General features: G+C 68.7%; 113 protein-coding genes, 3 tRNA genes, 1 other RNA gene and 4 pseudogenes (1 of these 121 cut by a window edge). 63 read left to right on the top strand and 58 right to left on the bottom strand.

Annotation, left to right across the window (positions count from 1 at the left end; translation table 11 throughout):
• The 3 genes and pseudogenes from AB4Z09_RS10055 to AB4Z09_RS10045 form a co-directional block, all read right to left on the bottom strand.
• Positions 1 to 1,001, bottom strand: a pseudogene (locus tag AB4Z09_RS10055) (IS110 family transposase) (it extends 45 nt beyond the left edge of the window).
• A 634-nt stretch (positions 1,002 to 1,635) separates the two neighbouring features.
• Positions 1,636 to 1,839, bottom strand: a complete 204-nt coding sequence (locus tag AB4Z09_RS10050; protein ID WP_174911364.1) for a hypothetical protein — start codon at positions 1,837 to 1,839, stop codon at positions 1,636 to 1,638.
• 48 nt (positions 1,840 to 1,887) lie between these two features.
• A complete protein-coding gene (locus AB4Z09_RS10045) occupies positions 1,888 to 2,604 on the bottom strand; it encodes a hypothetical protein (RefSeq protein WP_442239647.1) in 717 nt (238 codons plus the stop codon).
• A gap of 9 nt (positions 2,605 to 2,613) precedes the next feature.
• On the opposite strand from AB4Z09_RS10045, the gene AB4Z09_RS10040 reads away from it, so the two are divergent.
• From AB4Z09_RS10040 to AB4Z09_RS10030, 3 genes are read left to right on the top strand one after another with little or no spacing between them, the layout of a single operon-like run.
• Complete coding sequence (locus AB4Z09_RS10040) at positions 2,614 to 2,865, top strand: tyrosine-type recombinase/integrase (RefSeq protein WP_442239646.1); 252 nt, start codon at positions 2,614 to 2,616, stop codon at positions 2,863 to 2,865.
• Between the two features lie 28 nt (positions 2,866 to 2,893).
• The gene (gene lepA / locus AB4Z09_RS10035) at positions 2,894 to 4,756 is read left to right on the top strand and encodes a translation elongation factor 4 (RefSeq protein ID WP_114719071.1); all 1,863 of its coding nucleotides are present in this window, start codon (positions 2,894 to 2,896) and stop codon (positions 4,754 to 4,756) included.
• An 11-nt stretch (positions 4,757 to 4,767) separates the two neighbouring features.
• A complete protein-coding gene (locus tag AB4Z09_RS10030) occupies positions 4,768 to 5,700 on the top strand; it encodes an NAD(P)H-dependent flavin oxidoreductase (protein WP_442239645.1) in 933 nt (310 codons plus the stop codon).
• Positions 5,701 to 5,710: 10 nt separating this feature from the next.
• Here AB4Z09_RS10030 and AB4Z09_RS10025 read toward each other — a convergent pair whose 3' ends face one another.
• Together AB4Z09_RS10025 and AB4Z09_RS10020 are read right to left on the bottom strand one after the other, a co-directional pair.
• The gene (locus AB4Z09_RS10025) at positions 5,711 to 6,085 is read right to left on the bottom strand and encodes a VOC family protein (protein ID WP_174911361.1); all 375 of its coding nucleotides are present in this window, start codon (positions 6,083 to 6,085) and stop codon (positions 5,711 to 5,713) included.
• A 49-nt stretch (positions 6,086 to 6,134) separates the two neighbouring features.
• Positions 6,135 to 8,105, bottom strand: coding sequence for a glycoside hydrolase family 15 protein (locus tag AB4Z09_RS10020; RefSeq protein WP_174911359.1), 1,971 nt, complete (start codon positions 8,103 to 8,105; stop codon positions 6,135 to 6,137).
• A gap of 128 nt (positions 8,106 to 8,233) precedes the next feature.
• Between AB4Z09_RS10020 and AB4Z09_RS10015 the strand changes: the two genes are divergently transcribed.
• From AB4Z09_RS10015 to AB4Z09_RS09980, 8 genes are all read left to right on the top strand, one after another.
• Complete coding sequence (locus AB4Z09_RS10015; protein WP_368077022.1) at positions 8,234 to 8,323, top strand: Ms4533A family Cys-rich leader peptide; 90 nt, start codon at positions 8,234 to 8,236, stop codon at positions 8,321 to 8,323.
• A 249-nt stretch (positions 8,324 to 8,572) separates the two neighbouring features.
• On the top strand, positions 8,573 to 9,604 hold the full coding sequence (locus AB4Z09_RS10010; protein WP_114719074.1) for a sulfate ABC transporter substrate-binding protein: 1,032 nt from the start codon (positions 8,573 to 8,575) through the stop codon (positions 9,602 to 9,604).
• A gap of 92 nt (positions 9,605 to 9,696) precedes the next feature.
• The gene (locus AB4Z09_RS10005; RefSeq protein WP_174911356.1) at positions 9,697 to 9,921 is read left to right on the top strand and encodes a hypothetical protein; all 225 of its coding nucleotides are present in this window, start codon (positions 9,697 to 9,699) and stop codon (positions 9,919 to 9,921) included.
• 83 nt (positions 9,922 to 10,004) lie between these two features.
• Entirely contained in the window at positions 10,005 to 10,151 is a 147-nt protein-coding gene (locus tag AB4Z09_RS10000) for an Ms4533A family Cys-rich leader peptide (protein WP_368077021.1), read from the top strand.
• A gap of 198 nt (positions 10,152 to 10,349) precedes the next feature.
• Positions 10,350 to 11,381 carry a sulfate ABC transporter substrate-binding protein gene (locus AB4Z09_RS09995; protein WP_442239644.1) on the top strand — a complete coding sequence of 344 codons (1,032 nt, stop codon included), beginning with the start codon at positions 10,350 to 10,352 and terminating at the stop codon, positions 11,379 to 11,381.
• Positions 11,381 to 12,265, top strand: coding sequence for a sulfate ABC transporter permease subunit CysT (cysT, locus tag AB4Z09_RS09990; RefSeq protein WP_174911350.1), 885 nt, complete (start codon positions 11,381 to 11,383; stop codon positions 12,263 to 12,265). Before AB4Z09_RS09995 ends, cysT begins: the two co-directional genes overlap by 1 nt.
• On the top strand, positions 12,262 to 13,068 hold the full coding sequence (gene cysW / locus AB4Z09_RS09985; protein ID WP_174911347.1) for a sulfate ABC transporter permease subunit CysW: 807 nt from the start codon (positions 12,262 to 12,264) through the stop codon (positions 13,066 to 13,068). Before cysT ends, cysW begins: the two co-directional genes overlap by 4 nt.
• Positions 13,065 to 14,012, top strand: a complete 948-nt coding sequence (locus AB4Z09_RS09980; RefSeq protein ID WP_174911344.1) for a sulfate/molybdate ABC transporter ATP-binding protein — start codon at positions 13,065 to 13,067, stop codon at positions 14,010 to 14,012. The genes cysW and AB4Z09_RS09980 overlap by 4 nt, the downstream gene beginning before the upstream one ends.
• A 61-nt stretch (positions 14,013 to 14,073) precedes the next feature.
• Here AB4Z09_RS09980 and AB4Z09_RS09975 read toward each other — a convergent pair whose 3' ends face one another.
• Both AB4Z09_RS09975 and AB4Z09_RS09970 read right to left on the bottom strand, forming a co-directional pair.
• A complete protein-coding gene (locus tag AB4Z09_RS09975) occupies positions 14,074 to 15,009 on the bottom strand; it encodes a serine hydrolase domain-containing protein (RefSeq protein ID WP_174911341.1) in 936 nt (311 codons plus the stop codon).
• A gap of 66 nt (positions 15,010 to 15,075) precedes the next feature.
• Positions 15,076 to 15,591 (bottom strand): flavin reductase family protein, encoded by a 516-nt coding sequence (locus tag AB4Z09_RS09970; protein ID WP_174911339.1) that lies wholly within the window; start codon positions 15,589 to 15,591, stop codon positions 15,076 to 15,078.
• Between the two features lie 122 nt (positions 15,592 to 15,713).
• On the opposite strand from AB4Z09_RS09970, the gene AB4Z09_RS09965 reads away from it, so the two are divergent.
• Complete coding sequence (locus AB4Z09_RS09965) at positions 15,714 to 15,965, top strand: hypothetical protein (protein ID WP_254622571.1); 252 nt, start codon at positions 15,714 to 15,716, stop codon at positions 15,963 to 15,965.
• A 395-nt stretch (positions 15,966 to 16,360) separates the two neighbouring features.
• Here the strand turns inward: AB4Z09_RS09965 and AB4Z09_RS09960 are convergent, their stop codons facing one another.
• The 6 genes from AB4Z09_RS09960 to AB4Z09_RS09935 form a co-directional block, all read right to left on the bottom strand.
• Positions 16,361 to 17,113 carry a sirohydrochlorin chelatase gene (locus AB4Z09_RS09960; RefSeq protein ID WP_174914818.1) on the bottom strand — a complete coding sequence of 251 codons (753 nt, stop codon included), beginning with the start codon at positions 17,111 to 17,113 and terminating at the stop codon, positions 16,361 to 16,363.
• A gap of 28 nt (positions 17,114 to 17,141) precedes the next feature.
• The gene (locus AB4Z09_RS09955; protein ID WP_442239643.1) at positions 17,142 to 18,470 is read right to left on the bottom strand and encodes a sulfate adenylyltransferase subunit 1; all 1,329 of its coding nucleotides are present in this window, start codon (positions 18,468 to 18,470) and stop codon (positions 17,142 to 17,144) included.
• Positions 18,471 to 18,472: 2 nt separating this feature from the next.
• Complete coding sequence (gene cysD / locus AB4Z09_RS09950) at positions 18,473 to 19,414, bottom strand: sulfate adenylyltransferase subunit CysD (RefSeq protein ID WP_174911333.1); 942 nt, start codon at positions 19,412 to 19,414, stop codon at positions 18,473 to 18,475.
• Complete coding sequence (locus tag AB4Z09_RS09945) at positions 19,411 to 20,154, bottom strand: phosphoadenylyl-sulfate reductase (RefSeq protein WP_174911330.1); 744 nt, start codon at positions 20,152 to 20,154, stop codon at positions 19,411 to 19,413. Before AB4Z09_RS09945 ends, cysD begins: the two co-directional genes overlap by 4 nt.
• Positions 20,151 to 21,860 (bottom strand): nitrite/sulfite reductase, encoded by a 1,710-nt coding sequence (locus tag AB4Z09_RS09940; protein ID WP_174911327.1) that lies wholly within the window; start codon positions 21,858 to 21,860, stop codon positions 20,151 to 20,153. The genes AB4Z09_RS09945 and AB4Z09_RS09940 overlap by 4 nt, the downstream gene beginning before the upstream one ends.
• Before the next feature lie 169 nt (positions 21,861 to 22,029).
• Positions 22,030 to 22,119, bottom strand: coding sequence for an Ms4527A family Cys-rich leader peptide (locus tag AB4Z09_RS09935; protein WP_368076962.1), 90 nt, complete (start codon positions 22,117 to 22,119; stop codon positions 22,030 to 22,032).
• Positions 22,120 to 22,248: 129 nt separating this feature from the next.
• Here AB4Z09_RS09935 and hemW point away from each other — a divergent pair, with 129 nt between their 5' ends.
• Positions 22,249 to 23,457 carry a radical SAM family heme chaperone HemW gene (gene hemW, locus AB4Z09_RS09930; protein ID WP_254622570.1) on the top strand — a complete coding sequence of 403 codons (1,209 nt, stop codon included), beginning with the start codon at positions 22,249 to 22,251 and terminating at the stop codon, positions 23,455 to 23,457.
• A gap of 18 nt (positions 23,458 to 23,475) precedes the next feature.
• Here the strand turns inward: hemW and AB4Z09_RS09925 are convergent, their stop codons facing one another.
• Entirely contained in the window at positions 23,476 to 23,787 is a 312-nt protein-coding gene (locus tag AB4Z09_RS09925; RefSeq protein WP_031938276.1) for a type II toxin-antitoxin system VapB family antitoxin, read from the bottom strand.
• Between the two features lie 241 nt (positions 23,788 to 24,028).
• Between AB4Z09_RS09925 and hrcA the strand changes: the two genes are divergently transcribed.
• The 4 genes from hrcA (at position 24,029) to AB4Z09_RS09905 (ending at position 27,882) form a co-directional block, all read left to right on the top strand.
• The gene (gene hrcA / locus AB4Z09_RS09920; RefSeq protein ID WP_114719393.1) at positions 24,029 to 25,072 is read left to right on the top strand and encodes a heat-inducible transcriptional repressor HrcA; all 1,044 of its coding nucleotides are present in this window, start codon (positions 24,029 to 24,031) and stop codon (positions 25,070 to 25,072) included.
• 96 nt (positions 25,073 to 25,168) lie between these two features.
• Positions 25,169 to 26,320, top strand: coding sequence for a molecular chaperone DnaJ (dnaJ, locus tag AB4Z09_RS09915; protein ID WP_114719089.1), 1,152 nt, complete (start codon positions 25,169 to 25,171; stop codon positions 26,318 to 26,320).
• Between the two features lie 18 nt (positions 26,321 to 26,338).
• Entirely contained in the window at positions 26,339 to 27,100 is a 762-nt protein-coding gene (locus tag AB4Z09_RS09910; RefSeq protein ID WP_174911321.1) for a 16S rRNA (uracil(1498)-N(3))-methyltransferase, read from the top strand.
• A 2-nt stretch (positions 27,101 to 27,102) separates the two neighbouring features.
• Entirely contained in the window at positions 27,103 to 27,882 is a 780-nt protein-coding gene (locus AB4Z09_RS09905; RefSeq protein ID WP_174911318.1) for an alpha/beta hydrolase family protein, read from the top strand.
• A gap of 35 nt (positions 27,883 to 27,917) precedes the next feature.
• Here the strand turns inward: AB4Z09_RS09905 and AB4Z09_RS09900 are convergent, their stop codons facing one another.
• The 4 genes from AB4Z09_RS09900 to AB4Z09_RS09885 all read right to left on the bottom strand — a co-directional run bounded on the left by AB4Z09_RS09900 (position 27,918) and on the right by AB4Z09_RS09885 (position 32,225).
• On the bottom strand, positions 27,918 to 29,528 hold the full coding sequence (locus AB4Z09_RS09900; protein WP_174911315.1) for a hypothetical protein: 1,611 nt from the start codon (positions 29,526 to 29,528) through the stop codon (positions 27,918 to 27,920).
• The gene (locus AB4Z09_RS09895) at positions 29,525 to 29,785 is read right to left on the bottom strand and encodes a hypothetical protein (protein ID WP_114719093.1); all 261 of its coding nucleotides are present in this window, start codon (positions 29,783 to 29,785) and stop codon (positions 29,525 to 29,527) included. Before AB4Z09_RS09895 ends, AB4Z09_RS09900 begins: the two co-directional genes overlap by 4 nt.
• Positions 29,782 to 30,432 carry a DMP19 family protein gene (locus AB4Z09_RS09890; protein ID WP_174911312.1) on the bottom strand — a complete coding sequence of 217 codons (651 nt, stop codon included), beginning with the start codon at positions 30,430 to 30,432 and terminating at the stop codon, positions 29,782 to 29,784. The genes AB4Z09_RS09895 and AB4Z09_RS09890 overlap by 4 nt, the downstream gene beginning before the upstream one ends.
• Before the next feature lie 173 nt (positions 30,433 to 30,605).
• Positions 30,606 to 32,225, bottom strand: a complete 1,620-nt coding sequence (locus AB4Z09_RS09885; RefSeq protein ID WP_174911309.1) for an MFS transporter — start codon at positions 32,223 to 32,225, stop codon at positions 30,606 to 30,608.
• Positions 32,226 to 32,411: 186 nt separating this feature from the next.
• On the opposite strand from AB4Z09_RS09885, the gene AB4Z09_RS09880 reads away from it, so the two are divergent.
• The 6 genes from AB4Z09_RS09880 to AB4Z09_RS09855 all read left to right on the top strand — a co-directional run bounded on the left by AB4Z09_RS09880 (position 32,412) and on the right by AB4Z09_RS09855 (position 37,684).
• On the top strand, positions 32,412 to 33,086 hold the full coding sequence (locus AB4Z09_RS09880; protein WP_114719395.1) for a TetR/AcrR family transcriptional regulator: 675 nt from the start codon (positions 32,412 to 32,414) through the stop codon (positions 33,084 to 33,086).
• Between the two features lie 96 nt (positions 33,087 to 33,182).
• Complete coding sequence (locus tag AB4Z09_RS09875) at positions 33,183 to 34,274, top strand: PhoH family protein (protein WP_174911303.1); 1,092 nt, start codon at positions 33,183 to 33,185, stop codon at positions 34,272 to 34,274.
• Between the two features lie 59 nt (positions 34,275 to 34,333).
• Complete coding sequence (ybeY, locus tag AB4Z09_RS09870) at positions 34,334 to 34,876, top strand: rRNA maturation RNase YbeY (RefSeq protein ID WP_114719097.1); 543 nt, start codon at positions 34,334 to 34,336, stop codon at positions 34,874 to 34,876.
• Between the two features lie 24 nt (positions 34,877 to 34,900).
• Positions 34,901 to 36,226 (top strand): hemolysin family protein, encoded by a 1,326-nt coding sequence (locus tag AB4Z09_RS09865; protein ID WP_174911300.1) that lies wholly within the window; start codon positions 34,901 to 34,903, stop codon positions 36,224 to 36,226.
• 2 nt (positions 36,227 to 36,228) lie between these two features.
• Complete coding sequence (era, locus tag AB4Z09_RS09860; protein WP_442239642.1) at positions 36,229 to 37,167, top strand: GTPase Era; 939 nt, start codon at positions 36,229 to 36,231, stop codon at positions 37,165 to 37,167.
• 7 nt (positions 37,168 to 37,174) lie between these two features.
• Entirely contained in the window at positions 37,175 to 37,684 is a 510-nt protein-coding gene (locus tag AB4Z09_RS09855; protein ID WP_442239641.1) for a nitroreductase/quinone reductase family protein, read from the top strand.
• Positions 37,685 to 37,694: 10 nt separating this feature from the next.
• Here the strand turns inward: AB4Z09_RS09855 and AB4Z09_RS09850 are convergent, their stop codons facing one another.
• Positions 37,695 to 38,264, bottom strand: a complete 570-nt coding sequence (locus tag AB4Z09_RS09850; RefSeq protein WP_174911294.1) for a TetR/AcrR family transcriptional regulator — start codon at positions 38,262 to 38,264, stop codon at positions 37,695 to 37,697.
• A 3-nt stretch (positions 38,265 to 38,267) separates the two neighbouring features.
• Entirely contained in the window at positions 38,268 to 39,698 is a 1,431-nt protein-coding gene (locus tag AB4Z09_RS09845) for an amidase (RefSeq protein ID WP_114719102.1), read from the bottom strand.
• Between the two features lie 131 nt (positions 39,699 to 39,829).
• Here AB4Z09_RS09845 and recO point away from each other — a divergent pair, with 131 nt between their 5' ends.
• The 3 genes from recO to AB4Z09_RS09830 are packed head-to-tail and all read left to right on the top strand — an operon-like array spanning position 39,830 to position 41,818.
• The gene (recO, locus tag AB4Z09_RS09840; RefSeq protein ID WP_114719397.1) at positions 39,830 to 40,645 is read left to right on the top strand and encodes a DNA repair protein RecO; all 816 of its coding nucleotides are present in this window, start codon (positions 39,830 to 39,832) and stop codon (positions 40,643 to 40,645) included.
• Positions 40,602 to 41,414 carry an isoprenyl transferase gene (locus tag AB4Z09_RS09835; protein WP_114719103.1) on the top strand — a complete coding sequence of 271 codons (813 nt, stop codon included), beginning with the start codon at positions 40,602 to 40,604 and terminating at the stop codon, positions 41,412 to 41,414. The genes recO and AB4Z09_RS09835 overlap by 44 nt, the downstream gene beginning before the upstream one ends.
• 8 nt (positions 41,415 to 41,422) lie before the next feature.
• A complete protein-coding gene (locus tag AB4Z09_RS09830; RefSeq protein ID WP_114719104.1) occupies positions 41,423 to 41,818 on the top strand; it encodes a hypothetical protein in 396 nt (131 codons plus the stop codon).
• A gap of 72 nt (positions 41,819 to 41,890) precedes the next feature.
• Here AB4Z09_RS09830 and AB4Z09_RS09825 read toward each other — a convergent pair whose 3' ends face one another.
• Both AB4Z09_RS09825 and AB4Z09_RS09820 read right to left on the bottom strand, forming a co-directional pair.
• A complete protein-coding gene (locus AB4Z09_RS09825) occupies positions 41,891 to 42,328 on the bottom strand; it encodes a Fur family transcriptional regulator (RefSeq protein ID WP_114719105.1) in 438 nt (145 codons plus the stop codon).
• Positions 42,325 to 42,693 carry an ArsR/SmtB family transcription factor gene (locus AB4Z09_RS09820; RefSeq protein ID WP_397484324.1) on the bottom strand — a complete coding sequence of 123 codons (369 nt, stop codon included), beginning with the start codon at positions 42,691 to 42,693 and terminating at the stop codon, positions 42,325 to 42,327. Before AB4Z09_RS09820 ends, AB4Z09_RS09825 begins: the two co-directional genes overlap by 4 nt.
• A gap of 187 nt (positions 42,694 to 42,880) precedes the next feature.
• Between AB4Z09_RS09820 and AB4Z09_RS09815 the strand changes: the two genes are divergently transcribed.
• On the top strand, positions 42,881 to 44,272 hold the full coding sequence (locus tag AB4Z09_RS09815; RefSeq protein WP_114719401.1) for a glycine--tRNA ligase: 1,392 nt from the start codon (positions 42,881 to 42,883) through the stop codon (positions 44,270 to 44,272).
• Between the two features lie 70 nt (positions 44,273 to 44,342).
• On the opposite strand, the gene AB4Z09_RS09810 is transcribed toward AB4Z09_RS09815, so the two are convergent.
• Positions 44,343 to 46,400: a TPM domain-containing protein gene (locus AB4Z09_RS09810; protein WP_174911288.1), complete on the bottom strand. Its 2,058-nt coding sequence runs from the start codon at positions 46,398 to 46,400 to the stop codon at positions 44,343 to 44,345.
• Between the two features lie 68 nt (positions 46,401 to 46,468).
• Between AB4Z09_RS09810 and AB4Z09_RS09805 the strand changes: the two genes are divergently transcribed.
• From AB4Z09_RS09805 to dnaG, 3 genes are read left to right on the top strand one after another with little or no spacing between them, the layout of a single operon-like run.
• Complete coding sequence (locus tag AB4Z09_RS09805) at positions 46,469 to 47,164, top strand: YdcF family protein (RefSeq protein WP_442239640.1); 696 nt, start codon at positions 46,469 to 46,471, stop codon at positions 47,162 to 47,164.
• Positions 47,161 to 48,450, top strand: a complete 1,290-nt coding sequence (locus AB4Z09_RS09800) for a deoxyguanosinetriphosphate triphosphohydrolase (protein ID WP_174911286.1) — start codon at positions 47,161 to 47,163, stop codon at positions 48,448 to 48,450. The genes AB4Z09_RS09805 and AB4Z09_RS09800 overlap by 4 nt, the downstream gene beginning before the upstream one ends.
• Positions 48,451 to 48,484: 34 nt before the next feature.
• Positions 48,485 to 50,410 (top strand): DNA primase, encoded by a 1,926-nt coding sequence (gene dnaG, locus AB4Z09_RS09795; protein ID WP_174911283.1) that lies wholly within the window; start codon positions 48,485 to 48,487, stop codon positions 50,408 to 50,410.
• 34 nt (positions 50,411 to 50,444) lie between these two features.
• Here the strand turns inward: dnaG and AB4Z09_RS09790 are convergent, their stop codons facing one another.
• Positions 50,445 to 50,693, bottom strand: coding sequence for a hypothetical protein (locus AB4Z09_RS09790; RefSeq protein ID WP_174911281.1), 249 nt, complete (start codon positions 50,691 to 50,693; stop codon positions 50,445 to 50,447).
• A 135-nt stretch (positions 50,694 to 50,828) separates the two neighbouring features.
• Between AB4Z09_RS09790 and AB4Z09_RS09785 the strand changes: the two genes are divergently transcribed.
• Positions 50,829 to 50,901: transfer RNA gene (locus AB4Z09_RS09785), tRNA-Asn, on the top strand.
• Positions 50,902 to 50,957: 56 nt separating this feature from the next.
• Here the strand turns inward: AB4Z09_RS09785 and AB4Z09_RS09780 are convergent.
• Both AB4Z09_RS09780 and AB4Z09_RS09775 read right to left on the bottom strand, forming a co-directional pair.
• On the bottom strand, positions 50,958 to 51,125 hold the full coding sequence (locus tag AB4Z09_RS09780; RefSeq protein ID WP_174911278.1) for a hypothetical protein: 168 nt from the start codon (positions 51,123 to 51,125) through the stop codon (positions 50,958 to 50,960).
• A 75-nt stretch (positions 51,126 to 51,200) separates the two neighbouring features.
• Positions 51,201 to 51,887 (bottom strand): 3'-5' exonuclease, encoded by a 687-nt coding sequence (locus tag AB4Z09_RS09775; protein ID WP_114719112.1) that lies wholly within the window; start codon positions 51,885 to 51,887, stop codon positions 51,201 to 51,203.
• A 171-nt stretch (positions 51,888 to 52,058) separates the two neighbouring features.
• On the opposite strand from AB4Z09_RS09775, the gene AB4Z09_RS09770 reads away from it, so the two are divergent.
• Together AB4Z09_RS09770 and AB4Z09_RS09765 are read left to right on the top strand one after the other, a co-directional pair.
• A tRNA-Ile gene (locus AB4Z09_RS09770) sits at positions 52,059 to 52,132 on the top strand.
• A 1,187-nt stretch (positions 52,133 to 53,319) separates the two neighbouring features.
• A complete protein-coding gene (locus AB4Z09_RS09765) occupies positions 53,320 to 53,691 on the top strand; it encodes a hypothetical protein (RefSeq protein WP_174911200.1) in 372 nt (123 codons plus the stop codon).
• A 48-nt stretch (positions 53,692 to 53,739) separates the two neighbouring features.
• On the opposite strand, the gene AB4Z09_RS09760 is transcribed toward AB4Z09_RS09765, so the two are convergent.
• The gene (locus AB4Z09_RS09760; RefSeq protein ID WP_174911197.1) at positions 53,740 to 54,834 is read right to left on the bottom strand and encodes a ParB/Srx family N-terminal domain-containing protein; all 1,095 of its coding nucleotides are present in this window, start codon (positions 54,832 to 54,834) and stop codon (positions 53,740 to 53,742) included.
• Between the two features lie 157 nt (positions 54,835 to 54,991).
• Positions 54,992 to 55,825, bottom strand: a complete 834-nt coding sequence (locus AB4Z09_RS09755) for a hypothetical protein (RefSeq protein WP_174911194.1) — start codon at positions 55,823 to 55,825, stop codon at positions 54,992 to 54,994.
• A 254-nt stretch (positions 55,826 to 56,079) separates the two neighbouring features.
• On the opposite strand from AB4Z09_RS09755, the gene AB4Z09_RS09750 reads away from it, so the two are divergent.
• From AB4Z09_RS09750 to AB4Z09_RS09740, 3 genes are all read left to right on the top strand, one after another.
• The gene (locus AB4Z09_RS09750) at positions 56,080 to 57,207 is read left to right on the top strand and encodes an NDMA-dependent alcohol dehydrogenase (protein ID WP_442239639.1); all 1,128 of its coding nucleotides are present in this window, start codon (positions 56,080 to 56,082) and stop codon (positions 57,205 to 57,207) included.
• Between the two features lie 34 nt (positions 57,208 to 57,241).
• Positions 57,242 to 58,060: a serine hydrolase domain-containing protein gene (locus AB4Z09_RS09745; RefSeq protein ID WP_442239638.1), complete on the top strand. Its 819-nt coding sequence runs from the start codon at positions 57,242 to 57,244 to the stop codon at positions 58,058 to 58,060.
• Positions 58,061 to 58,214: 154 nt separating this feature from the next.
• Positions 58,215 to 58,727, top strand: a complete 513-nt coding sequence (locus tag AB4Z09_RS09740; protein WP_114719190.1) for a DUF3145 domain-containing protein — start codon at positions 58,215 to 58,217, stop codon at positions 58,725 to 58,727.
• Between the two features lie 178 nt (positions 58,728 to 58,905).
• Here AB4Z09_RS09740 and AB4Z09_RS09735 read toward each other — a convergent pair whose 3' ends face one another.
• The 6 genes from AB4Z09_RS09735 to aceE form a co-directional block, all read right to left on the bottom strand.
• Positions 58,906 to 60,339: an acyl-CoA carboxylase subunit beta gene (locus AB4Z09_RS09735; protein WP_174911186.1), complete on the bottom strand. Its 1,434-nt coding sequence runs from the start codon at positions 60,337 to 60,339 to the stop codon at positions 58,906 to 58,908.
• A gap of 101 nt (positions 60,340 to 60,440) precedes the next feature.
• Positions 60,441 to 61,688 carry a KasA/KasB family beta-ketoacyl-ACP synthase gene (locus AB4Z09_RS09730; protein WP_114719191.1) on the bottom strand — a complete coding sequence of 416 codons (1,248 nt, stop codon included), beginning with the start codon at positions 61,686 to 61,688 and terminating at the stop codon, positions 60,441 to 60,443.
• Positions 61,689 to 61,695: 7 nt separating this feature from the next.
• On the bottom strand, positions 61,696 to 62,007 hold the full coding sequence (gene acpM, locus AB4Z09_RS09725) for a meromycolate extension acyl carrier protein AcpM (protein ID WP_114719192.1): 312 nt from the start codon (positions 62,005 to 62,007) through the stop codon (positions 61,696 to 61,698).
• A gap of 93 nt (positions 62,008 to 62,100) precedes the next feature.
• Complete coding sequence (locus AB4Z09_RS09720) at positions 62,101 to 63,018, bottom strand: ACP S-malonyltransferase (RefSeq protein WP_174911183.1); 918 nt, start codon at positions 63,016 to 63,018, stop codon at positions 62,101 to 62,103.
• 128 nt (positions 63,019 to 63,146) lie between these two features.
• Positions 63,147 to 64,508: a PucR family transcriptional regulator gene (locus tag AB4Z09_RS09715; RefSeq protein WP_174911180.1), complete on the bottom strand. Its 1,362-nt coding sequence runs from the start codon at positions 64,506 to 64,508 to the stop codon at positions 63,147 to 63,149.
• 98 nt (positions 64,509 to 64,606) lie between these two features.
• Positions 64,607 to 67,510: a pyruvate dehydrogenase (acetyl-transferring), homodimeric type gene (aceE, locus tag AB4Z09_RS09710; RefSeq protein WP_114719407.1), complete on the bottom strand. Its 2,904-nt coding sequence runs from the start codon at positions 67,508 to 67,510 to the stop codon at positions 64,607 to 64,609.
• A gap of 375 nt (positions 67,511 to 67,885) precedes the next feature.
• On the opposite strand from aceE, the gene AB4Z09_RS09705 reads away from it, so the two are divergent.
• The 3 genes from AB4Z09_RS09705 (at position 67,886) to AB4Z09_RS09695 (ending at position 68,963) form a co-directional block, all read left to right on the top strand.
• Entirely contained in the window at positions 67,886 to 68,308 is a 423-nt protein-coding gene (locus tag AB4Z09_RS09705) for a DUF3052 domain-containing protein (RefSeq protein ID WP_114719195.1), read from the top strand.
• Positions 68,309 to 68,393: 85 nt separating this feature from the next.
• Entirely contained in the window at positions 68,394 to 68,858 is a 465-nt protein-coding gene (locus tag AB4Z09_RS09700; RefSeq protein ID WP_174911177.1) for a peroxiredoxin, read from the top strand.
• A 33-nt stretch (positions 68,859 to 68,891) separates the two neighbouring features.
• A tRNA-Val gene (locus AB4Z09_RS09695) sits at positions 68,892 to 68,963 on the top strand.
• Positions 68,964 to 69,220: 257 nt separating this feature from the next.
• On the opposite strand, the gene AB4Z09_RS09690 is transcribed toward AB4Z09_RS09695, so the two are convergent.
• Positions 69,221 to 69,532 carry a hypothetical protein gene (locus AB4Z09_RS09690; protein WP_114719197.1) on the bottom strand — a complete coding sequence of 104 codons (312 nt, stop codon included), beginning with the start codon at positions 69,530 to 69,532 and terminating at the stop codon, positions 69,221 to 69,223.
• Between the two features lie 345 nt (positions 69,533 to 69,877).
• Between AB4Z09_RS09690 and AB4Z09_RS09685 the strand changes: the two genes are divergently transcribed.
• On the top strand, positions 69,878 to 70,435 hold the full coding sequence (locus tag AB4Z09_RS09685) for a protein-tyrosine phosphatase family protein (RefSeq protein WP_442239637.1): 558 nt from the start codon (positions 69,878 to 69,880) through the stop codon (positions 70,433 to 70,435).
• Here the strand turns inward: AB4Z09_RS09685 and AB4Z09_RS09680 are convergent.
• From AB4Z09_RS09680 to AB4Z09_RS09665, 4 genes are all read right to left on the bottom strand, one after another.
• Positions 70,412 to 71,158: a VIT1/CCC1 transporter family protein gene (locus tag AB4Z09_RS09680; RefSeq protein ID WP_442239636.1), complete on the bottom strand. Its 747-nt coding sequence runs from the start codon at positions 71,156 to 71,158 to the stop codon at positions 70,412 to 70,414. The two genes, AB4Z09_RS09685 and AB4Z09_RS09680, sit on opposite strands and share 24 nt — an antisense overlap.
• A 67-nt stretch (positions 71,159 to 71,225) precedes the next feature.
• Entirely contained in the window at positions 71,226 to 71,744 is a 519-nt protein-coding gene (locus AB4Z09_RS09675) for a DUF2231 domain-containing protein (protein ID WP_174911171.1), read from the bottom strand.
• An 80-nt stretch (positions 71,745 to 71,824) separates the two neighbouring features.
• Positions 71,825 to 73,057, bottom strand: a complete 1,233-nt coding sequence (locus AB4Z09_RS09670; RefSeq protein WP_174911168.1) for a sensor histidine kinase — start codon at positions 73,055 to 73,057, stop codon at positions 71,825 to 71,827.
• Entirely contained in the window at positions 73,054 to 73,725 is a 672-nt protein-coding gene (locus AB4Z09_RS09665) for a response regulator transcription factor (protein ID WP_442239635.1), read from the bottom strand. Before AB4Z09_RS09665 ends, AB4Z09_RS09670 begins: the two co-directional genes overlap by 4 nt.
• Positions 73,726 to 73,865: 140 nt before the next feature.
• Between AB4Z09_RS09665 and AB4Z09_RS09660 the strand changes: the two genes are divergently transcribed.
• Positions 73,866 to 74,858, top strand: a complete 993-nt coding sequence (locus AB4Z09_RS09660) for a cobalamin biosynthesis protein (RefSeq protein ID WP_254622565.1) — start codon at positions 73,866 to 73,868, stop codon at positions 74,856 to 74,858.
• Between the two features lie 72 nt (positions 74,859 to 74,930).
• Positions 74,931 to 75,215 carry a putative quinol monooxygenase gene (locus tag AB4Z09_RS09655; RefSeq protein ID WP_174911163.1) on the top strand — a complete coding sequence of 95 codons (285 nt, stop codon included), beginning with the start codon at positions 74,931 to 74,933 and terminating at the stop codon, positions 75,213 to 75,215.
• A 178-nt stretch (positions 75,216 to 75,393) separates the two neighbouring features.
• Here AB4Z09_RS09655 and AB4Z09_RS09650 read toward each other — a convergent pair whose 3' ends face one another.
• The 3 genes from AB4Z09_RS09650 to AB4Z09_RS09640 are packed head-to-tail and all read right to left on the bottom strand — an operon-like array spanning position 75,394 to position 77,549.
• Positions 75,394 to 76,353, bottom strand: coding sequence for an SURF1 family cytochrome oxidase biogenesis protein (locus AB4Z09_RS09650; RefSeq protein WP_174911160.1), 960 nt, complete (start codon positions 76,351 to 76,353; stop codon positions 75,394 to 75,396).
• A gap of 28 nt (positions 76,354 to 76,381) precedes the next feature.
• Complete coding sequence (locus AB4Z09_RS09645) at positions 76,382 to 76,837, bottom strand: low molecular weight protein-tyrosine-phosphatase (RefSeq protein ID WP_114719206.1); 456 nt, start codon at positions 76,835 to 76,837, stop codon at positions 76,382 to 76,384.
• Positions 76,838 to 76,844: 7 nt separating this feature from the next.
• Positions 76,845 to 77,549: an HAD hydrolase-like protein gene (locus AB4Z09_RS09640; RefSeq protein WP_174911157.1), complete on the bottom strand. Its 705-nt coding sequence runs from the start codon at positions 77,547 to 77,549 to the stop codon at positions 76,845 to 76,847.
• A gap of 74 nt (positions 77,550 to 77,623) precedes the next feature.
• On the opposite strand from AB4Z09_RS09640, the gene cobC reads away from it, so the two are divergent.
• The 4 genes from cobC to AB4Z09_RS09620 all read left to right on the top strand — a co-directional run bounded on the left by cobC (position 77,624) and on the right by AB4Z09_RS09620 (position 81,830).
• Positions 77,624 to 78,682 carry an Rv2231c family pyridoxal phosphate-dependent protein CobC gene (gene cobC / locus AB4Z09_RS09635; protein ID WP_174911154.1) on the top strand — a complete coding sequence of 353 codons (1,059 nt, stop codon included), beginning with the start codon at positions 77,624 to 77,626 and terminating at the stop codon, positions 78,680 to 78,682.
• The gene (locus AB4Z09_RS09630; protein ID WP_174911151.1) at positions 78,682 to 79,827 is read left to right on the top strand and encodes a Nif3-like dinuclear metal center hexameric protein; all 1,146 of its coding nucleotides are present in this window, start codon (positions 78,682 to 78,684) and stop codon (positions 79,825 to 79,827) included. The genes cobC and AB4Z09_RS09630 overlap by 1 nt, the downstream gene beginning before the upstream one ends.
• 156 nt (positions 79,828 to 79,983) lie before the next feature.
• Entirely contained in the window at positions 79,984 to 80,721 is a 738-nt protein-coding gene (locus AB4Z09_RS09625) for a zinc ribbon domain-containing protein (RefSeq protein WP_114719210.1), read from the top strand.
• Positions 80,718 to 81,830, top strand: coding sequence for a bifunctional RNase H/acid phosphatase (locus AB4Z09_RS09620; RefSeq protein WP_174911148.1), 1,113 nt, complete (start codon positions 80,718 to 80,720; stop codon positions 81,828 to 81,830). The genes AB4Z09_RS09625 and AB4Z09_RS09620 overlap by 4 nt, the downstream gene beginning before the upstream one ends.
• Here the strand turns inward: AB4Z09_RS09620 and AB4Z09_RS09615 are convergent.
• Entirely contained in the window at positions 81,808 to 82,263 is a 456-nt protein-coding gene (locus AB4Z09_RS09615) for a DUF4383 domain-containing protein (protein ID WP_114719212.1), read from the bottom strand. The genes AB4Z09_RS09620 and AB4Z09_RS09615 overlap by 23 nt on opposite strands.
• Positions 82,264 to 82,323: 60 nt before the next feature.
• Between AB4Z09_RS09615 and AB4Z09_RS09610 the strand changes: the two genes are divergently transcribed.
• Positions 82,324 to 82,467, top strand: coding sequence for a hypothetical protein (locus AB4Z09_RS09610; protein WP_174911145.1), 144 nt, complete (start codon positions 82,324 to 82,326; stop codon positions 82,465 to 82,467).
• 116 nt (positions 82,468 to 82,583) lie between these two features.
• Positions 82,584 to 83,969 carry a dicarboxylate/amino acid:cation symporter gene (locus tag AB4Z09_RS09605; protein ID WP_174911143.1) on the top strand — a complete coding sequence of 462 codons (1,386 nt, stop codon included), beginning with the start codon at positions 82,584 to 82,586 and terminating at the stop codon, positions 83,967 to 83,969.
• Positions 83,970 to 84,106: 137 nt separating this feature from the next.
• Here the strand turns inward: AB4Z09_RS09605 and AB4Z09_RS09600 are convergent, their stop codons facing one another.
• A complete protein-coding gene (locus AB4Z09_RS09600) occupies positions 84,107 to 84,634 on the bottom strand; it encodes a DUF1697 domain-containing protein (RefSeq protein WP_114719213.1) in 528 nt (175 codons plus the stop codon).
• A 77-nt stretch (positions 84,635 to 84,711) separates the two neighbouring features.
• Here AB4Z09_RS09600 and rnpB point away from each other — a divergent pair.
• The 3 genes from rnpB to AB4Z09_RS09585 all read left to right on the top strand — a co-directional run bounded on the left by rnpB (position 84,712) and on the right by AB4Z09_RS09585 (position 87,103).
• Positions 84,712 to 85,152, top strand: an RNA gene (rnpB, locus tag AB4Z09_RS09595) — RNase P RNA component class A.
• A gap of 341 nt (positions 85,153 to 85,493) precedes the next feature.
• Positions 85,494 to 85,679, top strand: coding sequence for a hypothetical protein (locus tag AB4Z09_RS09590; protein ID WP_114719214.1), 186 nt, complete (start codon positions 85,494 to 85,496; stop codon positions 85,677 to 85,679).
• A gap of 23 nt (positions 85,680 to 85,702) precedes the next feature.
• A complete protein-coding gene (locus AB4Z09_RS09585) occupies positions 85,703 to 87,103 on the top strand; it encodes an RNB domain-containing ribonuclease (protein WP_114719215.1) in 1,401 nt (466 codons plus the stop codon).
• A 1-nt stretch (position 87,104) separates the two neighbouring features.
• Here AB4Z09_RS09585 and AB4Z09_RS09580 read toward each other — a convergent pair whose 3' ends face one another.
• The 4 genes from AB4Z09_RS09580 to panB form a co-directional block, all read right to left on the bottom strand.
• Positions 87,105 to 88,004, bottom strand: a complete 900-nt coding sequence (locus AB4Z09_RS09580; protein WP_174911141.1) for a CHAD domain-containing protein — start codon at positions 88,002 to 88,004, stop codon at positions 87,105 to 87,107.
• A gap of 47 nt (positions 88,005 to 88,051) precedes the next feature.
• Complete coding sequence (gene pip / locus AB4Z09_RS09575; RefSeq protein ID WP_174914812.1) at positions 88,052 to 89,017, bottom strand: prolyl aminopeptidase; 966 nt, start codon at positions 89,015 to 89,017, stop codon at positions 88,052 to 88,054.
• Positions 89,014 to 89,484 carry a hypothetical protein gene (locus AB4Z09_RS09570; RefSeq protein WP_114719218.1) on the bottom strand — a complete coding sequence of 157 codons (471 nt, stop codon included), beginning with the start codon at positions 89,482 to 89,484 and terminating at the stop codon, positions 89,014 to 89,016. The genes pip and AB4Z09_RS09570 overlap by 4 nt, the downstream gene beginning before the upstream one ends.
• 127 nt (positions 89,485 to 89,611) lie before the next feature.
• Positions 89,612 to 90,460: a 3-methyl-2-oxobutanoate hydroxymethyltransferase gene (panB, locus tag AB4Z09_RS09565; RefSeq protein WP_442239634.1), complete on the bottom strand. Its 849-nt coding sequence runs from the start codon at positions 90,458 to 90,460 to the stop codon at positions 89,612 to 89,614.
• A gap of 217 nt (positions 90,461 to 90,677) precedes the next feature.
• Here panB and AB4Z09_RS09560 point away from each other — a divergent pair, with 217 nt between their 5' ends.
• From AB4Z09_RS09560 to AB4Z09_RS09545, 4 genes are all read left to right on the top strand, one after another.
• A complete protein-coding gene (locus tag AB4Z09_RS09560) occupies positions 90,678 to 92,255 on the top strand; it encodes an alpha/beta hydrolase (RefSeq protein WP_174911138.1) in 1,578 nt (525 codons plus the stop codon).
• Positions 92,256 to 92,322: 67 nt separating this feature from the next.
• On the top strand, positions 92,323 to 93,663 hold the full coding sequence (locus AB4Z09_RS09555; protein WP_114719221.1) for a glutamine synthetase family protein: 1,341 nt from the start codon (positions 92,323 to 92,325) through the stop codon (positions 93,661 to 93,663).
• 102 nt (positions 93,664 to 93,765) lie between these two features.
• Entirely contained in the window at positions 93,766 to 96,780 is a 3,015-nt protein-coding gene (locus tag AB4Z09_RS09550) for a bifunctional [glutamine synthetase] adenylyltransferase/[glutamine synthetase]-adenylyl-L-tyrosine phosphorylase (protein WP_442239633.1), read from the top strand.
• Positions 96,781 to 96,788: 8 nt separating this feature from the next.
• Positions 96,789 to 97,127, top strand: coding sequence for a hypothetical protein (locus AB4Z09_RS09545; RefSeq protein WP_254622564.1), 339 nt, complete (start codon positions 96,789 to 96,791; stop codon positions 97,125 to 97,127).
• Between the two features lie 189 nt (positions 97,128 to 97,316).
• Here AB4Z09_RS09545 and AB4Z09_RS09540 read toward each other — a convergent pair whose 3' ends face one another.
• On the bottom strand, positions 97,317 to 97,676 hold the full coding sequence (locus AB4Z09_RS09540) for a hypothetical protein (RefSeq protein ID WP_254622563.1): 360 nt from the start codon (positions 97,674 to 97,676) through the stop codon (positions 97,317 to 97,319).
• On the opposite strand from AB4Z09_RS09540, the gene AB4Z09_RS09535 reads away from it, so the two are divergent.
• Entirely contained in the window at positions 97,641 to 97,895 is a 255-nt protein-coding gene (locus AB4Z09_RS09535) for an RCC1 domain-containing protein (protein WP_368077019.1), read from the top strand. The two genes, AB4Z09_RS09540 and AB4Z09_RS09535, sit on opposite strands and share 36 nt — an antisense overlap.
• 17 nt (positions 97,896 to 97,912) lie before the next feature.
• Here the strand turns inward: AB4Z09_RS09535 and AB4Z09_RS09530 are convergent.
• The 7 genes and pseudogenes from AB4Z09_RS09530 to AB4Z09_RS09500 all read right to left on the bottom strand — a co-directional run.
• Positions 97,913 to 98,590, bottom strand: a pseudogene (locus tag AB4Z09_RS09530) (hypothetical protein); the annotation flags it as partial.
• A complete protein-coding gene (locus AB4Z09_RS09525; protein ID WP_174911132.1) occupies positions 98,587 to 99,222 on the bottom strand; it encodes a hypothetical protein in 636 nt (211 codons plus the stop codon). The pseudogene AB4Z09_RS09530 and the gene AB4Z09_RS09525, both read right to left, overlap by 4 nt.
• Complete coding sequence (locus tag AB4Z09_RS09520) at positions 99,219 to 99,842, bottom strand: AAA family ATPase (protein WP_174911130.1); 624 nt, start codon at positions 99,840 to 99,842, stop codon at positions 99,219 to 99,221. The genes AB4Z09_RS09525 and AB4Z09_RS09520 overlap by 4 nt, the downstream gene beginning before the upstream one ends.
• A pseudogene (locus tag AB4Z09_RS09515) lies at positions 99,835 to 100,740 on the bottom strand (FecCD family ABC transporter permease); the annotation flags it as partial. The gene AB4Z09_RS09520 and the pseudogene AB4Z09_RS09515, both read right to left, overlap by 8 nt.
• Before the next feature lie 222 nt (positions 100,741 to 100,962).
• Positions 100,963 to 101,253: pseudogene (locus tag AB4Z09_RS09510) on the bottom strand (ABC transporter substrate-binding protein); the annotation flags it as partial.
• A 66-nt stretch (positions 101,254 to 101,319) separates the two neighbouring features.
• A complete protein-coding gene (locus AB4Z09_RS09505) occupies positions 101,320 to 101,517 on the bottom strand; it encodes a hypothetical protein (RefSeq protein WP_442239632.1) in 198 nt (65 codons plus the stop codon).
• A gap of 130 nt (positions 101,518 to 101,647) precedes the next feature.
• Positions 101,648 to 102,523, bottom strand: a complete 876-nt coding sequence (locus AB4Z09_RS09500) for a TIGR03619 family F420-dependent LLM class oxidoreductase (protein WP_174911128.1) — start codon at positions 102,521 to 102,523, stop codon at positions 101,648 to 101,650.
• 272 nt (positions 102,524 to 102,795) lie between these two features.
• Here AB4Z09_RS09500 and AB4Z09_RS09495 point away from each other — a divergent pair, with 272 nt between their 5' ends.
• Positions 102,796 to 104,502, top strand: a complete 1,707-nt coding sequence (locus AB4Z09_RS09495) for a 3-ketosteroid-delta-1-dehydrogenase (protein ID WP_174911126.1) — start codon at positions 102,796 to 102,798, stop codon at positions 104,500 to 104,502.
• Between the two features lie 105 nt (positions 104,503 to 104,607).
• Here the strand turns inward: AB4Z09_RS09495 and AB4Z09_RS09490 are convergent, their stop codons facing one another.
• Complete coding sequence (locus AB4Z09_RS09490) at positions 104,608 to 105,294, bottom strand: GntR family transcriptional regulator (protein ID WP_114719227.1); 687 nt, start codon at positions 105,292 to 105,294, stop codon at positions 104,608 to 104,610.
• Positions 105,295 to 105,409: 115 nt separating this feature from the next.
• On the opposite strand from AB4Z09_RS09490, the gene AB4Z09_RS09485 reads away from it, so the two are divergent.
• The 6 genes from AB4Z09_RS09485 to AB4Z09_RS09460 all read left to right on the top strand — a co-directional run bounded on the left by AB4Z09_RS09485 (position 105,410) and on the right by AB4Z09_RS09460 (position 110,633).
• Positions 105,410 to 106,312, top strand: coding sequence for a sulfurtransferase (locus AB4Z09_RS09485; RefSeq protein ID WP_442239631.1), 903 nt, complete (start codon positions 105,410 to 105,412; stop codon positions 106,310 to 106,312).
• 60 nt (positions 106,313 to 106,372) lie between these two features.
• A complete protein-coding gene (locus AB4Z09_RS09480) occupies positions 106,373 to 107,077 on the top strand; it encodes a hydroxyethylthiazole kinase (RefSeq protein ID WP_174911120.1) in 705 nt (234 codons plus the stop codon).
• On the top strand, positions 107,074 to 108,099 hold the full coding sequence (locus tag AB4Z09_RS09475; protein ID WP_442239630.1) for an LLM class flavin-dependent oxidoreductase: 1,026 nt from the start codon (positions 107,074 to 107,076) through the stop codon (positions 108,097 to 108,099). Before AB4Z09_RS09480 ends, AB4Z09_RS09475 begins: the two co-directional genes overlap by 4 nt.
• A 206-nt stretch (positions 108,100 to 108,305) precedes the next feature.
• Positions 108,306 to 108,608 (top strand): putative quinol monooxygenase, encoded by a 303-nt coding sequence (locus tag AB4Z09_RS09470; protein ID WP_114719231.1) that lies wholly within the window; start codon positions 108,306 to 108,308, stop codon positions 108,606 to 108,608.
• Between the two features lie 140 nt (positions 108,609 to 108,748).
• Positions 108,749 to 109,849, top strand: a complete 1,101-nt coding sequence (locus tag AB4Z09_RS09465; protein ID WP_174911111.1) for an endonuclease/exonuclease/phosphatase family protein — start codon at positions 108,749 to 108,751, stop codon at positions 109,847 to 109,849.
• Positions 109,850 to 110,129: 280 nt separating this feature from the next.
• On the top strand, positions 110,130 to 110,633 hold the full coding sequence (locus AB4Z09_RS09460; protein WP_174911108.1) for a C40 family peptidase: 504 nt from the start codon (positions 110,130 to 110,132) through the stop codon (positions 110,631 to 110,633).
• 39 nt (positions 110,634 to 110,672) lie between these two features.
• On the opposite strand, the gene AB4Z09_RS09455 is transcribed toward AB4Z09_RS09460, so the two are convergent.
• Positions 110,673 to 111,271 (bottom strand): NmrA family NAD(P)-binding protein (locus tag AB4Z09_RS09455; protein ID WP_442239629.1); only part of this gene is annotated, 599 nt, incomplete at its 5' end.

Genomic DNA, 111,271 nt, shown 5'->3' with positions numbered 1-111,271 from the left:
CATTGTTCGCCAGAGTCGTTTCGCGACTTGCCGTTTGAGGCAGCGCATTGCTTCGCGTGAGGTCTTGCCTCGGCCATCTTCCGCTGGTGGTAGGCGTAGCCGTCGCTGCTGGGTGTCCTGGCCTGGGTGACGGCGACGATATGGATGGCCGAGTTGAGCATTCGGTCGCCACTGCGGGATGGCCGGTGCCGTTGTTTGTCGGCGCTGGCGATCTCGACGGGCGCGGTGCCGGTGTAGTTCGCGAACGCGGCTTCGTTCGCGAACCGCATCGGGTTGCCGGTGCGAGCGAGGATTCGGGCGGCAGTCACTGTTCCGACGCCTGGGATCTTCGGCAGCGTGGTGCCGCAGGCGGCGAGTTCGGTCTTGATCCGGTTGGTGAGGTCGTCGATCTGAAAGCGGAGTCGGCGGAGGTCGCCGATGATGTCGAGGGCGATGTTCTTTCTCATCGCATCCGCCCCACTGTCCGGACCGAAGGCTTTCAGCTGCTGGGCGGCGGCTTCGGTGTCGAACTCGCGTTCCAGACCACCTGGGAACAGCTCCCGCAGCAGGGCATGGAGCTGGTTGACGAGCCTGCCGTTCTGTTTGACCAGGTCGATCCGCCGTTCGTCGAGGATCCGCAGCACGTCGGTGTGGCCTTCCGGGGCGACCGGCCGGAAGTCGCCCTGCGAGAACGCGACACACGCCGCCGCTGCAGCGTCGATGCGGTCGTTCTTCCGCCGGCCGCCACGGGACAGTTCGCGCACCCGTGCGGTCGCGGTCGACGGGATGTCGACGACAGCCTCGCCTCGGCTGATCATCCATTGAGTGAGGTGGTGACCGAGTCCGGACGCGTTCTCCACCGCCCAGATCCTGTCCGGCCACTGCTTGGACCAGGTCATCAGCTGGGCATAGTCGTCGAATGACGACCGGATCCGGAGTGATCCGAGATCCCTGTTGGTCGCCGAGTCGACGGCGGTTGCGGTGTGGGTGGACTTGTGCGGGTCGATTCCGATCACGATCACCGTGGGTGTGCCTCCGTGTGCTGGTGGACGGGGGGTATCCGCTGTCGGCATTTCGGCTTCCGGCCACCACCAAGTAGTGACGTTCCTGTGTCGAGCCAGGCAGCGAACGGAGACCGCGGGGAGGCAGAACCCTCTGAGAGCCAACTCTCCGGCCGGTCGAGTGGCAGGAAGCCTCCGGGCCACCCCCACGGTCTCCTACGGCACGCTACGAACCCGTCAGTTCGAACACCCGCCGCCACGCCATACAAGCCGGAAGCCGGCGGCAGCCGTCCCGGGCGCCTCACCCCCCTTTGAGTGGGGCGCCCAGCCATACCTTCGGGAGGCTGTCAATTTGCCGATTTCACCTATACCCTCCCCACACCACAACGTGACACAGCCAGCACAAGCGGCTAGTTTTTCGGCATCCGGCAGAATTTGCCGTACAGCCACTATCACTTGAAGGAGTTAGCTATGGGTTCGTTCTCCGAGTTCACGCTGGTCGAAAACATTGCCGGCATTGTCAGCTGGGCTTTCGGAGGTCTCGTTATCCTCGGCATCGCCGGTGCACTGAGCGCCGCTAGCTGACTGGCACGCGAAACCGTTCCTGTGAACGCAGAAATGGCCCCCACTCCTCGGGTGAGGGTGGGGGCCATTGTCATGCCAGTGGTTCGAGTGCATCGACGGCTTCCTGTTCCGCCATCCGGCGTTCGGTGAAGGCGACGTGTTCGAGCGCCATTTTCTGTGCGAATCGTTGCAGGTGYACAGCGCAGGTGTCGGGATCGTGTCCACTGAGGCTGTAGCAGGCGACTCGGTATGCGCGGGGCATGTGTTCGTCGGGTAGTTCGAAGGTGATTTGCATGGTGCTCCTATGGCTGGGTTGCGATGACGATGTCGGTGCCGCCGATCTTCACGACCAGTTCGCGTGGGTCGACTTCGCGCCAGATCCAATGGCCGTGCCATTCTGGCCGCCAGACGTTGCGGCATTCCGCCCAAGAGCCACGCCGAACCCGCCACTGGCGGTGGTGCTGAAGCCGAAAGCGGTGTCGTAGGTTCCGGTCGCTTTTGCCGTATATCCGACAGCAGTGGCATTGTCTGCCGCCTGAGCAGAGCAGCCGACTGCTGCCGCGGTGGCTCCCGCAGATGAGTTGAGTCGAATCGCGACAGAGCCGTTCCCTATGACGGGAACAGTCACCGTTGCCCCGGATCCAATCACCACATGGCCCGTTCCTGACGGGGACGTCATTGCCGCGTTGCGTCCGATCGCGATCGAGCCATCACCTGTCGCGGTAGTCCCTGTCGGCGGATTGCCATGGTTGCCGTTCACCACCACGCCCGGCGCACCCGACGCCACAGCCTGCCACGACCCAGACCCATCCGCCGCCGACGCCGTCCACACCCGACCCGCAACAGCGCCAGACGTGAACTTCACAGACCACACAGACACCGTCCCCGTAAACGTCGGAGACTCCTTCGGAGCCAAAGCAGCAGCCTGCGGGCCAGACACCGGCTTGTCGGCATCCTTGGTGTTGTCGACCTGGCCGAGGCCAACATCCGTCTTCGACACCACCGGAAGCTGCGCCTGCAGAACCTTCACATCAGGCCCAAGATCCGCCTTCTCCGTCAACGCGTCATCGTGCGCCGGGACTGCGGTCTGCCTGACGGGAAGAGCTTCCACGACCTCCGGCACTTCTTCGCGTCGACGCTGATTTTCGCGGGTGCGTCGGTCCCGATGGTGGCTCAGTATTTAGGACATGAGTCGCCAGCTGTCACACTGGACGTCTATGCGCACCTGTGGCCGGGAGATGATGAACGGGCACGGGACGCGGTGGATATGGTTCTGGTGCGGGACCAGTGCGGGACAGGCAACCGGACCGGGTCGATGTAGGTGCGCGAGTGAGACGAGGGAATAGGGCTTGACCAGCAACTTCGCAGAGAAAACATTCACGGATCCCGCGAAGATCCGGAACTTCTGCATCATCGCGCACATCGACCACGGCAAGTCGACGCTGGCGGACCGGATGCTGCAGCTGACCGGGGTCGTCGAGGAGCGCGCGATGCGCGCCCAGTACCTGGACCGCATGGATATCGAGCGTGAGCGCGGCATCACGATCAAGGCGCAGAACGTGCGGCTGCCATGGACGGTCGAGAACGAGGACGGCACGACCGAAGAGATCGTCCTGCACCTCATCGACACGCCGGGCCACGTCGACTTCACCTACGAGGTCTCTCGCGCGCTCGAGGCGTGTGAGGGTGCGGTGCTGCTCGTCGATGCCGCCCAGGGCATCGAGGCGCAGACTCTGGCCAACCTATACCTGGCGATGGAGAAGGACCTCACCATCATCCCGGTGCTCAACAAGATCGACCTGCCGGCCGCCGATCCCGACCGGTACGCCGCGGAGATCGCGCACATCGTCGGCTGTGAACCCGAGGACGTGCTGCGGGTCTCCGGCAAGACCGGTGTCGGTGTGAAGGAACTGCTCGACGAGGTCGTCAAGCAGGTGCCCGCCCCGGTCGGCGACGCGGACGGTCCGGCGCGCGCGATGATCTTCGACTCCGTGTACGACGCGTACCGCGGCGTCGTCACCTACGTGCGTGTGGTGGACGGCAAGATCCGTCCCCGCGAGAAGATCACGATGATGTCGACCGGCACCACGCACGAGCTGCTCGAGGTGGGAATCATCTCGCCCGAGCCCAAGGCCACCGTCGGCCTCGGCGTCGGGGAGGTCGGCTATTTGATCACCGGTGTGAAGGACGTGCGGCAGTCGAGGGTCGGCGACACGGTCACCACCTTCCGTAACGGCGCGTCCGAGCCGTTGACCGGTTACCGCGACCCCAAGCCGATGGTCTACTCGGGCCTGTACCCGATGGACGGTTCCGACTACCCGGTGCTGCGTGACGCGCTCGACAAGCTGCGGCTCAACGACGCGGCGCTCGCCTACGAGCCGGAAACCTCGGTGGCCCTCGGTTTCGGCTTCCGTTGTGGGTTCCTCGGCCTGCTGCACATGGAGATCACCCGGGACCGACTCGAGCGCGAGTTCGGCCTCGACCTCATCTCCACCGCGCCGAACGTGGTCTACCGAGTCGTGATGGAGGACGGCGCCGAGCACGAGGTGACCAACCCGTCGTACTGGCCGGAGGGCAAGGTGCGTGAGGTGTACGAGCCGATGGCCAAGTGCACCGTGATCGCGCCGAGCGAGTACACCGGCGCGATCATGGAGCTGTGTCAGTCCCGACGCGGTGAGCTCGGTGGCATGGACTACCTCTCGGAGACCCGCGTCGAGCTGCGCTACACGCTGCCGATGGGCGAGATCATGTTCGACTTCTTCGACGCCCTCAAGTCGCGGACCAAGGGCTACGCGAGCCTCGACTACGAGGAGTCGGGTGAGCAGCAGGCGGCGCTGGTGAAGGTGGACATCCTGCTGCAGGGCGAGACCGTCGACGCGTTCAGCGCGATCGTGCACAAGGACGCCGCGTTCGCCTACGGCAACAAGATGACCACCAAGCTGCGCGAGCTGATCCCGCGTCAGCAGTTCGAGGTGCCGATCCAGGCCGCGATCGGCTCGAAGATCATTGCGCGCGAGAACATTCGCGCGATCCGCAAGGACGTGCTCGCGAAGTGCTACGGCGGCGACATCAGCCGTAAGCGCAAGCTGCTCGAGAAGCAGAAGGAGGGCAAGAAGCGGATGAAGACCATCGGTCGCGTCGAGGTCCCGCAGGAAGCCTTCGTCGCGGCGCTGTCGAACGAGTCGGTGGCGGACAAGCCCAAGGGCAAGTAGGAGGGGACGCGATGATCGGCACCTGGTTGACCCGTGAGCTCGGGCTGGAGGTGCCGATCTTCGGTGCCCCGATGGGCGGACGGGCCGGCGGCGAACTGGCCGGTCAGGTCGCTCGGGCGGGCGGGCTGGGGCTGCTCGGTGCGGCGCGCTATTCGACGCCGGAGTGGATCGCGGCGGAGTCGGCGGTCGCCCGCGAGATCGGTGGCGGGCCACTCGGCATCGGCCTCATGACGTGGTCGCTCGACGCCGACGACTCGCTGCTCGAGGCGGCGCTCGCCGAGAAGCCGCGTGTCGTGTCGCTGTCGTTCGGTGATCCGGCACCCTACGTCGACCGGGTGCACGCAGCCGGCGCATTGGCGGTCTCGCAGGTCAACACCGTCGAGGATCTCCGTGTGGTGGAGCGGGCGGGCGTCGACCTCGTGATCGCGCAGGGCGGCGAGGCCGGCGGGCACACCGGACGGATCGGTACGCTGCCGCTGCTGCAGGAGGTACTCGACGCCACGAGCCTGCCCGTGCTCGCGGCCGGCGGCATCGGCACCGGCCGCGGCCTGGCGGCGGTGATCGCCGCAGGTGCGGTGGGCGCGATGATCGGCACCGCTCTGCTCGCGAGCCCCGAGACGATCGGCCCGGAGTATGCGCGGAGGAAGCTGATCGAGGCCGGCAGCGCCGACACCGTCTACACGTCGATCTTCGACCAGGCCCGCGATCAGCCGTGGCCGGCCCGCTGGGGTGGTCGCGCGCTGTCCAACGACTACACCGCGAAGTGGCACGCTAAGGGTGCGGACAACGAAACCCTCGCCGCCGCTTACGATCCGGCGGACAGCAATCAGGGTGTTGTGTACGCGGGGGAGGCGGCCGGGCTCGTGACGTCGGAACGACCGGCGGGCGATGTGGTGCGCGCGATCGCGGCCGACGCGGAGAGTCTGCTCCGCCGGACGTTCTGAGTCGGCRCAGCTACTCCGGGCGGTGGCAGACCGCCTCGACGTTGTTGCCGTCGGGATCGCGCACGAACGCGCCGTAGTAGTCCGGGTGGTACTCCGGCCAGATACGCGGCTTGTGCAGCACCTCCGCCCCGGACTCGACCGCCGCGGCGAAGAACGCGTCGACCGCGGCGCGAGACTCGGCCACGAACGCGATGTGCGACTCGCGGAACCCGGCGTCGGCGGGTACCCGCGGGCTGATCCAGAAGTCCGGATGCGGCGGGACGCCGTACCCGATGACGGGTCCGTACTCCTTGATTCGAACACCGCCGAGCGGAGCGAGCACCGCGTCGTAGAAGGCCGCACCGACTGCGGGGTCGGCACATTGGATTCCGAGGTGATCCAGCATGCGTCGATCGTCACACAGGCCACCGACATTCGCGGCCGTTCCGCAACGATCACGAAGGGCCGTGCGCGGGCTGGAACGTCCCGGTGTGGCCGGTTTCCTCGGCGCGGATGACGTGGACGACGGCATTGATGAGGGCCAGGTGGGTGAACGCCTGCGGGAAGTTGCCCAGGTGTCGGCCACTCTTGGGGTCGATCTCCTCGCCGTAGAGCTTGAGCGGGCTCGCGAACGAAAGCAGCCGTTCACACAGGTCCCTGGCCCGCTGCACCTCCCCGATCTCGACGAGCGCGGACACGAGCAGGAACGAGCAGATCGTGAACGTGCCCTCCTTGCCGGACAGGCCGTCGTCGGTGGACTCGACGCGGTAGCGGAGCACGAGTCCGTCCTCGGTGAGTTCGTCCGCGATCGCCAGGACCGTCGCCCGGATCCGGGGGTCGTCGGCGGGCAGGAACCGCAGCAGTGGTGCCAGCAGCAGTGAGGCGTCGAGGGACGGGTGCCCGTAGCGCTGCGTGAATACCCCGCGTTCGTCGACGCCGTGCTCGAGGATGTCGGCCTTGACTTCGTCGGCGATCTCGGACCACTGCGCCGCGTAGGCCTTCTCGCCGTGCAGGTTGGCGAGCTTGACGCCGCGGTCGAGCGCCACCCAGCACATGATCTTCGACGATGTGAAGTGCTGCGGCTCGCCGCGCACCTCCCAGATCCCGCGGTCCGGCTCACGCCAGTGTTCGATGACCTCCTGGACCTGCCGCTCGAGCAGCGGCCACAACGTCTCGGGGACCTGGTCGCGGGACCGGACGTGCAGGTACACCGAGTCGAGCAGGGTTCCCCAGATGTCGTGCTGGTTCTGGTTGTAGGCGTCGTTGCCGACCCGCACCGGCAGGGCCCCGTCGTATCCCTTCAGGTGACTGAGCTCCTCTTCGACGAGGGTGTGCTCGCCGCCGACGCCGTACATCACCTGCAGTGGGGCCGGATCGCCGTCGTCCGACTGCGCAGCGTCGAAGATGAACGAGAAGAAGTCGTTGGCTTCACGATCGAGCCCGAGGGTGTAGAGGCCCCAGAGCGCGAACGTCGAATCCCGCACCCATGCGTACCGGTAGTCCCAGTTACGTTCGCCACCGGGGGTTTCCGGCAGTGACGTGGTGGGTGCGGCGAGCAGGGCGCCGGTCGGTGCGTAGGTCAGGCCCTTGAGAGTCAGTGCGCTGCTCTGCAGGTGGCTCCGCCACGGATGGTCGGGGAAACGCCCGATCGTCACCCATTGTCTCCAGCACTCGGTGGTCTGCCACATCTTGTCGGCGGCTTCCTCGAAGGTCTGCGGGGCCGTCGGCTCCGACCACGACAAGGCCACGAACGCGTTGTCGCCCTCCACCATGCGGGTGCGCGCGCGGGCCTCGCGCCCCTCGAGTCCGAGCCGCAGATTCGACGTCAGCCGCAGCGTCGGCTGCTCGCCCGGGGAGGCGGTGCGGCACGTGGCGGTGGCCTCCTCGTACACGTTTCCGGTGTACTCCCAGTGCGCCGGGGCGCGGTGGTAGTCGAACGCCGGCTCACAACTCATCTCCAACTCGACGGTGCCGCTCACGCACTTGACGGTCCGCAACAGGATGTGTTCGGCGTCCCAGTCCGACGGTGTCCGACGGCGCGTGGGGGAGCGCTGTTCGTTGGCGTGCCACGGGCCCATCACGAGTGCGTCACGCACGATCAGCCAGCCGGTCTGGGTCTGCCACGTGGTCTCGAGGATCAGCCCACCCGGCAGGTAGCGCCGCGCAGACGGCACGTTCTGGCCGTACGGTCCGATCTGGAAGTGTCCGGCGCTACGGTCGAGGATCGCGCCGAACACACTGGGGGAGTCGGGGCGCGGGACGCACATCCACTCGACCGCGCCGTTGCGTGCGACGAGGCAGTTCGTCTCGCAGTCGGAGAGGAAGGCGTAGTCGTCGATCGGCGGGAAGACGCTGCGACGCCTCGGTGCGACCTCGTCGGAATCTCTGATCGGCGTGGTCACGGACTGCTCGGCCTGCGACGTCATCCCCTCATCATCGACCGTGCGTCGGTCAGCGTCCACAGTTCGGCGGAGGTCTCCGGCAGGGTTGTTCGGGTTCTTCGGCATCGTTCCGACTGTTCGATTACGGACGGACGTCTGCTATCGTCGGCGACGTGTCTGCTGCCGCCGCTCACCGCATCCGCCATGAACTGGCGTTGATTGCCGTCGGCGGGCTTGCAGTTGCGGATATTCACTGTTGCTGATGCGGGTCTCGGCGTTCGCTTGCGCGTAGATCCGGTCTCGACCGCACCTCTGTCGTAACCCCAGTTCCCCGCCGGTCGCGGGGAACTTCCCGTGCGCGGCTCGTGCCGAACGCCGTCAACTCCAGGACATCTGTCCGAGTTCCGACTTCAGTGTTCCGTTTTCCGTTCCGCTCTTCTCGACCCGGCATGTGCCGGGTCGGTTCTCGTACGGCATCCACAGCACCTGTGAGCCTGGTAGGAAGGCAATCCATGAGGCACCGTTCCCGTTCGTTCCTGACCGCACTCGCCGCGATCGGCGCAGTCGCGCTGACCGCGTGCGGCGGCGGCTCGAGTGACGTCGTCGGTGGCGCCGATACCGGCGCCGACGGCAGCGGCGGCACGATCAATTTGTTCGCATACGCGGTTCCCAAGCCGGGATTCGACAAGGTCACCGCCGCATTTGCCGAGACCGAGGAGGGCAAGGGGGTGCGATTCAACCCGTCCTACGGGGCCTCGGGTGACCAGTCGCGGAAGGTCAAGGACGGCGCGCAGGCCGACTTCGTGAACTTCTCGGTCGAACCCGACATCACCCGCCTCGTCGATGCCGGCCTCGTCGACGAGGACTGGAACAACGACGCCTACAAGGGGATTCCGTTCGGGTCGGTCGTGACGATCGTCGTCCGTGAGGGCAACCCGAAGAACATCCAGGACTGGGACGACCTGCTCCGGCCCGGCATCGAGGTCGTGACCCCGAACCCGTTCAGCTCCGGCTCGGCGAAGTGGAATCTGTTGGCCCCCTATGCCGCGAAGAGTGACGGTGGCAAGAACCCGCAGGCCGGTCTCGACTACCTCGGCAAGCTGGTCGGCGAGCACGTCAAGGTGCAGCCGAAGTCGGGGCGCGAGGCCACCGAGACGTTCCTGCAGGGGACCGGTGACGTGCTGCTCAGCTACGAGAACGAGGCGCTCTTCACCGAACGGAACGGTGATCCGGTCGAGCACGTGACCCCGCCGACCACCTTCAAGATCGAGAACCCGGTGGCGGTGATCTCGAACAGTCCGAACATTGCCCAGGCGACCGCCTTCCGTGACTACCTGTACACGTCGGAGGCGCAGAAGCTGTGGGCGGAGGCCGGTTTCCGGCCTGTCGATCCGGCTGTCGCGAAGGAGTTCGCGGCTGACTTCCCGCAGCCGCAGCAGTTGTGGACCATCGCGGACCTGGGCGGCTGGTCCGCCGTCGACGCGGAACTCTTCAAGCAGGGGACGGGCAGTATCGCCGTCATCTACGAGAACGCGACGAAGTAGGGACCGCGCGGGTTCCCGTGCCGCCGGTGACCGAACATGGCGACTGATGCGCCGTGTTCGGTCACCGTTTCGTCAGCGGCTAGGGTGGTCGGGTGGATCAACTCGCGAACTGGTGGGACGGCGCCGAACTGTGGGTCGCCGGCCTGCCGTTCATCCCCCAGGTCGTCCTGGTGATCGTGGTGATGATTCCTGCCTGCTTCGGGATCGCCTGGGCGCTCGACCGCGTGCTGTCCGCGCTGTTCGCGGCGGTCGGTCGCCCCGATCCGGCCGATTCCGACGTCCGGGTGGACGCACACACGAAGGTGGAGGGTTCCTGATGCCGCGCTCACGCGTGACCTTGGCGCTGATCGCGCTGATCGTCCTGGTCGTCATCGCCTGGTACTTCACCCGCTGACCGTCCGTGCCGGCGGATCGCGCCATTCGGACGTCGGTTCCGTGCTCTGCTAAAGTCTGCCGCGTGTCTGTAGTCGTCGCGCACCAGGTCCGCCATGAACTGGCGTTGATCGCTGTCGGCCGACTCGCAGTCGCCGACATCGACTGTTGTTGATTCCTGTCTCGGTGTTCGCTCTGTCGTGACACGCGCGTTCGATCCGAACGCGCTCTCTCCTCCCGTTCCGCTCAGCGGTGACGTGCACCGCGAACACCTCCCCGCATCCAGGCCTCATTCGAACCGACCGACCGTCCGGTCGGGGTCTCCGGCGCGAGCTCTTCTGCATCTGCCGGCACCGTAGGAAGGTAAATCCGTATGAAGCATCGGTTCCGCTCGTTCCTGACTGCGCTCGTCGCGGTCGGAGCAGTCGCTCTCGCCGGGTGTAGCGGCGGCTCGAGCGATGTCATGGGCGGAGTCGACGTCGGTGCGGACGGCAGCGGCGGCACGATCAACATGTTCGCGTACGGAGTCCCGAAGCCCGGCTACGACAAGGTGACCGCCGCGTTCGCCCAGACCGGCGAGGGCGCTGGGGTGCGGTTCAACCCGTCGTACGGGGCGTCCGGCGACCAGTCGCGGAAGGTGAAGGACGGTGCCCAGGCGGACCTCGTCAGCTTCTCCGTCGAGCCGGAGATCACGCGCCTCGTCGAGGAGGGGCTGGTCGACGACAGCTGGAACAAGGACACCTACGGCGGTGTCCCGTTCGGGTCCGTGGTGACGCTCGTCGTCCGCGAGGGCAATCCGAAGAACCTCCGCGACTGGGACGACCTGCTCCGGCCGGGCGTCGAGGTCGTGACCCCGAACCCGTTCAGCTCCGGGTCGGCGAAGTGGAACCTGTTGGCTCCCTATGCGGCCGCGAGCGACGGCGGGCGGAATCCGCAGGCCGGTCTCGACTATCTCGGCAAGCTGATCGGTGAGCACGTGAAGGTGCAGCCGAAGTCCGGCCGCGAGGCGACCGAGATGTTCCTGCAGGGGACCGGTGACGTGCTGCTCAGCTACGAGAACGAGGCGCTGTTCACCGAACGCAAGGGTGATCCGGTGGAGCACGTGACCCCGACGGCGACCTTCAAGGTCGAGAACCCGGTGGCGGTGGTCTCGACCGGTCGGAACGCATCCACCGCGGTCACGTTCCGTGATTTCCTGTATACCCCCGCGGCGCAACGGCAGTGGGCGGAGGCCGGCTTCCGGCCCGTCGACCCGGCCGTCATGGCCGAGTACGCCGCCGACTTCCCGGAACCGCAGCAGCTGTGGACCRTCGCCGACCTCGGTGGCTGGGACACCGTCGACAAGGATCTGTTCGAGCAGGACTCGGGCCGGATCGCCACTATCTACGAGAACGCGACGAAGTGATGACGACAGTGACGACTCAGGCGCCACAGCCGACCGTGCAGGCCGCACCACCACGGAGACCGAAGGGACGCTTCCGGCGCCGGTTCGCCGTCACCGGCGCGGTCGGTCCGTTGGGGATCGGGATCGCGGCGTTGTGGCTCAGCATCATCGTGTTGCTGCCCTTGGCGGCGCTGACAGTGACATCGTTCGAGGACGGGTGGTCCGGGTTCTGGGACGCGGTCACCGCGCCCGGCGCCCTGGCGGCGCTCCGCGTGACGATCGTGGTGTCGGTGATCGTCGCCCTGATCAACGTGGTGATGGGCACGATGATCGCGTGGGTGCTGGTGCGGGACGAGTTCCCGGGCAAGCGGATCGTGGGCTCGCTGATCGATCTTCCGTTCGCGTTGCCGACCATCGTCGCCAGCATCGTGCTGCTGTCGCTGTACGGGCCGCAGAGCCCGATCGACGTGCACCTCAATGCGACTCAGCCCGGCCTGATCGTGGCGCTCGCGTTCGTCACCCTTCCGTTCGTGGTCCGGTCGGTGCAGCCGGTGCTGATGGAGGCCGACCGCGAGGTGGAGCAGGCCGCGGCGTCGCTCGGCGCGAACAACTGGACGATCTTCCGTCGAGTGGTGCTGCCGACGCTCGCACCCGCGATCATCAGTGGCGCCGGGCTCGCCTTCGCCCGCGCGATCGGCGAGTACGGCTCGGTGGTGCTGATCGGCGGCAACATCCCGCGCGAGACCCAGGTTGCCTCGCAGTACATTCAGCAGCAGATCGAGATCGACCGTCCCGTCAGTGCGGCGGCGGTGTCGGTGACCCTGCTGGCAATCGCCTTCGCGACGTTGTTCGTGCTGCGGATCTTCGCCGCGCGCAACCAGCGCCGAGAGGAGCAGGCGCAGTGAAGATCTCACCCTTGGCGCGGATAAGCCTGCGCACCATCGTCCTCGGCTACCTGTTCGTACTCCTGATCGTGCCGATCGGCGTGATCCTGTACCGCACCTTCGAGCACGGATTCGTCGCCTTCTACCACGCGATCAGCACCCCGGCCGCGATCTCGGCGCTCAACCTGTCGCTGCTGATCGTCGCGATCGTGGTGCCGATCAACGTCATCTTCGGCATCGTCACCGCGCTGGCCCTCGTGCGGGGTCGTTTTCCCGGCCGCGGGCTGCTCCAGTCCGTCGTCGACCTTCCGTTCGCGGTGTCGCCGATCGTTGTCGGCGTCTCGCTGATCCTGCTGTGGGGTGCGAACGGGTGGTTCGGCGGCGTCGAGTCGCTCGGCCTCAAGGTGATCTTCGGGTTGCCCGGCATGGTGATCGCCACGATCTTCGTGACCCTGCCGTTCGTGGTGCGCGAGGTGGAACCCGTGCTGCACGAGATCGGGGACGAGCAGGAGCAGGCCGCGGCCACGCTCGGGGCGTCCAAGTGGCAGACGTTCTCCCGGATCACCCTTCCGGCGATCCGCTGGGGCCTGACGTACGGCATCGTCCTCACCGTCGCCCGCGCTCTCGGCGAGTTCGGTGCCGTCATCATGGTCTCGTCGGGCATTCCCGGCCAGTCGCAGACCCTGACCCTGCTCGTGCACTCCCGTTACATCGATGACCACAACACCTTCGGGGCCTACGCCGCGGCGACACTGCTGATGTCGATCGCTGTGGTGACCCTCCTGCTGATGACTCTGCTCGACCGTAAGAGGAGCACGACATGATTACCGTGACCGGGGCACGCAAGAACTACGGCGATTTCGCCGCGCTCGACGACGTCACCCTCGACATCCCGTCGGGCTCGCTCACGGCGCTGCTCGGGCCCAGCGGTTCGGGCAAGTCGACGCTGCTGCGGTCCATCGCCGGCCTCGAGCAGCCCGACTCGGGCACCATCACGATCGCCGGGAAGGACGTCACCGGGGTCCCGCCGCAGAAGCGCGACATCGGCTTCGTGTTCCAGCACTACGCGGCGTTCAAGCACATGACGGTGCGCGACAACGTCGCGTTCGGCCTCAAGATCCGCAAGCGTCCCAAGGCCGAGATCGCCAAGAAGGTCGACGACCTGCTCGCGATCGTCGGACTCGACGGCTTCCAGCACCGCTACCCGGCGCAGCTGTCCGGTGGTCAGCGTCAGCGCATGGCGCTGGCCCGTGCCCTCGCCGTAGACCCGCAGGTGCTGCTGCTCGACGAGCCGTTCGGCGCGCTCGACGCCAAGGTGCGCGACGACCTGCGCACGTGGCTGCGGCGCCTGCACGACGAGGTGCACGTGACCACGGTCCTGGTCACCCACGACCAGGAGGAGGCGCTCGACGTCGCCGACCGGATCGCGGTGCTCAACAAGGGGCGGATCGAGCAGGTCGGTACCCCACAGGAGCTGTACGACACCCCGGCCAACGACTTCGTGATGTCGTTCCTCGGGCCCGTGGCGCGGCTCAACGGGCAGCTGGTGCGCCCGCACGATCTGCGGCTCGAGCGCACCCAGATCCCGCAGTCGTTCGCGGCCACGGTCTCCCGCGTCGTGCACCTCGGGTTCGAGGTGCGGGTGGAGTTGCAGCCCAAGACCGGCGCGCAGGAACTCTCGGCCCAGATCACCCGCAGCGACGCCGAGGTCCTCGGCCTGCGGGAGGGCGAGACGGTGTATGTCCGGCCCACCGACATCACCGGGTAGCGCGGAAAGGACGAAGGCCCGGTCCCGCACGGGGCCGGGCCTTCGTGTATCCGGTACCGGTTCAGGAGCCGAGGGAACCGAAGGACAGTGATCCGCTGCTGCTTCCCTCCGCCAGCGGGCCGGCGGGAGCCAGTTCACGCATCAGCTCGAGCGCGGCGAGATCGGTCGTCGGGTTCTCCTGGTCGTCGGGAAGCACGTTCTTACCGTTCGCGAGCACGGTCACGCCCCAACCCGCGGAGGGCAGGAGGTAGGTGGCGCTGGTGCTGCCGTTCGAGGCGCCGTCCTTGAACGCGTAGGGATACGCGATGCCCTTCTGTGCCGGGTACAGCTGCCAGGCCATGCCCATCTGCGTCGAGCCTGGGGGATTCGCGAGTGTGCCGGGGGCCTCGAGCCCCTCCCACAGGAGGGTCCGGTTGTACAGGGCCTTCGCGTCCACACATTTGGGGTCGTCGCCCGGGCAGCCCGCATGCAGGTTGCCCGGATCGTCGGTGAGTCCGGACCGGTGGGTGACGAGATCCCCGAGCGTGATGGCAGATCCGTCCATCGTCGGGAACGTGACGTTCTGCTCGTAGTCCTGGGCGGGGTCGTCGAGCTCCGCCAGGCCCCGATAGATCCTCTTCGCGAGCAGTGCACCCGTGAACGTCTTGGTCTCCGATGCGATCTCGAACTGCGTCTGCGGGCCGACCTTGTGTTTGTTCTCCTTGTCCGCCAACCCGAAGTAATAGGTCGTGGTGATCGACTCGCCCGGCTGGTGTGGGTCGGGCTTGACGATCGCGATCGACATGCCGGGTGCGCTGTGGTCGACGACCGCGGCCGCGGCGCGCATGACCGTCTGGAGTTCCCAGGGGTCACCGATCACGGATCCCGGATTCGGGAGCACCGGAGTTGCTGCGGATGCCGGCGCGGTGGCGGTGGTGAGTGCGAGTGATGCTGTGGCGGCGAGGGTGAACGCCGTGGCGCCGACCCGTCGGCGGGCTCGGCGGAGAGTTCGCTGCATGGCCACGAGAATAAAGCTGCGGTAAAGATTTTCGCGCGACTATCGACGAGTCGAACGAGCGAATGATCAGGGGAGTGCCGTCCACGGACTCACGCAGTGGTAGCTCCGGTCCTGGTATACCAGTGGCGCCCCGAGGTGCTCGGGTGCGTAGATGTCCTCCACGGCGGCGGTCAGAACGGTCGCCGGGCCGGCATGCACGCTCGACAGGGGCGTACAGCGCAGGACGTGCCCGGTTCCGTGGATCATGGGTTCACCGGTCTCGAGGTGCGACCAGGACATCTCGGGGCCGAAGCGTCGGGTCCCGGGTGTGGCGAACAGCCGTGCCAGGGCGACGTTCTCGGCGGTCAGGAGGTGCACCAGGAAGCTGGCGGCGGATCCGACGACGGCGGCCGAGCCCCGATCGGACTGCAGCGAGAACCCGAGGATCGGCGGGTCCACCGCGACGGACGACACCGACGACGACGTCAGTCCGACAGGCCCGTCGTGGCCCTGCGCGGTGATGATCGCGACACCGGCGGGGTGGCCGCGGAACGCCCGGCGGAAGTCGCCGTTGAGCTGAGAAATCGGGGTGGCGGTCGTCAACGCGAGGTCCTTCGTCGGGGCGTCAGGGGGTCGTCCTCGACGCTAGAACCTGAAGTTCACTCGAGGTAAAGCGGTTGTGCCGAACGCCACGGCCGTCGGTCCGGGCACCTACGATCCCTCGTATGACGACGATCCGTCACCTCCGCAAGGCCGCGATGGCGATGCCCGAGGTGTCCGAGCCCGGCAGCGGTGACCTGCCTCCCGCGATCGGTCGGCCCGCAACCAGGGCGCTCGCCGGTGCGGGACTGTCGTCACTCGAGGACGTTGCCCGGCACACCGAATCCGAACTGCTTGCGATGCACGGCGTGGGCCCGAAGGCGATCCGGATCCTCGGTGAGGCGTTGGGTGATCGCGGGATGGCCTTTCGAACGTGATTCAGCGGGACGGGGCGAACAGCTCGCCCGGCTGAGCAGAAGGGAGAATGGTGCGCAATCGCCGGTGTGAACCAGGAGACTTTCGATGGCTGACTACTTCTATCCCGCCCTCACGATGAACATCTTGGTTGTTCTCTCGGCGTGGTGCCTGGCGAAGCCGAGTCGGCCCGCCGCCACAGCACTGGTTTCCGTTGCGGTCGTGTGGGTGTTCGCCAACGGCCCGTTGGAGGGCGGTGTCCTGTGGAGCCTGAGCCCGGAACACGGTCTGACGGTCTCCGATCTCCTGTCGGTGGCAGCAGTGGCGATTGCGGTCAGCGCATGGCGACGGACACGCAACGCCCGACCTGTCCGGAATAGGCCTCATCACCTGAGCCGCAACGAGTACCGAGGAACCGTCAAGCGGACCGTTCGATCCGGGCGTCCACGGCGAGCGTTGCTTCGTATCGATCGAGCGCGACGTCCGCGAGATGGGGGTGTGCACCGATGGTGTCGGCGAACAGCACCTCGGGGGCAGCCGCCAATGCTGCGGCACCGAGGCGGTCGGTGAGGCGGCCGGGAGCGAGGAACCACGGGGCGATCACGATGCGTTCGACCCCTCTCGAGCGCAGCAGGGAGATTGCCTGACCGACGGTGGGCTCCGCGGAGGTCGCGAAACAGGTGACAGCGCCGGCCCACCGCGTACCCTCCGCGAGGACCGCGGCCAGCCTACGGGTGTCGTCGTTCGCGGCGGTGTGTGACGATCCGACCGCCGCGAGCACGACCCCGGTGTCGGCGTCGTCGGCGGTGGCGCCGGCCGTGGTGATCCGGCTGCGCACCGCGTCGATCAGTCGACGGTCGTGCCCGAGGACGCCCGACTGCAGCACGGTCAGCTGCGGATGCCGGGCCCGGGCAGCGGCGAGGATTCCGGGCAGATCCACCCGAGCATGGAATGCGCTGCCGAGCAGCAACGGGACGGCGACTGCCGACGAATGTCCCTCGGCGGCAACCGCATCGACCACCTGATCGACCGACGGCGCGTTCAGGTCCAGGAAGCACAGCCGCACGTCGAGTTCCGGCCGCCGGGCGCGGATCGCCGCCACGGCAGCCGAGACCACCCGAGCGGATCGGGGGTCACGGCTGCCGTGGGCGACAGCGATCATTGGCGGCATCGCCGCCGTGATCAGCCGCGTCACGGTCTCAGACCCGCTCACCGAGTTCGACGGCCGCGATCGCATCGCCGACGAGTCCGGCGGCGAGGGTGTTGCCGCCGGCCGGGTCGATCAGCAGGAAGCAGCCGGTGTGGCGGTTGACGGTGTAGTCGTCCGCCACGATCTGCTCCGCGACGCGCACCGTGATCTTGCCGATCTCGTTGAGCTCGAGGGTTTCCGGGCTCAGCTCGGACGTCAGCTCCTGCTCGTCGAGGCGCTCGACGAGGGCCCCGACGATGGCCTGCGTGGTGCGGGTGCCGTGCTTGAGCAGCAGACGCGCACCCGGCCGCAGCGGCTTCTCGRCCAGCCAGCACACGGTGGCGTCGAACGTGTCGATCGGCTCGGGGGCGGAGATCGGCGAGGCGATGGTATCGCCACGCGAGACGTCCACGTCGTCGGCGAGCACCAGCGTCACACTGCGTCCCGCATGCGCGGAGTCGAGTTCGCCGTCGGCGGTATCGATCCGGGCGACCGTCGTCCGGGTTCCGGACGGCAGGATCACCACCTCGTCGCCGGGGGCGACGGACCCCGCCGCGACCTGTCCGGCGTAGCCGCGGTAGTCCGGGAACTCGGCGGTGCGCGGACGGATCACGTACTGCACCGGGAAGCGCAGGCCCACAGCGTGCTTGCCTTCATTGTCGCTGTCCACCGGCACCGACTCCAGATGCTCGATCAGCGTCGGCCCGTCGTAGTACGGCGTCTTCTCCGACCGCACCGCGACATTGTCGCCGTGCAGCGCGGACACCGGGATCTCCAGGACGTCCTCGGCGGCCCAGCCGAGCGAACCGGTCAGGGACCGGAACTCGGCGGAGATGTCGGCGAAGACCGTCGCCGGATCCTCCACGAGGTCGATCTTGTTGACCGCCAGCACCAGTCGCGGCACCCCGAGCAGCGCCAGCACCGCGGCGTGCTTGCGGGTCTGCGAGATGACGCCCTTGCGCGCGTCGACCAGCAGGATCACAAGCTGCGCGGTGGAGGCACCCGAGACGGTGTTGCGGGTGTATTGCACGTGCCCCGGGGTGTCGGCGAGGACGAACGAGCGGCGCGGGGTCGCGAAGTAGCGGTACGCGACGTCGATCGTGATGCCCTGCTCGCGTTCGGCGCGCAGGCCGTCGACGAGCAGTGACAGGTCGGGGGTGGACAGGCCCTTGTCGACCGACGCGCGGGTGACGGCGTCGATCTGGTCGGCCAGAACGGATTTGGTGTCGTACAGCAGCCGGCCCACGAGAGTGGACTTGCCGTCGTCGACACTGCCGGCCGTAGCCAGGCGCAGGAGCTTCGTCTCGCTCCGCTGGCTACGCTCGTGAAGGTCGCTCATGATCAGAAGTAGCCCTCTCGCTTGCGGTCTTCCATGGCCGCTTCGGAAACTCGGTCGTCACCACGGGTGGCGCCGCGCTCGGTGAGACGCGACGCGGCGACCTCGGCGAGGATCGCCTCGTTGTCGGCGGCGTCGGACAGGACCGCGCCGGTGGTCGAGCCGTCGCCGACGGTGCGGTAGCGCACCGAGAGCGTCTGCAGCTCTTCGCCGTCGGCCGGTCCGCCCCACACGCCCGGCGTCATCCACATGCCGTCGCGCTGGTAGACCGGACGCTGGTGCGCGTAGTAGATGCTGGCCAGCTCGACGTTGTCGCGCGCGATGTAGCGCCAGATGTCGAGTTCGGTGAAGTTGCTGAGCGGGAACACGCGCACCTGCTCGCCGGGGGAGTGCCGGCCGTTGTACAGGTTCCACAGCTCGGGGCGCTGCTTCTTGGGATCCCACTGGCCGAACGCGTTGCGCAGCGAGAAGATCCGCTCCTTGGCGCGGGCCCGCTCCTCGTCGCGGCGGGCGCCGCCGAACACCGCGTCGAAGCGGTTCTCGGCGATCGCGTCCAGCAGCGGGACCGTCTGCAACGGGTTGCGGATGCCGTCGGGGCGTTCGGTGAGCCGGCCGTCGGCGAGGTAGTCCTCGACCTTGGCCACGTGCAGGCGCAGGTTGTACTTCGCGACCACGTGGTCGCGGAAGTCGAGCACCTCCTGCAGGTTGTGCCCGGTGTCCACGTGCAGCAGCGCGAACGGCAGCGGCGCCGGCCAGAAGGCCTTGATCGCGAGGTGCAGCAGCACCGTCGAGTCCTTGCCGCCCGAGAACAGGATCACGGGGCGCTCGAACTCGCCCGCCACCTCACGGAAGATGTGGATGGCCTCGGACTCGAGGGCGTCGAGGGTGTCGAACTTGGTGCCGTCCAGCTGAAGCCGCGGCTCGGGGAGTGAGATGTCGATTGTCATGAGGCGTGCAACCCGCATTCTGTCTTGGCGGAACCGGCCCACCGACCGCTACGCGGATCGGCGCCGGGGAGAGGTTTGGCGGTGCACGGAGCGCACCCGATGGACGGATATCCCTCGTCGACGAGCGGATTCACCAGGATCGAATGCTCGTCGATGTACGCCTGCATGTCGTCGTCCGACCATGCGGCGATGGGATTGATCTTCACCAGTCCGAACGCCTCGTCGAAGGAGATCAGCGGGGCGTTCGCCCGGGTGGGGGACTCGACCCGGCGGATGCCGGTGACCCACGCCCGGTAGTTCTTCAGCGTCGCCTTCAGCGGCGCGACCTTGCGCAGCGCGCAGCAGCGATTGGGCTCGCGGGCGAACAGGTCCTTGCCCTCGGCCGCGTCCTGCTCGGCGACCGAGGCCTCGGCCTGCGCGTTGATGACGTTGACGCCGTACACCTGCTCCACCGCGTCGCGGGTGCCGATGGTCTCCGGGAAGTGGTAGCCGGTCTCCAGGAACAGCACGTCCACGCCGGGATGAACCTGTGCCGCAAGGTGAACGAGCACCCCGTCCTGCATGTTGGATGCCACGATGTAGCTGTTGCGATACCCCGTCGCTTCGCTCGCCCCGGCCCCGAAGGTGTCCTCCGTCCACCGCAGCAGTTCCCGCGCGGAGGCGCCGTCCAGTTCCGTGGCACCCCGCGCGGCCAACGCGCGGAGGTCGTCCTCGGTCGCCGTCGTCAGATCAACCGTCATCGCAAATCCCCCTCGTCTGCTCGAACTGCCCACTGTGCGAAGCGTTCACCCTCGTTGCGGTGCTTCACGAAGTTGCGCACCACCCGGTCGATGTAGTCGCCGAGTTCCGCGCTGGTCACCTTGTGCTGGCGCAGCTTCCGGCCGAAGGCGCTGTCCAGGCCGAGGCTGCCGCCCAGGTGCACCTGGAAGCCCTCGATCTGGTTGCCCTCGCCGTCGTCGACCAACTGGCCCTTGAAGCCGATGTCGGCGATCTGGGACCGGCCGCACGAGTTGGGGCAGCCGTTGATGTTGATCGTGATCGGGACGTCGAGCTGGGCGTTGATGTCCGCGAGCCGCTCCTCGAGCTCGGGTGCGAGCACCTGCGAGCGCTTGCGGGTCTCCACGAACGACAGTTTGCAGAACTCGATACCGCTGCACGCCAGCAGGTTCCGGCGCCAGTGCGACGGCCGCGCGTGCAGGCCGAGCGGCTGCAGTTCGGCGATCAGCTCCTCGACCTTGTCGTCGGCGACGTCGAGCACGATCAGCTTCTGGTAGGGCGTGAAGCGGATGCGGTCGGAACCGATCCGCTCCGCCGCGTCGGCCACCTTGGTGAGGATCGTGCCCGACACACGACCGGCGATGGGGGAGAACCCGATCGCGTTGAGGCCGTTACGCAGCTTCTGGACACCGATGTGATCGATCGGGCGCTCCGGCTTCTCCGGCGCGAGGCCGTCGATGAGCTTGCGCTTCAGGTACTCGGTCTCGAGCACCTCACGGAACTTCTCGATTCCCCAATCCTTGATCAGGAACTTCAGCCGCGCCTTCGCACGCAGACGGCGGTAGCCGTAGTCGCGGAAGATCGAGACCACGGCCTCCCACACGTCCGGGACCTCGTCCAGCGGCACCCACACGCCGACACGCTGCGCCAGCATGGGGTTGGTCGACAGGCCGCCGCCCACCCACAGGTCCAGGCCCGGGCCGTGCTCGGGGTGGTTGACGCCCACGAACGCGACGTCGTTGATCTCGTGCACCACGTCCTGCTGTCCGGAGATCGCTGTCTTGAACTTGCGCGGCAGGTTCGAGTATTCGGGATCGCCGATGTAGCGGCGGACGATCTCGTCGATCGCCGGCGTCGGGTCGAGGACCTCGTCGAACGACTCGCCGGCCAGGGGAGAGCCGAGCACGACGCGCGGGCAGTCGCCGCACGCCTCGGTGGTCTTGAGTCCGACGGCCTCGAGTCGCTTCCAGATCTCCGGGACGTTCTCGATCTCGATCCAGTGGTACTGGACGTTCTCGCGGTCCGAGAGGTCGGCGGTGTCACGACCGAACTCGGTGGACAGTTCGCCGACCGTGCGCAGTTGCTCGGCGGTGAGCGCGCCCGCGTCGCACCGCACCCGCATCATGAAGTACTTGGCCTCGAGCAGGTCGATGTTCTCGTCGCCGGTGAAGGTGCCGTCGTAGCCCTCTTCGCGCTGCGTGTACAGGCCCCACCAGCGCATACGCCCGCGCAGGTCGGCCTTGTCGATGCTGTCGAAACCCTGCTTCGAGTAGATGTTCTCGATGCGCGCGCGGACGTTGAGCGGGTTGTCGTCCTTCTTGATCTGCTCGTTCGCGTTGAGCGGCTCGCGGTAGCCGAGGGCCCACTGGCCCTCGGAGACACGCTTCTTCGGACGCGCGGTGCGCGCCGGCGGGCTCACGGCAGATTCGGCGTCGGTGGTCGACGTCATGGGTGCTCCTGAATTTCGTGAATCTCACGGTGCACCGGTCGAAGACAGGGGAGGAGGGCTGTTTCCTCGCGGGGATCGTCCTCGGCCGGCCGGGATAAGCGGGCAGAAACGGGGAGACGAACACAGGCGAGCGTCGACTGCACTCAGGGCAGGGGGACGCCGGGCTGCTTTACACGCCGCAGGGCAGACAACAACAGCTACAGACACGCTTGAGGTCGACGTGGCGTCTGGCCACCAATCGCACCCCGGTATCTGTCATGGCGGCCATTCTGCCATGGGATTTGCCGTCTGCCGACCACTGGGGACATATTTCCCCCAAATTCTCGGGAAATGTCCCGATCTCGTGGGGGAACGTGGCGCCGATGACGGCGGCTGGGACACTGGAGACGTGAGTGGATCTGCTGCCTCGACCCCTGCCGTCGACTCGATACCCTTCGAGCTTCCCGACTCGGCCCTGGCGGGAGTGGGGACGCGTCCGTTCGGGATCTACGTCCACGTGCCGTTCTGCGCCACGCGGTGCGGCTACTGCGATTTCAACACCTACACCGCGGGGGAGCTGGGCACGTCCGCGTCCCCGCAGTCCTGGCTCGAGGCTCTGAAGCGGGAGTTGGCGCAGGCCGCCGACATCACGGGTGGGCCCGCGGTCGACACCGTCTTCGTGGGTGGGGGCACGCCCTCGCTGCTCGGTGCGGACGGTTTGGCGGAGGTTCTCGGGGCCGTGCGCGGCAGCTTCGGGCTGGCTCCCGGGGCGGAGGTCACCACCGAGTCGAATCCCGAGTCCACGTCACCCGAGTTCTTCGGCGCGCTGCGCGGCGCCGGCTACACGCGGATCTCGCTCGGGATGCAGTCCGCGGCACCGCACGTGCTCAAGGTCCTCGACCGCACCCACACGCCGGGGCGGGCCGTGGCCGCCGCGCGTGAGGCGCGCGCAGCCGGGTTCGACCACGTCAACCTGGATCTCATCTACGGCACGCCCGGAGAGGGCGACGCCGACCTGGACGCCTCGCTCGACGCGGTGCTCGGTGCCGGCGTCGACCATGTGTCCGCGTACGCGCTCATCGTCGAGGACGGCACCGCGCTGGCCCGCAAGGTCCGGCGCGGCGAGCTGCCTGCTCCCGACGACGACGTCCTCGCGTCCCGCTACGAGCGCATCGACGCGCGTCTCGCCGAGGCGGGCCTGCGCTGGTACGAGGTGTCGAACTGGGCGGCCGACGACGACGCCCGCTGCTTCCACAACCTGGGCTACTGGGACGGCGGCGACTGGTGGGGCGCCGGCCCCGGAGCGCACAGTCACATCGGCGGAGTGCGGTGGTGGAACGTCAAGCACCCCGCGCGGTACGCGGACCGCCTGTCCGCCGGGGAGCTGCCGGTCGGCGGCAGCGAGACCCTCAGTGCCGAGGACGTGCACGTGGAGCGGGTGATGCTCACCGTGCGGCTGCGGACCGGGTTGCCGCTGGCGGACCTGTCCGAGGGTGAGCGTGCGGCCGCCGAGCGGGTCGTCGCCGACGGACTCGCGACGATCGCCGACGACCACCTGATCCTCACTGACCGCGGTCGGCTGCTCGCCGACGCCGTGGTCCGGGACGTCCTCGACTGAACCGGAGGGGCGGGGGTATCAGTCGTCGGCGAGGGCGGCGTCGTAGTCGTAGACCCGGGCGTGCAGGACGACGCGATTGCGCAGGGCGGACCGGACCGCGTGGTGGACGCCGTCCTCGAGGTAGATGTTGCCCTCCCACAGCACCGCGTGCGGGAACAGGTCGCCGTAGAACGTGGAGTCCTCCGACAGCAGTCGATCGAGTTCCAGGACTCTCGTGGTGGTGACGATCTCGTCCAGTCGCACCTGGCGCGGGGGGATCTGCGCCCAGTCCCGCAGCGTCAACCCGTGCTCCGGATACGGCTTGCCGTCCCTGACACCCTTGAAGATCATCGCTCTAGCCGCCTGAGTTCCTCGTGTGGACCGGATCACCAATGCCGGTCACCCCGACGGTCACCCTACGGCCTGCGACGGCTGTTCGGTTCGTACCGAATGCCCGGCGCGGCCTGCGGCGTTCGGAATCGCGCCGGCCATTAGACTGGGTAGCGAGGTGGGCACGAAGCACGGCGGTGCCCGCGTACCGGGGGCCACCACGTCGGGTCCCGTTCTCGTGGCGAAGTGGAGGTGGGCAGCGGTGTCGAGTACGGATGAACGGAGATTCGAGGTTCTCCGGGCGATCGTCGCCGACTATGTCGCCACCCAGGAGCCCATCGGATCGAAGGCGCTGGTGGAACGCCACAACCTGGGCGTTTCCAGCGCGACGATCCGGAACGACATGGCGGTACTCGAGGCCGAGGGCTACATCACGCAGCCGCACACCAGTTCGGGCCGGGTGCCCACCGACAAGGGGTACCGGCAGTTCGTCGACCGCATCGCCCAGGTCAAGCCGCTGTCGTCGGCCGAGCGGCGCGCCATCCTCGAGTTCCTCGAGTCCGGTGTGGACCTGGATGACGTCCTGCGTCGCGGTGTGCGATTGCTCGCACAACTCACCCGCCAGGTCGCCGTCGTGCAGTACCCGACGTTGTCGGCGTCGTCGGTGCGTCACCTCGAGGTGGTGGCGCTCACGCCGGCACGCCTGCTGCTGGTGCTGATCACCGACTCGGGGCGCGTCGACCAGCGGATCGTCGAGCTCGGTGACGTGATCGACGAGGAGGACCTGTCGCGGTTGCGGGCCCTGCTCGGCGGGGCGCTCGAGGGCAAGCGACTCGCGGCGGCGTCCATCGCGGTGTCCGAACTCGCGGAGGATGCGCCGGAGAACCTGCGTGACGCCGTGGTCCGGTCGGCGACTGTGCTGGTCGAGACGCTGGTGGAGCATCCCGAGGATCGGCTGGTCCTCGGCGGCACCGCCAACCTCACCCGCAATGCGGCCGACTTCACGATGCAGGCAGGATTGCCGGGGTCGCTGCGTTCGGTGCTCGAGGCGCTCGAAGAGCAGGTGGTGGTGCTCAAGCTGTTGGCCGCCACCCAGGATGCCGGTCGCGTGACCGTGCGGATCGGCGAGGAGACCCAGGTCGCGGAGATGCGCGGCACGTCGGTGGTCTCCACCGGTTACGGGGCCGCCGGCACCGTCCTCGGCGGTGTGGGGGTCCTCGGACCGACTCGGATGGACTATCCGGGAACAATTGCCTCGGTGGCTGCCGTTGCCAGGTACATCGGCGAGGTACTCGCCGAGCGATAGCGTGCGGCCGGGCACCCGCACCGGTCCCGGATCTTCCGGCACCGGAGCTGCTCACCGTGTGATGCGAACGAAGTAGAGAAGGACGAGATACCCAAAGTGGCACGGGATTACTACGGCACGCTCGGCGTCGGGCCGAACGCGACCGACCAGGAGATCAAGCGCGCATACCGGAAGCTCGCCCGCGAGCTGCACCCCGACGTCAACCCGGACGAGTCGGCGCAGGCGCGGTTCCGCGAGGTCTCCACTGCGTACGAGGTGCTCACGGATCCGGAGAAGCGGCGCATCGTCGATCTCGGCGGCGATCCGATGGAGTCCGGCGGTGGCGCGGGTGCCGGTGGCTTCGGTGGAGCCGGTTTCGGTGGTCTCGGTGACGTCTTCGAGGCGTTCTTCGGTGGCGGCGGTGGCGGCGGTCGCGGGCCCAAGGGGCGCGTGCAGCCGGGCGCCGATTCGCTGCTGCGCACCAAGCTGACCCTCGACGAGTGCGCCACCGGTGTCACCAAGCACATCACCGTCGACACCGCGATCCTGTGCGACAGCTGCACCGGCTCGGGCACGCACGGCGATTCGCAGCCGGTCCGCTGCGAGACGTGTGGCGGCGCGGGTGAGGTCCAGTCCGTGCAGCGGTCGTTCCTCGGCCAGGTGATGACGTCGCGTCCGTGTCCGACGTGCCGTGGCGCCGGTGAGACCATCCCGGACCCCTGCCACAAGTGCGGCGGCGACGGCCGCGTCCGCGCCCGCCGCGACATCTCCGTCAAGGTGCCCGCCGGTGTCAGCAACGGCATGCGTATCCGGCTCGCTGCGCAGGGTGAGGTCGGCCCCGGCGGCGGCCACCCCGGCGACCTGTACGTCGAGGTGATCGAGCAGCCGCACGACGTGTTCGTCCGCGACGGCGACGACCTGCACTGCACCATCCGCGTCCCCATGGTCGACGCCGCGCTCGGCACCTCGGTCACGCTCGACACCATCATCGACGGACCCACCGAGATCACCGTCGACCCCGGCACCCAGCCCGGATCGGTGTCGATCCTGCGCGGCCACGGGATGCCGAAGCTGCGCTCGGGTGTCCGCGGCGACGTGCACGCCCACCTCGAGGTGGTGATCCCGTCGCGCCTCGACGGCAAGCAGAGCAAGCTGCTGCAGGAGTTCAAGAACCACCGCGACCGCGACCACGCAGAGGTCGTGTCCACCGGTTCGCAGAACAGCGGGGGCCTGTTCTCCCGCCTGCGTGATGCGTTCAGTGGACGCTGACCGACGCGGGGTCCGCTGATGGCCGCCACCGTCTTCTATCTCGATCCGCTGCCCGACGTCGGGCAGCTTGCCGTGCTCGACGGGCCCGAGGGCCGTCACGCCGCGACGGTGCGGCGCATCAAGCCGGGGGAGCGACTGCTCCTCGCCGACGGTCGCGGTGGGATCGCCGACGCGACGGTCACGGCCGCTGCAAAGGACCGGCTCGACCTCGAGGTGACCGCGCGCCGCGATCAGCGGCCGCCGTCGCCGGCGGTGACGCTGGTGCAGGCGCTGCCCAAGGCCGAACGCTCCGAGTTGGCCGTCGAGCTGGCCACCGAGGCCGGGATCGACGCGGTGGTGCCGTGGCAGTCGTCGCGGTGCGTGGCCCGCTGGGAGGGCGCCAAGACTCAGAAGGGTGTCACGCGCTGGCGGAACACCGCGGTGGCCGCGGCCAAGCAGGCGCGCCGTGCGTTGGTCCCCGAGGTCGCCGAACTCCATCACACCCCGCAGGTGCTCGAGCGGGTGCGCGACGTGGTCGGACGCGGTGGCGTCGTCGCCGTGCTGCACGAGTCGGCGCAGTTGCCGCTCGCGTCGCTCCCACTGCGGGACGCCCCCGAGGTGATGCTGGTCGTCGGCCCCGAGGGCGGGCTATCCGACGACGAGGTCGCCGCGCTCACCGCGGCCGGCGCGACCGCGGTCCTGCTGGGTCCGACGGTGCTGCGGACGTCGACGGCCGCGGCCGTCGCGTTGGGTGCGATCGGTGTGCTGACGGATCGCTGGACGACGGCACCGCTCCAATAGTCATGAGCAGAACGAAGATCGAGTACGGCCCCGAACCACAGCAGTTCGGGCATCTCTACCTTCCGAACGGCGCGCAGGCGCCGGTGCCGGTGCCGGTGGTGATGCTGATCCACGGTGGCTATTGGAGTGCCGACTTCCACCTGAATCTGGCGACCGCGTTTGCGGTCGAGCTCGCCCGGCGTGGTGTCGCGGCATGGAACGTCGAGTACCGCCGTGTCGGTGCCGGCGGCCGCTGGGCCGAGACGAGCGCGGACATCGCTGCCGCGCTCGCCGCGACCGCGACGCTGTTGCCGGAGCACTCGCCGATTCCGCTGGATCTCGGCAACGTCCGGATCGTCGGCCATTCGGCCGGTGCGCAACTCGCGGTCTGGGTTGCCGGGCAACGAGATTCGCTCGTCCGACCCGAGCGGGTGGTGTCCCAGGCCGGGGCCCTGGACCTGGCCTCGCGGTCCGCGACCCGGCGTGGCGGCGTCGTCCTCGAAGATCTGTTCGGGGTGGACCACGCGAGCGATCCGCAGATCTATCTCGACGCCTCCCCACTGCACCGGGTCCCGACCGGGATCCCGACGGTGTGCCTCCACGGTGCCGAGGACCTGCGTATCCCGGCCTCGGGCAGCCGCGTGTACGTGGAGAGGGCCGTCGCGGCGGGGGATCGGGCGGTGCTGTGGGAGGTGCCTGGGGAGGGCCACAACGATTTCCTCGACCGCGGCTCGCGGTCCTGGGAACTGTCGCTGCGCGCGGCCCTGGATCCGGCTCCTTGGTCCGTCGGTGGCGAGGCATAGCGGTCACTGGCTCCCGTTCGAGGACCCGGCGGTGTTCAGTCGTCGAGTGCCTCCTCGATGAGCGGTTCGAGAGTGCGGTTGGCCTCGGGCGGGAGACCGGTGGTCAGGGTGTCGACGGCGTCGATCACCTCGTCGCGTTCCAGGGTGTACAGGAACTGGCGCTTGCGGTTGAGGCCCGAGATGACGTCGAGGAATTCGGTGACCGAGGCCGTCACGGTCTTCGCGTAGCCGGTCTCGTCGGTGCGGGACGCGTCGGCGTCGCGCACCTGCCGCAGCGCCGTGACGAATGCGGTGCGGGCCTGCTTCGCTGTTGCTGCCGGGATGCCGTCGCGTCCGTCCCAGTGCCGCAGCGGGTTCTCGAAGTTCTCGGCCAGCCACTCGGGTTTGCGGGGCCTGCGCACGCTCAGCGAGACGTGCGACGCCTTCTTGTACATCGCGCGCACGCGGGTGGCGACGTCGGTCGGGATGCTGTCGAGGTCGAGGCTCGTGAGCGCCGGCAGCTCGCCCGGCCCCGGGAAGTCGCCGGGCTCGTAGCCGAACAGGTCGCACAGCCACAGCGTCTCCAAGGTCGGCAGCGCCGGCAACTCGGACAGTCCGCGGAGCAGACCGGGCGCACCGAACAGGTGCAGCCAGGAAGTGTTCGGGAAGCACTCGGCGACATCGGAGATGTCCAGGTCGTCGATGGCTCCGATCCGCAGTCCCTGCACGCGGTCGAGTCCGCGCACCGGCGGCACCGTCCCGGTGAGTTGCACCGAGATCCAGCGGCCGTCCTGATCGGCGACGACCTGCAGCATCGCGAGCGCCTCGGGTGTCTCGGCGCTCGGGCCGTCGAGCAGACCGTCGCGCGAGTCGAAGCGATTCACCGCACCCGCGCCGTGCAGGAGCAGAAGGTCCAGGCTCGGCGGGAGTACGAGTCGTTCCAGCCCCGTGATGTCCACCGACAGTCGGTCCAGGCTCGTGCGGGAGAGGTCGAGTTCACGCCGGCCGTGCCCGGTGAGGGTCAACTCGTTGACCAGCGGGGACGATTCCAGGAACGGCACGAGGTCATCGCGCCAGGAGTGGAGTGTGACCTGGTACAGCGCGGGCCAGGCCCGCAGCGACTCCATGCAGAAATCGTCGCCGACCCGGTACCCGGCGTCGTCTCTGAAGCTGCGCGCCGCGGCCAAGCGCGCCTCGTACGGGTCACCGTTGCGCGCGTAGACGAGGCCCGGAGTTGTCGCGATCTCCTCGCTGTCCAGGGCCGCCTTGAACGCCGAGGTCGTTTCGGTCGGCGTGACGTCCCACCGATGCTGGCGCGCGATGTCGTGCTCGAAATCCCATGACCCGGAGGACCGCGAGACGGTCTCGCCGGTCACGGGCAGACTCCCGATCCGCCGATACGACTCGGGCACCGGGAGCGCCACCTCCATCACGACCTCCTCGGGGCGCCAGAACATGAAGTCCTTCACCATCCGTGGCACGCCGGCCAACGCGGTGACGTCCGGCACCGCTGCGCCCGTCCACGCGAGCACCGCGACCGTTGCCAGCCGCTCGGTCTCGTCGGCCGCGACGACCTGACACGCCCCGTACCGGTCGATCCGCTCGATGGGAAACACGAGAACATCCCCCACTGTCGGGACGAATGCACGTGATTCAGATTCGGTCATGGCGCGCCTCCGTGCGGTGCCTCGATCACGCCGTCGCCGGTGTCGGGGTGCAACTCGACACGCACCCAGGCGATGTCGGAGGACGCCTCGAGTACACGTAGTCGCGTGGCGATCTCCGCGAGCGGCGAACGACCGTAGCCCCACTGGTTCGGCGCTAAGGAATCCTCCTGGGTGTTTCCGTCGAAGAACTCGGACAGCGTCAGAAGCGGCAGCCGGTCGCCGTCGGTGCGGCGTTCGATCTCTTCGGTCGTGATCATCGTGTGCCACCGTCGTCGTGTGTGTCGACGCCGTAGTGCTGCACGACGAGCCGCGCGAGCCGGTCTGGGTACTCCCAGAACGCCTCGTCGAGCTCCTGCAGCCGGTCGTGGTCGGCGTCGGTGAGCAGACCCGGAAGATCGGCGAGTGAGACGACCTCGTCGGCGTACGGCTCGATCACCGCGTACATCCTGCGGACGAGCTCTGCGGCCCTGCGTGCACCGATCAGGTCGAGCGCGGCGACAGCGGTGAGATGGTTTCGCTCGCCCCAGTTTCCGAAGAACTGCAAGAACCCGCCGTTGTTGACGTCGGCCTCCAGGCGCCACAGGGCGACCAGCTCGTGGTCGCGCTGCGACACGGTATCCACGTCCCAGCCGGCCTGCTGCAAGCGACCGAGCGCGGCCTCGTAGAGCCGGTTCTGGAGGATCTCCCAGACGCTCACCATGCCCTCGTCGTCGGGTTTCCACAGCTCCGGCCAGTTCACACCGTGCCCGTCGTCGGCGAGCACCCAGCGGGCGCGCTCGGCGGGTGTCGCCTTCTCGACGCGGATGTACCGCACGATCGGGGTCGTCAGTACGTCGCCGTTCGTGAGCGCCAGCACGATGTGTGTGTCAGTGAACCCGACCTCGGCGATTCGGCAGTCAGTCATCGGGCGACCTCTCTCGCACGTCCTCGATCAGGCCGATGTAGGGCAGCCCGTTGTAGGTCCGGGAAACCACCCGACGACGCGTCCTCCGTCATGATGCCGCTCCTCTCGCTTCCCGCGGGCCGCAAACTGGCTGGTGCGACCGCGCAAGCAGCATGATCGGCCGACGCCGTACCTTAGTTGTCCATGCCGACACGGTCGACGGTCCGACCGGGCAGGATGCCCGCGACCACCACCGCGCCGACCGCGAGCGCGAGGCCGCCCACGAGACTGGCCTGCGAGATCGCATCGGCGAATGCCGCGGTGGCGGCCTCCATCAGCGGCTGTGCCTGCGCCTGCGCGAGCATGTTCTGCGACATCTCCTCGGCGACGATCGCGGCTCCGCCCACCGACTCGCCGGAGGCCTCGAGTCCCTGCGCCACCAGATCCGCCTGTGGCCCCGTGAGTTTCGGGATCGGGAGCGCAGCGAGGAATCCGGAGATGCCGTCCTTGTAGGCCGAGGCGAGGACCGAGCCGAGGATGGCGATGCCGAGCGATCCGCCGAGTTCGATCGCGGTGTCGTTGAGTCCGCCGGCCGCACCGAGGTCGCTGTCGGGGAAGCTGCCCATGAGCGCATCGGTGGCGGGTGAGACCGACAGCCCGACACCGATTCCGAGCAGCACCAGCGTCGGGACGAAGTCGGCGTACCCGGACGCGGCGTCGACGCGGACGAGCAGCAACACGCCGATCGCAGCCACCGCCATCCCTCCGGCGACGGCGGCGCGGGTGCCGATCCGAGGGACCAGGCGGGCGCTGGCCGCGGCGCCGACCGAGACCGCCACCGCGAGCGGCAGCAACCGGACGCCGGTCGCGAGCGGGCCGAAGCCCAGCACGAACTGGAACTGCTGGGCGACGAAGAACATCGCGCCGAACGCGGCGAGGAACACCAGCAGCACCGCGAGCGCCGCGCCGCCGACCTTGCGTTCGCCGAGTTTGCGCACGTTGAGGAGGGGCTGTTCGTGCCGCAGTTCCCAGAGCGCGAACGCGGCGAGTCCGACAGCGGAGACGACGGCCGCGGCAACCGCTCGCGAGGTCCAGCCGAAGTGGAATCCGTCGATGATCGCGAACACGAGCGCGCCGATCGTCACCACCGACAGCAGCCCGCCGATCCAGTCGATCCGGCCCAGGCCGTGCGCCTTCGACGGCGGGACCAGCACGAGTGCGGCGACGATCGCGAACGCGGCGATCGGCACATTGATGAGGAAGGTCGAGTGCCACGAGCGGCTTTCGAGCAGCCAGCCCGCGAGCAGCGGTCCGAGTGCGATCGCCAGCCCCGACGTCGCGGCCCACGCGGCGATCGCCCGGGCGCGTTCCGCGGCGGGGAACGTCGCAACCAGCAGGGACAGGGTCGCCGGCATGATGATCGCGGCACCCACGCCCATGATCATCCGGGCCGCGATCACCGACGTCGTGCTGTCGGCGAGGCTGCCGAACACGGCGCCGCCGCCGAAGACGAGCAGGCCGGCGAACAGGGCGCCGCGGCGGCTGTACTTGTCGCCGATGACCCCGAACAGCAGCATCAGCGCCGCGTAGGGGACGGTGTACCCGTCGATGACCCACTGCAGGTCCGAACTCGTCAGCTGCAGGTCGCGGGTCATGTCCGGCGCCGCGACGATGAGGGCGGTGTTTGCCATCACCACGATCAGCAGGCTCAGACAGAGCACTCCCAGTGCCGCCCATCGTCGCCGATAGGGCTCCGTCATGCGGTCCACCGGTGTGGTGGCCAGACCCGGCAATCGCGTCAGCGTGACCGTCATCGTCGTTCCCTCCCTACCCCCGGGCGTCCTCCGCGCCGAGAACATTGCACACTGATGTGCAAGTTAGCTATCTGCACACGAGTGTGCAAGAAGGGTGTGATGGAGGCCACGTGGTCGCGGATCGAACACGCCTGCCGGTATCCGACGTTCGAGCGGCGCGGCGGGCGGGTGGGGGAGGATGGCTTCGTGAGTTCCGAGTCCTCGACGTCCCCCTCGCCACCGCCGCAACAGCGGCCGCAGGCGCGGGCGAACCGTGCCCGCATTCTCGAGGCGGCGATCACGGCGTTCGCGGCCGATCCGGACTCCAGCATGGACGAGGTGGCCCGTGCGGCGGGGGTGGTGCGCCGGACCGTGTACTCGCATTTCCCGAACCGGGACGCGCTGATCGAAGGGTTGGTCGCCGAGGCGTCCGCCGCGATCGCGGTGAGCCTCGTCACCGGCCCGCCCCTGCCCGAACGACCCGACCTGGCGCTCGCGGTGCTGGCGCTGCGTACGTGGCCGATCGGCGACCGCTTCCGGGTTCTGCTCTCGTTCGCTCGTCGCGAACTGGGGGAGGACCGAATCCACGACCTGCTCGACCCGCTGCGGGCGACCACGGTCGGCAATGTCGAGCGGGGCCAACGGGACGGGGTGTTCTCGTCGTACCTGCCCGCCGACCTTCTGGTCGCGATGGACGAGGGTATGACGTTGACACTGCTCGAGCGCGCGAATCAGGGTGTGATCAACGACCGCGGCGAGACCTTCGCGACCGCGAGTCTGGTACTGCTGGGTCTGCCGCCCGAGCGTGCGGCCGACATCGTGGCGGAGGCGGCGCGCTGGTTGCGGGATCCGGGCGAACCGGGCGGTAGGTCCGAGGGGTAACTCGGTGGGCGTGATCACTGTCGGGCGCTAGACTTTGGGCACACATGACAGCCCGTCGTGGACGGATCGGACCTGAAAGTAGGCCATAGCCCTCACGTGAGTGAACAAGTCGAGAACGGCAGGTCGCGTTACAGCGACTCCCCGCAGGATCCCACGCAGCCGGCCGAGCGCACCGTGCGCTCGAGCATGGAACTCCCGCCCGAGGTGGTGCCGCCCCTGCTCGGGTCTTCCGATGAGAACCTGACCGCTCTCGAACAGGTCCTCGACGCCGACATCCATGTCCGCGGCAATGCGGTCACCCTCACCGGCACCCCCGCCGACGTCGCGCTCGCCGAGCGGGTGCTCGAGCAGCTCGCCGCGTTGGTTCGCCGCAATCAGCCCATCACGCCGGACGCGGTGCGCCGGACCGTCGGCATGCTCACGCAGGGTCTGTCCGAGTCGCCGGCCGACGTGTTGAGCCTGGACATCTTGTCGCGGCGCGGCAAGACGATCCGGCCGAAGACGCTCAACCAGAAGCGCTACGTCGATGCGATCGACGAGAACACCATCGTGTTCGGTGTCGGCCCGGCCGGTACCGGCAAGACGTACCTCGCGATGGCGAAGGCCGTGCAGGCGTTGCAGAGCAAGCAGGTGACGCGGATCATCCTGACCCGTCCGGCCGTCGAGGCCGGCGAGCGCCTGGGCTTCCTGCCGGGCACGCTGCACGAGAAGATCGACCCGTATCTGCGTCCGTTGCACGACGCGCTGCACGACATGATGGATCCCGAGGCGATCCCGAAGCTCATGCAGGCCGGCGTCATCGAGGTCGCGCCGCTCGCGTACATGCGTGGCCGCACCCTCAACGACGCGTTCATCATCCTCGACGAGGCGCAGAACACCACGGCCGAGCAGATGAAGATGTTCCTCACCCGACTCGGGTTCGGCTCCAAGATCGTCGTCACCGGCGACGTCACGCAGGTCGACCTGCCGGGTGGGGCGCGCTCGGGCCTGCGGGCGGCCACCGAGATCCTCGACGACATCGACGGCATTCACTTCGCGATTCTCGACAGCAGCGACGTGGTCCGGCACCGCCTGGTCTCCGACATCGTCGACGCGTACGACCGCTTCGAGTCGACCCGCGCGGCCGACATGCCGCTGGGGAACCGTGCGCACCGACGAGCGGTCCAGTCGCGCTCGCAGCGGCGGTAGGGTTGTTTCCGCCCCAGCACGGCTACCGCGCGCCCGCGGACGACGAAAGAGCGACGTAAATGAGTATCGAGATCTCCAACGAATCGGGGATGGAAGTCTCCGACGAGGACCTGATCAGCGTCGCGCGCTTCGTGATCGCCCGGATGGACGTCCATCCCGCGGCGGAACTGTCGATGGTGCTCGTGGATTCGGCCACGATGGCCGATCTGCACATGCGCTGGATGGACCTGCCCGGCCCCACCGACGTGATGTCGTTCCCGATGGACGAGCTCGAGCCCGGCGGTCGCCCGGACGCGCCGGAGCCGGGTCCGTCGATGCTCGGTGACATCGTGCTGTGCCCGTCCTTCGCCGCCGACCAGGCGCAGAACGCGGGCCATTCGCTCGATCACGAGCTGGCGCTGCTGACCGTCCACGGTGTCCTTCACCTCCTCGGCTACGACCATGCCGAGCCGGAGGAGGAGAAGGAGATGTTCGGGCTGCAGAATCAGCTGCTGGCCGAATGGTACGAGGATCTGCGCCGCGCCGAACGTGAGGCCGAACTCGCCGCCCGGGACCAGCGGTTGCTGGGCAAGGCCGGGTTCTTCGATGGCCCCGAACAGTGATGTCCGGCGGACGGTGATCGGCCGGTGAGTGACGCCGTCGTCCTGATCGTTCTCGCCGTCGTCCTGGTCCCGCTCGGTGGTCTGTTCGCTGCCGTCGATTCGGCGCTGAACACGCTCTCCCCGGCGCGGGTGGACGAGTTGGCCAAGGACGACCGTCCGGGCGCGGCGCGGCTGGTGCGGATCGTCTCCGACCGTCCCCGCTACGTCAATCTCATGGTCCTGCTGCGGATCCTCTGCGAGATCGCGGCCGCCGTCCTGCTCGCGGGCGCGCTGATCGATCTGCTCGGAGCCGTATGGGGCATGGTCGTCACGATCGTGGTGATGGTGCTCGTCGACTACGTGGCCATCGGTGTCGGCCCCCGCACCCTGGGTCGGCAGCGCGCGTATCCGCTCGCCCTGGCGTCGGCGGTTCCGCTGGTCGCGCTGGGCACGTTGCTCAGCCCGGTCAGCAGGCTGCTGATCGTCGTCGGCAACGCGCTCACCCCCGGTAAGGGGTTCCGGGCGGGCCCGTTCGCGTCGGAGATCGAACTGCGCGAGCTGGTGGATCTGGCACAGGAACGCGGCGTGGTGGCCGACGAGGAACGCCGGATGATCCAGTCGGTGTTCGAACTCGGCGACACCTCCGCCCGCGAGGTGATGGTGCCGCGGACCGAGATGGTGTGGATCGAGGCGGACAAGAGTGCCGGCCAGGCCACGTCGCTTGCGGTGCGCTCCGGGCACTCGCGGATCCCCGTGGTCGGCGAAAACGTCGACGACGTGCTGGGCGTGGTGTACCTCAAGGACCTGGTGCAGCAGACGTACTACTCGTCCGACGGTGGCCGCAGCGTCACGGTGGCGCAGGTGATGCGCCCCGCCGTGTTCGTGCCGGATTCGAAGCCGCTGGACAGCCTCCTCGCCGAGATGCAGCGCGACCGCAACCACATGGCGGTGCTGGTCGACGAGTACGGCGGCATCGCGGGCCTGGTCACCATCGAGGATGTGATCGAGGAGATCGTCGGTGAGATCGCCGACGAGTACGACACCGACGAGACCCCGCCCATCGAGGACCTCGGTGACGGCACCTACCGGGTGTCGGCGCGGTTGCCCGTCGAGGACCTGGGCGAGCTGTTCGACATCGAGATCGAGAACGACGAGGTCGAGACGGTCGGCGGACTGCTCGGCTACGAGCTCGGCCGCGTGCCGCTGCCCGGTTCGCAGGTCGAGACCGCGGGCCTGCGACTGCGCGGCGAGGGCGGAGCCGACGTACGCGGGCGCGTGCGGATCAGCACCGTTCACGTCGAGCGCGTGGCGACCGAAGAACATACCGAGAACGACCATGTGGACGAAGACGGAAACGTGAGCCAGGAGTGACCATGACCGATAACGAATTCCGTTCCGGCTTCGTCTGTTTCGTCGGACGGCCCAACACGGGCAAGTCGACGCTGACGAATGCGCTGGTGGGCAGCAAGATCGCGATCACGTCGTCGCGGCCGCAGACCACCCGACACACGATCCGCGGCATCGTGCACCGCGACTTCGCCCAGTTGATCCTGGTCGACACGCCGGGTCTGCACCGTCCGCGCACGCTGCTGGGGCAGCGCCTCAACGACCTGGTGCGCGACACGTACTCCGAGGTCGACGTCATCTGCCTGTGTATCCCGGCGGACGAGAAGATCGGCCCCGGTGACCGGTGGATCCTGGACCAGGTCCGGCAGATGGCGCCGAAGACCAAGCTGATCGGCATCGTCACCAAGATCGACAAGGTCAGCAAGGACCGCGTCGCCGAGCAGTTGCTGGCGCTGTCGAAGGTGCTCGGACCGGACACCGAGGTGATTCCGGTGTCGGCCCAGTCGGGCGAGCAGGTGGAGCTGCTGGTCGAGGTGCTGGCGAAGGCGATGCCGGAGGGGCCGGCCTTCTACCCGGACGGCGAGCTCACCGACGAGCCCGAGGAAACCCTGATGGCGGAGCTGATCCGCGAGGCGGCACTCGAGGGCCTGGGCGACGAACTGCCGCACTCGCTGGCCGTCGTCATCGAAGAGGTCATCCCGCGTGAGGGCCGCACCGAGAAGCAGGGCGAACTGCTGGACGTGCACGCGCTGCTGTACGTCGAGCGTCCCAGTCAGAAGGGCATCGTCATCGGCAAGGGCGGCGCCCGCCTGCGCGAGGTCGGCACCACCGCCCGCAAGCAGATCGAGAAGCTGCTCGGCACCAAGATCTTCCTCCTCCGGTCGGGGGAGCGGCACGACTGTTTCCGGCGCGGCACCCTGTCGACGTGCGACGATGGAGACCTCGACCGGCTCGAGACGAGGTGAGGGTCCGATGTCGAATGAGGGAACCTATCGTGAGGCGAACCCGGTGCGTCGATATCTGATCAGGCAGGGTGCGTCGGCGACGACGGGCCGGGTGCTCGCTCCGGGGCAGCGGCACATCGATCGGGTGGTCTTCGGGATCACTCGGGGCCGGCACACGCTGACGAGCCTGGTGCTGGGGTGGCCGATCGTGATGCTCACGACCGTCGGCGCGAAAAGTGGAGCGCGCCGGACGCTCCCGCTGGTCGGTATGCGGGACGGGGACCGGATGGTCGTGATCGCCTCGAGCTACGGGCGGCCCGACAACCCGGCGTGGTTCTACAACCTGCGCGCACATCCGCGGGCCTCGATGACGGTCGCTGGCGGCGCCTCGCGGCCGGTGCGGGCGCACGAGGCGGAGGGCGCGGAGCGTGAACGGTTGTGGGCTCGGGCGCTGGAGTTCTATCCCGGATGGGCGGAGTACGAGAAGCGGGTCGCCCGGCGGATCCCGGTGATGGTCCTGACCCCCGAGAGCGCGTGACCCGACGCGGTCAGGGCGCCGGGAGGTACGCCCCGCGGACCAGTTGCAGGATGGCCGTCGAGATGTCCTGCCCCGCATCGCCGGTGGCGAGCCGACGCAGTTGCAGGCCGGCGATGGTCGCCACCAGGGTGGGGGCCAGCGACTCCGGCTGTGGGACGCCGAGCGCGGTCAGGATCGTCGCCGTCAGCTCGTCGTACGCCGCGAAGCACTCGGCCGACGCCTCACGGAGTTCGGGATCCCGGCCGGCCTGGATGTAGATCTCGAACGGGGCGATTCGCTCGGCCGAGAAGTCCAGATCCCGCGCGACCTGCTCGGTGAGCGCCGCGGCGTCCTCGAGGCTCAGCCCCTTGTCGCGGTAGGTTTCGGCGAGGTGGCGAAGTCGAGTGGTCTCCTCGGCCACGAACCCTGTCAGCGCGGCCCGCAGCAGGTCGGACTGCGTGGGGAAGTGGTAGGTGATCGAGCCGAGCGAGACCCCGGCCTCGGCGGCGATCCGCCGGTTCGTGACGGCGGGCACGCCGTCGGTGCCGACGATGCGCAGCGCCGCCGCGAGAATTCGGTCACGCACCTCCGTCGAGCCCACCGGTCACCACCACCGGGTCGGGCGGTGGTCCTGCCAACGCTGGACCGACTCGAGTTGCGCCGCAAGCGAAACCAGCATCGGTTCGGTGTTGTCGTGGCCCATCAACTGGACGCCGATCGGGAGCCCGTCGGCGGTGAGGCCGGCGGGGACGTTGACGCTCGGCCAGCCCAGGATGTTCCACGGCCACGTGTACGGGCACGCCGCGGTGATCACCTTGTCGGTCTCGACGCCGCCGATCGCGTCCAACCCCTCCACCCGCGGCGGGGGAGTGGCGGTGGTGGGGGCGAGGATCACGTCGTAGTCGTCGAAGATCTCCCCGACCCGACGTCGCATCCGGGGTTCGGCGGCTCGGGCCGCGCGCAGCGGCAGGCCGGACAGCAGACGTCCGGTGCGGGCGTTGGCACGGGTGCGTGGGTCGACCAACGACGGATCCGGGAGCTGCCCCAGCCACGCGTCCACACCGGCGAGCGACCGGGGAAGGAAGTTGAGGCCCAACAGGATTCCGTACTCCGGGTCGTCGACGGTCACGTCGTGTCCGAGTCGGCGCAGCGCGTGCGCGGTGCGGCCGACCGCGGCCCGGATCTCGGGGTGCAGTGCGGTGGGCGTGGCGGTGAACGGGATCCGCAGCGACAGGGCGATCTTCAACCGTCCCGGATCGCGGCCGACGGCGTCGCGGACCGTGACCGGTGGTGGCTTGTGCAGATCGCCGTCGTGGTTGCCCGCGACGACGTCGAACAGCAGCGCCGCGTCGGCGACGGTGCGTGCGAGCGGTCCGTTGACGGTGATGCCGTGGAACGCCTCGGGCTCGGGCCATGTCGAGATCCGCCCGCGCTGCGGCTTGATCCCGACGAGGTGGGTCCACGCCGCCGGGATCCGGACGGAGCCGGCGCCGTCGGAGCCGATCGCGGCGGACACCAGCCCCGCCGCCACCGCCGCGGCGCTGCCGCCCGAGGATCCGCCCGGTGTGCGCCCGCGGTCCCATGGATTGCGGGTGTGACCGAACGCGCTGCCCCCGGTGAACGGCCACTGCCCGAGTTCGGGGCTGTTGGTCTTGCCGACGATCACCGCGCCGGCGGCGCGCAGTCGGCGAACCACCTCGGAGTCGGCGGTCTTGGCGGGGAACTCGCCCGGACATCCGAACGCGGTGGGTTCGCCGGTGACGTCGACGTCGTCCTTGACGGCGATCGGGACACCGAGCAGCGGCTGGCGCTCCCCGGCCGCGAGTCGGCGGTCGGCTGCGGCCGCCTCGTCGAGTGCGGCGGCCCGGCGCACGATCCGGAACGCGTTGAGTGTGGTCTGGGTGGCCTCGATCCGATCGAGGGCGGCGGTGACGGCCGCGACGGACGAGGTGCGTCCGGCGGCCAGCGCCACGGCCTGCTCCTCGAGCCCCGGAGCGTGCTGTTCGACGTCGTGTTCTTGCAGTTCAGTGCTCATTCCCGCCCCGTCATGCCGACTGTTCGTTCGAACGAACAGTAACGCGTTCCAGTTTTCGGGGTGGGGTTTTGCCGCCCGCGCCTGTCGAGACTCGTCGGTGCGGCGTGGGAGACTGGCCAGGTGAGGTTGTCGTGAGGTTGTACCGGGACTATGCGGTGGTGTTGCGCCAGCACAAGCTGGGCGAGGCCGATCGCATCGTGACCCTGTTGACCCGGCAGCACGGACTGGTCCGGGCGGTCGCCAAGGGGGTGCGTCGTACCAAGTCCAAGTTCGGAGGCCGGCTCGAGCCGTTCGCGCACATCGACGTGCAGCTGTACCCCGGCCGCAGCCTGGACGTCGTCACCCAGGTCCACACGGTCGACGCGTTCGGTGCGGACATCGTCGACGACTACGGCCGCTACACCACGGCCTGCGCGATCCTCGAGACTGCCGAACGGTTGGCCGGCGAGGAGCGGGCCCCGGCCCCGCGACTGCACAGCCTCACCGTCGGGGCGTTGCGGGCGATCGGGGACCAGGCCCGGCCCGTCGAGCTGATTCTCGACGCCTTTCTGCTGCGTGCCATGGGCTACGCGGGATGGGCGCCGGCATTGAACGAGTGCGCCCGGTGCGCGGCTCCCGGACCGCACCGCGCCTTCCACGTCGCGGCCGGTGGCGCAGTGTGTGTGCACTGCCGTCCGCCCGGTGCGGCCACACCGTCTCCGGGTGTCCTCGACTTCATGGACGCGCTGGTGCACGGCCAGTGGCAGGACACCGAGAGTGCGACGTCGTCGATGCGCAGCCAGGCCAGCGGGCTCATCGCCGCGCACCTGCAGTGGCATCTCGAGCGGCAGTTGCGCACGTTGCCCCTGATCGAACGGTCGCGTCCGCATGCGGCGGTCGGGGACCCGGACACGGTCAGGCAGGATGGGGAGCGTGATTCGACGACGCGAACCGCAAGCTCAGCCTGACCGGGAGATCCGCCCTCCCTCCCCGCACCCCTCGGGCGCCCGTCCGCCGATTCTGCAGCCCGAGCTGATCCCCAATCATGTGGCGCTCGTGATGGACGGCAACGGCCGCTGGGCGCAGGATCGGGGGCTGCCGCGGACTGCGGGCCACGAGCGCGGCGAGGCGGTCCTCATGGACACCCTCGAGGGATGCATCGAGATCGGTGTGAAGTGGCTGTCCGCGTACGCATTCTCCACCGAGAACTGGAAGCGAAGCCCGGACGAGGTCAAGTTCCTGATGGGCTTCAACCGGGACGTCATTCGCCGACGGCGCGACGAGATGCACGAGATGGGTGTGCGCGTGCGCTGGGCCGGTCGTCGACCGCGTCTGTGGCGCAGCGTGATCAAGGAACTCGAGATCGCCGAGGAACTCACCAGGAACAACACCGTCATGACGCTGACGATGTGCGTCAACTATGGTGGCCGCGCCGAGATCGCCGACGCGGCACGGGAGATCGCCCGCCGGGCCGCTGCCGGTGAGATCGACCCGGAGAAGATCACCGAGGCCACATTCGCGAAGTACCTCGACGAGCCGGACATGCCCGACGTCGACCTGTTCCTGCGGCCTTCCGGTGAGCAGCGGACGTCGAACTTCCTGATCTGGCAGGCCGCCTACGCGGAAATGGTGTTCCAGGAGAAGCTGTTTCCCGATTTCGACCGCCGCGACCTGTGGGCCGCGTGCGTCGAGTACGCCTCCCGCGACCGCCGCTTCGGCGGCGTCAAGTACCAGTGAGGCCGTCGATGGATTCCTCGGAGGCTCTGCAGGCCCGGGTGCGCGAGGCGCTCGGCGGCTTCGTCGCCGTCGACTCGGACGACGACGGCTCGTTGCGGTTCGAGTACGGCGGCGCACTGTGCTCGCTGCGTGCGGTCACACTCGCGGACGGGCTCGACGTGCTGTCGTTGACGGGAGTGTTGGCGTGGGACCGGACGGTCAAGCCGGCGCTCCACAAGCGGGTGGCCGAGCGCAACGCGCAGCTCCAGTTCGGGTCGATCAATGTGATCACCCGCGGCAAGTTCGCCGATGTCGTGCTGCGCTACACCTTCCCGGCGACGGGGTTGGCCGACGCGCCGCTCACCACGATGCTGCTGCTGGTGTTGTCCGGGGCCGAGGATGCCCGGAAGGGGCTGCTGGCGTAACAGGCGAGCTGCGTGGCCGCCGGGAACCGTCTGTCGGCATCGGCTCGAATTGGTGCGGTCGAGCCTGCCGGGCTACCGCGCCTGGGCGCAGTCCCGACAGGTTCCGAAGATCTCGACGGTGTGGCTGACGTCGGTGAAGCCGTTGCTGTCGGCGATGGTCTGCGACCACTGCTCGACGGCGGGTCCGTCGACCTCGACGGTGAATCCGCAACCGCGGCAGACGAGATGGTGGTGATGGCCGCTCGAGCACCGGCGGTACACCGATTCGCCGGTGTCGGTGCGGAGCACGTCGACGGTGCCGGCATCGGCGAGCGTCTGCAGCGTCCGGTAGACGGTGGTGAGGCCGATGCCCTCGCCGCGCTTGCGGAGCTCGTCGTGCAGTTCCTGGGCGGAGCGGAACTCGGTGATCTCGTCGAGGAGCGCGGAGATCGCGCTGCGCTGCTTGGTCGAGCGCACGCCGACGGCGGCACGTCGGCGTCGGTCGGTTCCGTCCGTCACGTTTTCGGTCATCCTTCTTCCTCTGCGTGGGCCACGGCGTCGACGACGATGTGGGCGAGGTGGTCGTCCACCAGTCGGTACATCACTTCACGTCCGTTGCGTTCGCCGTGTACTACCCCGGCCGCCTTGAGGACGCGGAGGTGCTGGCTGATCAGTGGCTGGGTGACGCCCAGCGCGCCGACCAGTTCGTGGACGCACCGCTGCGACTCGCGCAGTTGGAGCACGATCGCGATGCGGACCGGCGCGGCGAGAGCGCGCAGGATCTCGCCCGCCGAGATGAGTGTCTCCTTCGACGGCATCGGAGCCGCCGGGGTCTCGGTGCAGGGCCCGTGGTCGTGTGCGTCGGCTCGCAGGTCGCCCGCGTCGGCAACGCTCACGGTGTAGCTCCTCGTCTGGGATCGGACAGGGTCGGACATGCCACCTTATTGCAAATCATATCCATTTTGATATGCACGAATGTGCATGTCAACCGGGTGAGTGGACGTCGGCGCGGGTACCGATAGGCTGGACTGGCGAAAACCGCACGTGAACCACGCATCTATTACCCAGATGGAGAGCACCCAAGTGGCACCCAAGTCCAAGATCGATACCGTCGCCAACCTCGCCAAGCGCCGGGGGCTCGTCTACCCCTGCGGTGAGATCTACGGCGGTACCAAGTCGGCCTGGGACTACGGTCCACTCGGCGTCGAGCTCAAGGAGAACATCAAGAAGCAGTGGTGGCGCAACATGGTCACCAGCCGTGAGGACGTCGTCGGCCTCGACTCGTCGGTGATCCTGCCCCGCCAGGTGTGGGAGGCCTCCGGCCACGTCGACGTGTTCACCGATCCGCTCGTCGAGTGCCTCAACTGCCACAAGCGTCACCGCCAGGACCACCTGCAGGAGGCGTACGCGGAGAAGCACAAGCTCGATGACCCGGACGCCGTGGCGATGACCGAGATCGTGTGCCCGGACTGCGGCACCAAGGGGCAGTGGACCGAGCCCAAGGCCTTCTCCGGCCTGCTCAAGACCTACCTCGGCCCGGTCGACAGCGAGACCGGCCTGCACTACCTGCGTCCGGAGACCGCGCAGGGCATCTTCGTGAACTTCGCGAACGTGCTCACCACGTCGCGCAAGAAGCCGCCGTTCGGCATCGGCCAGATCGGCAAGAGCTTCCGCAACGAGATCACCCCCGGCAACTTCATCTTCCGCACCCGCGAGTTCGAGCAGATGGAGATGGAGTTCTTCGTCAAGCCGGGTGAGGACGAGGAGTGGCACCAGTACTGGATCGACTACCGCATGGACTGGTACACCGGCCTGGGTATCAACAAGGACAACCTGCGCCTGTACGAGCACGCGCAGGAGAAGCTGTCGCACTACTCCAAGCGCACCGTCGACATCGAGTACCGCTTCCACTTCCAGGGCAGCGAGTGGGGCGAGCTCGAGGGCATCGCGAACCGCACCGACTACGACCTGGCGACGCACTCCAAGGCGTCGGGCACGGATCTGAACTACTTCGATCAGACCAGCGGTGAGCGCTACACGCCGTACGTCATCGAGCCGGCCGCGGGCCTGACCCGTTCGCTCATGGCGTTCCTCGTCGACGCGTACACCGAGGACGAGGCGCCCAACGCCAAGGGCGGCGTCGACACCCGCACCGTGCTGCGCCTGGACCGTCGCCTGGCCCCGGTCAAGGCCGCGGTGCTGCCGCTGAGTCGCAACGCCGATCTCACGCCGAAGGCGAAGGACCTCGCGACCACGCTGCGTCAGCACTGGAACGTCGAGTTCGACGATGCCGGCGCCATCGGCCGCCGCTACCGTCGCCAGGACGAGATCGGTACCCCGTTCTGCATCACGGTCGACTTCGACACGCTCGAGGACCACGCGGTCACCGTCCGTGAGCGCGACACCATGGCGCAGGAGCGCGTTGCTCTCGACCAGGTCGAGGGCTACCTCGCGCAGCGCCTGATCGGCGCCTGATTTCCCGGCCGAATGTCACATGCGTTCAGTCCAACTGAACGCATGTGACATTCGGCCATTCGGGCGGGGTTCAGAAACGGCCTCCGCCGCCGCGCCCGATACGGCCCGAACTGCTCGGGCCTCCGAAGGACCCGGGTCCGGGTCCGCCCCACCCGCCGCTGCCGCGGCCACCCCAGTTCCCGCCCCTGCTGCCGCGGAGCATGCTGTCGATCAGGATGCCGCCGAGGATCGCGCCGGCCGCATTGCCGCCGCCCCCGGACACGCCACCGCTCGGCGGTCGCTGGTTGCGCTGGTCGTCCTGGTAGCGGTTCACGTCCGCCTGCGCCGCCCATAGTGCCCGCGACGCCAGTTCGGTGGCGGACTGTGCGTGCTGCAGTGCCTTCGACGGATCCGAGCCGGTGAGCTGCTGCGCGGCCTGCAGGTGCCGCTGCGCCTCCGACAGGCGGGTGCGGGCCTCGGCCCCGACGGCGCCGCGCCGGGTGGAGATGAAGTCCGATGCCGCGCTCACCTGGGCCTCGGCCGCGGTGAGATCCTGGTCGAGCCGCTGCCGTGCGCGGTCGGCCTGCTGCCGCGCCTCCTGTGCCTCGGCGAGCACGGCGTCGAGCTTCGCGTCCGCGTCGACGACCTTGGTGAAGCTGCCCAGCGGATCGGTGTCCTTCGCGGCCTGCGCATTCCGCAGCGCCTCCTCGGCGGCGGCCGTCGCGTCGGCGAGCTTCTGTCCGCCCTGCGCAGTGAGCGCGGCCGCGGCGGTGATGCCCTCCTGCACGTCGGCCATCGCCGCCGGCAGCGTCGCGATGGCGTGCCGGATGTCGGTGTCGGCCCGCGCGACGGCGTCGAGCAGTTGACGGGCCTGGTTCAGCGCGCCCTCCGCCGCCCGGATCGCGACCACCGCCGGGCCCTGCTTTCCGGCCGGGAGCGTTGTGGCATCGCGTCCGGCCGCGATGTTCTGCTCCGCGAACGTGATCCGCTCGCGCGCCATCTCGGGATTCTTCTCGACTGTCGCCAGGACCGAGGCCGGGAACTCGCCCCGTAGCGACGCGAGCGTCGCCTCCGCGGACGGGACGCGGACGGTCAGTGAGACGACGTCCTGCGTGAGGGCGTCCAGCCGGGAAGGTGCGTCGATCAGGAGGTCGCGCATCGCGTCGAACTCCGCTACCCGGGCGTTGAGTTCGCGGTCCGCGCGTCCGCAGGTCGTGATGAGTTCGGTGAGCATCTCGCGCTGCTGCTGCGGCGTCTCGGGAATGTCGTCGTCGAGTCGCTGGCGGATCGTGAACGCGGACGCCAGCGTCCGGCGGGCCTGCTCGAAGGCGGTCGTGAACGGCGCGGTGGCATCGGCGCCGAACTCGCCGACGGCCAGGTTCAGCTCCTCCTCGCTGGTGCGGATCGCGTTGTCCATCTCGACGAGGGCGTCCTTGGCGAGCGCATCGAGGGCTGGAACGGGCAGCGCGGCAAGAGCTTCGGGATCGGTGGGATCCACCTGCCGGGCTGCGGCGACGGTCGCCTCGAGACGGTCGCCCCGCTTCTTGCGGGAGTAGAGGTAGACACCGCCGCCGGCCAGCGCCACCATGCCGACACCGACGCCGAGAACCTTCAGCGATGCGCCCGAGGCGGTCATCGCGTCCCCGAGCCCGCCCGCCGCGGCGATCGCGGCCCCGGACCAGTCCCGCTCGCGCAGGGCCGGTTCCACCGAATCGGTGCGGATCGAGGTGACCTCCGCGTCGGTGACCTCCGAGAGCGCCTGTGGGACATCGAAGTAGTACGCGCGGTCGGTCGTGGCGACCGCGAGCAGCGCGTCCTTGTTCCCCAGACCGCTGAGCTTCGCGGTCTGCTCCGTCCACGCCTTCTCGGAGAGTCCGTCGAAGTCGGCGACGTACACCACCCAGAGCGCGACCTTGTGCTCGTCGTAGAGCGTGTCGAGCGCGTCCTGGACGTCGGAGCGCTGACCGGAGTCGAGAACCCCGGACAGGTCGGTGATGTGGTCCGGCAGCCGCAGCGGGGCCTCGGCCGTGGCGGTCGCGGGCGCGAACAGGAAGGCGCCCAGTGTGAGCAGCGCGGCGACGGCGGTCGCGGCCACCGATCGGCGCGGCGTGTACTGGCGAGCGGGTGAACGCGACGGTGCGTGTGCCATAGGACGAATCTATCCGGTGCCGCGCGTCGTCATCGGCGGCCCGGGCGGGTGACTGGCAGAATCGGGGAGTGAGTACCGCCCCCAGTTACGACCCCCCGGAGCTGTCGCCCCGCCCCGTGCCGCGCCGTTCGTTCGGTGCCGCGGTGGCTCGTTGGGCCGGTCGGGCTGTGCTCGGCGCCGCGTTGATCGGCCTCGTTCTGGTCGGGGGCACGGCCTTCCGGGTGTGGCAGGTGGCGCGGATCACCGACACCACACCGGCCGACGCGATCGTCGTACTCGGTGCCGCTCAGTACGCGGGCACCCCGTCGTCGGTGTTCGAGGCCCGCCTGGRCCAGGCCCGCAAGCTCTACGAACAGGGTGTCGCGCCGGCCATAGTCACGGTCGGTGGCAAGCAGGAGGGTGACGAGTACACCGAGGCGGCGTCGGGCCGGAACTACCTGATGGACCAGGGAGTGCCTGGGGATCGGATCACCGCCGTCGAGGAAGGCTCCGACACCCTGCTGAGCATCGAGGCGGTCAGCCGCGAGATGGGGCAGCAGGGCATGCAGTCGGCGGTGCTGGTGAGCGATCCGTGGCATTCTCTCCGGACCCGCACCATGGCCCGCGACGCGGGTCTCGAGGCGTGGACCGCACCCACCCGGCAGGGTCCCGCGGTGATCACCCGGGAATCGCAGCTGCACGGAATAACGAGGGAGACAGGTGCTTTGCTGTGGTATCAGCTCACTCACTTCTCGGCAGACTTCCCGTACACGGCGGGCCAGTGATCGGCCGCGACACACGGGCGCCGTACACCTCGCACGATCTCGACCGACTCGTGTCCGAGGCGCCCAAGACCGCGGGACTGATCGCGGCCGCGGAGTCGTCGCAGCACCGCTCGGCGTTCTCGCGCGACCGCGCCCGCGTCCAGCACTCGGCCGCACTGCGGCGTCTCGCGGACAAGACCCAGGTGGTCGGTCCGCGTGACGGCGACACCCCGCGGACCCGGCTGACGCATTCGATCGAGGTGGCGCAGATCGGCCGCGGCATCGCCGACGGGCTGGGACTCGACCCCGACCTCGTCGACCTGGCCGGCCTGGCCCACGACATCGGGCATCCGCCGTACGGACACAACGGGGAGAAGGCGCTCGACGAGGTCGCGGAGAGCTGCGGCGGCTTCGAGGGCAACGCGCAGAACCTGCGGATCCTCACGAGCCTCGAGCCCAAGGTCCTGGACCCGGAGGGGCGCAGTGTCGGGCTCAACCTCACCCGGGCATCGCTCGACGCCGCCATCAAGTACCCGTGGACCCGGCCGCGGCCCGGGGCGAAATTCGGCGCGTACGACGACGACGCGGCGGTGCTGGCGTGGGTGCGCGAGGGCGCGCCCGAGGGGCGGCAGTGCATGGAAGCGCAGGTGATGGACTGGGCCGACGACGTCGCCTACTCGGTGCACGACGTCGAGGACGGTGTGATCGCCGGCCGCATCGACCTGCGCGTGCTGGGCGACGCGATCGAGGTTCGTGCGCTGGCCGAATTGGGGGCCAGGCAGTTCTCGGGCCTCGTCGTCGACGAGCTGGCGGAGGCGGCCGAACGCCTGTCGAGGCTGCCTGTGGTGACCTCCGTCGGCGACTACGATGGGACGCTGACCAGTTCGGTGGCGCTGAAGAACCTCACCAGCGAGCTGGTGGGCCGGTTCGCGTCGGCCGCCGTCGGCGGCACCCGAGAGGCGGTCGGGCCCGGCCCGCTCACGCGGTATCAGGCCGACCTCGTGGTGCCCTCGATCGTGGCGGCCGAGGTGGCCCTGCTCAAGACCGTCGCGTTGCACTATGTGATGTCCGACGCCGGGCACAAGAACCGCCAGGACCGGCAGCGGGACCGGGTGCACCGGGTGGCCGAGTGGCTGCTGCGCACCGCACCGTCCGGTCTGGATCCGTTGTTCCTGCCCGCGTGGCACGCCGCCGCCGACGACGCCGCGCGGGTGCGGGTGATCGTCGACCAGATCGCGTCGTGCACCGAGAGTCGTCTGGAACGGATCGACAAGCAGAGCCTGGGCGCCCAGGCGAGCTGGGGATAGGTGTTCGCCTGCGGTGAGGGCCTAGACTGCCTTCGTGGCCGGCCGAATCCCTGACAGAGACATCGCGGCCGTTCGCGAACGCACTCGGATCGAGGACATCGTCGGCGAGTACGTCTCGCTCAAGCGCGCGGGCGGCGATTCGATGAAGGGGCTGTGCCCCTTCCACGACGAGAAGTCGCCCTCGTTCCATGTCCGGCCCAATCACGGCCACTTCCACTGCTTCGGCTGTGGTGAGGGCGGCGACGTCTACTCGTTCCTGCAGAAGATCGAACACGTCAGTTTCGTGGAGGCGGTCGAGCAGCTCGCCGATCGGATCGGCTACCAGATCTCGTACGAGGGCGGCGGCACGTCCGTGCAGCGCGACCGGGGTACCCGGGCGCGCCTCGTCGCCGCCAACGCGGCGGCGCAGGAGTTCTACGCGGCGCGTCTGAAGGAGCCCGACGCGCAGGCGGCCCGCGACTACCTCACCGAACGCAACTTCGACGCGGCCGCGGCCGCGCAGTTCGGCTGCGGCTACGCCCCGGACGGCTGGGACACCCTGACCAAGCACCTGATGGGCAAGGGCTTCGAGGCGAAGGAACTCGAGGCCGCCGGGCTGTCCAAGGAGGGTCGACGCGGACCGATCGACCGGTTCCATCGGCGGCTGCTGTGGCCCATCCGCAATCTCTCCGGCGACGTCATCGGCTTCGGCGCCCGCAAGCTGTTCGACGACGACACGATGCCTGGCAAGTACGTCAACACCCCCGAGACGATCCTCTACAAGAAGTCGAACGTGCTGTTCGGTCTGGACCTGGCCAAGCGGGACATTGCGAAGGGCCACCAGGCGGTGGTCGTCGAGGGCTACACCGACGTGATGGCGATGCACCTGGCCGGCGTGAAGACCGCCGTTGCATCCTGCGGCACCGCATTCGGTGACGAACATCTCGCGATGCTGCGCCGACTCCTCATGGACGACAGCTACTTCCGCGGTGAGGTGATCTACACCTTCGACGGCGACGCCGCGGGCCAGGCGGCCGCGCTGAAGGCGTTCGAGGGCGACCAGAAGATGGCGGGGCAGACCTTCGTCGCGATCGCGCCGGACGGAATGGATCCGTGCGAGTTGCGTCAGCAGTCGGGTGACGCGGCCGTCCGCGATCTGGTCGCGCGCCGCACCCCGATGTTCGAGTTCGTTGTCAAATCCCTTCTCGCCGAACATGATCTGGACACCGCCGAGGGGCGGGTGGAGGCGTTGCGTCGCACCGTGCCGGTGGTCGCGCGGATCAAGGAACCGACGCTGCGCAATCAGTACGCCGTGCAGCTGTCGGGCTGGGTCGGCGAGGAAATTCCGGCGGTGCGCCGTCGGGTCGGGGACGAGGCGCGCAAGATCGCGCGTGGCGGAGGCGGGGCACCGACGAAGCGTCGTCCCGTCGACGACTCCCCGGGAGCGTCGGCGTCGGCTCCGGCGGCCGGTGTGTCCCGCCCGCGGCCCAACGACCCGGCGCTGTGGCCGCAGCGCGACGCCCTCAAGGCGGCCCTGCAGTACCCGGCCATTGCGGGCACGGTCTTCGATTCGCTGCCGGGGGAGACGTTCGCCCATCCGGCCTATGCGGCCGTCCGGGAGGCGGTCGCCGCGGCCGGCGGTACATCCGCCGGTCTCGGTGGTGGTGAATGGGTGGACGCGGTCGGGCGCAATGCGGGCGACCTCGTCGTGCAGTCGATCGTGATGGAACTCGCAGTCGAGCCGCTGCCCGCCGACGAGGACATCATTCCTCGCTACATCCGCGGCGTGCTGGCACGACTGCAGGAGGTCTGGGTCGGCGAACAGGTCGCCGAGCTCAAGTCCAAGCTGCAGCGCGTCTCGCCGACCACCGACTCCGACGAGTTCCATTCCCTGCTCGGTGATCTGGTCGCACTCGAGCAGTACCGGCGCAGCCTGCTCGATCAGGCGATCGGCGACACCAGCGGCGAAGGTATCGCCTGACGGTCGGCGCCGCCGGTGCCGAACCGAGGTGCCGCTAGTTCCTCCGCAGCTGGTCGTGGGGGACCAGGATCGTGGTCCGCTCGTCGATCGGCTTCATCGGCTCGAGCTTGGGCTGCGTGCTGAGCGAATCCGACAGCTTCTGCCGACCCGTCTCGATGACCTTCTTGGTGGCGGGGCTGCTTGCCACGGCCTTCGCGGCCTTGCTGATCTGTTCGTACCGGGCTCGTCCCGCTCGGGTGCCCAGCACGTAACCCGCCGCAACGCCTACCAACAACCGCAACATTTCCGGATTCCTCCCGTCGAACTGCCTGCATACATCCTGCCTGATCCGTCTCTGTTCAGGCGATTTGGTACTTGGGTGGGGGTATGGGCTACAGTTTTCCAGGCACCGCGGGAAACGGCAGTGCCGCCCAGGTAATCCCCTGTAGCTCAATTGGCAGAGCATTCGACTGTTAATCGAACGGTTGCTGGTTCGAGTCCAGCCGGGGGAGCCGAACAGAAGGCCCCTCACCCTAGCGGGTGAGGGGCCTTCTGCGTTTCGGAACGATCAGCGGGGCGGGGAATCCGAACGCATATCGGCGGCGCCGGGTTTGTTGCCCATCAGCAGCCGTGCGAGTGCGCCGAGGACCGCCACCACCAGCACGAGCCATAGGAGCGCGACCACCAGCGCGGTGATGTCGAAAGCCACGGGCAGGGTGGGATTGTGCTCGTCCAACTCAGCCTCCCCGGTCTGGTGTGTGCTGGTTCACGGCATCATCGCAGACCGGGGAGCACTCCGGGCGCTGTGGCGTCAGGCCGCGAGCCGGATCGGCCACTGCCCGTCGACGTCCGACGCGTCGCGGCCCTCGCGCTGCAGGTACTCGGCGAAGTCGCGCTGGCGCTCGGCATGCCAGCCTGCCTGACTCGTCATCACGTCGTCGAGCGCGGCGAGTTCGGGGAACCGCTGCGGCAGGATCTGCGCCAGTTCGGCGGCAGCGAGGGCGTCGGACTCCGCCTCGTGCGCCGACCCCAACTCGATCCCGTAGTGCTCGCACAGCGCGCCCAGCGTGCGCTTGCCGCGGCGGTAGCGGTCGACCTCCCGATCGATCACGTACGGGTCGACGACGAGCCCGTAGTCGTCCATCGGTGGCAGACCGAGGCGGCGGCCCTCGGCGTCCATCACGGTGAGGTCGTACGAGGCGTTGAACGCGACGACGGCGTAGCCGGCCGCCCACGCGTCGGTGAGGGCCTGCCGGATCTCCCGGTACCCGACTGCGTAATCCGTGCCGTGCTCGCGCGCGTGGGCCGTCGAGATGCCGTGGATGGAGCTGGCGTCCTCGGGGATGTCGACACCCGGATCGACGATCCAGTTGCGTGACCGGGGCCGCCCACCCTCGACGGTGACCACGCATGCGGTGACGATTCGCGCCGAGAGCGGGTCTCGGCCAGTTGTTTCCAGATCGAACGCGCAGATCGGTCGGGTGGTCCAGTTCTTCAATTCGAGGTCCTTCGGGTGTCGCGGGATCGTGCCGTTCGATCGTGTCGCCGCCCAGTCTGCGGGCAGGCACCGACACGCCCTGTCGGGCACGCGACATGCGCCACCCCGCAGACGGGAACTGTCGAGGGCGGGCGGTAACATTCGGCTGTCCGCGGCGTACCGCCGCGGCAGGGGGCGGTAGCTCAGTCGGTTAGAGCCGTGGACTCATAATCCATTGGTCGCGGGTTCGAGCCCCGCCCGCCCCACGCCAATGCCCCTTTCTCGACGTCGAGAAAGGGGCATTCGTTGTCTGTTCTTCGCTGATGGCAGCGGTTCTGTCGGGTAGCGCTGCCACAACGGGAAACCGCCCCACACGAAGCACATCCAGCCTGCGGACCGGCCTCAGAGGAGCTACAGGCCGAGGCTGTCGTACTCGCACAGGGGTCCCTCGCTTCGATGTGGAGGCGGGGTCGAGGTGGTCGATCGCCGGAACAGTCTCGAGCCGGCCAGGCGCCACTTGCGGATGATCAAGGTAGGGAGCCAGCCGCTCATGGTGCCTCGCTTCATCGTGATATCGGGTGATCGGGGTAGATCGAGCTTGACCGATCGGAGCCGCCGACAACGCGTCCGTACTACCTACTCGTATACCTGTTCTGGTGTTCGTGTGAAGCGAGTCGCCGCTGCGAAACCTGGACCGAACCCGGGTGCCGCACGGGCGCCACGCCCACTGGACACCGCACTCGTGGCGGCCAGGGGACGGGCCGGTGACTGATCGCCCCGCCTGGTCACAGCGGCGGCGGGGCGATCAGTCAGTGGTAGGGCGGTGTAGGCACTCGCGAGGCGAGAAGCGCCGCCCGCGTGACCCCGCACAGGGGGGATGGGGCCACGGGTTGCCGCCCCGGGGGGAGGGGCGGCGAACTGAGACTAGGCGGGATGCGCGTCGAAAGTCACGCTCGATCGCGAATGTTCTCGACGAGTAGCCGCAGGTCAGAAGGATTTTCAAACAATCGACCGATCGGCCCGCAGCGCCGGAACGTGATTCCGTTCCGAAAGACGCAGCACGGTCGGTCGCCGACAGCGGCGCCATGGATCTGAATTTCAGAAGCGGGCGATCTCAACATGTAGGAGGGCTGCGGCAAGTCTCATCGGTGCGAATGGCCACGCCTCGGCCAGTGACCCGGCAGACGTCGGCGTAACAGCTGCTTCTGCCGGGGCGAGATACAGGGACAGCCCCTGCATCCTGTAGCGGGGCCACTCGCTCGCGAGGAGCTCGCCATGAGGGCTGCAGTCAGCACCATCGATCTCCAGAACTGGAGCAACGCGTTGACCGACTTCACTCGGGTGCTCTCGCTCCAGATCGAAGCGTTCTTTCACTCGTTCGGGTCATAGCGACACGGTGGGTTGGCGCGCGACGCGACGTTCCGGATGCGGTGGCATAGCCGACAATCGGGGAATGGGCACACCGGTGCGGGACTCGTCCGACGGCTCACCCGACTTCCGCGATCGTCCGAGCACCCCGATCGCAGTCGATGTGGCCCGCGCGATCGCCTGGTGTGTAGGGGTGATCGGACTGCTCGTGGTGCCGGCCTGGCTCTGCAACGTCGTCCTGATATCCGAGGCGTCGTTCTTCGGGGAGGCGCCGTCGTTGACGAGTCTCGAGCGTGCCGACGAGGCGCGCATGTGGGGGCGAGCCGTCGCGACGTCCGCTCTGGTCGGCGTGACCGGAACAGCGGCGTGGTCCTTCCGGCGCGGTGTCCGCGCTTGGGGACTGCTCGCACTGGCCGCGATCGGGGCGGTCACGACGGCCTTCGTCTGGGCCATGTGACGGCCGCGCGGCCAGTGCGGCCAATGCGGCCATTGCGGCGATGAGGCGTCAGCGGGAGAGGCTGCGCTTGTATTCGATTGCGTAGGCGATCTTTCCGGGCTTGTCGTCCGAGTACGGCTTCGACAGCTTCGCGAACTCGCCCTTCGATTCGGCCTTGCCGTCGTTCCACTGGGGGAGGACGCCGAGTTCGCGGGCGGTGAAGCCGCTCTGGACCGCGGAGTCGGCCGGAAGCGCGGTCTGCGCCCGGGTGGCGCGCTGGACGGTGTCGAGGTAGCCGGCGAGGTCGTTGCGGTTCCAGTCGGTCAGGTCGATGCCGGACGTCTCGCGGACCCAGGCACCCCAGTAGAACTCCTGGAACGGGATGGTGCCGGCGGTGAAACCGATGTCCCGCGAGAAGTACATCAGGCTGCGGTACTTGTCATCGGCGAAGTTGGCGAGCCCGACACCGGCCGGAAGTTGCTCCACCGGAACCGTATGGCCGTCCACATCGCGGTCCCACACCCACTTGCCCTTCTTCATCTCGGCCCAGAAGTCCTGGGTGGAGAGCTGGCTGAGATTGTCGAGCACCCGCAGGCGGACGTGCAGGTTCGGGCCGCCGTCGGCCAGTTCGTAGAACGACGTCAACGTGTGGTGGCCGTCGGTCAGATACAGCGCTCCACCCGGGCCGATCACGACGGTCTTCATCGGCGCGATCGTGTCCTCGGTCTCCTGTCCCACCGGCACCTCGCACGTGAACGACGCGGGATCGGCGAGAGTGGCCGTCGGCGCGGCGGTCGCAGCCTTCGCTTGGCCGTTGGCCTCGCACCAGTCGTCGAACTTCTTGTTGATCGCATCCTTGCCGAGGGTGTAGCGGCCGAGCTTGTAGTAGACCTCGTCGTAGCCGAGCGACGGCTGCGTGGCGTGGACGTCGCCGATGCGCACGTCGAGCAGATCACCGGGCTGGGCGCACAGATAGTCGGTGCCCGGCAGGGAACCGGTGGACAGCGACCCCGTCGACAGCGAACCGAACGCGCCCGCTCCGTCGCAGATCGGGGCCCGCTGCGCGACGGTGTGCGGAGCAGCAGTGGCCAGGCCCACTGCACCCGGAGCGGCGAGGGTGGCAACGGCGAGGGCCGTGAACGCGGTGCGACGGGCGAGGTGCATGGATGGACACTCCGGTTCGAGGGTGGTGGCGTGTGGTCGGGTGCACACCATCCCCGCGCGGGATGTCCGGACCGATGACTCGGCGAATACATCCGGTGACGGTGACGTGAACGGCATGTCCGACTCGACGCGGCCCTGGCCGTCCGCTGTCGTGTCGCTACGTCGTCAGCATGAACACGAACAGCAGGGCGCAGACGATCCAGTTCGAGACCGCATGGGCCGCGGCCGCCGTCGCGAGTGCCGGGGCTCGAAGCTCGGCCCTGAGGGAGCGGGCGCGTCGGCTTGCCTCGTCCTCCCCGTCCTCCCAGGCGAGGCGCAGGCGCGTGTTCTCGGCTCGCACTGCCGCCCGCTCGGCCTGCACCCGATCCCAGTGGTGCGGATCATAGGGGGCGCCGACGGGAAGCGGGGGACAGTCGATCACGGCCGGTGGGGGCACGTTGCGCAGCTCCGCGATCCGCTCTCGGTTCCCGCGCACCGCCACCAGATACAGGCGTTCGAAGTAGAACCCGCTGACGATCAGGGCGATGCCGGCTGCGACGGGGATTCCCATCGCCAGGTGGATCAGCCCGAACGTGACCTGGGTTCGGACGCGGGTGGCCATCGTCCACTCCTCGGCGCCGGCTCGGAAGGTGCGCTCCTCGTCGTGGGCGAGGAAGGGCACCAGTAGGACGAGCGCCGCGGGTATCGCGAGGGACAGTGCCGACCATACGAATCCGCTGTTGTCGGTCTGCCCCAGCGCGATGTTGCCGCTACCGCCGAGCGCCGACCACCATCCGAACCTCAGGATCGGCACGGCCTCGGACAACACCCAGAAGGTTCCCGCGACAACGGTGAGTTGCATGGCTGCGGCGGGCACCATCCACCACCGGATCGCGCGGACGGTCCGTAGGTACGTCGCGCGACGAGCTCGGCTGCGTGCCAGTTGCTTGACGGTCAGGCCCATCGATGTCACGACGAGCGCAAGGACGAAGACTGAGACGATGTCGGACACGAACTGCTGAGTTCCTCCCCTGAAGCCAACTCGACAACGGAAACGTCTCACGGGATACCGACAGATCAGGTCGAGCGTCCAGTCGGTCCGGGTGGGCTCGGCGGGAGTCCGGCGCCGTGAACGGGCGGTGACCTGGGAAGTTCTCCCACTCAGTGGGCCGGTTTCCTACTCACCGCCTAGAACGTGTTCCAATTTAGAAGATTTGTGGCTATCGTCACAGCAATCGGTTGTTAGGTATGGAAGGGCGGTTGCAAATGAAGACCAAGGGCGCGTTGCTGTGGGGCATCAACGAGAAGTGGTCGATCGAGGAGATCGAACTCGGTGACCCGGTCGCCGGCGAGGTTCAGATCCGCATGGAAGCCGCCGGCATGTGCCACTCCGACCACCACATCGTCACCGGTGCGACGCCGATGGCGTCCTACCCGGCCATGGGCGGCCACGAGGGCGCGGGTGTGATCACCAAGGTCGGCGATGGCGTCACGGATCTCGAGGTCGGCGACCACGTCGTGCTCTCGTTCATCCCGGCCTGTGGACGCTGCCCGTCGTGTTCCGAGGGCCATTCGAACCTCTGCGACCTCGGCATGGGGCTGCTCAGCGGCCAGGCCATCGCCGACGGCACCTACCGCATCCAGGCGCGCGGGGAGAACGTGATCCCGATGAGCCTGCTCGGCACGTTCTCGCCCTACATGACGGTGCACCAGACGTCGGTCGTCAAGATCGAGAAGGACATCCCGTTCGAGCTCGCCGCCCTCGTGGGCTGCGGTGTCCCGACCGGATGGGGTTCGGCGACGCACGTCGCCGACGTCAAGCCGGGTGACTCGGTCGCCATCATCGGTGTCGGCGGCGTCGGTATGAGCGCCCTGCAGGGTGCCGTCGCGTCGGGTGCACGCCACGTGTTCGCGATCGACCCGGTGCCGTTCAAGCGCGAGCAGGCCCTCAAGTTCGGCGCCACGCATGCCTTCGCCTCGATGGAGGAGGCGATCGTGCCGATCATGGAGATCACCTGGGGTCGCATGTGCCAGAAGACGATCATCACGGTCGGTGAGATGAAGGGCGAGTACGTCGACCCGGCCCTCACGCTCACCGCCAAGAACGGTCGCTGCGTCGTCACCGCGATGGGCCACATGGCCGACATGGACGTCAAGCTCAACGCGTTCCTGTTCGCGATGCTGCAGAAGGATCTGCAGGGCAACATCTACGGTGGCTGCAACGCCCGCGTGGACATCCCGAACCTGCTGAACCTGTACCGGGCGGGCCTGCTCAATCTCGAGGACATGGTCACCAACACGTACTCGCTCGAGCAGCTCAACGAGGGTTACCAGGACATGCTCGACGGTAAGAACATTCGCGGTGTGGTCCGCTACACCGAAGCGGACTGGTGAACCTCTGATCGGACGCCCCTCGTAGTCTGATCGGGTGCAGACTCTCGATCGGATCGGGCAATGGCCGGTGGACAACGCCTCGGCTGCCGTCGTCGACGGTGGCCGAGGCGTTGCGCATTTCGGTGACCAGGAGCGGGTGTATCCACTCGCGTCCGTGACGAAGCTGTTGTGCGCGTATGCCGCTCTCGTGGCCGTCGAAGAAGGGGCGATCGAACTCGACCAGCCCGCCGGCCCACCCGGCGCAACGGTGCGACACCTGCTCGCGCACACGTCGGGTCTGGCATTCGGCGAGCACAAGGTGCAGGCGGAGCCGGGCGCCAAGCGCATCTACTCCAGCGCCGGGTTCGAGGTGCTGGCGGACTTCGTCGAGACCGAGACCGGGATCGGGTTCGCCGACTACGTGGCCGAGGCAGTGTTCGCGCCGTTGGGGATGGTGAACTCCGCCCTCGTCGGTTCCGCCGGGCACGGGGGACAGGCGAGCACGGCCGACCTCGCGCGGTTCGCCGCCGAACTGCTGCGCCCCACCCTGATCTCGGCGCAGACCCACACCGAGGCGACCAGCGTGCAGTTCCCCGGACTTGCCGGCCTGCTGCCCGGCTACGGCCCGCAGCGGCCCAACGACTGGGGGCTCGGCTTCGAGATCCGGGACGGCAAGAGCCCGCACTGGACCGGCTCGGGCAACTCCTCGGCCACCTACGGGCACTTCGGCCAGTCCGGGACCTTCCTCTGGGTGGACCCGGCCGTCGACGCCGCGTGCGTCGTGCTGACGGATAGGGCTTTCGGGGACTGGGCGAAGCCGCTGTGGCCGGCATTGAGTGACGGCGTCGTCGCCGAGTTGCGCGCCCGCCGGTAGATCAATTTACTGCTATCACTGGCGTAACAGTGGCATCACAGGGCACACTGGTCGACGTTGTGTCGCTCTGTGAAGTCGCGATTGCGACACAGCCGGCTCCACTTGATCGAGGTCGTTGGGGAAGACGTCCCTCGTCGAAGCTGGAGGTGTTGCAGTGCGCTCGTTGAACCAGTTCGCGGATGCGACGACCGGAGTGATCTACGTCCACTCGTCGCCCGCCGCCGTCTGTCCACACGTCGAGTGGGCCCTCACCTCGATTCTCGATGCCCGCGCCAACCTTCGCTGGACGGCTCAGCCCGCGGTCGGCGGCACACTACGGGCAACCTGCGACTGGTCCGGCCCTGTCGGTACCGGGTCCAGGCTCGCGGCGGGCCTGCGGGCCTGGCCCCTGCTGTACTTCGAGGTGACGGAGAACCCGAGTGACGGCGTGGACGGCGAACGATTCAGCCACGTGCCGGGCCTCGGGCTGTGGCGCGGTTCGACGAGCGCGAACGGGGACGTCGTCGTCGGCGAGATGCGACTGCGGGCGCTGCTCGCGAAGGGCGCCGACGGTTTCGCCGCCGCCGTGGAGCACGCCCTCGGCACGCCGTGGGACGAGGTGCTCGAGCCCTACCGTAGCGGTGGCGAGGGCGCCGAGGTGACCTGGCTGCGCCGCGACGTCGGCTGAGTCGGTTCGGTCGTGTCCATTCCGGATGCGGCCGATTTCTCTGTGGTGCAACGAGATCCGGCAAACCGGACGGCGTCGACGAGGGTGGTGAGTCTCGGCCCGGCAGTGGAGTGGGCCGTCGGGACCCAAAAGTGATGGGGCCCCGCGGTGCGGGGCCCCATCACTCAGTGTCGTCGTGTCACAGCGGAATGTTCTTGTGCTGTCCACGGCCGGCCGGTGCCGCGGCGAGGGCCGCGGTGATGACGCTGCGCGTCTTCGCCGGATCGATCGTCTCGTCCACCACACCGATGGAGATCGCGCGGCCGACACCGCCGGCGATGGCCTCGTGCTCGGCGGCGAGGCGATCGTGCAGTGCCTCGCGCTCCTCCTCCGGCGCGGCGGCCAGGGCGCGCTTGTGCAGGATGCCGACGGCAGCCTTGGCGCCCATGACCGCAACCTCGGACTCGGGCCACGCGTACACCGCGGTGGCGCCCAGCGCGCGCGAGTTCATCGCGATGTAGGCGCCGCCGTAGATCTTCCGGGTGACCAGCGTGACGCGGGGAACCGTGGCCTCGGCGAAGGCGTGCAGCAGCTTCGCGCCGCGGCGCACGACGCCTTCCCATTCCTGGCTGACACCGGGCAGGTAGCCGGGGACGTCGACGACCACGACCAGCGGGATGCCGAAGGCGTTGCACAGGCGGACGAAGCGGGCGGACTTCTCCGCGCTCTCCGAGTTGAGGCAGCCGCCCAGGCGGAGCGGGTTGTTGGCGATCACACCCACCGTGCGGCCGCCGAGGCGTCCCAGGCCGGTGACGATGCTGCGCGCCCAATTGCCCTGCAGCTCTTCGAAACTCGACTCGCCCTCGACGTTGTCGAGCAGCTCGTGCACGATCGGGCGAACGTCGTACGCGCGCTTGGCCGACTCGGGCATCAGCGCCCGCAGGTCGGTGTCGCCGTGCTCGGCGGCAGCGAGATCGAACTCGCCCTGCTCGCAGAACATCGACACCAGGCGGCGGGCGCGATGGTAGGCGTCGTCCTCGTCGTGTGCAGCGATGTGCGCGACGCCGGACTTCTTGGTGTGCGTATCGGGGCCGCCGAGCGAGGCCATGTCGACCTGCTCGCCGGTCACGCTCTTGACGACGTCGGGTCCGGTGACGAACACGCGGCCCTCGGGGGCCATGATCACGATGTCGGTGAGCGCGGGGCCGTAGGCGGCGCCGCCGGCCGCGAAGCCGAGGACGACGGAGATCTGCGGGACGAGGCCGGACGCACGGACCATGGCCTCGAAGACCAGTCCGACGGCGTGCAGCGCCTCGACGCCTTCGGCGAGGCGTGCGCCGCCCGAATGCCACAGTCCGATGACGGGCGCCTTCTCGGCGATGGCGGTGTCGATGGCGGCAACGATGTGCTTGCAGCCTTCGATGCCCATGGCGCCGCCCATGACGGTGGCGTCGGAGCAGTAGGCGATGGTGCGAACGCCGTCGATCTCACCGGATGCGGCGAGTACTCCGGACTTGTCGCGGGGATGTAGGGGCACGACGGTACCGGCATCGAACAACTTGGCGAGACGCGCGAGCGGATCGCGCGGATCGGTTGATGCTTCGGTGTTCGTCGCGGGGGCCATGACGGTCATCGAGTCCTCCTTGAGCGAGCCCATATGGGGCGAGGGTTCGGGGGTGGGGACCCCGGGGTGCGGGGCCCCCCACCTGGCTGTCCAGCGAAGTTCGGCTGGGATCAAGCCCGGCCGAAGGCGAGCGCGACGTTGTGCCCACCGAAACCGAACGAGTTGTTGATCGCGAAATCGATGTCGCCGTACCGGGGTTCACCCTTCACGACGTCGAGATCGATCTCTGGATCCTGGTTGTCGAGATTGAGCGTGGGGGGAATGACGCCCTCACGCACACTCAGGACCGTGAGCACGGCCTCGAGGGCGCCGACGGCGCCGATCGAGTGGCCCAGTGCCGACTTGGGCGCATACACCGCAGCATGCGTGCCGACCGCGGCCTGGATGGCCAGTGCCTCGGCGATGTCGCCGATCGGGGTCGCGGTGGCGTGTGCGTTGATGTGCTTGATGTCGGACTTGGTGAGACCGGCGGTCTCGATGGCCCGGGTCATGGCGCGAGCCGCACCCGTGCCTTCCGGATCGGGCGCCACGATGTGGAATCCGTCCGAGGTGATGCCGGCGCCCAGCAGGCGGGCGTGAATCGTCGCCCCGCGTGCCTTCGCATGCTCCTCCGTCTCGAGGACCATCATTGCGCCCGCTTCGCCGAAGACGAAACCGTCCCGGTCCTTGTCGAAGGGGCGCGAAGCCGCCTTCGGGTCGTCGTTGCGAGTGCTGAGCGCGCGCATCATTGCGAAGCTCGCGATCGGCACGGAGCCGATGTTGCCCTCGACTCCGCCCGCGACGACGATGTCCGCGTCGCCCATCGCGATCATGCGGAACGCATGCGCGATGGCCTCCGAGCCGGACGAACACGCCGAGACCGGCGTGATGACACCGGCGCGCGCGCCGAGTTCCAGTCCGACGGTGGCCGACGGACCGTTCGGCATCACCATCTGAACCGCGAACGGGGACACCTTGCGGTACCCGCCTGCGCGCAGCTTGTCGACGGCGTCGACGAGCGCCTCGCCGCCGCCGAGTCCGGTGCCGATGACAACCCCGAGGCGATCCTTGTCGACCTCGGGGCTGCCGGCGTTCTGCCAGACCTGACGACCCAGAACGAGAGCGAGACGTTCGACGAAGCTCATCCGGCGGATCTCGACCCGGGACAGTGCGTCGTCGAACGGGACCTTCAACTGGCCACCGAAACGCACTGGTAGATCGAATTCCTCCACGAATGAGCCATCGAGCACGTCGATGCCGCTCTCACCGGCCAGCAGGCCCTTCCACGTGCCATCCACATCTCCGGCGACCGACGTCGTAGCCGCAAGGCTGGTGACGACGATGTTGGGGAATCTCCCTCGGGTAGAAGCGGAAGTCACGTTCGGCTCACTCGTCGTCGTTCTTGGCGGCCTCGAGCTTGGCCTTGACGGTCTCCGCGGTCTCGCCGCCCTCGGCCTCGACCTTCTGGATGTAGGCGACGACATCGCCGACGGTGCGCAGGCTCGCGAGATCCTCGTCCGGGATCTTCACGCCGTACTTGTCCTCGGTCTGGACCGCGATCTCGACCATGGACAGCGAGTCGATGTCGAGGTCGTCGACGAACGACTTCTCGATCGTGACCTCGGACGGCTCGATTCCGGTGACCTCTTCGATGATCTCGGCGAGGTTGGCGATGATGTCTTCCTGGTTGGCGGCCACTTCGTGGCTCCCTTCTTCATTCGATGTGTCGTCTTCTGTGGGTCCGGGGCGGCCGGGGCCGACCCGGTGCGCGCATCGTGAGCGCGCAGCAAGCTAACCGACTTCGGTGAACTCGGTCAGTGCGGAGAGATCCCCGGGTTCCTTGAGCGCCGCGGTCGGGGTGCCGCGCATTTCGCGCTTGGCGATTCCGATCAGGGTGCCCGCCGGGGGGAGTTCCGCGATCGCCGAGACCTGCGCGGCCCGCAGGCTCGCGGTACACAGGTCCCAGCGCACAGGTCGGGTCACCTGCGCGGCCAGCTTAGTCAGGGCATCGGCACCGGAGGTCACCGGCGCGCCGTCCGAGTTGGAGAGCAGAGTGCGGGACGGATCGTTGGGTGTGATCCGCGACGCGGCCTCGGCCACGGCGTCCTGAGCAGGCGCCATGAACCGGGTGTGGAACGCACCCGCCACCGGAAGTGCCCGTACGCGGGCCTTCTCGGGCGGGTTCGCGGCGAGCTGCTCGAGTGCGTCGAGTCGCCCGGCCGCCACGATCTGGCCCGCCGCGTTGCGGTTGGCCGGCGTGAGATCGAGTTCCTCGAGCCGGGACAGGACGGCGTCCTCGTCCCCGCCGAGCACCGCCGACATTCCGGTGGGCTCCAACGCACACGCCTTCGCCATCTCGCCACCCCGGATCGCGGCGAGCATCACCGCGTCGTCGGAGGAGAGCACGCCGGCGACCGCGGCCGCAGCGAGTTCGCCGACGGAGTGACCGGCGGCGATGGTGTCGGAGGGGATCTGGCCGCGACGTTCGAGCTCCTCGTAGGCGAGGAGCGCGGCAGCCACGACCAGCGGCTGGGTCACTGCGGTGTCCGTGATCTCCTCGGCCGAGGCGGTAGTGCCCAGGCGTACGAGATCGAGGCCGGAGGCCTTGGACCACAGAGCCACGCGATCGTGTGCACCCGGCAGCTCCAGCCATGGGCTGAGCATGCCGGGGGTCTGAGAGCCCTGACCCGGGGCTAGCAACGAAATCACGCTTTCAAGGGAACACTGCGGGTGCAGGTCTGCGAGATGTTGTCGGGGATGAAACCTGGACACGTGTTTTGTAGGTTTCCTACAAAAAAGCACGTCGGCCGCCGTTATCGAATTCGGGCGCCTCCGTGTTACGTCCCGACATTCCTAAATGTGAATTTTGTGACTGATGTGTCAGAAGTCGACGTTTCGTGACGTGTTTGAGCTAGTCGGCCCACCGTGGTTGCGACGCGGAGCACATATGCGTCCCTCGAGTTGGTCGGATCCCGGCGGGTGACTTCGGCAATTCGCTTCAGGCGGTAGCGGACAGTATTTGGATGAACAAACAGCTGACGGGCACAAGCCTCTACGGCCCCACCGGAATCCAGGTAGGCGTCGAGCGTGTCGGACAGTGCCGAGCCGGCGGCCGACAACGGCTGGATCAAACGTTCGTTTAGGGCAACGACGGCCGCGGTGTCTCCGAGAAGGGCGCGTTCGGGTAGAAGGTCGGCGGCGAAGACGGGCCGCGGAGCGCCCCGCCAACCCGCGACGGCTTCCATGCCGGCCAGCGCCTCGACCGCACTGAAGTGTGCGGCCCCCAGACTGGGGGTGGTGGGTCCGATCACGACGGGGCCGGCGGAGAACTTGTCCATGAGATCGGTCATGAACTCCCGCGCCGCCTTGGTGCCGTGCAGCTCACCGCTGACGACGAGGACGAGCCGATCGCCCTGGATCACGGCGAGGGCCCCGCGATCGTGGCGCTGCGCTGCGCTGTGCACCGTGCCGATCACCGACACGCCCTGTTCCGGGGGAGGCGTGCCGACGATGACCGTCGCGGGCGCGGTGGCGTCCCAGTTCAGGGTTGCCGCCCGGGACTGCAGGTCGGAACCGGTGTCGCCGCGGACAACCGCGTCGACCACCAGGGCCTCCAGCCGGGTGTCCCATGCACCGCGGGACTCCGCGGCACTGGCGTAGACGGAGGCGGCCGCGAAACCGAGCTCGCGCCCGTAGCGCAGGATCGCCTCGGTGAGCGCCACCAGCTGCCGGTCGTTTCGGGCCAGAGCCGGGAGACGCTGCTCGAAGAACTCCATTGCGACCCGCACCATGTCGACCGTCTGGCGGAGGGTCAGTCGTCGGGCGAGGTCCTGCGGAATCACCTGGTACGCGTCGATGGTGAATCGGATGTCGCTGTCGGAGTCGGTGAGCCACTCGAGGAAGTTGACCACCGACTTCTGGACGATCATCTGGACGCTCGCGCGCTGTTCGGCGTCGAGGTCGGCGAAGAACGGCAGCTGGTCCTGCATCGAGGCGATGGCCTCGGTGGACAGCCGTCCGGAGAACTGCTTGACCCGGCGCAGCAGTGCGTCCGGAAGTGAATCGCGAGTGGGCCTGCCGTCCGACCTGGGGGCCGGAGGTTGATAGCGGACGCGTCGCGGCGAGTTCGGGGTCGGCGCCTCGCGCAGCGCGGGCGGCTCCGACGAGCTGTTCGACGTCTCGGGCAGATCCTCGGCCATGAGAGGAACTTACGCCCGCCGCCTGCACGGCGTCTCCGGGACACTCGTGCAAGCGGCGGGCGTGATCAGTTGTCGATCAGCGTGCCGATCGGGCCGCTTCAGGCGACGCCGGGATCCGACGTCTGCTTCGGAGCGGCGAGCACGTCGTCGATCCGGTAGCGGGCGGCCGCCTCGGCCGCCTTCGAGCGGTCGATCTCACCGGACTTCGCCAGCGCCGAGAGCACCGCGACGGTGATCGACTCGGCGTCGACGTTGAAGAACCGTCGCGCCGCCGGGCGGGTGTCGGAGAAACCGAACCCGTCGGTGCCGAGCGTGGTGTACGAGCCGGGGACCCACTGACGGATCTGGTCCGGGACCGCACGCATCCAGTCCGAGGCCGCCACGAACGGACCCTGCGCCTGGGACAGCGCCTTCGTGACGTACGGCTCCGGTGCGTCGACACCTGGGTTGCGCAGCGCCTCGCGCTCGCACTCGATGCCGTCGCGGCGCAGCTCGCCCCACGAGGTCACCGACCACACGTCGGCGGCGACGCCCCACTCGTCCGCGAGCAGCTGCTGTGCGCGCAGACCGTCCGGCATCGTGACGCCCGAGACCAGGATCTGCGCGCGCGGTGCGGAGCCTGCGGAGCGCCCCTCCGGGACGCCCGAGCTCTCGGCCGGCTTGAACAGGTAGATGCCCTTGAGCAGGCCCTCGACATCGAGGTTCTCCGGCTCGGCGGGCTGCTGGTACGGCTCGTTGTAGACGGTGAGGTAGTAGAAGATGTTCTCTCCACCGAAGCCCGGCTCGAGCGTTCCGTCCGCCGACGTCGTGCCGCCGTACATGCGGCGCAGACCGTCCTTGACGATGTGCGCGATCTCGTACGAGAACGACGGGTCGTACGACACCGCGGCCGGGTTGGTCGACGCCAGCAGCAGCGAGTGACCGTCGGCGTGCTGCAGACCCTCACCGGTGAGCGTGGTGCGGCCGGCGGTGGCGCCGAGGACGAAGCCGCGGGCCATCTGGTCCGCCGCCGCCCACAGGCCGTCGCCGGTCCGCTGGAAGCCGAACATCGAGTAGAAGATGTACACCGGGATCATCGGCTCGCCGTGGGTGGCGTACGACGTGCCCACCGCGGTGAACGACGCCGTCGAGCCGGCCTCGTTGATGCCCTCGTGCAGGATCTGGCCGATCTCGCTCTCCTTGTAGGCGAGCATCAGTTCCGCATCGACGGACGTGTACAGCTGTCCGTTGCGGTTGTAGATCTTCAGCGACGGGAACCACGAGTCCATGCCGAACGTGCGCGCCTCGTCCGGGATGATCGGCACGATCCGCTTGCCGATCTCCTTGTCCCGCAACAGTTCCTTGAGGATGCGGACGACGGCCATCGTCGTCGCGACCTCCTGCTTGCCCGAGCCCTTGCGGACGACGTCGTACGTCTTGTCCGCGGGCTGCGCGAGCGGTGTGGAGTCGGTGCGGCGGGACGGCAGGAAGCCGCCGAGCGCCTTGCGCCGCTGCAGCATGTACTGGATCTCGGGGGAGTCCGTACCGGGGTGGTAGTACGGGGGCAGGTACGGATCCTTCTCGAGCTCCTCGTCGGAGATCGGGATGCGCTGGATGTCGCGGAACCGCTTGAGATCGTCGAGCGTCAGCTTCTTCATCTGGTGCGTGGCATTGCGGCCCTCGAAGTGCTTGCCGAGGGTGTAGCCCTTGATGGTGTGCGCCAGGATCACCGTCGGCTGACCCTTGTGCGCCATCGCCGCCGCATACGCCGCGTAGATCTTGCGGTAGTCGTGGCCGCCGCGCTTGAGGTTCCAGATCTCCTGATCCGAGAGATTGTCGACCAGGGCCTTGGTGCGCGGGTCCCGCCCGAAGAAGTGCTCGCGGACGAACGCGCCGTCGTTGGCCTTGTACGTCTGGTAGTCGCCGTCGGGCGTCTCGTTCATCAGGTTGACGAGCGCGCCGTCCTTGTCGGCGTGCAGCAGCGCGTCCCACTCGCGGCCCCAGACGACCTTGATGACGTTCCAGCCGGCGCCGCGGAAGAACGACTCGAGCTCCTGGATGATCTTGCCGTTGCCGCGGACCGGTCCGTCGAGGCGCTGCAGGTTGCAGTTCACGACGAAGGTCAGGTTGTCGAGGCCCTCGGTGGCCGCGACGTGCGCCAGACCGCGCGACTCCGGCTCGTCCATCTCGCCGTCGCCGAGGAACGCCCACACGTGCTGATCCGCGGTGTCCTTGATGCCGCGGTCGTGCAGGTAGTGGTTGAAGCGGGCCTGGTAGATGGCGTTCATCGGGCCGAGGCCCATCGACACCGTCGGGAACTCCCAGAAATCGGGCAGCAGGCGCGGGTGCGGGTACGACGGCAGGCCGCCGCCGGACTGCGCGTGGCTGGCCTCCTGGCGGAAGCCGTCGAGCTGCTCGGCCGGGATCCGGCCCTCGAGGAACGCGCGGGCGTAGATGCCCGGCGAGGCGTGGCCCTGCACGAAGATGTGGTCGCCGCCGCCCGGGTGGTCCTTACCGCGGAAGAAGTGGTTGAAACCGACCTCGTAGAGCGCGGCCGACGACGCGTACGTCGAGATATGACCACCGACGCCCACGCCCGGCCGCTGCGCGCGATGCACCATGATCGCGGCGTTCCAGCGGATCCACGCGCGGTAGCGGCGCTCGACCTCTTCGTCGCCGGGGAACCACGGCTCGTTCTCGGTCGGGATGGTGTTGACGTAGTCGGTAGAGGTGAGTGCGGGGATCGCCACGTGCTTCTCGCCGGCGCGCTCGAGCATGCGCAGCATCAGGTAGCGGGCGCGGGCGGCTCCCGAGCGGTCGAGCAGACCGTCGAACGATTCGAGCCATTCGGTGGTCTCGTCCGGATCGATGTCCGGCAGGTAGGAAGCCACGCCCTCGCGGATGACGCGGACCCGGCCGTCTGTGCCGGGTTGCGCGTTCGCGGCGGGTGACGAGGCCGCTCCGGATACGCCTGGTGTGTCGGCGTTCGGTTGAGACGCGGGCCCCTGGATCAGGTCTGACAAGGTGTGCTCCTCATTGTGGTGGGACGCGCGGTGTCGCGTCCGCTCCATCCGGACGGTCCTTGTTAGGGCCGCCCGAGTTTCCATATGAATATGGCGCAACCCTCATCTTTCACCATCCAGTCCGCGGAGGCACCCCCACTCCTGCTGTTCGGTCTTCGGCGCGTCGCGGGATACGGTGGGGGTCGGAATTCGCCCTGGCAACCGTCGTCGACGGCGTGCCGATCGCACTTTCTCGAGATTTTCGGGGACGTCGGCTTGCGCGAACGGCTTCGACCATGTTCGCTTTCACCTATTGATCGACACACGCTCGATCGTCACTGGAGTCGGTCGGGCCCATTCGGGCCCGCCACCCACCGAACAGAGGAGGACACCACCGTGGTCGCCGCGGCGGACGCTCAGAACTACGCTCAGAAGCTTGGCATTACCCACGACATGGTGGTTCAGGAACTGGGCTGGGACGAGGACACCGACGACGACATTCGTTCGGCGGTGGAGGAGGCCATCGGTGGAGAGATGGTCGACGAGGACTCCGACGAGGTCATGGACGTCGTGGTGCTGTGGTGGCGCGACGGCGACGGTGACCTGGTCGACGCCCTGATGGACGCGATCGGACCGCTGTCCGACGAGGGCTTCGTGTGGGTACTCACCCCCAAGACCGGCCAGTCCGGGCATGTCGAGCCCAGCGAGATCGCCGAATCGGCGCCCACGGCGGGGCTGACCCAGACGTCGGCCGCGAACCTCGGGATGTGGAGCGGTAGCCGGCTGGTGCAGCCGAAGGCTCGCGCACCCAAGCGCTGATCTCGCCGAGACCACATTCGGTTCATCCGTGCGGCGTACGTTTGTCGTGACGGATGCGCCGACGTACCCGATGTTAGGACCAGGCATGCCTCTCGAAGTGGGCGCCACTGCGCCCGATTTCACCCTCAAGGACCAGAACAACCAGGAAGTCACGCTGTCGGACTTCCGTGGCAAGAAGAACGTCCTGCTCGTCTTCTACCCGCTCGCGTTCACGGGTGTGTGCCAGGGCGAACTGTGCCGTGTGCGGGACGAACTGCCGAAGTTCCAGAACGACGACGCCGAGATCCTCGCGATCTCGGTGGGCCCGTCGCCGACCCACAAGATCTGGGCCGCCGAACAGGGCTACACCTTCCCGTTGCTGTCCGACTTCTGGCCGCACGGCGCGATTGCCGAGGCGTACGGGGTGTTCAACGACAAGCTCGGATTCGCCAACCGCGGCACGTTCGCGATCGACAAGGACGGCATCATCCGCTTCGCGGAGATGAACGGCCCCGGCGAGCCCCGTGACCAGGCAGCTTGGGAGAAAGCGCTCACCGCGCTAAAGTCCTGATGCGATTCCGGCGGAATTCCACCGCCGGAATTCGGGCGTGTAGCTCAGTGGTAGAGCTCTGGTTTTACACACCAGCGGTCGGGGGTTCGAAACCCTCCGCGCCCACAAGCAGTCGTTCATTCGCGGATCGTGGCACGGATGCCGGCCAACTTCAGTCAGATCGCTCGACAGTTCCCGCGACACGGTCGATACACCCGTAGTCGAAACGCAGAACGCCCCGCACGGGGCGGGGCGTTCCGGGGAGCTCGATCGGTCGGCCCACGATCGAAAATGCATGGGCGAAAGTTGGATTGAATCCGTGGGTCTCGATGGGTCTTGATGGGTCTCGATACGACTTCGTCGTGGCCGGAAGCCGAAGCCGATCAGGAGCCGAGCGAGCCCGTGCTCAGTGAGCCGAAGTCGAGCGAACCACTCGAAGATCCGGCGTCGACGGAGTCGGGCTCACGAACTGGATTCCACCCGCGGCAGCCGGCGGTCTCGAACCCGTCGTCGTCCGGCGCAATCGTGACGGTGACCGGTCCGTAGGAAACCCCGCGTTCGATCGCGTTGATGCCGCCGGTAGGCAGCGCCTCGATGCGGGTCCACGAGCAGGGCAGCAGACTGCCGGGCCAGGCGCCGGCCGTCGTGTACGTTCCCGGCTGAACGTCGAAGCCGACTTTGTAGACGCCGTCCATCAAGATCCTCGACGGGGTTACGCCCAGCGATCCGGAAGAGCCGGCGTCAGCGGCTGATGCCACCCCGGCCCCGCCCGCCGCAATCGCTACTGTGGCCGCTGCGGCGACCGCTCCCGCAACCCAATTCGTCGGCTTGCGCACGGACATGACTGATCGATCAGGCACTTCGGAACCTCCCCCAAATATTTCTCGCGCTCAGGCTGCGCGTCCGGGGGATCGTAGCCCGAACCCGACCACTGGTCCGCCGAAACGACCAGGGAAGTCTGGGAAGTGTTCGGAACGCGCGACGGTCGGGAACCAGGCGATACTGGAATCCCCGGCCGACACTCCGAACGGACCCCGAGCGTGAACGACGACTCCGTCGATCCGACCGCGATCGACATCAGGCTCGACCCGTTGCGCCAGCGCCTGGTCGGGATCACGGCGCACGGACACCTGCCCTTCGACGTTCCGGTCATCAGCGAGATCGCCCCGAATCTGTGGCAGGGCGGTTGCCGCGACGGACTGCTGCTGCCGACGTTCGTCACCCACCTCGTGTCGCTGTACCCGTGGGAGCAGTACGAGATCGCGCACGTCGTCGATTCCGAGGTCTACGTCCGCATGTACGACAGTGCCGAACAGGGCTTCGATCAGGTCGATGCCCTCGCCGCCTGGGTGAACGCGTGCCGCAAGACAGGTCCGGTTCTCGTGCACTGTCAGGTGGGGCTCAACCGGTCGAGTCTGATCGCGGGTCGGGCGATGGTGCTGTCCGGCGAGGCGGACCCGGCCGGCGCGGTGGCGTTGCTCCGGGCGCGGCGGTCGCCGGCCTGCCTGTGCAACCCGTCGTTCGAGGCCTGGTTGCTGGGGCGATCCAGGGGCGAGGGGTCGCCGGACCCCGCGTCAGACCCCGGCGCCGCCGAGTAGCTGCCCTATCCCGTAGGTGACGGCCATCGCGAGCGCGCCACCGCTGACCACACGGATCACCGCCCGGGACCGGTCGGCGCCGCCGAGTCGGGCGCTGATGCTGCCGGTGATGGCAAGGGCGACCAGCATGGCCACGAATGTGACCGGAATGCGCGCGCTCGCCGGCGGAAGCAGGATCGCGAGCATCGGCAGAATCGCGCCGACGGTGAACGCGATCGCGGATGCAGACGCAGCCTGCCAGGGGTTGGTGAGGTCGTTCGGGTCGATGCCCAACTCGGCCTCGGCGTGCGCCGCGAACGCGTCGTGCGCGGTGAGCTCCTCGGCGACGGTACGGGCGGTGGCGGGGGACAGACCCTTCGCCTCGTACAGGGATGCCAGTTCGTCGAGTTCGGCGTCGGGGATGGTGGTCAGTTCGAGGCGCTCCTTCTCCAGCAGAGCGCGCTCGGTGTCACGCTGGGTGCTCACGGAGACATACTCGCCCAGCGCCATCGAGACGGCGCCGGCCGCGAGCCCTGCCAGACCGGCGGTGAGGATCGGGCCGCGGTCGGTGGTTGCCGCGGCGACACCGACGACGAGACCCGCTACCGAGACGATGCCGTCGTTCGCGCCGAGTACCCCCGCGCGAAGCCAGTTCAGGCGCGACGACAACCCTGCGGTGTGCGGCTCCGCTGCATGGGTTCCGGCCTGCTCGCCGGCATTCGGGGACTCCTGGTTCGAGGTCACAGCGCGAATCGTATTGCCGACGCCACGGTGTCACCAGCTATGCAAGGCTGTCCGAAGTGGTCCGGCGTCACTGTGCGGCCGGGGAATCGGCAGCCGTCGTATCGCTCCAGACGGCGGCCGCGCCGCTCTCGCCGATCCGGTAGACCTGCACCGTCGATCCGACTGCCAGCACCACCGCGACGACGGAAAGTCCGGTGGCGACGACCCGCGACGCCGTACTGCTCGTCGACCCGCCGCGTTCGGCCCGCCACGCCTGGAAACGGGGGTTGTGGATGGCCCACCATCCCAGTGCGGCGACGAAGAGACCGGCCGACCAGTAGATCAGTTGGTCCCCGAGTTCAGCGTGGATCCGCACCAGCGGATCAGGCGCGGTGCGGTGTTCGAGCCACTCGCCGGCGTGGGTCGTGAGTGGCACGAGAACCAGGGCGATGAGGGCGACCACGGGGGAGAAGACCCCGATCCGTCGCCTCGCTGCGGGCCAACATACGGACAGCAGTAGAAGCAGTGCGGAGAGCGGTACCAGCACCACTACGAAATGCACGAGCAACGGGTGGATGGGCAGGCCGTTGAACGTTGTGGGCCCCATGATGACTCGCCTCCGTCGCGTGTTCCCGGTGTTCCGGTTCTCACGGTAGGCGCGAATTCTTGGAGCCTTCTGGGAACGTCTTAGGCGTGCCTCGGCAGGACGAGCGTGAAGGTGGCCCCGCGACCAGGCCTCGGATCGACCAGTATCTCGCCGTCGTGGGCGGTCGCGATTTCACGGACGAGAGCAAGCCCGATGCCATACCGGCGGCCTCCGGCCGGTTGCTCAGGGCCGTGCGCGAAGCGGGTGAACAGTCGACTCAGCTGCTGAGGTTCGATCCCCGGACCAGTGTCGGTCACAGCGATTCGCACCACGTCGGTGTCGCCGTCGACACGGAGCGTGACCCGTCCGCCGGGGCGTACATGGGTGACGGCATTGTCGACGAGTCCGTACACTGCGCGTCGCAATGCCGGGCGAGACCCGCTCACGACGCAGGGCGCGTCGCCGCGCACGATATCGACGTCGACGCCCAGCGATCGCGCGTGCGCCTCGACGCTGTCGCGGACCTGCTCGCAGAGCGCGGCGACGTCGACAGGTTCCCGGGTGTCGGGTCCGGTCTCCATGGCCGCCGAGAGGAGCAGATCCTCCACCAGTTCACCGAGCGCGCGGGTATCGGCGACGATCCCGTCGAGCTGGCGGGAGACCTCCTCGGGCTCGAGTCGTCCGACACGGTGGGCGAGTAGTTGCGCGCGGGTATGCAGGACCGTGAGCGGGGCACGCAGTTCGTGCGACGCATCGGCGACGAAACGTCGCTGCAGCGACAGCGCCAGGGTCAGTGGCCGAATCGATCTGCGGGACAGCAGGATCACCACGACCGCGGATGCTGCGATACCGGCGATCTCCGCGAGGATCAGGGCCGAGAGCAGTCGATGGCGTCCCGCTTCGAACGGCTCGAGGTCGAGGGCCGCGGCAACCTGGCCGTGAGTGTTGCCGCCGACCAGTACGCGGTAGTACCGTCCGCCCGCACGTAGGTCGGAGAACCCGGCGGGTCCGTCGAGCAGCCCCGCGATCTGCGGTGGTGCGCCGGCGCTGACCTGCGTCTCACCGTCGGGTCCCCGCAACGCGAGTGCCGTGCCGGGCGGGGGATCGTCGACGTCCTCGACGGTGTCGACCACGGATTGCAGTTGCGTGTCGATCTGCCGTGACTGGACGCGGGCGTCGACGAGATACGCCACCAGGCCCACCACCAGCAGCACGAGTGCGAGAGCCGCCGCGGCTTGCAGTGCTGCGAAACGTCCGGCGCGGCGCAGCAACTGTTCGTCGCCGATGACGGCGGCCGGGCGGGTCGCGACGGTCGGTCGCCGCCGACGCCTCATCGGGCACCGAGCCGGTATCCGACACCGCGCACGGTCTGCACGACGTCGCGACCGAGTTTGCGTCGCAGGTAATGCACGTAGGTATCGACGGTGCCCGGGTCGTCGGCGCCGTCGAACGCCGACAGCAACAATTGCGACCGGGTGAAGACCTGACCCGGCGCTTCGGCGAGGACGGCGAGCAGAGCGCACTCGCTGGCAGACAACTCGACAGCCGTGTCGTGCCCGATCACCGTCCGGCTCGCCAGGTCCAGGCGGCGTCGGCCCACCGGGAGTTGCTCCGCGCCCTCGAATCGGCGTCTGCGCAACGCGCGCAGCCGGGCGAGCAGCTCCGGCACCTCGAACGGCTTGACCAGGTAGTCCTCGGCGCCCGCGTCGAGACCCTCGCCCCTGTCGTCGAGTGCGCCCCTGGCCGTGAGCACGAGAGTGGGAGTGTCCACCGCCTGTCGGCGCAGTGCACGCAGCACCTCGAGACCGCTCAGGACGGGAAGCCCGCGGTCCAGCACGATCAGATCGAACCGGCGGGTCAGCCCCAGGTGGAGCCCCCGGTGACCGTCGGTCGCGACCTCCACGGCGTAACCCTCCTCCGCGAGCAGATCGCACAGCAGATCGGTGAGTGGGGCGTCGTCCTCGACGAGTAGGACGGATGGCGACGCGGTGGAATCGGGCATGGTTCGAGCCTGCCACCGTCACCGCTGCAGCACGACGTGGACCGGGGGAGACACAGCACCTCGACCCCATGTGCTCCGACGGGCATATCCCCACAGCCCGGTGCCGGCCCGTCGACCTAGGCATTGATAGAAATACCGTCGTGCTCCACAACTCCCGTCGGGAACCCGCTGTTCGTCGTCCGAGCTCCACCGCGAGGGCTGTCGGCCTGCTCCTCGGCTACGCCGCGGATCGCGTGTTCGCGGACCCGCGGCGGTGGCATCCGGTCGCCGGATTCGGTCTTGCTGCAATGGAACTGGAGAAGCGGACGTACGCCGACAGTCGGCTGTCCGGAGCCGCGCACACCACGATCCTGGTGGGCGCGACCGCTGTCGGCGGTGTGCTCGCGCAGCGCCTGGGCGCGAAGTGCGGCTGGGTCGGGGAGACGGCGGTGACCGCGGCGGCGACGTGGACCGTACTCGGAGGTACCTCCCTCGCGGGCACCGGCCGGACAATGGCAAGACACCTCGAAGCCGGGGACCTGGAGTCGGCACGTTCGCTGCTGCCGTCGCTGTGCGGTCGCGATCCGAGCGTGCTCGACGCCGACGGGCTGGCCCGCGCGAGCCTCGAATCGGTCGCCGAGAACACCTCCGACGCGACCGTCGGCGCACTCTTCTGGGGCGCGGTGGCCGGGGTGCCGGGGCTGCTGGCGTACCGCGCGTCCAACACGCTCGACGCGATGATCGGCTACCGCTCGGCGAAGTACAACCGCTTCGGGTGGGCTGCGGCGCGCTGGGACGACGTCGTGAATCTGGCGCCCGCCCGCCTCGCCGGCGCGCTGACCGTGGCCCTGGCACCCGCCGTGGGCGGCTCGGCTCGGGACGCCCTCCAGGCGTGGCGGCGGGACGCGTCGAATCATCCGAGCCCCAACGCGGGCGTCGCGGAGGCATCCACAGCTGGAGCGCTCGGGATCCAACTCGGCGGACGCACCGAGTACGCGTACGGCGTGGAGATGCGGCCGACCCTTGGATCGGGCCCGGCGCCGGTCGTCGCCGACCTCGAGCGAGCGGCGCGGCTGTCGACGATCGTCCAGGCGGGGGCGGCCGTCACGTCCGCGGCGCTGGCCCTCGTCGTCGGTCGGCGCCGACGACGCTGACCGGCTGCGACGAGTTCTCCGGTCCGCCGGAGTCTGTCCTCACGACAGCTCGAGACGAACGGAGTCAGAACCATGATCATCGTGGCCGGATATCTGCGGGTCGCCCCGGACGACCGCGAGGGCTACCTGGTTGCCTGCCGGAGCGTCGTGACGGCGGCGCGGGCCGCCGACGGATGCCTGGACTTCGCCCTCAGTCCCGATCCGATCGAACCCGACCGGATCAACGTCCTCGAACGGTGGCAGGACCGGCACACTCTGACCGCTTTTCGCGGGGACGGATCCGGCGAGGATCTCGGCGCCCGAATCGTCCAGGCGCAGGTGAGTGAGTTCGAATGCGACAGCGGTACCGCGCTCTGACCCCGGGCCGAGGCCGAGATCGGAATACCGGGGGATCGGAATACCGGGGGATCGGAATACCGGGGGATCGGAATACCGGGGGATCGGAATACCGGGGGCCGGGCGGCGTTGTCATAAAGAGAAGCCGCCGATACCCGCGAGGGGCCGGCGGCTTCTCCGTGTCGGTGGGGGGACCGGGTCAGCGACGTCTGCCGTAGCGGTCGGCCATCTTGGCCTCGCTGGCGGACAGCGGCGCGCTGGGGGCCGCGTCCTTCTTGCGCAGTCCACGGCGGCGGGTGGGCAGTGCGAACTCGTCGACGGTGGGTTCGGGAGCCGCACCGGCCGGAGTCTCGTCGACCGGTGGCGTCGCGGTGGTTGGTTCGTCGGCCGGTTCCGGCGCCGGCGGCGCCGCCGCGGTCGCCTTGGTCTTGCGGCGCTCGCGGAGTTCGGCGCGGACGAAGTAGGCCAGACCCAGCGGCGCCATGATGCCGAACGCCAGCCACTGCAACCCGTACGACAGGTACGGCCCGGCGTCGAGCATCGGCAGCGGGATGGTGCCGAGCCCGCCCGGCTGGGCGTCGTCGAGTTGCAGGTAGCCGTTGACCAGGTCGGTGCCGATGAACTGCCCGATCTGGCCGGAGTCGATGTAGTACACCTGCTCGGTGCCGGCCTCGGTGATCGGTTCCTTGCCCGGAACCGTGCCCTCGGACATGCGGACGCGGCCCTCGACGGACACCTCGCCGGTGGGCGGCGCCGGGATGGGCGGCGCCTCGGTGCCCTGCACAGGGCGCACGTAACCGCGGTTGACGAGCAGGGTGGCGCCGTCGCTCAGTCGCATCGGGGTGAGCACCTCGTACGCGGGCGCGTCCTCCACCGAGCGGAGCCGGACCAGGAGGTCGCTGTCGGGAAGATAGGTTCCCGTCGCGACGACCTTGCGCCACTCGTCGTCCGGGGCCGGGCCGGCACCACCGAGCAGGGTGTCGATCGACACCGCGTCGGCGTTGATGGACTGTTCGAGCAGCCCGTTGCGTTCCTCGGTCCTGGTGTTCTTGCCGAGCTGCCACGGCGCCAGGACGGTGAAACACATGAAGGCGAAACCGGCTACCACGGCCGCCAACGCAAGCCAGCCGGGACGCAGCAGAAACTTCAGCCTTCGCACGTGTCCACGGTAGCGGCTCGGCTGCCGGTCAGCTCCCCCGCACCCAGTTCAGCAGGCCCGGAACGGCTGCCTCGATCTGGTCGCGGACCAGTTCGAAGTCGGTCATGTCGCCGTAGTACGGGTCGGGCACCGAATCGCCGTCCGCATCCGGATCGAAGCTGCGGAGCAGTCGGCGGCGCTCGGTGGGCACCCCGAGATGAGCGAGGGCCCGATCGTGTCCACGGTCGAGCGCGACCACCAGGTCGGCGGCCAGATGGTCGTCCCCGACCTGCTCGGCGCGGTGCCCGGTCGGGTAGCCGGCATCGACGAGCACCCGGTCGGTGCGGCCGTCGGCGCCGTCGCCGACGTGGTAGCCGTGGGTGCCCGCGCTGCTGACCCGCACCCGATCGTCGAGACCGGCGCGGCGCACGTGCTCGGCGAAGATGCGCTCCGCCATGGGGGACCGGCAGATGTTGCCGGTGCACACGAAGGTGACGTGAATCATGCCCGGCTCACCCGGCCCGCGTGAGGATCCGCTCGAGATGCGCGACGGTGGGCGCCGTCCAGCGGGCGGCGGCCGCCTCGTCTGCCGTGCCGTAGCCCCACTCGACGAACACCGTCGGGATGCCCCAGTGCCCCGCGCCGTGCACGTCGTGCTCGCGGTCGCCGATCATCACGACGTCGGCGGTGCCGCCCACGGTCGCCGGCAGGCCCAGCCCGCCGAGGACGTGCTCGACGACGTCGGCCTTCGCGCGGCGCGACCCGTCGCTGCTGGCCCCGCCGATCACCTCGAAGTAGTCGGCGAGGCCGAAGTGCTCGAGGATCCGGATCGCGAACTTCTCGGTCTTCGACGTCGCGACCGCGAGGCGGGCGCCGGTGCCCCGGGCGGCCGTCAGCATCGGCTCGATGCCCTCGTACACCTCGTTCTCCGACCAGCCGATCGCGTCGTACCGCTCGAAGTACGCGGCCAGCGCCGCCGCGGTGGTGTCGGCGTCGAGTCCCATCCCGCGCATCGAGTCCATCAGCGGCGGGCCGATTACCGTCGCCAGCATCTCCGCGGTGGGCTCGGGACCGCCGACCGCGGCGAGGGCGTGCCGGAAGCCGTTGTGGATGCCGAGCGCGGAGTCGGTGAGGGTGCCGTCGAGGTCGAACAGAATGACCGGGGCGATCGTCGTGGGTGTCGAGGCGAGGCCGGGGGAGGAAGAGGAAAGTGTCACGGCTCCATTGTGCTGCCGACGTCCACCGACGCCCGGGCAGGTGCGCCACCGCACGCGCCGTAGGCTCGACGGCTATGGAATTCGGATCGGGATCGGCGGCGGACACTCTCGCGGCCCTGCGGCACCACGGCGACGCCGAGACCGGCCCCGGACTGCTCGACTTCGCGGTGAACGTGCAGGGAGACGGGCCGCCGGAGTGGTTGCGGCGCAGGCTTGCCGACGCCCTGGCGGGCCTGGGCAGGTATCCGGCCGCCGACGCCGACCGGTGCGCCCGCGAACAGGTGGCCGTCCGGCACGGCCGGACGCCGGAGGAGGTGCTGCCACTGGCCGGCGGCGCCGAGGGGTTCGCGATGCTGCCGCGGCTCGGGGTGCGCAAGGCGGCGCTGATCCATCCGTCGTTCACCGAGCCCGAACTCGCACTGCGCGAGGCCGGCGTCCCGGTGACGCACGTGACCCTGGAGGCGCCGTACCGCCTCGATCCCGCCGCCGTGCCGGACTCCGCCGATCTCGTGGTGCTCGGCAACCCCACCAACCCGACGTCGGTGCTGCACGCGGCGGATGACGTCCTCGCGCTGCGCCGGCCCGGCCGGATCCTCGTCGTCGACGAGGCGTTCATGGACTCGGTCCCGGGGGAGACCGAGTCGGTAGCCGGCCTCTCGCTGCCCGACGTCCTGGTGCTGCGGAGCCTGACGAAGACGTGGGCGCTGGCCGGGCTGCGGTGCGGCTACGCGCTGGGCCACCCGGACGTGCTGGCGCGGATGCAGCACGGGCGCGCGCACTGGCCGGTGGGCAGCCTGCAACTCGAGGCGATCACCGCGTGCAGCGAACCCGCCGCCGTCGAGCAGGCCGGGGAGATGGCGAACCGGATCGCCGCCGACCGCGGCGACATGGCCGCGCTGCTCCGCGACGCCGGGGTGGACGTCCACCTGCCGGCGTCGGCGCCGTTCCTGCTGCTGCGTCTGCCGGACGGCGAGCGTGCGCGCGCCCACCTGCGCGAGCGGGGGATCGCGGTCCGCCGCTGCGACACCTTCCCGGGCCTGGGCCCGGACTTCCTGCGCGTCGCGGTCCGGCCGCGCGGGAAGGCCGAGCAACTTATCGCCGCCATGAGTGAACTGACGAGGGAGATGCCGTGATGACAACCCCGACGACGACCCCGACGCTGGCCGAGGTGATCGCGGCCCTCGAGACGGCCTACCCGCCGGCCCTCGCCGAGTCGTGGGACTCGGTCGGCCTGGTGGCCGGCGACCCCGCCGACGAGGTCCGCAAGGTGGTCGTCGCCGTCGACGCGACCGCCGCGGTCGTGGACGAGGCGCTGGCGACCGGTGCACAACTGCTGCTGGTGCACCACCCGCTGTTGCTGCGCGGCGTCGACACCGTCGGCGCGCACACGCCGAAGGGGGCGCTGCTGCACCGGCTGATCCGCGGCGGATGCGCGCTGTACAGCGCGCACACCAACGCCGACCGCGCCGATCCGGGCGTGTCCGACGCGCTCGCGGGCGCGCTGGGCCTCGTGGACACGCGCCCGCTGGTCCCGATCCCCGACACGGTGACCGACAAGTGGGTGGTGATGGTCCCCACGACCGACACGGGCCGAGTGCGCGACGCACTGTTCGCGGCCGGCGCCGGCGAGCTCGGTGACTACCGCGAGTGCAGTTGGACGGCGACCGGCGACGGACAGTTCCGGCCGCTCGCCGGCGCCAACCCGACGCTGGGCACCGTCGGCGAGGTGGAGGCGGTGCGCGAGGACCGCGTCGAGGTGATCGCGCCGCGCTCGGCCCGAACACGCGTGCTGCGCGCCCTGCGGGCGGCGCACCCGTACGAGGAGCCCGCGTTCGACGTGTTCGAGACCGTCGACTTCCCCGGCAGCCGGGGCCTCGGCCGGGTCGGGGAGCTGCCGCGGCCGCAGACGCTGCGCGAGTTCACCGAACGGGTCGCGGCGGCGCTGCCGCGCACCGAATGGGGTGTTCGCGCAGCCGGAGATCCGGACCGGATCGTCCGCACTGTCGCGGTCTGCGGGGGCTCGGGCGACTCGCTGCTCGACACCGTGACCGGCCTCGGCGTCGACGCCTATGTGACCGCGGACCTGCGTCACCACCCCGCCGACGAGCATCTGCGGCAGGGCGGGCCGGCGCTCGTGGACGTGGCGCACTGGGCCAGCGAACAACCGTGGTGCGCACAGGCGAAGGGCGTGCTCGACGAGCGGTTCTCGGACGTCGACGGCTGGGAGGTGCGGGTGACGGAACTGCGCACCGACCCGTGGACCGTCGCGTGCCACTGACGGGTGCCGGTGAAGCGGTCGGCTGATGTGGTCGGCGCACCGCATTGTCGGGGTACGGTTGACACCTGATCTCGGCCGGTACGAGTTCGTCGGCTACGACGAACGACCACTGGTCCGACCCCAAGAACATCAAGAACACAGCAGGAGCTTCCACGCGTGAACGTCGATCCCTCAGTGCAGTCCAAGCTTCTCGAGCTCGCGGGTGTGGACACCGAGCTGGCACGGCTCGCGCACCGTCGCTCGACACTGCCCGAGCAGCAGGAAGTGGAGCGACTCGAAGCCGAGCGCCTCTCCCGTAAGGACGCGGCGGTGTCCGTCGAGATCGTCCTCGACGACCTCGACCGGGACATCAAGAAGCTCGAAGGCGAGGTCGACGCGGTCCGCCAGCGCGAGGTGCGGGACCGGAAGCTGCTCGAGGGCGGCACCGTCGGCGCGAAGCAGCTGTCGGAGTTGCAGCACGAGCTCAGCAGCCTGGAGCGTCGACAGAGCGTGCTCGAGGACGAACTGCTCGAGGTGATGGAGCGCCGGGAGGCGTCGCAGGCCGATCACGACCACGCCGGTGCCCGCCTGACGCAGGTCGAGGACGAACTGATCGACGCAGAGCGTCGCCGCGACGACGCCGTCGCGGACCTCGAGAAGACGCAGCAGCGCTGCGACACCGACCGCGCCGCCCTGGTCGGTCAGTTCCCCGAGGACCTGCTCGCGATCTACGAGAAGCAGCGCGAGCAGCGCGGTGTCGGCGCGGCCCTGCTGCAGGCCCGTCGCTGCGGCGCGTGCCGCATCGAGATCGACCGCGGCGAGATCTCCCGGATCGCCGGCACCGCTGCGGACGTCGTCGTCCGCTGCCCCGAATGCGGCGCAATCATGGTGCGCACCAAGGAGTCCGGTCTGTGACTCTTGACCGGGTCGTCGTCGAGGCCGACGGCGGATCGAGGGGTAACCCGGGCCCGGCCGGGTACGGCGCGGTGGTGTTCGATGCCGATCGGAACCGGGTGCTCGCCGAGCGCCGCGAGTTCCTCGGTGTCGCCACCAACAACGTCGCCGAGTACCGCGGCCTCGTCGCGGGCCTGACCGCGGCCCGCGACCTCGGCGCCCGCGAGGTGGACGTCCGGATGGACTCCAAACTCGTCGTCGAGCAGATGTCCGGGCGCTGGAAGATCAAGCACCCGGACATGATTCCGCTCGCCGAGCAGGCGCGGACGCTGGCGGGATCGTTCGCGCGGGTCACGTACACGTGGATCCCGCGCGCCGAGAACTCCCACGCCGACCGGCTCGCGAACGAGGCGATGGACGGGGAGGACGCGATCACCTCCGGTGCGGTCGCCGAGACCACCGAGGAATCCGCGGCGGAGCCGGCCGCGGCCACCGCTCCGGGTTGGACCGGCGCGGTCGGCGCCCCCACCCGGATGCTGCTGCTGCGGCACGGCCAGACCGAACTGTCCGTCGAACGGCGCTATTCGGGCCGCGGCAATCCCGAACTCACGGCGTTCGGCCGGTCGCAGGCCCGGTCGGCGGCGGAGCGGATCGCCGAGCGCGGCGCGATCGCCGCGGTGGTGTCGTCGCCGCTCGGGCGAGCCCGGGAGACCGCGGACGCGGCCGCCCGCGCGTTGGGACTGCCGGTCACGGTGCACGAGGGACTCACCGAGACGGACTTCGGTAAGTGGGAGGGCCTGACGTTCGGTGAGGCCGCCGAGCGGGACCCCGACCTGCATCGCCGGTGGCTGTCGGACACGTCCGTGCGCCCACCCGAGGGCGAGAGCTTCGACGAGGTCCGGGCCCGGATCGAGCGGGTGCGTGACGAGCTCACCGCGTCGTATGCGGGCTCGAACATCCTGGTGGTCACGCACGTGACGCCGATCAAGACACTGCTGCAACTGGCGCTCGACGTGGGTCCGTCGTTGCTGTACCGCCTGCACCTGGATCTGGCGTCGCTGAGCATCGCGGAGTTCTACCCGGACGGTGGCTCGTCGGTGCGGCTGGTCAACGATACGTCGCATCTGTAGGTCCGTCGTCGTGTCGCGGCAGCGCGACGCCCAGGAACACCAGTCCGACGCCGGCGAGCAGGTGCAGCCAGCTCCCGGCGGTGTCGATCGGCATGAAGTTCGACGCCGTCGCGGCGTCGATGACCAACCCGTACACGGCGAGCATCGCCGACAGGAATCCGGCGCCGATGAGGAACATCTCGGCGGAGGCCAGTGTGCGGGACATCGCCAGACCGACGGCGCCGGCCGCGATGTGCGCGAGGTTGTGCAGGATCGACACCTCCACGGTGCCGAGCAGTCGCGCGTCGGTCCCGGGGCCGGCCCAGGTGATGTCGCCGACGTCGGACGTGATGCCCGGAACGAACCCGACGATGCCTATCGACAGGATGATCGCGGCGACGACGGTCGCCGCCAATTGAGTCGTGGTCCGGGCCAAGCCCTCGGACTCGTCCATGACAATCGCTCCTCCGGCGGCCGCGATCTTCCGCGGCCGGTGTCGTCGATCGTGGTCCCATTGTCCGCCGATTCGCTCGCCGGTGCCGCCCGGTTGGAATCGATGCCCGGTATGGGCGTACCCTTCCTCGTTGTGAACGCCCTGCTGACCTGTCGCCGCTACGTCGACAACTGTCTGCAGGCGAGCGCGGTCTGTCACGCCTGACACCCGGTAGACATCTCGAGTCCCGGGACGGCTCCTCCCTCTGAGCCCTCCGTGCGTCCCCTTCGGTCGCGCGCGTCGTCGTGCGCCGTCTCCACATCTCCACCCGAAAGGCCCTCATGTCGGCCCCCACCCTCGACGCGCCCCGGCGCGCCCTGCCCAAGTGGGCAACCTCGTTCGGCCCGCAGATCGTCGCCGGCCTGATCCTCGGCGTCGTCATCGGTCTGATCGCCCGGTCCATGCCCGATGCCGCCGACGGCAACGAGAACTGGCTGGTCGGAACCGTCAAGACCATCGGTTCCAGCTACGTCGCCCTCCTCACCGTCGCGGTGATACCGCTGATCTTCACCGCGATCGTCAGCTCCATCGCGAATCTGCGGAACGTCGCGAACGCGGCCCGCCTCGCGGTCCAGACGCTGCTGTGGTTCGCAATCACCGCGTTCATCGCGGTGCTGATCGGTATCGCCGTCGGCCTGGTCATGCAGCCCGGCGCGAACACCACGGTCGACGCGACGACGGCCTCCGAGCCGAAGAGTTCCGGATCGTGGTGGGCGTTCCTCACCGGTCTGGTGCCGCAGAACTTCCTCGGCCTCGGCGCCCGGACCACCGTCACCGGTGACGCCGCCTCCGGCTTCTCGGCGACCACGTCGCTGAGCTTCAACGTCCTGCAGTTGCTCGTCGTCGCGATCGCGATCGGCATCGCCGCCCTGAAGGTGGGGGAGAAGGCCGAGCCGTTCCTGAACTTCAACGCCGCGCTGCTGGCGATCGTGCAGAAGGTGCTGTGGTGGATCATCCGCCTCGCGCCGATCGGCACCGCCGCCCTCATCGGCAAGGCCGTCGCCACCTACGGTTGGGACGCGATCGGTCAGCTCGGCGTGTTCACCCTCGCCGTGTACATCGGACTGGCGATCGTCTTCTTCGTCGTCTACCCGATTCTGATTCGGGTGCACGGGCTTTCGGTGAAGAACTTCTTCACGGGAGTGTGGCCGGCCACGCAACTCGGGTTCGTCTCACGCTCCTCGATCGGCACACTGCCGCTCACCGAGCGGGTCACCGAACGCAATCTCGGTGTGCCGCGCGAGTACGCGTCGTTCGCGGTGCCGCTCGGCGCGACCACCAAGATGGACGGCTGCGCCGCGGTGTACCCGGCGATCGCGGCGATCTTCGTCGCCCAGTTCTACGGTATCGACCTGAGCCTGACCGACTACCTGCTCATCATCGTGGTGTCGGTGATCGGTTCGACGGCCACCGCCGGCACCACCGGTGCGACCGTCATGCTCACGCTGACGCTGTCCACGCTCGGTCTGCCGCTGGCCGGTGTCGGCCTGCTGCTCGCGGTCGAACCGATCGTCGACATGGGGCGCACCGCGCTCAACGTGACCGGTCAGGCGCTGGTGCCGACCATCGTCGCCAAGCGCGAGAAGATCCTGGACGAGACGCTGTACAACGCGCCGCGCCAGGGCGATCCGTTCGCGGACGAGTCGCTGGAGCCGGCCCGGAGCTGACGGCCACGGCGCCTACCGCACCGCCCACAGCGCGGTGACGGGCGCCGAGGATCGTCAGTGGGATGGTGACCGGCCCGAGCTCGAACGAACCGAGCTCGGGCCGGCGGCTGTTGCCCGTGAGAACCGGGGGCCCGCGGTTACTTCAGGAGCTTCACCAGGGTCCGCAGATTGCGAGTGGTGGTGACCGCCTTGAGTTTCGGCTTGCCGGTGTTCTTACCGAAACTGCTCTTCAGTGTCATCCCGCGCTCGACCTCCCAGTACAGGACGCCGTCGCCGCCCCGGATCCGCTCGATGTCCGGATCGAGGTCGGTATGTGCGTCGAGAAGACCCGCGAGGACCGTCGGCTCCGCAGTGAACATCACGTACGGATGCCAGCCGTCGTGCGCGGGGTCGAACGGGTAGGACGCAACGATTCGGGCCAATGTCTCGGTGCTGAGCACGAACACCCACGCCTCGTAGCCGAATGCGGCGCGCAACGCGGCCTCGATGTCCGACTTCAGCGCCGGGATGTCCGTCGAGTCGCTGGAGAACAGGACGTTCCCGGAGGCCAGCACGGTCTTGACGTCGTCGAAGCCCAACTCGGTGAACACCCGGCTCAGATCGGCCATCTTGATGTTGATTCCACCGACGTTGATGCCTCGCAGCAGTGACACGTATCGGGTCATGTTCCGGACCCTAGCCCGGCACTCCGACACCGCCGGTTCGGACACGGCGCGGCGACCCAGTAGGCTTACCGTGCGGACGAGTTGGCCGGGCGGCCGCGGCGACGGGAACCGACATCCTCGAGATGTCAGGCCCGATGCCGAGGAAAGTCCGGACTCCACAGAGCAGGGCGGTTGCTAACGGCAACCCGAGGTGACTCGCGGGACAGTGCCACAGAAAACAGACCGCCGATGCGGCTGTGTCCTTGTGACACAGCGGTCGGTGAGGGTGAAAAGGTGCGGTAAGAGCGCACCAGCGCCCCAGGTGACTGGGGCGGCTAGGTAAACCCCGCCCGGAGCAAGGTTGAAGGCCGCACCGGTGTCCTCCGGGACATGGTGCGGCTGCGCAGGTGTTCGAGGGCTGCTCGCCCGAGCCTGCGGGTGAACCGCTCGAGGTACCCGGCAACGGTGTGCCCAGATGGATGGTCGCCACCCGGCGCTCGCGTCGGGGACAGGATCCGGCTTACACGCCAACTCGTCCGCCCGAATCACACACGAGAAAGGCCCCCGGCGCTGCCGGGGGCCTTTCTCGTTGTCTGCGGGTACTACGCCTGGATGCCGCTGAGCGGGTTGATCATCAGCAGCTTGGCCCAGTATTCGGCGCCGGTCTTGCCGAGAACGGGGAGAAGCGTATCGAAGAGGATGTAGGACATGCGGGGCTCCGATCTTTGACGCAGCGCGTCGATGGTTCGGTGACGCGGTGCGTCGACGAGAAAGCGCGGTACGCGCAGAGATTAGCAGCCTGAGCGGCGATGTCACAGACCTATGCCCCTTCCCTCGCGTTGCGATGGTGACGACGCCGCGTCCGAGGCACACTGAGGACATGAGCGACGACGACCAGCAGTGGTATTTCAGCCCCTCCGACGGCTCGGTCACCCAGGGCAAGGCGAGCAACGTCTTCGACCGGATGGGACCGTATCCCGACCGGGAGAGCGCCGAACGCGCGTTGCAGATCGCGGCCGAACGCAACAAGGCGGCCGACGACGCCGACGCCGAGTGGAACGACTGAACGGTAGCCCGCGGCCGGTCGGGATGGCCCGGGTCATCGCGCGCGGCGTCGATTTCGACGCGGTGCGAGCCGAATTCGCGCTCCGGGAAGGATTCTCGGAGGCCGTGCTCGCGGAGGTGGCCGCCGCCGTGGACGCGCGCGCCGGGGAGCGGGAGGACCGGACCGATCTCGCGTTCGTGACGATCGACCCGCCGGGGTCCATGGATCTCGACCAGGCGCTGCACCTCGAGCGCAACGGCGACGGCTTCGTGCTGCACTACGCGATCGCCGATGTGGCCGCGGTGGTGCTGCCGGGTGGTGCACTGGACCGCGAGACGCGTGACCGCGGCCAGACCTTCTATCTCCCCGACGGTTCGGTGCCGCTGCATCCGCGGGATCTGTCGGAGGACGCGGCGAGCCTGCTGCCCGACGTCGTGCGCCCCGCGGTGCTGTGGCGGATGGACCTGGACGAGCACGCCGAGCCGGTCCGGGTGGCCGTCACCCGTGCGTTGGTGCGGTCGGTCGCCCGCTTCGACTACGCCACCGTGCAGGCGCATTCCGCGTCCGGGACCCTGCATCCGTCGATCGCGGCACTGCCCGCGTTCGGCAGGCTGCGGGCGGTCGCGGCGACCGAGCGTGGCGCGATCGAACTGCGACTGCCCGAACAGCGAGTGGTGCGCCACGGCAACGGCTGGCGGGTCGAGATGGAGCCGCGCACCGAGGCCGACGACTGGAATGCCGAGGTGTCGTTGTTGACCGGGATGTGCGCGGCGCGGCTGATGCTCGACGCGGGTGTCGGGCTGCTGCGGACGATGCCGCCGCCCGCGACGCGCGCGGTGGAGTCGCTGCGGCGCACCGCAAGTGCGCTCGGCGTCGCCTGGGCGGACGGCACCCGGGTGGGTGAGGTGCTCGCCGGGCTCGATCCGAACGCGGCGGCGTCACTGGTGATGATGACGGAGGCGACCTCCCTGATGCGGGGCGCCGACTACGTGGCCTTCGACGGTGAGCTTCCCGCGGTGGTGGCCCATTCCGGGATCGGCGGACCCTACGCGCACGTCACCGCGCCGCTGCGTCGTCTGTCGGACCGGTTCACGACAGAGGTGTGCCTCGCGGTGTCGGCGGGGGAGCCCGTACCCGAATGGGTGCGGGAGGCGTTGCCCACCCTGCCCGCGCTGATGAGGGCGTCGGACTCCCGTGCGGGCAAGATCGACCGGGCGTGCGTGGACCTCACCGAGGCGACCCTGTTGGCCGGCCGGGTCGGCGAGGTGTTCGACGCGACCGTGCTGCGCGCGGCGGGGGACAAGAGGGGTGCGGAGGTGTTCGTGCCGGCGGTGTCGGTCATTGCGAAGTGCGCGGGCGACCCGGCCGAGGGCGACGAGGTGAAGGTGCGCCTGGTGGGCGCCGACGTCGCGGGGCGCTCGGTCCAGTTCGCGTTCCCCGCCTAGGTCACGTTCGGAGGTCGAGCGTGCGGTGCGCCTTCTTGATGGCCTTGACGAGCCGTGGAAGTTCGCTCGTGGTCCGGGCCGCACGTGCTTCCTCGGCGGCGTACAGCAGTCCGTAGGTGAAGGTGTCCTCGTCGTCGATGCGCGCCTGCGCGACGGCGTCGATGATCCAGTCTCGCGCGAGGACGCCGTCCTGGTGGTCGCCGAGCATCGACTGCAGGGCCTTGGCCGCCGACCCGAGATCCGCGGCCGACGGCTCCGCTGCCGAGACCGCCTCGGCGGCATAGCGCAGCTTCTTGGCGCGCTTGCGGACCCGGTGCAGGGCGGGCCCGAGATCCGCGCCGTCCTCGTGCCGCAGCGCGCGAACCTTCTTCGCGGCCTTGCGGAGCTGTCGGTACGCCTTGTCGAGGCCGCTGCGCAGCGTCAGATCCACCGGCGCCGCCTCGCGCCCGGAGGTGACCTCCTCGAGCAGCGCGCACAGCGCCGCGTAGCGCGGCCGGGCGAACTCGTCGACCGCGTCCGCGTGAGCGGCCCGGTACAGATCCTCCTGTGTCCCGACCAGTCGCTGGTGGACGGAGCCGACCACCAGATCGGCGGGCTGGGCGTCGATCAGTTCGCAGAACCGGGCCGCGAGCACCTCTGCGTCGCGGGCCTTGCCGAGAACCGATCCGAGCCACCGTAGTTCGGAGCGGGCGGTGACCGTCGCGTCCGGGGGAAAGGCGTCACGGTAGGTGCCCAGCAGACTGCGCAGGCGGCGCGCGGAAACCCGCATCTGGTGCACGGAGTCGTCGGCGTCGTCCCGCACGTCGGCGGCGAGCGAGACCAACCGCTCGTAGTGGCCCCGTGCCGCGGGGACGATCACGTCGGTGACGGTACTGCCGGATCCCTGCTTCCGTCCTGCCACAGTTCAGGTCTACCAGTGCACACAGGTCCAGTCGAGGACCGAAACCGTCAGCCGCGGAAGCGGTCCGTCGCCTCCACCAGGTGGTGGGTGATCCCGGGCTCGGCGGCCGCGTGCCCGGCGTCGTCGACGATGTGGAGTTCCGACGCCGGCCACGCCCGGTGCAGTTCCCACGCGCTCGTCGCGGGGCACACCACGTCGTAGCGGCCCTGGACGATCACCCCGGGTATCGATGCCAGGACCCCGGCGTCGCGGAGCAACTGTGCTTCCTCGATGAAGCCCGCGTTGCGGAAGTAGTGGTTCTCGATCCTCGCGAACGCCAACGCGAACCGCGGCTCGGACGTCTCGGCGACCCGTTCGGGCTTGGGCAGCAACGAGCTGGTCGCGCCCTCCCAGCTCGACCATGCGATGGCCGCACGCAGCGCCGTGTCCGGGTCGTCGGCGTGCAGCAGCCGGTGGTAGGCCTCCACCAGATCGCCGGTGCGCTCGGCGACCGGCACCGGCGCCAGGAACTCCGCCCACCGCTCCGGGAACATGTGCCCGGCCCCGCCGTTGTAGTACCAGTCGATCTCGCTGCGCCGCAGCAGGAAGATGCCGCGCAACACCAGCTCGGTGACGCGCTGCGGGAACCGCTGGGCGTAGGCGAGTGCGAGTGTCGAACCCCAGGATCCGCCGAACACCTGCCAGCGCTCGACGCCGAGATGCCCACGCAACAACTCGATGTCGGCGAGGAGGTGGTCGGTGGTGTTCACCGTCAGGTCCGCCCCCTCGGCGACGTGCGGAGTGGAGCGGCCGCAGCCCCGCTGATCGAACAGCACGATGCGATAGGCGTCGGGATCGAAGAACCGTCGGTGTGCCGGGTCGGTGCCCCCGCCGGGTCCGCCGTGGAGGAACACCACCGGTTTGCCGTCCGGGTTCCCGCTGACCTCCCAGTACACGTGCTGGTCGTCGCCGGCAGCCAGGAAACCGGTTTCGTGCGGGACGATCTCGGGGTACAGGGTGCGCACCTCGATCAGAATCCGATCAACCCGGCCGCGAGAGTGGGCAGTTCGAGCGCATAGAGCGCCCCGTCCCGCACCTGCGGGCACTGCGCGGTGGTGATCGCGTCGATCCGATCGCGGTCACCCGCGAGCTCGATCAGGTTCATCCCGTTGGAGGTGGCCCAGGTGACGACGACCGTGTTGAGCCCACCCTTCCCGATGGTCGGGGTGTAGGTGCGCCAGCTCTGCAACTGCTCGTCGATGTCCGAGCACAGCTGTGCCGCCTGCTCCGCCGTCACGCCGGCGACGGCACCGCCGCCCGCGCCGGAGTTCCCGGAGTTCCCGGTGGTCGCCGGCGGCGTCTTCGAGGGCGAGGTCGACTCCGCGGTGTGCGCGCTCTGTTCCGGCGTCGGGGACTCGGTGCTGCTGCACCCGCCGATCAGCGCGGCCACTGCAGCGGTCGCGGCGACGGTGGCGGCGAGACGTCCGCGGCGTTCGAGCATGGTGCACCTGAGCTTTCTGTCGGGGCCGGCTCACGGTGAGCCCGGAATGTCGAGTGTGCCAAAGATCGGGGACCCCGTCCGATTTCTCGACCGGGGTCCCCGATCTCGGAACCGAAACGCGGTGACGTCAGAAGCTGTGTTCGGGGCCGGGGAACGTGCCGGCACCGACCTCGGCCGCGTACGCCGCGGCCGCGTCGCGCAGGGCGCCGCCGACCTCGCCGAAGCGCTTGACGAACTTGGCGGTCTTCCCACTGGTGAAGCCCGCCATGTCCTGCCACACGAGCACCTGGGCGTCGCACTCGTGACCTGCGCCGATGCCGACGGTCGGGATCGTGAGCTTGCGGGTGACCTGACCGGCGAGCTCGGMGGGCACCATCTCCATCACGACGGAGAAGGCGCCGGCCTCCTGCACCGCGATGGCGTCGGCGATGAGCTGCTCGGCGCCGTCCCCGCGACCCTGTACACGGAAGCCGCCGAGGCTGTTGACGGACTGCGGGGTGAAGCCGATGTGCGCCTGGACCGGGATCCCGGCCGCGGTGAGCGCCGCGATCTGCGGGGCCACCCGCTCGCCGCCCTCGAGCTTGACGGCGTGCGCCTGGCCTTCCTTCATGAAGCGGAAGGCGGTCTCGAGTGCCTGCTGCGGTGAGGCCTCGTACGTGCCGAACGGGAGGTCGGCGATGACGAGGGCGTGCGGCGCGCCGCGGACGACACCGCGCACGAGCGGGAGCATCTCGTCGATCGTGACGGGAACGGTGGTGTCGTAGCCGTACACGACGTTGGCGGCCGAGTCGCCGACGAGCAGGACGGGGATGCCGGCCTCCTCGAAGAGGCGAGCACTGGAGTAGTCGTACGCGGTCAGCTCGGCCCAGCGGGTGCCCTCGGACTTCATCGCCTGCAGGTGATGGATCCGGGTCTTGCGCTTGGGGGCGTCGGAAGAAGTCGAGCTTGTTGAGCCGTACGGAGCGGTCTCGGACATCGTTGTCCCTTTCTGGCCTCGAGGCCCGCCTCTGCGGGTCCCCGGGTTGGGTGATGACGCCTTCAGTCTGCCACCGCGACCGAGGCCCACGAAGTGCGCTTCCAGTGCAGTTCGTCACATCGGCGGGCGTGCCGTGGGCACGCGCGCAGCGCCGCCGGAATGGGCCTCGGATGCTGTGTTTCCTGGGCGTTCGACGGGGCATGGCACGATCGGAGGTATGCGGACCGGACGTCGAACACTGCTCGTCGCCACGATCGCGGCGGTGACCGTGCTGGCCGTCGGATGCACCACCGAACCGTCGTCCGGGACCGTCTCCGGCACCCCGGTGGCGGCCGAGGCGGGTGAGGCGGGAGCGGGGACCGTTCCACCGGGTCTCGAAGCGTTCTACACGCAGCAGATCCGGTGGGGCTCGTGCGACGGCTTCGCTACCGACGGCGGCGAGCTGAGCCCGACCCTCGAGTGCGCGAAGGTCACCGTGCCCCTCGACTACGACAACCCGGGCGGGGATACCGCGCAGATCGCGATCTCGCGGTCGGCCGCGACGGGCGCGCGCGTGGGCTCGCTGCTGGTCAATCCGGGTGGTCCGGGGGCGTCGGGGCTGAGCACGGCGTCGGTCGCGGACGGCACCGACGTGGCCGAGCGTTTCGATGTCATCGGGTTCGATCCGCGGGGCGTCGGTGCGTCCACTCCGCAGGTCCGGTGCCAGACCCCGCAGGAAACCGACGCCGAGCGGCGCGAGCCGAATGTCGACATGAGTCCGGCGGGCATCGCGCGGACCGAGGACAAGAACCGCACCTACGCGGCGCGCTGTGCCGAACGGTCCGGTGTGCCGCTGCTGGCGCACGTCGGGACCCGCGAGGTGGTCCGCGACATGGACGTCATCCGCTCGGTGCTCGGTGATCCGCAGCTGAACTATCTCGGCTTCTCGTACGGCACCCGGATCGGCACGGCGTACGCCGAGACCTTCCCCGGCAACGTGCGCGCGATGGTGCTCGACGGGGCGCTCGACCCCGAGCAGGATCCGGTCGAGGAAGTGGTGTTGCAGGGCGCGGGCTTCCAGCAGGCGTTCGACGGTTTCGCCGTCGACTGCGCGCGGTCGGCGGACTGCCCGCTGGGATCCGACCCCAGCCGGGTCGACGCCCGGTTCCGGGCGCTGGTCGACCCGCTGGTGGACCGCCCTGCTGCGACGACGGATCCACGAGGGCTGAGCTACGGCGACGCGATCACCGGCGTGCAGCAGGCGCTGTACTCACCGAGCCTGTGGCGGCCGTTGCGCGCCGGGCTGAAGGAACTCTCCGCGGGGCGCGGCGACGAGCTGCTGCTGCTCGCCGACATGTACGAGGGTCGCCTGGACGACGGCAGCTACTCGAACCTCGAGGACGCCTTCAACGCGGTCCGTTGCGTCGACGATCCGCCGGTGACCGACCGCGCGATCGAGGGGGAGGCGGACACGCGGTACCGGCAGGCGGCGCCGTTCCTCGACGACGGTCGCGGCACCGGCAACGCCCCGCTCGATGCGTGCGCGTTCTGGCCGGTGCCGAACACCGGCGCGCCGCACACGATCGATGCGGCGGCACTCCAGGGCCTGCCGACGGTGGTCGTGGTCTCGACCACCGAGGACCCGGCGACGCCCTACCAGGCGGGGGTGAATCTGGCGAAGCAGCTCGGCGGTGCGCTGATCACGTACCGCGGGACCCAGCACACCGCGGTGTTCGACGGCGTCGCCTGCGTCGACGATCCGGTCTCCGCGTACTTCGTCGATCGCACCGTTCCCGATCCGGACCTGACGTGTTGAGCTGGCCGGACGAGACCGATTTCACGATGTAACACAGATTTAACGCGGTTTGCTTAGTCTCGCGGACATGGATCGCCAAAAGGAGTTCGTGCTTCGCACCCTCGAAGAGCGCGATATTCGGTTCGTGCGGTTGTGGTTCACCGACGTGCTCGGGTACCTCAAATCGGTGGCGATCGCCCCCGCGGAGCTGGAGGGTGCCTTCGAGGAAGGCATCGGATTCGACGGCTCGGCGATCGAGGGCTTCTCCCGCGTCTCGGAGGCCGACACCGTCGCCAAGCCGGACGCGTCGACGTTCCAGATCCTGCCATGGGCGCACAAGGACGGCGCTCAGCACTCGGCACGCATGTTCTGCGACATCGCGATGCCCGACGGCACGCCGTCCTGGGCCGACCCGCGGCACGTGCTGCGGCGTCAGCTGAGCAAGGCCAGCGACCTCGGCTTCTCGTGCTACGTGCACCCCGAGATCGAGTTCTTCCTGTTGGAGAACGGGCCGATCGACGGCACCCCGCCGGTACCGGCCGACAGCGGCGGCTACTTCGACCAGGCCGTGCACGATCGCGCGCCGAACTTCCGGCGCCACGCGATCGACGCGCTCGAGTCGATGGGCATCTCGGTGGAGTTCAGCCACCACGAGGCCGCACCCGGCCAGCAGGAGATCGACCTGCGCTACGCCGACGCGCTGTCGATGGCCGACAACGTGATGACGTTCCGCTACGTCGTCAAGGAGGTCGCGATCGACGAGGGCGTCCGGGCGTCGTTCATGCCCAAGCCGTTCGGCGATCAGGCCGGCTCGGCGATGCACACGCACATGAGCCTGTTCGAGGGCGACACCAACGCGTTCCACAACCCGGACGATCCGATGCAGTTGTCGGCGACCGGTAAGGCGTTCATCGCCGGCATCCTCGAGCACGCCAACGAGATCAGTGCCGTCACCAACCAGTGGGTCAACTCCTACAAGCGTCTGGTGCACGGCGGCGAGGCGCCCACCGCGGCCACGTGGGGGCCGTCGAACCGGTCCGCGCTGATCCGTGTCCCGATGTACACGCCCAACAAGGCGTCCTCGCGTCGCGTCGAGATCCGCAGCCCCGACTCCGCGTGCAACCCCTACCTGGCGTTCGCGGTGCTGCTCGCGGCCGGTCTGCGGGGCATCGAGAAGGGCTACGAACTGCCCGCCGAGGCCGAGGACGACGTGTGGTCGCTGACCAACGCCGAGCGACGGGCGATGGGCTACAAGTCGCTGCCGGGGAGCCTCCAGGAAGCACTGCTCGAGATGGAGAAGTCCGAACTCGTGGCGGAGGCGCTGGGCGAGCACGTCTTCGACTTCTTCCTCCGCAACAAGCGCCGGGAGTGGGAGGACTACCGCAGCCAGGTGACGCCGTTCGAATTGAAGGCGTACCTGGGCCTGTAGAACGGCCCACCCGAACCGTACGATCCCCGAAGAGGTGACACGCGTGCCCTGTCCGGTCAGTCCACGTTCCGATCGTGACGACGTCTGGGTCGGGGTGATCCGGTGAAGCCTCCGTACGCCCGTTCGGCGGTGCCCGGTGCGGGTCGGCTGGGCCTGGTCGAGCCGACCGCTCCGGAAGAGCTGAAGGTGCTGGGCTGGTCCAACCTCGACGGGGTGGAGTTGCTGTGGTCGCTGTCGCGGGCCGCGAACGCGGACCTGGCGTTGCGGACGCTGGTACGGCTGCAGGAGAGCCTGGGTGACGGTTGGGCCGAGCTCGACGCGGCGCTGCGCACCGACAAGGGTCTGCGCGGGAGGCTTCTGGGGCTGATCGGCGCGTCCAGTGCGTTCGGCGATCACCTCGTCGCGCACCCGATGTCGTGGAAGCTGCTCGCCGGTGACATGACGCTGCCGTCGAAGGACGAGCTGACCCGGCGCCTGCTGGCGTGTGTCGGCGCGGTGCCCGAGACCGGCCCCAACGCGTCCTCGATGTTCTATCGCGCTGCCGTCACCGGGCCGGAAGCGGTTGCGGCCCTGCGGGATTGTTACCGCGACCAGATGATGGTCCTGGCCGCGGCCGACCTGGCCGCGACGGTGGAGAACGAGCCGGTGGTCCCGTATCAGACTGTGGGACATCAGCTCTCGGACATGGCGGACGCGGCACTGACGGCCGCGCTGTCGGTGGCCGTGGCCGCGGTGTGCCCGGACGAGCCGTGTCCCGTCCGGATCGCGGTGATCGCGATGGGCAAGTGCGGTGCGCGCGAACTGAACTACGTCAGCGACGTCGACGTCGTGTTCGTGGCGGAGCCGTCCAACGCGGTGTCGAGCCGCATCGCCGGCGAGATGATGCGCATCGGATCGTCGGCCTTCTTCGAGGTGGACGCGGCGCTGCGGCCGGAGGGCAAGCGTGGCGAGCTGGTCCGCACGCTCGACTCGCACATCGCCTACTACAAGCGGTGGGCCAAGACGTGGGAGTTCCAGGCGCTGCTCAAGGCCCGGCCCATGACCGGCGACCTCGACCTGGGCCGGCAGTACACCGACGCGCTGGGCCCCATGGTGTGGACGGCGGCCGAGCGTGAGGACTTCGTGCCCGAGGTGCAGGCGATGCGCCGCCGGGTGGAGGAATCGGTGCCGCCGGAGTTGCGCGAGCGGGAGCTCAAGCTGGGCCGTGGCAGCCTCCGCGACGTCGAGTTCGCCGTCCAGCTCCTGCAACTCGTGCACGGCCGCGCCGACGCGTCGCTACGGGTCAAGAGCACCGTCGACGCCCTGACCGCGCTCGCGGCCGGCGGCTACGTCGGACGCGACGACGCCGCGAACCTGACCGCCTCGTACGAGTTCCTGCGACTGCTCGAGCACCGGCTGCAGTTGCAGAAGCTCAAGCGCACGCACACCCTTCCGCCGCCGGAGGACGAGGAGGCGCTGCGCTGGCTCGCCCGCGCCGCGCACATGCGGCCGGACGGCCGCAACGACGCGCTCGGCGTGCTGAACGCCGAGATCAAGCGCAACTCGCACCGGGTGCGGCGGCTGCACGCCAAGCTGTTCTACCGGCCGCTGCTCGAGTCGGTCGCCCGGATCGACAAGGAGGCCCTGCGGCTGAGCCCCGACGCCGCGGTGCGACAGCTGTCGGCCCTCGGCTACTCGGCGCCGGAGAACGCGCTCGGTCACCTCACCGCACTCACCGGCGGAGCCTCCCGCAAGGGGCGCATCCAGGCGCTGCTGTTGCCGACTCTGCTCGAATGGCTCAGCGACACYCCGGATCCCGATGCGGGCCTGTTGGCCTACCGGCGCCTGTCCGACGCGCTCGTGGACGCGACGTGGTTCCTGCGTCTGCTGCGCGACGAGGCGTCGGTGGCCCAGCGACTGATGACGGTGCTCGGCTCGTCCGCCTACATCCCGGACCTGCTGATCAAGGCGCCCGACGTGATCCGGCTGTTCGCGGACGGTCCCTCCGGTCCGCGCCTGCTCGACCCCCGACCCGAGGACGTCGCGCGGGGCATCCTGTCGTCGTCCTCGCGGTACGTCGACCCCGCCCGCGCGGTCGGGGCGGCGCGATCGCTGCGCCGCTACGAACTGGCGCGGATCGCGAGCGCCGACRTCCTCGGCATGCTCGACGTCCCGCAGGTGTGTCGGGCGTTGTCGTCGGTGTGGGCGGCGGTGCTCAATGCCTCTCTCGCCGCCGTCATCCGGTCGAGCGAGGCCGAGACCGGTGCGCCCGCGCCCGCGAAGTTCGCCGTGATCGGCATGGGTCGGCTCGGCGGCGGAGAGCTCGGCTACGGCTCGGACGCCGATGTGCTGTTCGTGTGCGAGCCCCGCGAGGGAGTCGACGAGACCCGGGCGGTCAAGTGGGCCAACATCGTCGGTGACCGCGTCCGGACCCTGCTCGGCGCGCCCAGCACCGATCCGCCGCTCGAGGTGGACATCGGACTGCGGCCGGAGGGGCGCAGCGGACCGCTGGTGCGGACCCTGACGTCGTACGAGGCGTACTACGCGCAGTGGGCCCAGGCGTGGGAGGTCCAGGCGCTGCTGCGGGCCCACGCCGTCGCGGGTGACGCCGATCTGGGTCTGCGATTCCTGCACATGATCGACAAGACCCGCTACCCGGAGGGCGGCGTCTCCGAGCAAGCGGTGCGCGAGATCCGTCGGATCAAGGCCCGCGTCGACTCCGAGCGACTTCCACGCGGTGCCGACCCGGCCACGCACACCAAGCTCGGCCGCGGCGGTCTCGCCGACATCGAATGGACGGTGCAGCTGATCCAGTTGCGGCACGCCCACGAGATCCCGTCACTGCACAACACGTCGACCCTCGAGACGCTCGATGCGATCGGCGGGGCGGAGCTGTTGAGCGAGACCGACATCGAGCTGCTGCGCGATGCGTGGCTCACCGCGACCAAGGCGCGCAACGCGCTGGTGCTGGTGCGCGGCAAGCCGACCGACCAGCTCCCCGGGCCGGGCAAGATCCTCGCGGCGGTCGCGCAGGTCGCCGGCTGGCCGGGCGGCGACGCGAACGAGTTCCTCGACAACTACCTCCGCGTCACCCGCCGGGCAAAGGCCGTGGTGCAGCGCGTGTTCGGAGGCGAGTAGTGGCGGCCGTGGCTCGACTGGAGGTGGCCGAGCTGGGCACGCCGATCACCGTCTCGTTCGACGACCTGATAAAGTACCACGGCCCGAACGCACCGGGCGGCGTCGCGCACGCCTTCAAGGTGCTCGAGCGGGCGCTGCCGCTGCTCGATCCCGAGGGGCCGGCTGAGCGCCGCGAGGTCGAGATCGCCACCGCGCACGGGGGCCGGGTGTTCGGGACGCGTTCGAGATGGTCACGCGGGCCGTCACGGGTGGCCGGTACGGACGAGGCGCGCCTGGTCGTGCTCGAGCACGAGATGACCGATCGGTTGCTCGCGGCGTCGGCCACCGAGGTCTACGACGTCGACTGACACACCGGCGTGACGGCTGAAGGGACCCCTCGGCGCCTGTCAGCGCTCGAGGGGTCCCTTCACCCGGGCGCGGGCTCAGTTGCCGAAAAGACTTCCCAGCGAACCGGTTCCGGGCTCCCCGGGGCCCTCGCCGCCGGGGGCGAGGGTTCGGACCGCGAGGGAGAAGTCCTCACCCGCGGCCACGGACAGCTACCGGGTGCCCTCCGGTGCCGGCGGGAACAGCAACTGTCCCTCCGTGCTCTTGCCGAACGCGAGGACCTGACCGTCGGAACGTAGTGCCACCGAGTGGTTCATTCCGGCGACGGCGGCGGTGACGGTCACGCCTTCCGGCAACGCCGGGACGATGGTCTGCAGGTAGTTGTCGCCGCGCCCGATCGCGACGATCCTGCCGTCGGATCGCAGGAGCAGCGAGTGTCCACCGCCGACCGCGATGTCGGTGTAGACCTGACCTCCGGCGGACAGGTCGTCGGATGGGGTTCCAGCGGAAGTTCGCAGTTCGCCTTCCCGTCGGGAGTGACCTACACGGCGATCTCGGCGGGCACCTACCACTCGGTGGCGCTGACCTCGACGGGGCAAATCGTGGCGGTCGGCCAGAACGACAAGGGCCAGTTGGACCTTCCCGCACCGCCGGAAGGTCGGGTCTACACCGCCATCGCGGCAGGCGGTCACCGCACGGTCGCGATCCACTGTCCGATCTCGGAGGGCCCCGGTACCGGGTCGCTCGGATCGCTCGCGGGACTCGGCCTGCCACTGGGATCGGTGGGCTGATGCACACTTCCTGACCAGGACCCGGTGTTGTCCAGCCAGCGCAGCAGCGCGTAGAGGAAGCGCGTGGACCCCGGCATGAAGTTGTTGCCGTGGTGGTACGTCGGGTCGAGTGTGGTCGCGATGATCCGGCCCGGCGTGGTGACGGTGTCCTCGAACAGCATCATCCCGGCGTCGTGGAGGTCGCCGTTCTCGTCGGGCTCCTCCGACACCAGCAGCGGCACGACGTCGGCGTCGGTGTGCAGCAGGCCGTGGTGGTGCCAGATCGCCGATTTGGTCGAAAGGTATTCCCACGCCTCGTGTTCGGGGCTACGGGTGCGGATCAACGGATCCTCGCCCTCGAGCCACCACCAGAAGTTGGTGGGCCGCGCCGTCCACGACATGCCGGGCAACCACGTGTGCGCGGCGTTCTCACCCAGCACCACGAGCGTGCCGCCACGCTGCGCGACCGCGAGGATCTGCGCGGTGTGCCTGCGAAGCAGTTCGGGGTGCAGACGGTCGGCAAGGATGACGGTGTCGAACGCGTCGAGGTCGCCGTCGGTCAGACCCGCGAGATACAGGAACTCGGGCTGGTGCGCGATCACCGCCGGATCCTTCAGCGTCTGCAGGTGGAAGTGGGATCCGCCGTGCACGAGTGCGAGCCGGCGGCGCGAGCGGGGTGCGCGGTCGGTGCGGGCGAACGGTTCGATGGTGGTCATGCCTGTGCCTCCTGCTGGCCGAGCCACGTCAGCAGCTGCGGGAAGATGCGCGCGGAGGTGTTCGGATCCTCCTGGTAGACAGCGAGATCGATGCCGCCGTGGACCAGCACCTGGCCCGTTCCGAGTGGGTAGACGTAGTCGACGGGCAGCGCGTGCCGGCCGATGCGGTTGGTGACCACGGCGCCGTGGGGCAGCTTCTGGCTGTAGCCGCGGCCGTAGAAGCCGGAGACGCCCCGCCGGAAGCTGACGTCGGCGGGATCGACGCCGTCCCACACGGGGTGCGGGTCGCCGGCGGTGATCGCCAGATCCTTGGGGCCCGAGTACTGCAGCTTGCGCCACTGGCCGAGGCCGGGCAGGAAGTCGGTGAGCGGGTGGCCCATGATCGCGATGCGGCCACCGGCGGTGACGAAGTCGGTGAGCACGCCGCGGCGCCGCTCGAGGAATATCTGGTCGCAGTTGCCGTTGATCAGGAGACCGTGCACGCCGGCGAGGTCCAAGGTGTCGAGGTCGTAGAGGTCGACCGGCCGGACCAGCCGGGCGGCGGTGGTGCCGCCCGACATGCCGGTGTTCGAACCCATCACCAGATGCAGGACGGGTGAAAGGGACTGCGGCGCAGCCGAATCGAGTGTCATCGAGGTACTTTCCCAAGTGTGGCCGGTTCCCCGGCCGTGAAATTGTCGTAGCGGGTGTAGAGAACGGTGCGCGGGGCGCCGCGGTCGTCGACGGTGGCACTGACCACCTCGATGCCGTACAGCTCGGTGAGCATGCCGTCGGTGACCAGTTCGGTGACAGGGCCCAGCCGGATGTCCTCGGGTGCTCGCATCACGATGGCATTGCCGCCCAGGTGAAGGGCATGGTCCGGATGGTGCGTCGTGAGGAGGATTCCCATGCCGTCGGCCGCGAGGTCGCGCAGCAGTTCCAGCACCCGGGCCTGATTGCGCAGGTCCAGCGCCGAGACAGGCTCGTCGAGGATCATGAACGTGGCGTCCGACGCCAGCGCCGAGTAAGCGAAGCTCGACAGGCTCGCCTGCGGGACGTACCCGATCGCATTGTCGCGCTCGACGTGCCCTTCGCGCAGCGGCGTCAGCCCGGCGATGCAGCGCAGCAGCGTCGTCTTGCCTTGGCCGTTGGGGCCCAGGATGGAGGTGATGCCCCCCTCGACCCGCAGGTTCGCGTGGCGGAACACCCAGTCGCGGCGGGGATAGTGGAAACCGCCGTCCCGCATTTCGAGGCCGCCATGAACCTCAAGCATCGATGAAGGCCTGTCTACGCGAATTCTGAAGCAGCAGAACGAACACCGGCGCACCGATGATCGCGGTCAGGATGCCGAGCGGGATCTCCCCGGAAGTGACGGTGCGCGAGAGCGTGTCGATGATCGTCAGATAGGCGGCGCCGAGAACGAACGTCGTCGGCATCGAGATCCGGTGATCGGGGCCCACCCACAGTCGGGCGATGTGCGGAACCACCAGGCCCACCCAGCCGATCACGCCGGACACCGCGACGGCGCCGGCTGTCATGAGTGCGACCATCATCAGCAGCACCGCGCGCAGCTGTCCCGGGTTCACCCCGAGCGAGGCGGCGTCGTCGTCGCCGAGGGAGAGGATGTTGATCCGCCACCGCAGGATCAGCGCGGCGCCCAGCAGGATCGGCACGGCCGCGACCGCGACCTTCGCCATGTCGGCAGTCGCGAGAGACCCCATGAGCCAGAACACGATCGACGGCAGCGTCGAATACGGGTCGGCGATGTACGTGATGAACGAGACCAGCGCCGAGAAGAACGCGCTCGTTACCACGCCGCCGAGGACGATCATCAGGATCGCGCCGCCGGACCGGCTGCGCCCGATCAGCAGCACCATGCCGAGGGCCACGAGGCCGAACAGGAACGCGCCGCCGACGAGGAACGTCGAGCCGAGGCCGAGCATGACTGCCAACACGCCACCGAACGACGCACCGGACGAGACGCCGAGGATCTGCGGGCTCACCAACGGGTTCCGGAACGCGGCCTGCAGCGCGGCGCCGCCGAGCGCGAGACCGCCACCGACGAGCATGCCGAGCAACACGCGCGGAAGCCGCACGCCGAGAACGACGTTCGCCTCGGCATCCGTCCACGTGCGGGGGAGCGTGACCGCCTCGTTGATCAGGATCCGGTCGATGTCGGCGTCGGTCACGTCGTACGCGTACAGCGTGCGGTACGTCTCCCGGATGCGCTCGCGCAGTTCGTGGTCGACGTCGGGGAAGAAGACCGAGTTGACCCACAGCCACATCAGGTTGGCCTCGTTGGACGGCGGATCCCACGAGAAGCCGCCGATCGGGGCCTTGTAGACGCGCTTGTTCTTCACCGCGGACAGCGAGGCCCACTTGGGGTCGGCGTAGACGTCGGCCGGGGTGGTGGGCTCGAAGTTGCCGAGGATCAGCACCTCCGGGTCCCAACCCAGAACCTGTTCGCGGGTGACGGCGAAACTCGATCCGCTGCCCGCGCCCGATGCGACGTTCTTGCCGCCGGCCAGCTTGATCCAGAAGTCCATGTAGCTGTTGTCGGCACCGACCTTGATCTCGGGCGCGTTGTAGAGGTACATCGCGCGCGGGGCGGCCGAGGCGTGGGACGCGGCGGTCTTCTCGACCATCGCGCGGTCGCCGGCTATCTTGGCGAGAACCGCGTCCACCTCGGACTTCTTGCCGAGCAGTTTGCCGAAGATCGTGATCCAGGCTTCGAGGTCCTCCTGCGTGCCTTACTCGAGCAGGATCACCYTCAGGCCGGCGTTGCGCAGCGGCGCGACGATGTCGTCACCCTTGTCGCCCCACTGGATCACGACGTCCGGGTTCAGGCTCAGGATGTGCTCGACGTTCGGGACGAAGTCGTTGCCCGCGACCACCGGGGTGTCGAGGAACTGCGGGAACATCGTGCCCAGCATGCCTTTCGACGCCATCGAGATCGCGACCTGGTTGACACGACGTTGCGGGCGGTGGACCGGTTACCTAGTCGGGTGGCCGGGGTTCGGTAGTGGCCGTGCACGGGCATCGCGAGCCGGCCTCCACGGCCCGCGATGCCCGCCGTGGTCAGGACATCCTGGCGATCACCGATTCCGCGTAGCGCTCCAGGTTCGCGATCTTCCGATCCAGCGGCTCGGCGTCGGGCGCGACCTCGTAGGAGTTGCGGAAGCCCACGATTACGTCGGTGACGCCCTTGTCCTCGAGTCGTCGGACTCCGTCCACGGTGAAGGCGTCCGCCGAGGCGACGTGGATTTCGAACGGTGTCTCCGCCTTGCCCTCCGCGACGCGGATCTTCTGCAGCTTCTCCAGCATCCGATCGAGTTCGGCGGGGTCGCCGCCGGCGTGCGTCCAGCCGTCCCCGCGCACCACGGCCCGGCGCAGTGCTGCGTCGCTGTGCCCACCGATCAGGATCGGGACGGGTTGGGTGGGAACCGGATTGAGCTTGATCGACGGCACGTCGTAGATCTCACCGTGGTACTCGAAGTAGCCGCCGCCGGTGAGTCCCCGCACGATGTCGATCGCCTCGTCCGTGCGCTTGCCGCGTCGCTCCCACGGCACCCCCATCACCTGGAAGTCCTCGGGCCACGGGCTCACCCCGACGCCGAGCCGCAGCCGGTTGTTCGTCATGTATGCCACCGAGGCGGCCTGCTTGGCGACGAGCACCGGTGGGCGGATGGGGAGCTTGAGCACGAAGGTCGTGAACCGCAGCGTGCTCGTCGCCGCGCCCAGGGCCATGGCGAGGATCATCGCCTCCACGAACGGCTTGTTCTCGAGGAACTCGCGGTTCCCGTCGGGCGTATACGGGTAGACCGAATCCGAATCTTCCGGGTAGCAGATGCTGTCCGCAACTGTCATGGAGTCGAAGCCGACGCGTTCGGCGGCCTGCGCCAGCGGCACGTAGAAGGCGGGGTCGGTCATGGCCTCTGCGTAGGTGAATCGCACGGTGGTGTTCCTTCGGTCGAGTGGCGGTCGGCGAACCGACGCGACGGGGCAACGGATGTGGACCACGGCCGGGGGGGCCGACCGAGCCTGTGGCCGACACTCCGCCCACCCATTCTGGAGTGGGGAAGATCACATGTCAGGAGCTGTCCCGCTGCGTGGGAGGGTCCCCGCCGGAACCCGGACCGCCGCGACATCCCAGCGGATGGGATTGCAGGTTTCGGTGCGCGGCGGACCTTCCTAGCCTCCACACCAGAACTAGGCGAAGGAGCACTATGACCACCCGTCCCGCACCGACCCCTACCCCCGCACGCGACATCACCGTCGACCTACTCGTCGTCGGGGCCGGCACCGGCATGGCCGCCGCCCTGACCGCGAACGAGTTGGGGCTGTCCACGCTCATCGTCGAGAAGACGAAGTACGTGGGCGGATCGACGGCCCGCTCGGGCGGTGCCTTCTGGCTGCCCGACAACCCGATCCTGCGTGAAGCGGGCGCCGGAGACTCTCGCGAGCGGGCGGAAACCTACGTGCGTTCCGTCGTCGGCGGCACAGCGCCCGCCGAACGCGGCACCGCCTTCGTCGAGAATTCTTCTGCCACGGTCGAATTGCTGCAGCGCACGACGCCGATGAAGTTCTTCTGGGCCGAGGGCTACTCGGATTACCACCCCGAGCTGCCGGGCGGATCGGCGATCGGTCGCACCTGTGAGTGCCGCCCGTTCGACGCCTCGGTCCTCGGGGCGGAGCGGCCGCGTCTGCGCCCGGGCCTGATGGAAGCGCCTATGCCGATGCCCACCACCGGCGCCGACTACAAGTGGATGAACCTCATGGCGCGGGTGCCCACCAAGGGCATCCCGCGTGTCGTCAAGCGTCTCGCCCAGGGAGTCGGTGGCCTCGCGCTGCGCCGCGAGTACATGGCCGGTGGACAGGCGTTGGCTGCGGGTCTGTTCGCAGGCGTGGTGCGCGCGGGCATTCCCGTCTGGACCGAGACCGAGCTGGTGCGTCTGGTCACGGAGGGCGATCGGGTCACGGGCGCCGTCGTCGCGCAGGGCGGCCGCGAGGTCACCGTCACCGCGCGCCGGGGCGTGGTGCTCGCGGCCGGCGGGTTCGACCACGACATGGCGATGCGGCACAAGTACCAGTCCGAGCAGCTCGGTGATCACGAGAGCCTCGGTGCGGAAGGTAATACCGGTGACGCGATCCGGCTCGCGCAGGAGGTCGGTGCCACCACCGGTCTGATGGATCAGGCGTGGTGGTTCCCCGCCGTGGCGGCCCTGCCCGGTCGCCCGCCGACCGTGATGCTCGCCGAGCGTTCGCTGCCCGGGTCGTTCATCGTCGATCAGACCGGTCGCCGGTTCATCAACGAGTCCATCGACTACATGTCCTACGGGCAGAAGGTTCTCGAGCGCGAGCGCGCCGGTGACCCGGTGGAGTCGATGTGGATCGTGTTCGACCAGAAGTACCGCAACAGCTACATTTTCGCGGCCGGACTGTTCCCGCGTCAGCCGCTTCCGGAGTCGTGGTACAAGGCCGGCATCGCCCACCAGGCGTCCGATGCGGCCGAACTGGCCCGCAAGGTCGGCCTTCCCGAGCAGGCGTTCGCGGAGACGTTCCGAAAGTTCAACGAGGACGCGGCAACCGGAACCGACAGCGAGTTCCGGCGGGGCCAGAGCGCCTACGACCGCTACTACGGCGACCCCACCCAGCAGCCGAACCCCAACCTGCGGGCGCTGACGGGCGGATCGCTCTACGCGGTGAAGATGACGCTCAGCGATCTCGGCACGTGCGGCGGTGTCCAGGCCGACGAGCGGGCGCGCGTCGTGCGCGAGGACGGCAGCCCGGTCGAGGGCCTGTATGCCATCGGCAACACCGCGGCCAACGCGTTCGGCCACACCTACCCCGGGGCGGGGGCAACGATCGGGCAGGGTCTCGTGTTCGGCTACATCGCCGCACGCGACGCCGCCGAGCGGTCGCCGCAGTCCTGACCCAGCACCACCCCTTCTGAAGCGTCGGAGCTGCATACGGCGGGAGACTCCCGCCGTATGCGGCTCCGCGGCGTTTTCGGCGTCAGCAGGCTGACACAGCGGTTCTCAGCCGTTCGCGAACAGGCGGATCCGCTGCTCGCGGCTGCGCTCGAGGTGCGTCCGCATGTGTTCGCGGGCCGCCCGCTCGTCGCGGGCTCGGATCGCCTCGAGGATGAGGTTGTGCTCGGTGTTGAGGAGGTCGGGCTCGCCGTAGTTCGACGGCGGGCCGCTGTCGTAGATCCGCAACTGGGTCGTGAGGCGGATCAGCAGCGACGTGATTGTCGTGTTGTGGGCTGCCTGCCACAGTGCCTCGTGGAACCGGAAGTTTCCGCTCCGTACCTGCACGTCGTCGGCGGCGTGGCAGCAGGAATCGTGCAGTCGTTCCAGTCTCGCCATGTCGAGGTCCGTGTGTCGCAGGGCGGCGGCGCCGGCCGCCTCGGACTCGAGTGCGACCCGTGCGGCGTAGATCTCGATCACATCCTCGGGCGTTCCGGAGCGGACCCGGAACCCGCGCGCGGCGCGTTCGAGCAGCCCGTCGTGGGCGAGCCAGTTGAGCGCCTCCCGGATGGGGGTGCGGGAGGCGCCGTAGGACTCGACGAGTTGCGTCTCGTGCAGTGCCGCGCCCTGCGGAAACTTGCCGTCGAGGATGTCTGCGCGCAGGCGTAGGTACTGCTTGGACGTCTGATCGGAGCGGCCGGAGGCGTCGCCGGGTGTGAGCGGGCCAAGATCCGTCAGTTCGTCCCCGTGCGTCATCGATGCCCCATCTGTCGTGTCTCTTTCCGGACCCGATGATTATGCCACCGACGACGTCTGAATACTTGCGTATACGCAAGTCGTCATTTACGTTCGTGTACGTCGTCGTCGAAGGATGTGGAAGTTGCGTAGCGCTGAGTGGCCCCTGGTTCAGACGGAGGAACTCGTCTCCGAGCTCGGGGGTGCGGTCYGGCCCGTCGTTCTCGACGTGACGCTCCAACTCGCGCCGGCCAGATTCGACGGTGACTACCGTCCGGAGTCCGGTGCCGGACTGTGGCGTGACGCCCACGTGCCGGGGTCGCGGCACATCGACCTGCTCACCAGTTTCTCCGACACCGCCAAGGAGTTGCACTTCAGCCGGCCGCCGGTGAGGCAGCTTGCGGAAGAGCTTGCGCAGCTGGGCATCTCGTGGGACTCCGACGTCGTCGTCTACGACCAGGGGTCGATGACGTGGGCATCGCGGTTCTGGTGGCTGCTGCGCAGCGTCGGCATCCACGCCCGCGTCCTCGACGGCGGACTCGCCCGGTGGCGTGCGTCGGGCCTGCCCGTCGAGTCCGGCGACGAGGTCCCGGCGCTTCTGCCGGTCGACGCCACCTCGGACGTCGAGTACCTGCCGCGGTGGGTGGACCGAGACGACGTGGCCGCGATCAGCGACGGCACGGCGCCCGGCACGCTGGTCTGCGCGCTGGCCCCGGGTCAGTTCTCCGGCGCCGAGAAGACCCGCTACTCGCGTCGCGGCCACATCCCCGGAAGCCGGAACCTGTCGGCGAAGAGCCTGCTCGACGAGACCGGCCGGATGCGTGACGTGGAAGAGGTGCGTGCCCTCGCATCCGGCGCGCTGGCCGGCGCCGTCGACCCGGTGGTCGTGTACTGCGGCGGCGGTATCTCCGCGTGCCTGTCGGCGCTCGGCCTGGTGCTGGCCGGGTACGACGACATCAAGATCTACGACGGCTCCCTCGAGGAGTGGACTGCGGATCCGGCGCCGCCACTCGTGACCCTTCCCGGCGGTGATCAGTGACCCGATGTCGTAGGTCCTGATCCGCGTTCGCCCGAATCACGCCCTCCCCAAGGTCTTTTCATGACCGAAGCTGTCACCGGCGGCCGCCTCGCCGATGCCCTGGACGCGTTGCGCGCCCAGGTGCCCCTCGTCCACTCGCTCACCAACATCGTGTCCGCGAACTTCCTCACCAACGTCGTGCTCGCGGCCGGCGCCAGCAACGCCCACGGCGTCGGCGGGCTGCCGTGGCGCAGTGGACTGGCCGTCGACCTGCTGAAGCATCGGCCGACCGCCATCCGCGGCAACGCGTCCGAGATCATCGCGCTGGCCGGCTTCGGTGGCGACACCCGGGGTGTCGACAGCTCCGACGACCCGGCTACCGCGGTTCCCGCTGCCGTCGCGCTGCTCGCCCATGCCGACGCGGTCTCGGCGTCCGGTCCGGTGGACCACCTCGTCGGACGTGACGTCGACGGCAACGTGGTCGGTGTCCGCATCGGTGGTGGCAGCGACATGCTGCCGCGGGTGACCTCCACCGGGTGCTCGCTCGGCGGACTCGTGGCGGCCTACCTGGCGGTTGCACCGACACCGCTGATCGGGCTCGCTGCCGCGCATGCCCACGTCGCGGTCGCGTCCGAGATCGCGCAGGAGACGTCGTCGGGTCCCGGCTCGTTCGCCGTCGCGTACCTCGACGCCCTGTACACCGTCGATGCCGCAACCCTCGCCGGGCGCGCCCGCATCGAGACGATCGACCCGACCGTACTCGCCGTGGAGGCTGGAAACCGATGAGCGTCAAGATTTTCTGGTACCTCACGCAGGCAGACGGTGACTATCCGTGGACGCCGGGCGGGCTGTTCCCGGTCGACGGGCAGCGTCAGATCGAACTCGCGAAGACCATCGACGACGGTGGTTTCGACGGCGCACTCGTCGCGACGTGGCCCAACGATCCGTTCGTGTCGGCGACGTGGGCGGCCTCGCACACCTCGCGGATGAAGTTCCTCGTCGCGGTGTACGCGAACATGATCCCGGCCCGGCTGCTCGCCGAGAAGGCGCTCACCTTCGACGCGTTCAGCGGCGGTCGGTTGATGATCAACTCGGTCAACGGTCGCGACAACATCCTCACCAAGTACGACATGAACGTCGAACACGACCGGCGTTACGAGTTGGGGGAGCAGTACTGGGCGGACTTCCGTCGGTACTACCGGGAGGGCACCGAGTCGAACTTCCCGAACACGCCGCTGCGCATCGACCCGCTCGCCGACCGCGAGGTGCCGCTGTGGGGCACCGGTGATTCGCCTGCGGGACTGGAGAACTCGGGCAAGGTGCTCGATGCGTACCTCGCGATGCTGCGCGAGACGTCGTTCATCGAGGACAAGTTCGACGGTGCCCGCAAGGCGGCGGCCGCGGCCGGTCGCGAGTTCACCGACTTCGGCGCGCTGTCCGGTGTCATCGTCCGCCCGAGCCGAGCCGAGACGAGGCGATCGAGCGCTTCCGATCGCTGTTCGAGAAGGCCGGCATCGACCAGATCAGCGACATCCTGGACAAGGCGGTGCGCAGGCGCACGGGCGGCGAACAGGACCTGCGCACTTTCACCGCGCGGGACGCCCAGCGGCAGGGCTGGGTCGACACCATCGTCGCCGGCAAGATCCCCGAACCCGACGACCTGTACCTCGGCGACGGCCTGTACGCGGGTATCACCGCGTGGTCACCGCTGGACATCTTTGCGACCGGGTCGTCCGCTGTGTACTACGTGGGCGCGCCTGACGAGATCACCGGCCACGTCCGGACCTTGCGTGAGCGCACCGGGCTGATCGGCCTGATCCTCGCGGGCTGGCCGCTGATCGACGAGGCGAAGCACGTGTCCGAGCACCTGATTCCGCGGTTCGCCGAGATCGACTGATCGATCCACACGTACGGGAGGCCGCGCGGCGCGTGGCCTCCCGTCGTCGTTGACGCGGTCGGAGCATGCGAGAACAGTGAGGAGTGGTTCGTTCCGTACGACCGCTGGAGGTATCCGATGGTCACCGCCGCACTGCTGGTCCGCGTCGAGGCGAAACGCGGCAAGGAAAACGAGGCGGCACAGTTCCTCGAGAGTGCCCTGGCGCTCGTGCAGGAGGAACCCGACACCGTCGCGTGGTTCGCCCTCCAGTTCGGGCCCGCCACCTTCGGCATCTTCGACGCCTTCCCCGACGACGCCGGCCGCCAGGCCCATCTCGCGGGCAAGGTCGCCGCGGCGCTCATGGCGCGGGCCGACGAACTCTTCGTCGGGCACCCCCACATCAGCAAGGTCGACATCCTGGCGGCCAAGCTACCGGGCTGACGTCGTATGTCGCCGTAGACCACTACCTTTCGGCTGGTCATCCTCCGCCCGCGTGCCGGTAATGTCCGGTTCGCGGACCGTTCAGTTCCGTTTGGTCTCATCGCTGCGCCATAGCGGCAGACGATGAGGAGAGTGGTGTGATGACTTCGCTGACACGGCGTCAGGCAATGAAGGCGTTCACGGTGGCTGCAGGAACGGCGGCCCTCGGTGCGGGGGCGATCGGCACGGCCGCGTCCGCCGGAGCGTTCCCGTTCCAGGAAGTGCGCGTCCTGTCCATCAATATCTGGCACAGCGGGAGCAAGATCCCGAACGGTCTCGAGCGGGTCGCCGACATCATCGAGTCCACCCGGGCATCGATCGTGTTGCTCTCCGAATCGGGCGACGCGACAACTGCGCTCGCCGACATCCTCGGCCGGCGAGGGTCCCGGTTCCACACCGCCACGTCGTCGGACACCGGCATCCTGTCCCGGTTCCCGGTCGAGGAGACGGGCGCGCTGGACTACATGGTCAAGGCGGTCGTGTCGGTGCCGGGCGGACCAGAGCTCGCCGTGTACTCGGCGCACCTCGAGTACCGGTGGTACGCGACGTACCTTCCGCGCGGGTACGGCGGCGGGATCCCCAGCCCGGGCGAGTTCTCGCAGTTCGGCTGGGGCAAGATGCCGGGTCCTGTCACCGACCCGGACGTGGTCCAGCGAGTCAACATCGACTCGGGCCGTCCTGCCGTGATTTCCGCGTTCCTGGAGGATGCGGCGCTGGAACGGGAGAAGGGAAGGTCGGTCATCATCGGCGGCGACTTCAACGAGCCGTCGAACCTGGACTGGACGGCGGAGGCCAGGGACCTGTTCGACCACAACGGCGTCGTGTTGCCGTGGGAATCGACCCGGCTGCTCGAGCAGGCCGGATATGCCGATTCCTACCGGCGGATGTACCCGAACCCGGTGACCCACCCCGGGTTCACCTGGCCGGCCGGAAATCCCGACGTCCCCGTCTCCGAACTCACGTGGGCGCCCGAGGCCGACGAGCGAGACCGCATCGACTACATCTTCGCCAGCCGGAACTCCCGCCTGCGCCTGACGTCGGCCGGCATCGTCGGACCGCGGGAGTCGATCGTCCGCAACGAGCGGGTGATCGAGAGCACGCAGGACCGATTCGTCGACTCCCCGCTGCCGTGGCCCACCGACCACAAGGCCGTCATGGCGACCTACCGGTGCCTGCCGGCGCTCGGTGGATCCGCCTCCTGACCGACCGATTCGCGCCCGGCGACTACGTAACGGCGCTGTGATGACCCCCGTCACAGCGCCGTCACGGCTCCGAGAGTGACCGGCAACACACGTAGTCCGAGGTATATGCGCTGGTCAGAGTGGGTTTTCCGAGGCGCGTAGGTAGCCGGGGGACGAAACAGGTACCCATGCGGGTAGATCTACCGGTGTATCGATCCGGTAACGACGGAACTCTGGGTTGTGCCCGAACACCGATGCCAGACCAAGTGTCGGACCACAGCAAGACTCGGAGGACCCTCGAATGGCCCTGAAGAACACCCGCTTGACCCGTACCACCCGCGGCCTGCTGCTCGGCGCCGTCGCCGCCGGCGCGATCATGATCCCCGCCGCTCCCGCCATGGCGCAGCCGTTCACGGCGCCCAGCTGGGGCAGCAGCTCGGTCGAGGTCACCCCGGTCGCCGGCTCCACCGGCCAGGCCGCCGCAAACGCAGCCCAGTCCAAGATCGGCTCACCCTACGTGTGGGGCGCGACCGGCCCGAACTCGTTCGACTGCTCCGGCCTCGTCCAGTGGTCCTACAAGCAGGCCGGCAAGTCCGTCCCGCGTACCAGCTACGACCAGGTCTCGGGCGGCACCCCCGTCTCCAAGTCGAACCTCCAGCCCGGTGACGTCATCGGCTTCTACGGCTCGGATCACGTCGGCATCTACATCGGCAACGGCAAGGTCGTCCACGCGCCCACCGAGGGCGAGAACGTGAAGGTCTCGTCGATCGACGCGATGCCTTTCTCCGGCGCGAGCCGCTACTGATCAGAGCCTCGTGCTCTGATGAAACTAGCTACGAGCCCGTCACTCCGATCGGAGTGACGGGCTCGTCCCATCTCCGCCGAGCAGATAGAAGTCCCGGCGTGCGGCCACGAACGCCTCGACAGTCTGTGCCGGCACGCCGGTCAGGCGCCAGACGTCGTCGGTCGCGCGGGCGTAGCGATTCTCCCGGTGCAGCCGGGCCATGGTTGCGATGTGTTGCTCGGTGTGTCGTGGCAGTCCCGCCTTCGGGAGCACATCGGCCAGCCACCGGTCCGGCGGTACGTCCACATAGCGCACCGAGCGCCCGAGCGCCCGTGAGAACTCCTCGGCCACGCCGACCATGTCGAGAGTGCGTGGACCCGTCAGTTCGTAGACATGTCCGACGTGCGGGGCCGGGTCGCGCAGAACGGTGGCGGCCACCCGGGCGACGTCGTCGACGGCGACCGGTGACGTGCGCCCGGTACCGAACGGCAGCGCGAGCGTCCCGTTCTCCCGGATCGACCGCGCAGCCAGCGTGGTGAACAGCGGATTGTCCAGGAACACCGTCGGTCGCACGTGGACCACCGGCAACCCTGACCAGTCGAATACCTGCTCCGCCAGCCAGTGCAGTCGCTGTTGGTGCGACTCCGCCGTGCTGGTGG

It is taken from the genome of Rhodococcus sp. TAF43, assembly GCF_052113525.1.
In the GTDB taxonomy this organism is placed as follows: domain Bacteria; phylum Actinomycetota; class Actinomycetes; order Mycobacteriales; family Mycobacteriaceae; genus Prescottella.
This window is presented reverse-complemented; position numbering and strand designations above follow the sequence as displayed.

What these genes read in the sequence shown, in the direction of transcription:
- AB4Z09_RS10030 (WP_442239645.1), top strand. Translation starts at nt 4,768, where the DNA reads ATGATCGGCACCTGGTTGACCCGTGAGCTCGGGCTGGAGGTGCCGATC.
- AB4Z09_RS10025 (WP_174911361.1), bottom strand. Translation starts at nt 6,085, where the DNA reads ATGCTGGATCACCTCGGAATCCAATGTGCCGACCCCGCAGTCGGTGCG.
- AB4Z09_RS10020 (WP_174911359.1), bottom strand. Translation starts at nt 8,105, where the DNA reads ATGACGTCGCAGGCCGAGCAGTCCGTGACCACGCCGATCAGAGATTCC.
- AB4Z09_RS10010 (WP_114719074.1), top strand. Translation starts at nt 8,573, where the DNA reads ATGAGGCACCGTTCCCGTTCGTTCCTGACCGCACTCGCCGCGATCGGC.
- cysT (WP_174911350.1), top strand. Translation starts at nt 11,381, where the DNA reads ATGACGACAGTGACGACTCAGGCGCCACAGCCGACCGTGCAGGCCGCA.
- AB4Z09_RS09980 (WP_174911344.1), top strand. Translation starts at nt 13,065, where the DNA reads ATGATTACCGTGACCGGGGCACGCAAGAACTACGGCGATTTCGCCGCG.
- AB4Z09_RS09975 (WP_174911341.1), bottom strand. Translation starts at nt 15,009, where the DNA reads ATGCAGCGAACTCTCCGCCGAGCCCGCCGACGGGTCGGCGCCACGGCG.
- AB4Z09_RS09965 (WP_254622571.1), top strand. Translation starts at nt 15,714, where the DNA reads ATGACGACGATCCGTCACCTCCGCAAGGCCGCGATGGCGATGCCCGAG.
- AB4Z09_RS09960 (WP_174914818.1), bottom strand. Translation starts at nt 17,113, where the DNA reads ATGCCGCCAATGATCGCTGTCGCCCACGGCAGCCGTGACCCCCGATCC.
- cysD (WP_174911333.1), bottom strand. Translation starts at nt 19,414, where the DNA reads ATGACAATCGACATCTCACTCCCCGAGCCGCGGCTTCAGCTGGACGGC.
- AB4Z09_RS09945 (WP_174911330.1), bottom strand. Translation starts at nt 20,154, where the DNA reads ATGACGGTTGATCTGACGACGGCGACCGAGGACGACCTCCGCGCGTTG.
- AB4Z09_RS09940 (WP_174911327.1), bottom strand. Translation starts at nt 21,860, where the DNA reads ATGACGTCGACCACCGACGCCGAATCTGCCGTGAGCCCGCCGGCGCGC.
- AB4Z09_RS09935 (WP_368076962.1), bottom strand. Translation starts at nt 22,119, where the DNA reads ATGACAGATACCGGGGTGCGATTGGTGGCCAGACGCCACGTCGACCTC.
- AB4Z09_RS09925 (WP_031938276.1), bottom strand. Translation starts at nt 23,787, where the DNA reads ATGATCTTCAAGGGTGTCAGGGACGGCAAGCCGTATCCGGAGCACGGG.
- AB4Z09_RS09910 (WP_174911321.1), top strand. Translation starts at nt 26,339, where the DNA reads ATGGCCGCCACCGTCTTCTATCTCGATCCGCTGCCCGACGTCGGGCAG.
- AB4Z09_RS09905 (WP_174911318.1), top strand. Translation starts at nt 27,103, where the DNA reads ATGAGCAGAACGAAGATCGAGTACGGCCCCGAACCACAGCAGTTCGGG.
- AB4Z09_RS09900 (WP_174911315.1), bottom strand. Translation starts at nt 29,528, where the DNA reads ATGACCGAATCTGAATCACGTGCATTCGTCCCGACAGTGGGGGATGTT.
- AB4Z09_RS09895 (WP_114719093.1), bottom strand. Translation starts at nt 29,785, where the DNA reads ATGATCACGACCGAAGAGATCGAACGCCGCACCGACGGCGACCGGCTG.
- AB4Z09_RS09890 (WP_174911312.1), bottom strand. Translation starts at nt 30,432, where the DNA reads ATGACTGACTGCCGAATCGCCGAGGTCGGGTTCACTGACACACACATC.
- AB4Z09_RS09885 (WP_174911309.1), bottom strand. Translation starts at nt 32,225, where the DNA reads ATGACGGTCACGCTGACGCGATTGCCGGGTCTGGCCACCACACCGGTG.
- ybeY (WP_114719097.1), top strand. Translation starts at nt 34,334, where the DNA reads ATGAGTATCGAGATCTCCAACGAATCGGGGATGGAAGTCTCCGACGAG.
- era (WP_442239642.1), top strand. Translation starts at nt 36,229, where the DNA reads ATGACCGATAACGAATTCCGTTCCGGCTTCGTCTGTTTCGTCGGACGG.
- AB4Z09_RS09855 (WP_442239641.1), top strand. Translation starts at nt 37,175, where the DNA reads ATGTCGAATGAGGGAACCTATCGTGAGGCGAACCCGGTGCGTCGATAT.
- AB4Z09_RS09845 (WP_114719102.1), bottom strand. Translation starts at nt 39,698, where the DNA reads ATGAGCACTGAACTGCAAGAACACGACGTCGAACAGCACGCTCCGGGG.
- AB4Z09_RS09835 (WP_114719103.1), top strand. Translation starts at nt 40,602, where the DNA reads ATGGGGAGCGTGATTCGACGACGCGAACCGCAAGCTCAGCCTGACCGG.
- AB4Z09_RS09830 (WP_114719104.1), top strand. Translation starts at nt 41,423, where the DNA reads ATGGATTCCTCGGAGGCTCTGCAGGCCCGGGTGCGCGAGGCGCTCGGC.
- AB4Z09_RS09825 (WP_114719105.1), bottom strand. Translation starts at nt 42,328, where the DNA reads ATGACCGAAAACGTGACGGACGGAACCGACCGACGCCGACGTGCCGCC.
- AB4Z09_RS09810 (WP_174911288.1), bottom strand. Translation starts at nt 46,400, where the DNA reads ATGGCACACGCACCGTCGCGTTCACCCGCTCGCCAGTACACGCCGCGC.
- AB4Z09_RS09790 (WP_174911281.1), bottom strand. Translation starts at nt 50,693, where the DNA reads ATGTTGCGGTTGTTGGTAGGCGTTGCGGCGGGTTACGTGCTGGGCACC.
- AB4Z09_RS09765 (WP_174911200.1), top strand. Translation starts at nt 53,320, where the DNA reads ATGGGCACACCGGTGCGGGACTCGTCCGACGGCTCACCCGACTTCCGC.
- AB4Z09_RS09760 (WP_174911197.1), bottom strand. Translation starts at nt 54,834, where the DNA reads ATGCACCTCGCCCGTCGCACCGCGTTCACGGCCCTCGCCGTTGCCACC.
- AB4Z09_RS09750 (WP_442239639.1), top strand. Translation starts at nt 56,080, where the DNA reads ATGAAGACCAAGGGCGCGTTGCTGTGGGGCATCAACGAGAAGTGGTCG.
- AB4Z09_RS09735 (WP_174911186.1), bottom strand. Translation starts at nt 60,339, where the DNA reads ATGACCGTCATGGCCCCCGCGACGAACACCGAAGCATCAACCGATCCG.
- AB4Z09_RS09715 (WP_174911180.1), bottom strand. Translation starts at nt 64,508, where the DNA reads ATGGCCGAGGATCTGCCCGAGACGTCGAACAGCTCGTCGGAGCCGCCC.
- AB4Z09_RS09700 (WP_174911177.1), top strand. Translation starts at nt 68,394, where the DNA reads ATGCCTCTCGAAGTGGGCGCCACTGCGCCCGATTTCACCCTCAAGGAC.
- AB4Z09_RS09690 (WP_114719197.1), bottom strand. Translation starts at nt 69,532, where the DNA reads ATGGACGGCGTCTACAAAGTCGGCTTCGACGTTCAGCCGGGAACGTAC.
- AB4Z09_RS09675 (WP_174911171.1), bottom strand. Translation starts at nt 71,744, where the DNA reads ATGGGGCCCACAACGTTCAACGGCCTGCCCATCCACCCGTTGCTCGTG.
- AB4Z09_RS09670 (WP_174911168.1), bottom strand. Translation starts at nt 73,057, where the DNA reads ATGAGGCGTCGGCGGCGACCGACCGTCGCGACCCGCCCGGCCGCCGTC.
- AB4Z09_RS09665 (WP_442239635.1), bottom strand. Translation starts at nt 73,725, where the DNA reads ATGCCCGATTCCACCGCGTCGCCATCCGTCCTACTCGTCGAGGACGAC.
- AB4Z09_RS09655 (WP_174911163.1), top strand. Translation starts at nt 74,931, where the DNA reads ATGATCATCGTGGCCGGATATCTGCGGGTCGCCCCGGACGACCGCGAG.
- AB4Z09_RS09645 (WP_114719206.1), bottom strand. Translation starts at nt 76,837, where the DNA reads ATGATTCACGTCACCTTCGTGTGCACCGGCAACATCTGCCGGTCCCCC.
- cobC (WP_174911154.1), top strand. Translation starts at nt 77,624, where the DNA reads ATGGAATTCGGATCGGGATCGGCGGCGGACACTCTCGCGGCCCTGCGG.
- AB4Z09_RS09630 (WP_174911151.1), top strand. Translation starts at nt 78,682, where the DNA reads ATGACAACCCCGACGACGACCCCGACGCTGGCCGAGGTGATCGCGGCC.
- AB4Z09_RS09615 (WP_114719212.1), bottom strand. Translation starts at nt 82,263, where the DNA reads ATGGACGAGTCCGAGGGCTTGGCCCGGACCACGACTCAATTGGCGGCG.
- AB4Z09_RS09605 (WP_174911143.1), top strand. Translation starts at nt 82,584, where the DNA reads ATGTCGGCCCCCACCCTCGACGCGCCCCGGCGCGCCCTGCCCAAGTGG.
- AB4Z09_RS09600 (WP_114719213.1), bottom strand. Translation starts at nt 84,634, where the DNA reads ATGACCCGATACGTGTCACTGCTGCGAGGCATCAACGTCGGTGGAATC.
- AB4Z09_RS09590 (WP_114719214.1), top strand. Translation starts at nt 85,494, where the DNA reads ATGAGCGACGACGACCAGCAGTGGTATTTCAGCCCCTCCGACGGCTCG.
- AB4Z09_RS09585 (WP_114719215.1), top strand. Translation starts at nt 85,703, where the DNA reads ATGGCCCGGGTCATCGCGCGCGGCGTCGATTTCGACGCGGTGCGAGCC.
- AB4Z09_RS09570 (WP_114719218.1), bottom strand. Translation starts at nt 89,484, where the DNA reads ATGCTCGAACGCCGCGGACGTCTCGCCGCCACCGTCGCCGCGACCGCT.
- AB4Z09_RS09560 (WP_174911138.1), top strand. Translation starts at nt 90,678, where the DNA reads ATGCGGACCGGACGTCGAACACTGCTCGTCGCCACGATCGCGGCGGTG.
- AB4Z09_RS09555 (WP_114719221.1), top strand. Translation starts at nt 92,323, where the DNA reads ATGGATCGCCAAAAGGAGTTCGTGCTTCGCACCCTCGAAGAGCGCGAT.
- AB4Z09_RS09525 (WP_174911132.1), bottom strand. Translation starts at nt 99,222, where the DNA reads ATGACACTCGATTCGGCTGCGCCGCAGTCCCTTTCACCCGTCCTGCAT.
- AB4Z09_RS09520 (WP_174911130.1), bottom strand. Translation starts at nt 99,842, where the DNA reads ATGCTTGAGGTTCATGGCGGCCTCGAAATGCGGGACGGCGGTTTCCAC.
- AB4Z09_RS09495 (WP_174911126.1), top strand. Translation starts at nt 102,796, where the DNA reads ATGACCACCCGTCCCGCACCGACCCCTACCCCCGCACGCGACATCACC.
- AB4Z09_RS09490 (WP_114719227.1), bottom strand. Translation starts at nt 105,294, where the DNA reads ATGACGCACGGGGACGAACTGACGGATCTTGGCCCGCTCACACCCGGC.
- AB4Z09_RS09480 (WP_174911120.1), top strand. Translation starts at nt 106,373, where the DNA reads ATGACCGAAGCTGTCACCGGCGGCCGCCTCGCCGATGCCCTGGACGCG.
- AB4Z09_RS09475 (WP_442239630.1), top strand. Translation starts at nt 107,074, where the DNA reads ATGAGCGTCAAGATTTTCTGGTACCTCACGCAGGCAGACGGTGACTAT.
- AB4Z09_RS09470 (WP_114719231.1), top strand. Translation starts at nt 108,306, where the DNA reads ATGGTCACCGCCGCACTGCTGGTCCGCGTCGAGGCGAAACGCGGCAAG.
- AB4Z09_RS09465 (WP_174911111.1), top strand. Translation starts at nt 108,749, where the DNA reads ATGACTTCGCTGACACGGCGTCAGGCAATGAAGGCGTTCACGGTGGCT.
- AB4Z09_RS09460 (WP_174911108.1), top strand. Translation starts at nt 110,130, where the DNA reads ATGGCCCTGAAGAACACCCGCTTGACCCGTACCACCCGCGGCCTGCTG.